General features: G+C 39.2%; 111 protein-coding genes, 1 tRNA gene, 1 pseudogene and 1 riboswitch (2 of these 114 only partly in view). Of the genes and pseudogenes, 47 read left to right on the forward strand and 66 right to left on the reverse strand.

Annotated elements, in window-relative coordinates:
* Window positions 1–1,115: the 5' portion of an ABC transporter ATP-binding protein gene (locus tag G9H65_RS08385; RefSeq protein WP_166374898.1), read on the reverse strand. Its footprint begins 715 nt before the window's first position; only the first 1,115 of its 1,830 coding nucleotides appear in the window; it begins with the start codon at window positions 1,113–1,115; the stop codon falls past the left edge of the window.
* A 97-nt stretch (window positions 1,116–1,212) separates the two neighbouring features.
* Here G9H65_RS08385 and G9H65_RS08390 point away from each other — a divergent pair, with 97 nt between their 5' ends.
* The gene (locus G9H65_RS08390) at window positions 1,213–2,127 is read left to right on the forward strand and encodes a glycosyltransferase (RefSeq protein WP_166374899.1); all 915 of its coding nucleotides are present in this window, start codon (window positions 1,213–1,215) and stop codon (window positions 2,125–2,127) included.
* Here G9H65_RS08390 and G9H65_RS08395 read toward each other — a convergent pair.
* Genes G9H65_RS08395 through G9H65_RS08415 form a run of 5 tightly spaced genes read right to left on the reverse strand, consistent with a single transcriptional unit; the run spans window position 2,124 to window position 5,649 of the window.
* Window positions 2,124–3,017 carry a glycosyltransferase family 2 protein gene (locus G9H65_RS08395; RefSeq protein ID WP_235927483.1) on the reverse strand — a complete coding sequence of 298 codons (894 nt, stop codon included), beginning with the start codon at window positions 3,015–3,017 and terminating at the stop codon, window positions 2,124–2,126. The genes G9H65_RS08390 and G9H65_RS08395 overlap by 4 nt on opposite strands.
* Complete coding sequence (locus G9H65_RS08400) at window positions 3,014–3,892, reverse strand: glycosyltransferase family protein (RefSeq protein WP_166374900.1); 879 nt, start codon at window positions 3,890–3,892, stop codon at window positions 3,014–3,016. The genes G9H65_RS08395 and G9H65_RS08400 overlap by 4 nt, the downstream gene beginning before the upstream one ends.
* A 4-nt stretch (window positions 3,893–3,896) precedes the next feature.
* Entirely contained in the window at window positions 3,897–4,388 is a 492-nt protein-coding gene (locus G9H65_RS08405) for an NADH-quinone oxidoreductase subunit C (RefSeq protein WP_166374901.1), read from the reverse strand.
* Between the two features lie 10 nt (window positions 4,389–4,398).
* Window positions 4,399–4,911: an NADH-quinone oxidoreductase subunit B gene (locus tag G9H65_RS08410; RefSeq protein WP_166230106.1), complete on the reverse strand. Its 513-nt coding sequence runs from the start codon at window positions 4,909–4,911 to the stop codon at window positions 4,399–4,401.
* A 3-nt stretch (window positions 4,912–4,914) separates the two neighbouring features.
* Window positions 4,915–5,649: a gliding motility-associated C-terminal domain-containing protein gene (locus tag G9H65_RS08415; RefSeq protein WP_166374902.1), complete on the reverse strand. Its 735-nt coding sequence runs from the start codon at window positions 5,647–5,649 to the stop codon at window positions 4,915–4,917.
* 69 nt (window positions 5,650–5,718) lie between these two features.
* Here G9H65_RS08415 and recG point away from each other — a divergent pair, with 69 nt between their 5' ends.
* The gene (gene recG, locus G9H65_RS08420; RefSeq protein ID WP_166374903.1) at window positions 5,719–7,812 is read left to right on the forward strand and encodes an ATP-dependent DNA helicase RecG; all 2,094 of its coding nucleotides are present in this window, start codon (window positions 5,719–5,721) and stop codon (window positions 7,810–7,812) included.
* 12 nt (window positions 7,813–7,824) lie between these two features.
* Here recG and G9H65_RS08425 read toward each other — a convergent pair whose 3' ends face one another.
* The gene (locus tag G9H65_RS08425; RefSeq protein ID WP_166374904.1) at window positions 7,825–8,394 is read right to left on the reverse strand and encodes a YqgE/AlgH family protein; all 570 of its coding nucleotides are present in this window, start codon (window positions 8,392–8,394) and stop codon (window positions 7,825–7,827) included.
* Between the two features lie 40 nt (window positions 8,395–8,434).
* Here G9H65_RS08425 and folK point away from each other — a divergent pair, with 40 nt between their 5' ends.
* Window positions 8,435–8,923: a 2-amino-4-hydroxy-6-hydroxymethyldihydropteridine diphosphokinase gene (folK, locus tag G9H65_RS08430; RefSeq protein WP_166374905.1), complete on the forward strand. Its 489-nt coding sequence runs from the start codon at window positions 8,435–8,437 to the stop codon at window positions 8,921–8,923.
* Here the strand turns inward: folK and G9H65_RS08435 are convergent.
* Window positions 8,918–9,562: a sterol desaturase family protein gene (locus G9H65_RS08435; protein WP_166374906.1), complete on the reverse strand. Its 645-nt coding sequence runs from the start codon at window positions 9,560–9,562 to the stop codon at window positions 8,918–8,920. The two genes, folK and G9H65_RS08435, sit on opposite strands and share 6 nt — an antisense overlap.
* Before the next feature lie 74 nt (window positions 9,563–9,636).
* The gene (gene bshA / locus G9H65_RS08440; RefSeq protein ID WP_166374907.1) at window positions 9,637–10,800 is read right to left on the reverse strand and encodes an N-acetyl-alpha-D-glucosaminyl L-malate synthase BshA; all 1,164 of its coding nucleotides are present in this window, start codon (window positions 10,798–10,800) and stop codon (window positions 9,637–9,639) included.
* Between the two features lie 92 nt (window positions 10,801–10,892).
* Between bshA and purN the strand changes: the two genes are divergently transcribed.
* A complete protein-coding gene (gene purN / locus G9H65_RS08445; protein ID WP_166374908.1) occupies window positions 10,893–11,462 on the forward strand; it encodes a phosphoribosylglycinamide formyltransferase in 570 nt (189 codons plus the stop codon).
* Here purN and G9H65_RS08450 read toward each other — a convergent pair whose 3' ends face one another.
* The 7 genes from G9H65_RS08450 to carB form a co-directional block, all read right to left on the reverse strand.
* Entirely contained in the window at window positions 11,463–12,854 is a 1,392-nt protein-coding gene (locus G9H65_RS08450; protein ID WP_166374909.1) for a TolC family protein, read from the reverse strand.
* Window positions 12,855–12,888: 34 nt separating this feature from the next.
* A complete protein-coding gene (locus G9H65_RS08455) occupies window positions 12,889–16,008 on the reverse strand; it encodes an efflux RND transporter permease subunit (RefSeq protein ID WP_166374910.1) in 3,120 nt (1,039 codons plus the stop codon).
* Between the two features lie 9 nt (window positions 16,009–16,017).
* The gene (locus G9H65_RS08460; protein ID WP_205753283.1) at window positions 16,018–17,139 is read right to left on the reverse strand and encodes an efflux RND transporter periplasmic adaptor subunit; all 1,122 of its coding nucleotides are present in this window, start codon (window positions 17,137–17,139) and stop codon (window positions 16,018–16,020) included.
* A 1-nt stretch (window position 17,140) separates the two neighbouring features.
* Window positions 17,141–17,371, reverse strand: a complete 231-nt coding sequence (locus tag G9H65_RS08465) for a hypothetical protein (protein WP_166374911.1) — start codon at window positions 17,369–17,371, stop codon at window positions 17,141–17,143.
* A gap of 134 nt (window positions 17,372–17,505) precedes the next feature.
* Window positions 17,506–17,826, reverse strand: coding sequence for a hypothetical protein (locus tag G9H65_RS08470; protein WP_166374912.1), 321 nt, complete (start codon window positions 17,824–17,826; stop codon window positions 17,506–17,508).
* Window positions 17,827–17,918: 92 nt separating this feature from the next.
* Window positions 17,919–18,167: a DUF4834 family protein gene (locus G9H65_RS08475; RefSeq protein ID WP_166374913.1), complete on the reverse strand. Its 249-nt coding sequence runs from the start codon at window positions 18,165–18,167 to the stop codon at window positions 17,919–17,921.
* 18 nt (window positions 18,168–18,185) lie between these two features.
* Complete coding sequence (gene carB, locus G9H65_RS08480; RefSeq protein ID WP_166374914.1) at window positions 18,186–21,014, reverse strand: carbamoyl-phosphate synthase large subunit; 2,829 nt, start codon at window positions 21,012–21,014, stop codon at window positions 18,186–18,188.
* 208 nt (window positions 21,015–21,222) lie between these two features.
* Between carB and G9H65_RS08485 the strand changes: the two genes are divergently transcribed.
* Together G9H65_RS08485 and G9H65_RS08490 are read left to right on the forward strand one after the other, a co-directional pair.
* A complete protein-coding gene (locus G9H65_RS08485; RefSeq protein WP_166374915.1) occupies window positions 21,223–21,714 on the forward strand; it encodes a dihydrofolate reductase in 492 nt (163 codons plus the stop codon).
* A gap of 1 nt (window position 21,715) precedes the next feature.
* Window positions 21,716–22,135 carry a molybdenum cofactor biosynthesis protein MoaE gene (locus G9H65_RS08490; RefSeq protein WP_166374916.1) on the forward strand — a complete coding sequence of 140 codons (420 nt, stop codon included), beginning with the start codon at window positions 21,716–21,718 and terminating at the stop codon, window positions 22,133–22,135.
* Here the strand turns inward: G9H65_RS08490 and G9H65_RS08495 are convergent.
* Entirely contained in the window at window positions 22,096–23,175 is a 1,080-nt protein-coding gene (locus G9H65_RS08495) for a long-chain-fatty-acid--protein ligase (protein ID WP_166374917.1), read from the reverse strand. The genes G9H65_RS08490 and G9H65_RS08495 overlap by 40 nt on opposite strands.
* A gap of 73 nt (window positions 23,176–23,248) precedes the next feature.
* Here G9H65_RS08495 and G9H65_RS08500 point away from each other — a divergent pair, with 73 nt between their 5' ends.
* The 3 genes and pseudogenes from G9H65_RS08500 to G9H65_RS08510 form a co-directional block, all read left to right on the forward strand.
* The gene (locus tag G9H65_RS08500) at window positions 23,249–23,803 is read left to right on the forward strand and encodes a hypothetical protein (protein WP_166374918.1); all 555 of its coding nucleotides are present in this window, start codon (window positions 23,249–23,251) and stop codon (window positions 23,801–23,803) included.
* A gap of 71 nt (window positions 23,804–23,874) precedes the next feature.
* A complete protein-coding gene (locus G9H65_RS08505) occupies window positions 23,875–24,042 on the forward strand; it encodes a hypothetical protein (RefSeq protein WP_166374919.1) in 168 nt (55 codons plus the stop codon).
* A 7-nt stretch (window positions 24,043–24,049) separates the two neighbouring features.
* Window positions 24,050–24,211: pseudogene (locus G9H65_RS08510) on the forward strand (alpha/beta hydrolase family protein); the annotation flags it as partial.
* On the opposite strand, the gene G9H65_RS08515 reads toward G9H65_RS08510, so the two are convergent.
* Window positions 24,206–25,621, reverse strand: coding sequence for a hypothetical protein (locus tag G9H65_RS08515; RefSeq protein WP_166374921.1), 1,416 nt, complete (start codon window positions 25,619–25,621; stop codon window positions 24,206–24,208). The pseudogene G9H65_RS08510 and the gene G9H65_RS08515 overlap by 6 nt on opposite strands.
* Window positions 25,622–25,781: 160 nt before the next feature.
* On the opposite strand from G9H65_RS08515, the gene G9H65_RS08520 reads away from it, so the two are divergent.
* Together G9H65_RS08520 and G9H65_RS08525 are read left to right on the forward strand one after the other, a co-directional pair.
* Window positions 25,782–26,444 (forward strand): phosphatidylserine decarboxylase family protein, encoded by a 663-nt coding sequence (locus G9H65_RS08520; RefSeq protein WP_166374922.1) that lies wholly within the window; start codon window positions 25,782–25,784, stop codon window positions 26,442–26,444.
* Window positions 26,445–26,518: 74 nt separating this feature from the next.
* Window positions 26,519–27,022, forward strand: coding sequence for a DinB family protein (locus G9H65_RS08525; protein WP_166374923.1), 504 nt, complete (start codon window positions 26,519–26,521; stop codon window positions 27,020–27,022).
* A 3-nt stretch (window positions 27,023–27,025) separates the two neighbouring features.
* On the opposite strand, the gene G9H65_RS08530 is transcribed toward G9H65_RS08525, so the two are convergent.
* Genes G9H65_RS08530 through G9H65_RS08555 form a run of 6 tightly spaced genes read right to left on the reverse strand, consistent with a single transcriptional unit; the run spans window position 27,026 to window position 32,008 of the window.
* Window positions 27,026–27,520: a GAF domain-containing protein gene (locus G9H65_RS08530; RefSeq protein ID WP_166374924.1), complete on the reverse strand. Its 495-nt coding sequence runs from the start codon at window positions 27,518–27,520 to the stop codon at window positions 27,026–27,028.
* Between the two features lie 3 nt (window positions 27,521–27,523).
* Window positions 27,524–28,018, reverse strand: coding sequence for a hypothetical protein (locus tag G9H65_RS08535; protein ID WP_166374925.1), 495 nt, complete (start codon window positions 28,016–28,018; stop codon window positions 27,524–27,526).
* A gap of 4 nt (window positions 28,019–28,022) precedes the next feature.
* Window positions 28,023–28,799: a (Fe-S)-binding protein gene (locus G9H65_RS08540; protein ID WP_235927484.1), complete on the reverse strand. Its 777-nt coding sequence runs from the start codon at window positions 28,797–28,799 to the stop codon at window positions 28,023–28,025.
* A gap of 1 nt (window position 28,800) precedes the next feature.
* A complete protein-coding gene (locus G9H65_RS08545; protein WP_166374926.1) occupies window positions 28,801–29,682 on the reverse strand; it encodes a sterol desaturase family protein in 882 nt (293 codons plus the stop codon).
* Window positions 29,683–29,685: 3 nt separating this feature from the next.
* Window positions 29,686–30,681, reverse strand: a complete 996-nt coding sequence (locus G9H65_RS08550; protein WP_166374927.1) for an alpha/beta hydrolase — start codon at window positions 30,679–30,681, stop codon at window positions 29,686–29,688.
* A 4-nt stretch (window positions 30,682–30,685) separates the two neighbouring features.
* Window positions 30,686–32,008 carry a (Fe-S)-binding protein gene (locus tag G9H65_RS08555; protein ID WP_166374928.1) on the reverse strand — a complete coding sequence of 441 codons (1,323 nt, stop codon included), beginning with the start codon at window positions 32,006–32,008 and terminating at the stop codon, window positions 30,686–30,688.
* Between the two features lie 201 nt (window positions 32,009–32,209).
* Here G9H65_RS08555 and G9H65_RS08560 point away from each other — a divergent pair, with 201 nt between their 5' ends.
* A complete protein-coding gene (locus G9H65_RS08560; protein WP_166374929.1) occupies window positions 32,210–32,830 on the forward strand; it encodes a hypothetical protein in 621 nt (206 codons plus the stop codon).
* Between the two features lie 64 nt (window positions 32,831–32,894).
* Here G9H65_RS08560 and uvrA read toward each other — a convergent pair whose 3' ends face one another.
* On the reverse strand, window positions 32,895–35,732 hold the full coding sequence (gene uvrA, locus G9H65_RS08565; RefSeq protein WP_166374930.1) for an excinuclease ABC subunit UvrA: 2,838 nt from the start codon (window positions 35,730–35,732) through the stop codon (window positions 32,895–32,897).
* An 80-nt stretch (window positions 35,733–35,812) separates the two neighbouring features.
* Window positions 35,813–38,683 carry a TonB-dependent receptor gene (locus tag G9H65_RS08570; protein WP_166374931.1) on the reverse strand — a complete coding sequence of 957 codons (2,871 nt, stop codon included), beginning with the start codon at window positions 38,681–38,683 and terminating at the stop codon, window positions 35,813–35,815.
* A gap of 335 nt (window positions 38,684–39,018) precedes the next feature.
* Between G9H65_RS08570 and G9H65_RS08575 the strand changes: the two genes are divergently transcribed.
* A complete protein-coding gene (locus G9H65_RS08575) occupies window positions 39,019–40,083 on the forward strand; it encodes a mannose-1-phosphate guanylyltransferase (protein WP_166374932.1) in 1,065 nt (354 codons plus the stop codon).
* Here G9H65_RS08575 and G9H65_RS08580 read toward each other — a convergent pair.
* The 3 genes from G9H65_RS08580 to G9H65_RS08590 are packed head-to-tail and all read right to left on the reverse strand — an operon-like array spanning window position 40,076 to window position 42,298.
* Window positions 40,076–40,960, reverse strand: coding sequence for a MerR family transcriptional regulator (locus tag G9H65_RS08580; RefSeq protein ID WP_166374933.1), 885 nt, complete (start codon window positions 40,958–40,960; stop codon window positions 40,076–40,078). The two genes, G9H65_RS08575 and G9H65_RS08580, sit on opposite strands and share 8 nt — an antisense overlap.
* A 60-nt stretch (window positions 40,961–41,020) precedes the next feature.
* Window positions 41,021–41,653, reverse strand: a complete 633-nt coding sequence (locus G9H65_RS08585) for a carotenoid biosynthesis protein (RefSeq protein WP_166374934.1) — start codon at window positions 41,651–41,653, stop codon at window positions 41,021–41,023.
* Between the two features lie 24 nt (window positions 41,654–41,677).
* Complete coding sequence (locus G9H65_RS08590; RefSeq protein WP_166374935.1) at window positions 41,678–42,298, reverse strand: NYN domain-containing protein; 621 nt, start codon at window positions 42,296–42,298, stop codon at window positions 41,678–41,680.
* 234 nt (window positions 42,299–42,532) lie between these two features.
* On the opposite strand from G9H65_RS08590, the gene G9H65_RS08595 reads away from it, so the two are divergent.
* Complete coding sequence (locus tag G9H65_RS08595) at window positions 42,533–43,822, forward strand: alpha/beta hydrolase family protein (RefSeq protein ID WP_235927485.1); 1,290 nt, start codon at window positions 42,533–42,535, stop codon at window positions 43,820–43,822.
* A 281-nt stretch (window positions 43,823–44,103) separates the two neighbouring features.
* On the opposite strand, the gene G9H65_RS08600 is transcribed toward G9H65_RS08595, so the two are convergent.
* From G9H65_RS08600 to G9H65_RS08625, 6 genes are all read right to left on the reverse strand, one after another.
* Window positions 44,104–44,177, reverse strand: a tRNA-His gene (locus tag G9H65_RS08600).
* A gap of 92 nt (window positions 44,178–44,269) precedes the next feature.
* Window positions 44,270–44,881 carry a superoxide dismutase gene (locus G9H65_RS08605; RefSeq protein WP_166374937.1) on the reverse strand — a complete coding sequence of 204 codons (612 nt, stop codon included), beginning with the start codon at window positions 44,879–44,881 and terminating at the stop codon, window positions 44,270–44,272.
* A gap of 92 nt (window positions 44,882–44,973) precedes the next feature.
* A complete protein-coding gene (locus G9H65_RS08610; RefSeq protein ID WP_166374938.1) occupies window positions 44,974–45,414 on the reverse strand; it encodes a nucleoside deaminase in 441 nt (146 codons plus the stop codon).
* The gene (aroC, locus tag G9H65_RS08615) at window positions 45,414–46,499 is read right to left on the reverse strand and encodes a chorismate synthase (RefSeq protein ID WP_166374939.1); all 1,086 of its coding nucleotides are present in this window, start codon (window positions 46,497–46,499) and stop codon (window positions 45,414–45,416) included. The genes G9H65_RS08610 and aroC overlap by 1 nt, the downstream gene beginning before the upstream one ends.
* A 6-nt stretch (window positions 46,500–46,505) precedes the next feature.
* Window positions 46,506–47,927, reverse strand: coding sequence for a BatD family protein (locus tag G9H65_RS08620; protein WP_166374940.1), 1,422 nt, complete (start codon window positions 47,925–47,927; stop codon window positions 46,506–46,508).
* Between the two features lie 120 nt (window positions 47,928–48,047).
* Window positions 48,048–48,893, reverse strand: coding sequence for a hypothetical protein (locus tag G9H65_RS08625; RefSeq protein ID WP_166374941.1), 846 nt, complete (start codon window positions 48,891–48,893; stop codon window positions 48,048–48,050).
* A gap of 231 nt (window positions 48,894–49,124) precedes the next feature.
* On the opposite strand from G9H65_RS08625, the gene G9H65_RS08630 reads away from it, so the two are divergent.
* Complete coding sequence (locus G9H65_RS08630) at window positions 49,125–49,952, forward strand: phytanoyl-CoA dioxygenase family protein (RefSeq protein WP_166374942.1); 828 nt, start codon at window positions 49,125–49,127, stop codon at window positions 49,950–49,952.
* Between the two features lie 35 nt (window positions 49,953–49,987).
* Here the strand turns inward: G9H65_RS08630 and ruvX are convergent, their stop codons facing one another.
* Window positions 49,988–50,398: a Holliday junction resolvase RuvX gene (gene ruvX, locus G9H65_RS08635; RefSeq protein ID WP_166374943.1), complete on the reverse strand. Its 411-nt coding sequence runs from the start codon at window positions 50,396–50,398 to the stop codon at window positions 49,988–49,990.
* A gap of 21 nt (window positions 50,399–50,419) precedes the next feature.
* Entirely contained in the window at window positions 50,420–50,968 is a 549-nt protein-coding gene (locus G9H65_RS08640; RefSeq protein ID WP_166374944.1) for a YcxB family protein, read from the reverse strand.
* A 96-nt stretch (window positions 50,969–51,064) separates the two neighbouring features.
* Between G9H65_RS08640 and G9H65_RS08645 the strand changes: the two genes are divergently transcribed.
* Window positions 51,065–51,568, forward strand: coding sequence for a phosphoribosyltransferase family protein (locus G9H65_RS08645; RefSeq protein WP_166374945.1), 504 nt, complete (start codon window positions 51,065–51,067; stop codon window positions 51,566–51,568).
* On the opposite strand, the gene G9H65_RS08650 is transcribed toward G9H65_RS08645, so the two are convergent.
* From G9H65_RS08650 to G9H65_RS08660, 3 genes are read right to left on the reverse strand one after another with little or no spacing between them, the layout of a single operon-like run.
* A complete protein-coding gene (locus G9H65_RS08650; protein WP_166374946.1) occupies window positions 51,565–52,323 on the reverse strand; it encodes a shikimate dehydrogenase family protein in 759 nt (252 codons plus the stop codon). The genes G9H65_RS08645 and G9H65_RS08650 overlap by 4 nt on opposite strands.
* Window position 52,324: 1 nt before the next feature.
* Window positions 52,325–52,963: a VTT domain-containing protein gene (locus G9H65_RS08655; protein ID WP_166374947.1), complete on the reverse strand. Its 639-nt coding sequence runs from the start codon at window positions 52,961–52,963 to the stop codon at window positions 52,325–52,327.
* A 50-nt stretch (window positions 52,964–53,013) separates the two neighbouring features.
* The gene (locus G9H65_RS08660) at window positions 53,014–53,775 is read right to left on the reverse strand and encodes a phosphosulfolactate synthase (protein ID WP_166374948.1); all 762 of its coding nucleotides are present in this window, start codon (window positions 53,773–53,775) and stop codon (window positions 53,014–53,016) included.
* A 154-nt stretch (window positions 53,776–53,929) separates the two neighbouring features.
* On the opposite strand from G9H65_RS08660, the gene G9H65_RS08665 reads away from it, so the two are divergent.
* Together G9H65_RS08665 and G9H65_RS08670 are read left to right on the forward strand one after the other, a co-directional pair.
* Window positions 53,930–54,352 carry a DUF2147 domain-containing protein gene (locus tag G9H65_RS08665; RefSeq protein WP_166374949.1) on the forward strand — a complete coding sequence of 141 codons (423 nt, stop codon included), beginning with the start codon at window positions 53,930–53,932 and terminating at the stop codon, window positions 54,350–54,352.
* A gap of 30 nt (window positions 54,353–54,382) precedes the next feature.
* Window positions 54,383–54,832: a PaaI family thioesterase gene (locus G9H65_RS08670; protein WP_166374950.1), complete on the forward strand. Its 450-nt coding sequence runs from the start codon at window positions 54,383–54,385 to the stop codon at window positions 54,830–54,832.
* Here G9H65_RS08670 and feoB read toward each other — a convergent pair whose 3' ends face one another.
* Both feoB and G9H65_RS08680 read right to left on the reverse strand, forming a co-directional pair.
* On the reverse strand, window positions 54,833–56,959 hold the full coding sequence (gene feoB, locus G9H65_RS08675) for a ferrous iron transport protein B (protein WP_205753285.1): 2,127 nt from the start codon (window positions 56,957–56,959) through the stop codon (window positions 54,833–54,835). It abuts the gene before it with no gap.
* 8 nt (window positions 56,960–56,967) lie between these two features.
* Window positions 56,968–57,192, reverse strand: a complete 225-nt coding sequence (locus G9H65_RS08680; RefSeq protein WP_394367196.1) for a FeoA family protein — start codon at window positions 57,190–57,192, stop codon at window positions 56,968–56,970.
* Between the two features lie 191 nt (window positions 57,193–57,383).
* Here G9H65_RS08680 and G9H65_RS08685 point away from each other — a divergent pair, with 191 nt between their 5' ends.
* From G9H65_RS08685 to G9H65_RS08715, 7 genes are read left to right on the forward strand one after another with little or no spacing between them, the layout of a single operon-like run.
* Window positions 57,384–58,049, forward strand: coding sequence for a heme exporter protein CcmB (locus G9H65_RS08685; protein WP_166374952.1), 666 nt, complete (start codon window positions 57,384–57,386; stop codon window positions 58,047–58,049).
* Window positions 58,037–58,717: a cytochrome c biogenesis protein CcsA gene (ccsA, locus tag G9H65_RS08690; protein WP_166374953.1), complete on the forward strand. Its 681-nt coding sequence runs from the start codon at window positions 58,037–58,039 to the stop codon at window positions 58,715–58,717. The genes G9H65_RS08685 and ccsA (G9H65_RS08690) overlap by 13 nt, the downstream gene beginning before the upstream one ends.
* A complete protein-coding gene (locus G9H65_RS08695) occupies window positions 58,714–58,926 on the forward strand; it encodes a CcmD family protein (protein ID WP_166374954.1) in 213 nt (70 codons plus the stop codon). Before ccsA (G9H65_RS08690) ends, G9H65_RS08695 begins: the two co-directional genes overlap by 4 nt.
* Window position 58,927: 1 nt before the next feature.
* A complete protein-coding gene (locus G9H65_RS08700) occupies window positions 58,928–59,377 on the forward strand; it encodes a cytochrome c maturation protein CcmE domain-containing protein (RefSeq protein WP_166374955.1) in 450 nt (149 codons plus the stop codon).
* On the forward strand, window positions 59,374–61,926 hold the full coding sequence (gene ccsA / locus G9H65_RS08705; RefSeq protein WP_166374956.1) for a cytochrome c biogenesis protein CcsA: 2,553 nt from the start codon (window positions 59,374–59,376) through the stop codon (window positions 61,924–61,926). Before G9H65_RS08700 ends, ccsA (G9H65_RS08705) begins: the two co-directional genes overlap by 4 nt.
* A 4-nt stretch (window positions 61,927–61,930) precedes the next feature.
* Window positions 61,931–62,203, forward strand: a complete 273-nt coding sequence (locus G9H65_RS08710; RefSeq protein ID WP_166374957.1) for a hypothetical protein — start codon at window positions 61,931–61,933, stop codon at window positions 62,201–62,203.
* 5 nt (window positions 62,204–62,208) lie between these two features.
* Window positions 62,209–63,531, forward strand: coding sequence for a hemolysin family protein (locus G9H65_RS08715; RefSeq protein WP_166374958.1), 1,323 nt, complete (start codon window positions 62,209–62,211; stop codon window positions 63,529–63,531).
* Here G9H65_RS08715 and G9H65_RS08720 read toward each other — a convergent pair.
* From G9H65_RS08720 to G9H65_RS08740, 5 genes are all read right to left on the reverse strand, one after another.
* Window positions 63,528–64,676, reverse strand: a complete 1,149-nt coding sequence (locus G9H65_RS08720) for a chorismate-binding protein (protein ID WP_166374959.1) — start codon at window positions 64,674–64,676, stop codon at window positions 63,528–63,530. The two genes, G9H65_RS08715 and G9H65_RS08720, sit on opposite strands and share 4 nt — an antisense overlap.
* 70 nt (window positions 64,677–64,746) lie before the next feature.
* Window positions 64,747–65,316 (reverse strand): NADPH-dependent FMN reductase, encoded by a 570-nt coding sequence (locus tag G9H65_RS08725; protein WP_166374960.1) that lies wholly within the window; start codon window positions 65,314–65,316, stop codon window positions 64,747–64,749.
* 67 nt (window positions 65,317–65,383) lie between these two features.
* Window positions 65,384–66,373, reverse strand: coding sequence for an LLM class flavin-dependent oxidoreductase (locus G9H65_RS08730; RefSeq protein WP_166374961.1), 990 nt, complete (start codon window positions 66,371–66,373; stop codon window positions 65,384–65,386).
* Window positions 66,374–66,436: 63 nt separating this feature from the next.
* Window positions 66,437–66,904: a hypothetical protein gene (locus G9H65_RS08735; protein ID WP_166374962.1), complete on the reverse strand. Its 468-nt coding sequence runs from the start codon at window positions 66,902–66,904 to the stop codon at window positions 66,437–66,439.
* Window positions 66,905–66,934: 30 nt separating this feature from the next.
* A complete protein-coding gene (locus G9H65_RS08740) occupies window positions 66,935–67,354 on the reverse strand; it encodes a hotdog fold thioesterase (protein ID WP_166374963.1) in 420 nt (139 codons plus the stop codon).
* A gap of 67 nt (window positions 67,355–67,421) precedes the next feature.
* Here G9H65_RS08740 and G9H65_RS08745 point away from each other — a divergent pair, with 67 nt between their 5' ends.
* Genes G9H65_RS08745 through G9H65_RS08755 form a run of 3 tightly spaced genes read left to right on the forward strand, consistent with a single transcriptional unit; the run spans window position 67,422 to window position 69,877 of the window.
* Window positions 67,422–68,063 (forward strand): histidine phosphatase family protein, encoded by a 642-nt coding sequence (locus G9H65_RS08745; protein WP_166374964.1) that lies wholly within the window; start codon window positions 67,422–67,424, stop codon window positions 68,061–68,063.
* A 2-nt stretch (window positions 68,064–68,065) separates the two neighbouring features.
* Window positions 68,066–69,103: a sensor histidine kinase gene (locus G9H65_RS08750; RefSeq protein ID WP_166374965.1), complete on the forward strand. Its 1,038-nt coding sequence runs from the start codon at window positions 68,066–68,068 to the stop codon at window positions 69,101–69,103.
* A 30-nt stretch (window positions 69,104–69,133) separates the two neighbouring features.
* A complete protein-coding gene (locus tag G9H65_RS08755; protein WP_166374966.1) occupies window positions 69,134–69,877 on the forward strand; it encodes a LytR/AlgR family response regulator transcription factor in 744 nt (247 codons plus the stop codon).
* On the opposite strand, the gene G9H65_RS08760 is transcribed toward G9H65_RS08755, so the two are convergent.
* Complete coding sequence (locus G9H65_RS08760; protein ID WP_166374967.1) at window positions 69,863–70,957, reverse strand: AI-2E family transporter; 1,095 nt, start codon at window positions 70,955–70,957, stop codon at window positions 69,863–69,865. The genes G9H65_RS08755 and G9H65_RS08760 overlap by 15 nt on opposite strands.
* A gap of 106 nt (window positions 70,958–71,063) precedes the next feature.
* Between G9H65_RS08760 and G9H65_RS08765 the strand changes: the two genes are divergently transcribed.
* From G9H65_RS08765 to G9H65_RS08775, 3 genes are all read left to right on the forward strand, one after another.
* Window positions 71,064–71,762: a response regulator transcription factor gene (locus G9H65_RS08765; RefSeq protein ID WP_166374968.1), complete on the forward strand. Its 699-nt coding sequence runs from the start codon at window positions 71,064–71,066 to the stop codon at window positions 71,760–71,762.
* Window positions 71,763–71,852: 90 nt separating this feature from the next.
* Window positions 71,853–73,310 (forward strand): glycoside hydrolase family 10 protein, encoded by a 1,458-nt coding sequence (locus tag G9H65_RS08770; RefSeq protein ID WP_166374969.1) that lies wholly within the window; start codon window positions 71,853–71,855, stop codon window positions 73,308–73,310.
* 10 nt (window positions 73,311–73,320) lie between these two features.
* The gene (locus G9H65_RS08775; protein WP_317164414.1) at window positions 73,321–74,373 is read left to right on the forward strand and encodes a ferredoxin--NADP reductase; all 1,053 of its coding nucleotides are present in this window, start codon (window positions 73,321–73,323) and stop codon (window positions 74,371–74,373) included.
* Window positions 74,374–74,458: 85 nt separating this feature from the next.
* On the opposite strand, the gene G9H65_RS08780 is transcribed toward G9H65_RS08775, so the two are convergent.
* Complete coding sequence (locus tag G9H65_RS08780; RefSeq protein ID WP_166374971.1) at window positions 74,459–75,274, reverse strand: aldo/keto reductase; 816 nt, start codon at window positions 75,272–75,274, stop codon at window positions 74,459–74,461.
* A gap of 227 nt (window positions 75,275–75,501) precedes the next feature.
* Between G9H65_RS08780 and G9H65_RS08785 the strand changes: the two genes are divergently transcribed.
* A complete protein-coding gene (locus G9H65_RS08785) occupies window positions 75,502–77,229 on the forward strand; it encodes a M3 family oligoendopeptidase (RefSeq protein WP_166374972.1) in 1,728 nt (575 codons plus the stop codon).
* Window positions 77,230–77,303: 74 nt separating this feature from the next.
* On the forward strand, window positions 77,304–77,537 hold the full coding sequence (locus G9H65_RS08790) for a hypothetical protein (RefSeq protein WP_109322027.1): 234 nt from the start codon (window positions 77,304–77,306) through the stop codon (window positions 77,535–77,537).
* 56 nt (window positions 77,538–77,593) lie between these two features.
* Here G9H65_RS08790 and G9H65_RS08795 read toward each other — a convergent pair whose 3' ends face one another.
* Both G9H65_RS08795 and G9H65_RS08800 read right to left on the reverse strand, forming a co-directional pair.
* Window positions 77,594–78,046, reverse strand: a complete 453-nt coding sequence (locus G9H65_RS08795) for a hypothetical protein (RefSeq protein WP_166374973.1) — start codon at window positions 78,044–78,046, stop codon at window positions 77,594–77,596.
* Window positions 78,046–80,019 (reverse strand): protein-disulfide reductase DsbD family protein, encoded by a 1,974-nt coding sequence (locus G9H65_RS08800; protein WP_166374974.1) that lies wholly within the window; start codon window positions 80,017–80,019, stop codon window positions 78,046–78,048. Before G9H65_RS08800 ends, G9H65_RS08795 begins: the two co-directional genes overlap by 1 nt.
* Window positions 80,020–80,218: 199 nt before the next feature.
* On the opposite strand from G9H65_RS08800, the gene G9H65_RS08805 reads away from it, so the two are divergent.
* Genes G9H65_RS08805 through G9H65_RS08820 form a run of 4 tightly spaced genes read left to right on the forward strand, consistent with a single transcriptional unit; the run spans window position 80,219 to window position 84,500 of the window.
* Window positions 80,219–81,511, forward strand: coding sequence for a serine hydroxymethyltransferase (locus tag G9H65_RS08805; protein WP_166374975.1), 1,293 nt, complete (start codon window positions 80,219–80,221; stop codon window positions 81,509–81,511).
* 9 nt (window positions 81,512–81,520) lie between these two features.
* Entirely contained in the window at window positions 81,521–82,387 is an 867-nt protein-coding gene (gene tatC / locus G9H65_RS08810; RefSeq protein ID WP_166374976.1) for a twin-arginine translocase subunit TatC, read from the forward strand.
* Between the two features lie 21 nt (window positions 82,388–82,408).
* Window positions 82,409–84,268: an ABC-F family ATP-binding cassette domain-containing protein gene (locus G9H65_RS08815; protein WP_166374977.1), complete on the forward strand. Its 1,860-nt coding sequence runs from the start codon at window positions 82,409–82,411 to the stop codon at window positions 84,266–84,268.
* A gap of 10 nt (window positions 84,269–84,278) precedes the next feature.
* A complete protein-coding gene (locus tag G9H65_RS08820) occupies window positions 84,279–84,500 on the forward strand; it encodes a VF530 family protein (protein WP_166374978.1) in 222 nt (73 codons plus the stop codon).
* 65 nt (window positions 84,501–84,565) lie between these two features.
* On the opposite strand, the gene G9H65_RS08825 is transcribed toward G9H65_RS08820, so the two are convergent.
* A complete protein-coding gene (locus tag G9H65_RS08825; protein ID WP_166374979.1) occupies window positions 84,566–87,937 on the reverse strand; it encodes a ThuA domain-containing protein in 3,372 nt (1,123 codons plus the stop codon).
* A gap of 89 nt (window positions 87,938–88,026) precedes the next feature.
* Between G9H65_RS08825 and G9H65_RS08830 the strand changes: the two genes are divergently transcribed.
* On the forward strand, window positions 88,027–88,860 hold the full coding sequence (locus G9H65_RS08830) for a dienelactone hydrolase family protein (RefSeq protein ID WP_166374980.1): 834 nt from the start codon (window positions 88,027–88,029) through the stop codon (window positions 88,858–88,860).
* Window positions 88,861–88,876: 16 nt separating this feature from the next.
* Here G9H65_RS08830 and G9H65_RS08835 read toward each other — a convergent pair whose 3' ends face one another.
* Window positions 88,877–90,232: a flavin monoamine oxidase family protein gene (locus G9H65_RS08835; protein WP_166374981.1), complete on the reverse strand. Its 1,356-nt coding sequence runs from the start codon at window positions 90,230–90,232 to the stop codon at window positions 88,877–88,879.
* The gene (locus G9H65_RS08840; RefSeq protein ID WP_166374982.1) at window positions 90,219–91,553 is read right to left on the reverse strand and encodes a carcinine hydrolase/isopenicillin-N N-acyltransferase family protein; all 1,335 of its coding nucleotides are present in this window, start codon (window positions 91,551–91,553) and stop codon (window positions 90,219–90,221) included. Before G9H65_RS08840 ends, G9H65_RS08835 begins: the two co-directional genes overlap by 14 nt.
* Before the next feature lie 156 nt (window positions 91,554–91,709).
* On the opposite strand from G9H65_RS08840, the gene G9H65_RS08845 reads away from it, so the two are divergent.
* Entirely contained in the window at window positions 91,710–91,901 is a 192-nt protein-coding gene (locus tag G9H65_RS08845) for a hypothetical protein (RefSeq protein ID WP_166374983.1), read from the forward strand.
* A gap of 25 nt (window positions 91,902–91,926) precedes the next feature.
* Here the strand turns inward: G9H65_RS08845 and G9H65_RS08850 are convergent, their stop codons facing one another.
* Window positions 91,927–92,718, reverse strand: a complete 792-nt coding sequence (locus tag G9H65_RS08850; RefSeq protein WP_166374984.1) for a phytanoyl-CoA dioxygenase family protein — start codon at window positions 92,716–92,718, stop codon at window positions 91,927–91,929.
* 127 nt (window positions 92,719–92,845) lie between these two features.
* Here G9H65_RS08850 and G9H65_RS08855 point away from each other — a divergent pair, with 127 nt between their 5' ends.
* Window positions 92,846–93,733 carry an AraC family transcriptional regulator gene (locus tag G9H65_RS08855; RefSeq protein ID WP_166374985.1) on the forward strand — a complete coding sequence of 296 codons (888 nt, stop codon included), beginning with the start codon at window positions 92,846–92,848 and terminating at the stop codon, window positions 93,731–93,733.
* Window positions 93,734–93,827: 94 nt separating this feature from the next.
* Here the strand turns inward: G9H65_RS08855 and G9H65_RS08860 are convergent, their stop codons facing one another.
* On the reverse strand, window positions 93,828–94,877 hold the full coding sequence (locus G9H65_RS08860) for a TerC/Alx family metal homeostasis membrane protein (RefSeq protein ID WP_166375048.1): 1,050 nt from the start codon (window positions 94,875–94,877) through the stop codon (window positions 93,828–93,830).
* A 49-nt stretch (window positions 94,878–94,926) separates the two neighbouring features.
* On the opposite strand from G9H65_RS08860, the gene G9H65_RS08865 reads away from it, so the two are divergent.
* Entirely contained in the window at window positions 94,927–95,667 is a 741-nt protein-coding gene (locus G9H65_RS08865) for a glycosyltransferase family 2 protein (protein WP_166374986.1), read from the forward strand.
* Between the two features lie 62 nt (window positions 95,668–95,729).
* Here the strand turns inward: G9H65_RS08865 and G9H65_RS08870 are convergent, their stop codons facing one another.
* The gene (locus tag G9H65_RS08870; protein ID WP_166374987.1) at window positions 95,730–98,180 is read right to left on the reverse strand and encodes a TonB-dependent receptor; all 2,451 of its coding nucleotides are present in this window, start codon (window positions 98,178–98,180) and stop codon (window positions 95,730–95,732) included.
* A 92-nt stretch (window positions 98,181–98,272) separates the two neighbouring features.
* A riboswitch (TPP riboswitch) is annotated at window positions 98,273–98,368 on the reverse strand.
* A gap of 70 nt (window positions 98,369–98,438) precedes the next feature.
* On the opposite strand from G9H65_RS08870, the gene mfd reads away from it, so the two are divergent.
* Window positions 98,439–101,789 (forward strand): transcription-repair coupling factor, encoded by a 3,351-nt coding sequence (gene mfd, locus G9H65_RS08875; RefSeq protein ID WP_166374988.1) that lies wholly within the window; start codon window positions 98,439–98,441, stop codon window positions 101,787–101,789.
* A 63-nt stretch (window positions 101,790–101,852) separates the two neighbouring features.
* On the forward strand, window positions 101,853–103,112 hold the full coding sequence (gldJ, locus tag G9H65_RS08880) for a gliding motility lipoprotein GldJ (RefSeq protein WP_235927486.1): 1,260 nt from the start codon (window positions 101,853–101,855) through the stop codon (window positions 103,110–103,112).
* Between the two features lie 11 nt (window positions 103,113–103,123).
* Here the strand turns inward: gldJ and G9H65_RS08885 are convergent, their stop codons facing one another.
* Window positions 103,124–103,804 (reverse strand): ComF family protein, encoded by a 681-nt coding sequence (locus tag G9H65_RS08885; RefSeq protein WP_166374989.1) that lies wholly within the window; start codon window positions 103,802–103,804, stop codon window positions 103,124–103,126.
* 148 nt (window positions 103,805–103,952) lie between these two features.
* On the opposite strand from G9H65_RS08885, the gene fusA reads away from it, so the two are divergent.
* The gene (gene fusA / locus G9H65_RS08890) at window positions 103,953–106,046 is read left to right on the forward strand and encodes an elongation factor G (protein WP_166374990.1); all 2,094 of its coding nucleotides are present in this window, start codon (window positions 103,953–103,955) and stop codon (window positions 106,044–106,046) included.
* A gap of 109 nt (window positions 106,047–106,155) precedes the next feature.
* The gene (locus G9H65_RS08895; RefSeq protein ID WP_166374991.1) at window positions 106,156–106,731 is read left to right on the forward strand and encodes a YdeI/OmpD-associated family protein; all 576 of its coding nucleotides are present in this window, start codon (window positions 106,156–106,158) and stop codon (window positions 106,729–106,731) included.
* Window positions 106,732–106,832: 101 nt separating this feature from the next.
* Here G9H65_RS08895 and G9H65_RS08900 read toward each other — a convergent pair whose 3' ends face one another.
* Entirely contained in the window at window positions 106,833–107,864 is a 1,032-nt protein-coding gene (locus G9H65_RS08900; RefSeq protein ID WP_166374992.1) for an acyltransferase family protein, read from the reverse strand.
* Between the two features lie 155 nt (window positions 107,865–108,019).
* On the opposite strand from G9H65_RS08900, the gene G9H65_RS08905 reads away from it, so the two are divergent.
* Window positions 108,020–108,727 carry an ABC transporter ATP-binding protein gene (locus G9H65_RS08905; RefSeq protein WP_166374993.1) on the forward strand — a complete coding sequence of 236 codons (708 nt, stop codon included), beginning with the start codon at window positions 108,020–108,022 and terminating at the stop codon, window positions 108,725–108,727.
* A 318-nt stretch (window positions 108,728–109,045) separates the two neighbouring features.
* A complete protein-coding gene (locus G9H65_RS08910; protein ID WP_166374994.1) occupies window positions 109,046–109,654 on the forward strand; it encodes a Crp/Fnr family transcriptional regulator in 609 nt (202 codons plus the stop codon).
* Window positions 109,655–110,098: 444 nt separating this feature from the next.
* Here the strand turns inward: G9H65_RS08910 and rplS are convergent, their stop codons facing one another.
* The 7 genes from rplS to G9H65_RS08945 all read right to left on the reverse strand — a co-directional run.
* The gene (rplS, locus tag G9H65_RS08915; protein ID WP_109322003.1) at window positions 110,099–110,452 is read right to left on the reverse strand and encodes a 50S ribosomal protein L19; all 354 of its coding nucleotides are present in this window, start codon (window positions 110,450–110,452) and stop codon (window positions 110,099–110,101) included.
* Window positions 110,453–110,583: 131 nt separating this feature from the next.
* Window positions 110,584–111,363 carry a tryptophan synthase subunit alpha gene (gene trpA, locus G9H65_RS08920; protein ID WP_166374995.1) on the reverse strand — a complete coding sequence of 260 codons (780 nt, stop codon included), beginning with the start codon at window positions 111,361–111,363 and terminating at the stop codon, window positions 110,584–110,586.
* Window positions 111,364–112,554 carry a tryptophan synthase subunit beta gene (gene trpB / locus G9H65_RS08925; RefSeq protein ID WP_166374996.1) on the reverse strand — a complete coding sequence of 397 codons (1,191 nt, stop codon included), beginning with the start codon at window positions 112,552–112,554 and terminating at the stop codon, window positions 111,364–111,366.
* A gap of 4 nt (window positions 112,555–112,558) precedes the next feature.
* Complete coding sequence (locus G9H65_RS08930; RefSeq protein ID WP_166374997.1) at window positions 112,559–113,176, reverse strand: phosphoribosylanthranilate isomerase; 618 nt, start codon at window positions 113,174–113,176, stop codon at window positions 112,559–112,561.
* Between the two features lies 1 nt (window position 113,177).
* Complete coding sequence (trpC, locus tag G9H65_RS08935) at window positions 113,178–113,966, reverse strand: indole-3-glycerol phosphate synthase TrpC (protein ID WP_166374998.1); 789 nt, start codon at window positions 113,964–113,966, stop codon at window positions 113,178–113,180.
* 1 nt (window position 113,967) lies between these two features.
* Window positions 113,968–114,957 (reverse strand): anthranilate phosphoribosyltransferase, encoded by a 990-nt coding sequence (gene trpD, locus G9H65_RS08940; protein ID WP_166374999.1) that lies wholly within the window; start codon window positions 114,955–114,957, stop codon window positions 113,968–113,970.
* A gap of 3 nt (window positions 114,958–114,960) precedes the next feature.
* Window positions 114,961–115,343, reverse strand: partial view of an anthranilate synthase component II gene (locus G9H65_RS08945; RefSeq protein ID WP_166375000.1) — the 3' portion only. It continues 181 nt past the right edge of the window; 383 of the gene's 564 nt are visible here — the last part of the coding sequence; its start codon lies beyond the right edge, outside the window; the stop codon is at window positions 114,961–114,963.

The following is a 115,343-nucleotide window of genomic DNA, read 5'->3' on the forward strand; positions in this document are numbered from 1 at the left end:
TGAACCAATTCCTTCTTAGAAATAATCGGTTCCTCGGCTACAATAATTGGTTGAGTATCCAAGATCTCAATAATACGGTCCGCACTAGCCACTCCTCGCTGAATACCGCTGAATGCATCGGCTATGGCCTTGGCTGGTCGCATGACCTGCGAAAAAGTAGCAATAAAAGCAATGAATGTCGATGCGCTTAATTCTCCTTCTCCTGAAATCACCAAGGTCCCCCCGTAAAGCAATATTCCCGTAACAACTAAAACTCCCAAACTTTCCGATACAGGAGACGTTAACTCTTGCCGGAATACCATCTTCAACAAGGAATGCCGGTATTTCCCATTTTCTTGCTGGAATCGTTGATCCATCATAGGCTCTGCCCGAAAGGCCTTCACCACGCGCATGGCTCCAAAAGTCTCGTCCAATAAGCTAATCAAGCCACTTAAATGCTGTTGTACTTCACCAGCTGCTCGTCGTAATCTTCGGGTAATGGTGGCGATAACTCCTCCAGATAGGGGAAGTATCATCAAGGAAAACAAGGTCAATTTGCCCGACATACTGGCCAAAAAGACAAAAAATAAGACCAAGGAAAAGATCTCTTTGAATGTGGCGGTAAAGGCCCGACCAATACTATTTTCCACCTCCTGAACGTCCGTGGTCAAGCGCGACATCAAGTTACCTTTCTTCCTTTCACTGAAATAACTCAAATCCAAACGAATGGCTCGCTCAAATACCGCCTGCCGCAGAGAAGCGATGGTATCCGCCTCCACGGTTTTTAAAACTCGTTGAGAAAAATAACGAAAGATATTGGACAAAATCACAGAAACCATAATGGCTCCACAAGCATATTGCAAGGCGCCAATTCTTCCATATTGCTCGAGCGCTCCATAGAAATAATGGTTAAAAGCAAAGGAGAAATAATTGGGTGAAAAAGTAAATTCAGGTAGATTTCTGTATAAAGCTATATTGTCTGTCGCTGCTTGATTAAAAAGCACATTTAACAGCGGAATCAACAAGGTAAAATTTAAGATTCCAAATAAGCTCGCCAAGAATGAAAATCCAAAGTAGGGAAATACATACTTCCGAATGGAAACGGCATAGCTAAGTAGTCGGAGATAGGTTTTCAATGAGAATCTTTCTTAAATTTAGGCCAAATTACTACAATTTCTTAAACTTATCAGAATTCATAGCCTTTCAATGCCCTCCAAACAGAATAACAACAAGATGTTCCCCTTGATTTCCATCGTCATGGCTTGTTACCAAGGTGAGAAATTTATAGAAGAACAGATTCAAAGTCACCTAAACCAAGATTATCCACATCTAGAATTTATCTATTTGGACGATGCCTCCACCGATGCTACTTGGACTATACTTCAATCCCTAGCTCAGCAGGATCCCCGAATTAACATTTTCCAAAATGAGAAAAACTTAGGTTATGTTGGAAGTTTTGAAAAAGCAATTCAATTAGCCCAAGGAGAATGGATTGCCCTTTCTGACCAAGATGACATCTGGGAAAAACAAAAAATAAGTCGGTTATTTCATGCCATGGGTTCCCATTCATTGATATATGCTGATTCACAACTCATTGACAATCAAGGAAATGAACTACCACAAAGAATGTCTGACTTAAAAAACCAAATTCCATATACCTCACCCCTGATGTATACTTTTGGTGCTTGGGCCCCAGGCCACAGCATGTTATTTCAAAAATCCATATTGACACATGCTTTTCCTTTTCCTAGATTTGTTTCCCATGACTATTACATTGGCTTTGTAGCAACCTGCTATCAAGGCAGTACTTATTTGCCTGAAATCTTAGTTCAATACCGCCAACACGATCAAAATGCCATAGGTGCTAACTTAAAAAAAGCCCCAAAGCACTATGTTACCAGAAAGCAGCGTGACCTTCGTATACAGCAACGCGTTCAACTATTGGCTGAACTTTGCCCGGCAGAAAAAGCCTTAGAAAAACAAGTACTAAGGAATCTAGCTCATGATTTCAGTTCCACTAGCCTTCTTGCTAGAATCCGAAGAACATGCCTAGTCATGAAATACCGAGATTTGATGTTGGCCTACAAAAAAAAAGGAGCTTTCGCCAAATGGCTTTATCCTTTTAAATTACTTTTTACCATCTATTAGACTTTGAAGCGCAGACTGAACCGATAATACCAATTTTTGAGATGAACCCAAAATGGGATGTACCGTTTTTTTAGTCGCCCATTAAATGGCTTTCCTCTTTGTAAATAGTATTTGGAGAAAGTCCCCGAACTCATTCCCCAAGTCCGAATAAATTGAAAATATCCTTTATTTTGCTTCACTCGTTTAACAGAAATAGAACCAAAATGGTACACTCTACTACGGGCGACTCCTTTGAATAATCGCACGCCTGCTTGCCATAATTTCATGGAGAAATCAGGGTCTGAATACATGCCTGGAGAAAATTCTACACTGTAACCTCCTACTAGATCCCAAAGATCTTTGTGTACTACATTGGGCGGCCATGTACTTCCTTGCCAATCATTTTTCTCCCAAGTGTTCCACTCTTTCAGTAATCGCTCCTCCTCAAAAGTTTCTAGGTTATAGCCATAAGGCTGTTCAATCGAACAATTACTTTGAGCACGAGGCTCAATCATGGTGGCTGAAATAAAGAAATAATGATCTGGACAAACCAACACTTCCTCTTGCAATATTCCATCCCAATTGGGTAGCACATACATGTCGTCATTGAGATACAACAAGTAATCCGCCGTAGCCAATTTTCGCATGGCATTCATGGCATAACATACCCCCACGTTTTCTTCACTGTAAGAATAGGCAATATCACCCTGCTCCTTAATCCACTCCAAAGAGCCATCAGACCCTTGATTGAGGTGTACTACTAATTGATATGATGTAGTAGCATGCTGACGAATACTTCGGATGCAATTCTGAAGAAATGCCAAATTATTCCATGTCGGTATTAGGATAGAAAAAAAAGGCTTGGTCTGCGAAGCTTCCTGCGGGAAATAAGAGATTTTCTCTTCCATCATGAGATTATTCGGTAGTTTTTATATTCCCCTATCCGCCTACCTGTCCAATCTTCAATTTGCTGCAATACCTTTCTGCGTAAGTTCATGCGCTTTCTCAATTCCTTAGGATCCACATGAAAAGGCCAATTTTGTTGAGCTACTCTAGCTTGCATGACTAGGGGATGTGTCCCTTCAAAAAGAGTTAAACGCTCCGCATTTCCATAATCAAACTGATAATCCTGAGGAACATTCGCTTCCAACCAAGCATCGTCATGGTAAAACTGCGTGAAATTTCTCACTTTATTATTGAGCCCTTGTGGTGGCTTAACCCAACCATAATGAAAAATATGAGCTGGGATAAGCTTCACTTTTATCTTTTTCCCCGCTTTTCTAAATCCTTGAGCATCTTTATACGAATGTACATCAGGGTGATATTTCACAACCCTAATTTCCCTACGATACCATCTTCTTGACACCGCGACATGGTTGTAAGACCCATAAAAATGGCGGTAATGAAACAACAGTCCTTCCACCCCAGCATCTTGTACATACTGCTCCATGGATTGTTTAATGATAGGCAAATCCATTTCATGCACACATTCATCCCCTTGAATATAAAATGCCCAATCCGTATCAGGAGAAATAGCCGCATAGGCCTTATCTGTTTCCAAGGCAAAAGTTCGTCCACCTTCACGTTGGCTATCATCCCAAACCGTTTCTATAATTCGTATTTTGGGGGATGGAATGCTTTGAATTAAGTCCAACGTATCATCTTCTGACTTGCCTACAGCTACCACAAATTCATCACAAATGGGCAGTATGGAAGTAATGGCCTCCACAATGGCATAATCGTTTTTGATGGCATTCCGAATGAAAGTAAAGCCTGCTATTTTCATCAGACTAATATTTTACTTGAATACCATGGTAGGTGTCGGGTTCTTCATAATCCTTCCTCAAAGGATGTCCTTTCCAATCCTCAGGAAGCAATATTCTTCTTAAATCAGGATGGCCTGTAAATTTCACACCTACCAAATCAAAGGCTTCTCTTTCATGCCAATCGGCTGTTTTCCAAATATGCGAAACCGTAGGTACTTCAGGCAAAGAGCCATCTGCCAATAAACGTGGCACTAGCACCCGAAGGTGAAAGGTTATATGATTGGGGATGGAATATAGCGTATATATCAATTCCAAATCCCCTGATGAAGGACCTTGATCGATGGCAGTTAAACAAGAAAGTGAATCAAAATAGGATTCAGGACTCCGCCAAAGTAAATCACACACAGAAACCAAATCTTCTACCTCTAAAGTAACCCGACTATTCGCCTCTTCGAAGTTCAGACCTTTACCTAAACTTTGTTCGATGAGTTCTTTAATATGCAGTACTGCATTCATGCGAGTCTATTTATGAGATGGCTTCCAAAATACGGGCAGGAACAACCAAACTTTCTTGTTGAATTTTCTCTTGTAATTTTATGATGCCACCTAATAAGGCTTCAGGTCTTGGTGGACATCCTGGCACATACACGTCCACGGGAATTATCCGATCCACTCCTTTTACCACATGGTAACCATGATCCCAATAGGGTCCACCACAGTTGGAACAAGAACCCATGGAAATCACATACCTTGGCTCAGGCATTTGCTCATACAAACGACGAATTCGATCGGCCATTTTGAAGGTAACCGTTCCTGCTACAATCATCACATCCGACTGTCGAGGGGAAGGCCGAGGAAAAACACCAAAACGATCTAAATCATAACCCGAGGCAAAAGCCTGCATCATTTCGATCGCACAACAAGCCAAACCAAAGCTCATGGGCCACAAAGAACTAGCTCTAGCCCAGTTGAGCAAATCCTCGACTTGGCTAATGACAAATCCTTCTGACTGAAACTGTTGGTCTAATAAGCTTTTCATATATTATCTAACAATGGTCAAATTACCATAAATCGTACCATATTCCTCACTCGGTGTAATGCGGTACATATAGGTTCCAGAGGGCAAATCCTTCCCATTAAATTTCCCTTTAAAGGGTTTTTCTTCATATTGATAACCCGTACTTTCAAAAACAGGTTGACCCCATCGATCAAAAATTACGATACTGGCATCTGGATAATTGTATAAATAATCAATAAACCATTCATCATTCGTATCATCCGAATTGGGAGTAATGGCATTGTAAGGATGTATTTTAACTAAAATAACCACGTCTATGGTAGCAAAACTTTGACATGCTAAACCCGTAGTAGCATCTTTCCCAACTCCAGTAATAAAATACGTCAAAGTAAAGCTTGTTCCCTCTAAATCTTGATGGCTTTGAATGATTTTCTGAATATCAAAAGATGTATTCAGTCGAGTGGTATCACTAATCCCAATTTCTTGACCACGATTTGTTCCCGCTAAAGTCCATGTCCATTTGATATCCGCATTTTGTGCGCCATTGACAGGAATAGGAATGGGATCAGGATAAGGTTCCCCTTTTAAACGATTAGGAGAAAAGACCACCACTTTTTTTTCAGTGGCTACCCACACTGGACATTGAGCCCAAGAAGGAATATTCGTTCCTAACAAAAAGAGAAGCAACAATACATGCTTCACACGAGTTAAAGAAGAGTATTTTAATCTAGAAATTAATAAAGTGTTTGTTAAAAACATAAAGCTTAAAAAATTCTCCCTAAGGTTTTGTAAATATACCTAAATTCACAAAATTTTTATGGAATGCCCATGACCCATTTTTTTGAAACAGATTTAGCTTTGCTACGGGGCATCACCCCCGCGAGGCTTAGCCTGCTTCAAACTGAATTAGGTCTATTCACCTATGGCGACTTAATTCAGTACTTTCCCTTTCGTTACGAAGACCGAACTGCCTTGTATCCGATTGACCAAATTACGGAACAAATGGAGCATGCCCAGTTTGTGGGGCGTATTCGTTACAAAGAAAAAATCGGTCAAGGACCCAAACAAAGACTCGTGGCTCAATGTTGCGATGAATCAGGCTGCATTGAGCTAGTCTGGTTTCAAGGTGTTAAATGGCTTGAAAAAACCTTAACGCCTGGAGTGGATTATTTATTTTATGGCAAGCCCACTAGCTTCAATGGACAAATCCAAATTACCCACCCAGAAATGGAAGTTTATAAGGGCAAAACCCAAAATGACATCTATTTCCATCCTGTTTATTCCTTAACTGAAAAATTAAGAAAAAAATACATTGACAGTAAAGTGATTGCCCAATTGCAAAAAAATGTCTTGCAAGTGGCCTTCCCTTACATTCGAGAAACGCTTCCTACAGAAATAATCCAACAATTTAAACTCATTTCCAAGCAAGAAGCCCTATACCACATACATTTACCCCAATCTGAAAATTGGTTACATCAGGCCAAAAGACGCTTGAAATTTGAAGAGCTATTTTATAACCAACTCCGATTAATCAAACAAAATCTAGTCAGGAAAACCGCTTTCCCCGGTCAAATTTTTTCATCAGCTGCCCTATTAACCAATTTCTATCAAAATCACATGCCCTTTGAATTGACCAATGCGCAGAAAAAAGTGATTCGAGAAATTTTTCAAGACATGAAATCGGGGCAGCAAATGAACCGACTTCTACAAGGGGATGTTGGCTCTGGCAAAACCATTGTCGCTTTTATTGCCATGCTATTGGCTATTGATAATGGAACTCAAGCCTGCCTGATGGCTCCAACTGAGATATTGGCAGATCAGCATTACCAAGGACTAAAGAAATTTGCTGATATATTGGACATACAAATTGCCAAGTTAACAGGCTCAACTAAGAAGAAAGATCGTCAAGTTTTACATGAAGATTTAGCTTCCGGGAAATTACAAATTTTGGTGGGGACCCATGCCATCTTTGAAGATGTAGTGCAATTTCACAATTTGGGATTATGCATTATTGACGAACAACACCGTTTTGGGGTAGCTCAACGCGCCAAACTTTGGGATAAAAACAAACAGACTCACCCACATGTCATGGTGATGACAGCCACTCCTATCCCGCGTACTTTGGCCATGACGCTGTATGGGGATTTAGATATTTCCATCATCGATGAAATGCCCGCAGGAAGAAAGGCTATTCAAACCATTCATCGCTATGATAGCCATCGGCTACAGGTTTTCGGCTTTATTCAAAATGAATTAAGCAAAGGTCGGCAGGTATACATCGTCTATCCACTAATTGAAGAATCCGAAAAAATGGATTTCAAAGATTTGATGGATGGCTTTGAAAGTATTTCCAGAGCTTTTCCTGAAGTACCCTTGGGAATTCTCCATGGCAAAATGAAATCAGCCGATAAAGATTTTGAAATGGCCCGCTTTGTTAAAAATGAAACTAAAATCATGGTGGCAACCACCGTTATTGAGGTAGGGGTCAATGTCCCCAATGCCAGCATCATGATCATTGAAAGTGCGGAAAGATTTGGATTAGCACAACTTCATCAGCTCAGAGGCCGAGTTGGGCGAGGAGCAGAGCAGAGTTATTGTATTTTAATGACCGGCTACAAATTAAGTGCTGATACCAAAAAAAGGGTTGAAACAATGGTAAGAACCAACAATGGTTTTGAGATTGCAGAAGTAGACTTACAATTAAGAGGCCCTGGAGATTTAGGAGGTACGCGTCAAAGTGGTGCGATAGATCTCATGATAGCAGACCTAGCCAAAGATGGTGAAATATTAAAAGTTGCTAGAGAAACTGCCCAGAAAATTTTAGATGAAGACCCCCAATTAATGCTCCCCAATCACCAGATGATTCGTGAACAAGTAGCTCATCAGCGTAGAGACACCACCAACTGGGCTAAAATTAGCTAGTCTAGATCTTCTTTAGTTGAGATTGGGATCATCAGGATAAGTAGATAGCACTCGATAATCTCCCCCTTTGTCAAAAAGCACTTTTCTCCATAAATTCAATGTGGGCTCATCAAAGACATATTCGGCTTTGGCAGGATGAAGCATCCAAGCATTGGATTTTACTTCTCTTTCCAACTGGCCTGCTCCCCAACCTGAATAACCAATGAAAAACTTAATTTCATCAAAAGAAATTTCCCCTCCAACCACTAATTCTATCGCTCTTTCAAAATTTCCTGACCAAAATATTCCCTCTCCAATTTCCATCCCATCAGGAATTAAATCTGGCCTTCGATGAACAAACTGCATGATGGTTGGGTCAACAGGGCCGCCAGAATAAAGCGGTACATCTTCCATCACCTTCTCGTCCATATACGAATCCAGCACAATTTCTTGCCTTTGATTTAACACCAATCCAAAAGAATGTGAGGAAGAATGTTCACATAATAATACCACGGAACGATGAAAAGAAGGATCCTCCAAAAATGGTTCAGAAACCAATAACATACCTGGTTTTAATTCCAATGGAGCATTTTTCTTAGGCATAAAAAAGAAATTTGTAAGTTTGTTAGAAATGAAATTGACCATGGCCACCAACATTTACCTCTCTTTGGGAGGCAATCTAGGAAATACCCTTGAAATTTTTAAAAATGTCTATCCAATTCTTGAAAAAAAAATAGGGCCTATACTTCATTTTTCATCCTTATATCAAACAAAAGCCTGGGGAAACACACAGCAAGCTGACTTTTTAAACCAAGTGCTTGAATTAAGCACAGATCTTAATCCACAAGAATTAATTACTCAATTATTAGGTATTGAATCCGAGCTAGGCCGAGTGAGGAAACAATCATGGGAAGCTAGAATCATCGACTTGGATATTTTATTTTACGGAAATCAAATTGTCCAAGAAAGTAATTTACAAATCCCTCATCCCTTTTTGCCTCTACGAAAATTTGTTTTAATTCCTTTGGCCGAAATAGCCCCCAATCTAATTCACCCTATCATACAGAAAAGCATTGCTACCCTGCTGATTGATTGTCCTGATAGTTCGGAAGTAAAGCAATTGGAATTATAGGTTTTCCTGAACCTTATTCTTATCCATGGTATCCATCGTACCAAATACATAATCCCAAATAGGTGAAGAAACACCAAACACTGCATTCCCATCTTTATAATGGTGAACAGCATGGTTTACCCAAAGCATTTTAAAATAATTTTTGGGAGGAGGATAGGCATGAACACAATAATGCACCAATAAATAGGAAGCATATCCCCAGATAAAGCCCGGAAAAAACGCAAATGCATAATTGTTGAGCGCAAAATAAGACATGGAAAAGAGCATACCTACCACTAGGATCGCTATGATTGGAGGCATGGCTAAGCGTGTCTTATCTTTAGGATACTCATGATGAACACCATGTGCGATATACTGAAATTTGGACCTAGCCTCCGTTGTTGGTTCTATGTGGTAAATACTGCGATGCACCCAGTATTCGATGAAAGTAAATCCAAAAAATCCCACTAAAAATAGGCTTAAAATAACCATATTATCCAATACCGCATACGTAAAGGCAAAATATAATAGCACCATGCCTGTTAAGAAAAATAGGCTAACAGGAATAGCTATGTGTGTTCTTGACAATTTCTCCAAAATTGGATTTTCAAATAATTGCTTAGAACCCGAATGTTTGGGACGTATGTTTTGTTTTTCCATATCTCGAATTTTTAGGAAAAAATCGGAATTGAATTGATAGTAGACTTAGGCTTTACACGCAAAATTAACAGAAACTATTCGCTATCCAAAAGATTCTGAGTAGGGAATTTCCAACTTTGGCTAATAACCCTTTGATAATAGCTTTCGTAGATTGGAAGTATTTTCTCTATATCAAATAACTTGGCTCTCTCTAAAGAATTCTTCTTCATTTGGGTCAACAAAGCTTCGTCTGAAAGTAGTTTAATGGTATTTTTGGCCATATCATCGATATCGCCTATTTCACTTACATAGCCTGTTTCGCCATGTATATTCACTTCTGTAATACCGCCCGCGTTGGATGAAATTACTGGAACTTCACATGCCATGGCTTCTAATGCGGCTAATCCAAAGCTCTCTTTTTCGGAGGTTAAAAAGAATACATCTGCTAAGGAAAGGGCCTCTTCAATGGTATCCAATTTTCCTAAAAATCGGACATCCCCTTGTACTCCTAAATCACGGCACAAGGCTTCAATCGCCGACCGTTCTGGACCATCACCTACCAATAATAATTTGGAAGGAATTACTTTTCTGACTTTTTCAAATACATGAATGATGTCTTCTATTCTTTTTACTTTCCGGAAATTGGAGGTATGCATCAATAGCTTTTCACCATGTGGACAAATCGCTATCTTGAAATGTTCCTTGGCTTGTTTTTTAAAGCGCTTGAGGTCAATGAAATTTGGAATAACTTCAATCGCACTTAAAATTTCAAATTCCGCATAGGTATCATTCCTTAGACTTTCTGACACCGCAGTAACTCCGTCCGACTCATTGATAGAAAAAGTAACAACGGGTTCAAAAGAAGGATCTCTACCTACGAGCGTAATATCAGTACCATGCAAGGTCGTAATTACAGGAACGTGGATTCCTTTGTATTTTAATATTTGTTTCGCTAAATATGCTGCCGATGCATGCGGAATGGCATAATGCACATGCAATAAATCCAGTTTTTCATTGATGGTAACATCCACCATTTTACTAGCCAATGCCGACTCATAAGGTAAGTACTGAAACAAGGGATAGGAAGCTACACTTACCTCATGGTAGAAAATATTCTCGGAAAAGAAATCCAATCTAGGTGGCTGTGTATAGGTAATAAAATGTACCTCATGACCAGCCGATGCTAGGGCTTTTCCTAACTCGGTTGCCACAACCCCACTCCCACCATATGTTGGATAGCAAATGATTCCTATTTTCATGTTCCGATTTTAACCTGAAGAAACAAAACTTCAATTTTTGCCTAAAGGTTCCGCAATATGGCCTAAATTTGCAAGAAAATAATCGTTCAGGCTTGAAAAACATCGTCATTTTTGCTTCCGGGTCAGGTTCCAATGCGGAAAAAATCATTCAACATCTAGCAGGATCTTCCTTGGCTCAGGTAAGTTGTATTTATTGCAATAATCCTGAAGCGGGCGTCATTGAACGTGCCAAACGACTGCATGTACCTTGTCGAGTTTTCACTAGAGAAGAATATAAAAACGGAAAAGTCTTGAGTGAAATTCAAGCTTTAGCTACCGATTGGATTGTTTTGGCTGGATTTTTATGGTTGATACCAAGCAGTTTTGTGCAGGCCTTTCCTCAACGAATCGTCAACTTACACCCCGCACTATTACCTAAGTTTGGAGGCAAAGGAATGTACGGTCATTTTGTCCATGAGGCCGTCATTGAAGCTGGAGAAAAGGAATCAGGTATCACCATTCATTTGGTGAATGAACATTATGATGAAGGGGCTATTATACATCAAAGTTCTTTTAGCATTGATCCTGGCGACAGCCCAGAGGATGTCGCCAGAAAAGGCCAGATTCTTGAGCACCGTGATTTCCCACAGGTGATTGAGAATCTAATCAAACAATCGAACTAATTACCAGCCTCCGCCTAATACTCGATACAGCTGAATGGCATGTATCCAGCGTTTTCTTGAAATTTCTAATAATTCAAGCTCTGAACGAAGTGCATTTTGCTGAGCTGTAAGAACTTCTAGATAATTAGCCTTAGCCGTGGTAAATAAAGTGCCTACGGTAGCGATTGCTCCTTTGGTCAACATCACTTCACGCTCTTTCAACTGATCCATACGCTGTAAATAGGCTAATGATTTCACCTGAGTATCCCATTCCAAAAAGCCTTTTAACAAGGCATTTTGATAGCTTAAATCCAGGGCTTTCCATCGAGCATTTTCTCTACTAATATTGGAATATAAGGCTGACCGATTTAACCAAGGTGCCGTAATGCCCCCAATTAATTGATAAGCCATAGAGCTTGGTAATTGAAATAAATAGGCAGGTTGAAAACCTTGTACCCCTAACATGCCTGATAAAACCACCGAAGGCTTTAGTGCTAAGTCGGCGCTTTGCTTGTTCAACAATTGGGCTTCTAGTTCTAACCTTGCCTGGCGAACATCCGGTCTTCTTTCTAATTGATCAATCTGAATTTGAGCGTACATGCTGCTATCCAAGGAACAATTGAATGGATATTGAGAGCGTGCAATTTTTTTAGTTGGTTGGTTAAGCCAATAACGAAGTTGGTTTTCTAATTCAATAATTTGCTGTAATACCAAACCTTCCTGAGCTCGTGAATTTAACCACTGAGCTTCCAATTGCTGTACGGCAGATTCATTTACTTTTCCTGCTTCCTTTTGAATCTTAACCAAACTCAAAGCACTAAATTGAATACCAATGTTGGTCTTCAAAATATCTAACTCTTGGTCCAAAGCCACCAATTGTCCATACATACCCGCTACCTCAGAAACTAAAGAAGTAATGTACCACTGCTGACCAGATTCTGTCGCTAAATACCGCAAAGCACTCGCTTTTTTTCGTTTAGAAAGTTTACCCCAAATATCCACTTCCCAAGAGGATTGAAGTCCAATCATCACATCAGGCAAATGTTCTGGAATGATCTGCTCTTTGGTAATATTAGGAGAAAATTGAGTATCATAATTACCCACACCATCCATGGTGTATTTACTAAATTTTCTTAAACTCGGTTGAATAACTCCTGAAACAGTCGGCTTCATAGCTCCCCGATCAAAGGTATACTGGGCTCGACTGATCGCTAGATTTAAGAACCCAATTTTAATATCATTACTACGAATGAGTACTGAATCAATCAATTGAACCAATAAACTGTCTTTTTTCCAACAAGCTTCTATGCTGGAAACAGACTGCCCAAGATCTTTCATGCGATAGGCTTCTAGTTCCGCATCGATTTTACGGGCATCTCGGAAAATGGCTTGCTGACAAGACAGCAAGCTCATAGAAAATATACTTATTATGACGATTAGACGCATATTAAACCTTGGGTTTAGAAAATTTAGCTGATATAGTGGCAAAGACAACAAACAATCCTGGAATAAGAATCAATCCTCCTACAGTTCCTAAAATCATCCCACCTGCGGAGGCTGTTCCAATGGTTCTGTTACCAATAGCTCCTGCACCGTTTGAAATCATCAAAGGAATCAATCCCGCCACAAAGGCAAAAGAGGTCATCAAAATTGGCCTCAAACGAGCAAAGGCCCCTTGTTTAGCTGCATCAATAATACTGGCCCCTTCTTTCATTTGTGCCAAGGCAAATTCCACAATCAAAATGGCGTTTTTACCCAATAAACCAATAAGCATGACCATCGCTACTTGAGCATAAATATTGTTTTGCAGTCCAAATACCTGTAAGAATAAATACACCCCAAAAGCCCCCATGGGTAAAAAGATTAATACGGGGAATGGCATAAGGAAGGATTCGTACTGAGCAGAAAGCAATAAATACACAAATACCAAACAAATGATAAAAATGAATATAGCTTGATTCCCTGCCAAAAACTCCTCCCTTGTCATACCTGACCATTCGATAGTATAACCTCTAGGTAGATTTTTAGCTGCTTGAGCTTGAATCTCCTTCAAAGCCTCTCCCGTACTAAAACCAGGGGCTGGTTCCCCATTGACCATGGCAGAGGTAAACATATTAAATCGGGTCAATTGCTCTGGGCCATATACTCTTCTCATCTTCATGAACGAAGAATAAGGAACCATTTCTCCATCCTTATTTTTGGCATAAAATTTCATGACATCATCTGGATGAATACGGTAACTAGGATCCACCTGTACCATGACTTTATACATCTGACCAAATCGGATAAAGTTGGTGGCATAAAAACTTCCCAATAAGGTTTGTAAATTATCCATGGCCGTTAAGACATTGACGCCTTTCTGAGCCGCTGCCGCCTGATCTACCTCCAACATATACTGAGGGAAGGTTGGATCAAAACTAGAAAACGTATTTTGGATAGCTGGAGATTCATTCAATTTTTTGGCAAACTCGAGTGTTACCGCAGAAAGCTTTTGTAAATCTCCACTACCCGACCTGTCTTGCACACGGAATTCAAAACCAGAAGCATTTCCAAAACCGGGCACCGCAGGTGGTGGAATGAGCTGTATACTAGCATCTTTAATTTCCTTGGTTTTTTCACGAACCTCCTCAATCACTTGATCTAAGTTTTTATCCCGCACATCCCAAGGTTTTAAGGTCACAATACCCATTCCAAAGGAAGCCCCACTACCGTCCGTCAATAAGCTAAATCCTGCCAAACTAGAAAAAGACTCGATGGCGCTAACACTTTTAATTTGCTTATAAACATCATCCATCACTTTTTCAGTTCTTTCCAAAGTGGCCCCAGAAGGAGTCGTGACATTGACATATAAGGTTCCTTGATCTTCCGTTGGGATAAAACCTGTTGGCACTTGACGAACTAAAAAGACCGTGGCCAAAGTGAAAATCCCTAAAGTTCCCCACATGATGGTTCTACGATGAATGAAGAATTGCACCACACCTAAGTACTTTTTGGCAACCTTATCATAGCTATGGTTAAAGGCAATAAAGAATCTGCCTAAGATATTTTTATCATCCAAATGAGGCTTTTTCAAGAGCAATACACAAAGCGCCGGTGTCAGGGTCAAGGCCGTTAATCCTGATAAGGCAATAGAAATAGCCATGGTAACAGAGAACTGCCTAAAGAATACACCCACAGGTCCTGATAAAAAGGCTACTGGTACAAATACAGAAACCATCACTAATGTAATGGCCATGATTGCACCCGATATTTCAAACATAGCTTCCTTAGTCGCTGCAAGAACGGACATATTCTTCTCTTCCATTTTGGCATGGACCGCCTCCACCACCACAATGGCATCATCCACCACAATACCAATGGCCAATACCAAAGAGAATAGCGTCAGCAAATTGATAGAAAAACCAAAAAAGAGCATGAAACTAAAAGTCCCTACCAATGAAACAGGTACTGCGATAATGGGCACCAAGGTTGCTCGCCAATCCTGCAAGAATATAAACACCACCAATGCTACCAATAAAAAGGCTTCCAAAAGTGTTTTGATTACTTCATGGATGGAGGCATCTAAAAAGCGAGATACGTCATAACTGATCGTATAACCCATACCTGGAGGAAAAGTGCTAACTTTTAACTCTTCCAAGCGTTTCTTTACATTAGCAATAACCTCTGCCGCATTGGAACCTGGTCTTTGCTTAAGTAATATGGCAGCCGATGGCTTTCCATTTTCCTTCGATAATACATCATAATCCAAGGATCCAAACTCGATATCTGCCACATCCTTCAATCGCAATAATTGACCGGATTCCGTGGACTTAATGATCAGATTTTCGTATTCTGTCACTTGAGTAAATTTACCCGTATACCGAAGTACATATTGTAAAGCTTGAGCTCTTTTACCTGAACTTTCCCCAATTTTTCCGGGGGCTGCCTCCACATTTTGACTCCTTAAAGCTGCCACAACATCATCAGCAGAAAGCTTATAAGCAAACAATCGATCTGGGTGCAACCACACACGCATAGCATACTCACGTTGACCCATAATGTCGGCAAATCCAACACCGTTGATACGCTTCAATTCAGGCAATACGTTGATGTCAGCAAAGTTGTAAATAAACTTTTCGTCGATGCTTGGATCTGAACTTAGCAAGTTCACATACAGCAACATACTGTTTACTTCTTTTTCCGTCATCACACCCGCCTTAATTACTTCCTCAGGCATTTCATCTAAAACTGTCTGTACCCTAGTTTGTACGTTGACAGCCGCCACATCGGGATCAGTACCCACTTCAAAATATACTTGAATAATACTTGTTCCATCATTTCCAGAAACGGAAGTCATGTAAGTCATACCGGCTACTCCATTTATCGCCCTTTCCAAAGGGGTCACAACGGCTTTCGCACATACTTCGGCATTGGCTCCTGTGTATTTGGTGGTTACCGTCACTGCGGGAGGAACGATGTCTGGAAACTGAGTAATAGGTAACTGCTGCATGGAAATAACCCCCAAAATCACAATGAAGAGGGAAACAACAATCGCTAGAACCGGACGCGTTATAAATTTTTGTACCATGGTTCTTGCTTAAAGTGTTTTAGATTTTTCCAAAATGCGGCGCATGGGAACATACTCTCCCTTGATTTTTTGTCCCTGCTTCACCAATTGAATACCTTCTACTAAAACGGTATCTGAAGAAGTAAATCCTTTGACTAAATAAAAGTGCGGCATCCGAATTTCAGGTATTAGGCTTTTCATTTTCAAAGTACCCGTTTTGTCCTTGACGAAAACATAATTTTTTTCCTGAATTTCGAATACCGCCTTTTGTGGTATTAACCAGTAACCATTCACCTTTTTTGGCATTTGAACGCGACCAGAAGAACCATGTTTCAACAGTTTTTCTGGGTTATCAAATCGTGCACGAAAGGCAATATTACCTGTGTTCTTATCAAACTCACCCTCAATCGTTTCCACCTTACCCCCATGAGGGTACAATTCTCCATTGGCTAATAATAATGAAACGGAGGTATTGTGCTTAAAGCCTTCTCCCAATTCGGCAAATGCTAAATATTCCTTTTCAGAAACATTGAAATAAGCAAATACATTTTTGGTATCAGACAAGGTGGTGAGTAAAGTTCCCTCGTCAACTAAGCTACCTGTTTTGAAAGGTAAGCGGTCCACAACTCCATCAAAGGGTGCTCGAATAGAAGAATATTCCACGCGCAATTGGGCGGCTTTCACATGCGCTTCAGCCTCCTCTTTTTTCGCTTTTAAACCTTCTATTTTTGCTAGAGCGATGGATAATTGATTTTTGGCAATGACATTTCTGTCCACTAATAATCGCGTATTGATTAACTCCAATTCCTCGGCTTTGATATCCGCCATGGTTTGGTTCAATACGGATTTGGCACGCATCACTTCTGCCAAATACTCCAAATTATTAATCGTGAATAATACTTGCCCTTTACGAACCGCTTTTCCCTCATCCACATGTATTTTATCCAAATACCCTTTTACCCGAGCTCGTATTTCTACGTTATTGATGGCATTAATATCTGCCACAAACTCTTGTGATATCGTGGTATCCATTTGGATAGGTACACTCACCTCTAGACTGGATATCTCCTGACTATTGGTTTCATTTTTTGTACCACATGCTTGTAAAAGGAATATACCCATACAAAACACTAGCTTAGACGCTCGATTCATTTTACTTTTCTTTAGATTGGGCTGTCGCCTGTTGTTTATAAGAACTACGTTCTAGTCCCCTGTTAACTGCTACTTGTTGTTCTATCAATGTTTCTCTCTTTCTATACTTGGGAGTTTCCAAACTCGTTTGTTGAGAATACTCCTTATTGATAACTTGAATAACTGTAGCTTCGGACTTTATATTTTTATTTAACTGGGCTTTATAATTAGCCGGTACTTGGCTAACTCCCATGTGCGCACAGCATACACATAGGATTAACATGAAAAATTTCATATAATTCAAATTAATAGATGCGTGAAAGCTAAAAGCTCCACTCACCGGTTCAAGAAATGATTTTGTTTCGTTTTGTTACTAATTGTGCGGATTTAAACCGACAATTGTGGAGGTGGACTAATCATATCCAAGGAAATATCCTGATATGGATTAGACTCTAACTGAACAACCAATTCATGTTGATTCACTTGAAATATATGCAACTGGGATACGGGCTGTAGAAGAAAAGCAAAACCTTCTTCTTCCATATCTGGAACTTCATCAGATGATGCACCCGCTATATTGATGTCAGAGAACTGATCTAGCCTAACCGTTGAGTCCTCACGTGTGTGTTGAATCGTGCTCAGAATCAAGCTATCGTTTATCATCAAAACGGCAAGCAAGACAAAACACCACGTTAATAAATTCCTCATTTAGGCAATTAAAATATTGGTAGGTTTAAACAATGTACGCAAGATATAACTGAAAAACATCTAAAACGTTTTACATATACAAAAAATACAATTTATTCCTTAATCTCTTCAAAAGGCACATAATCACCATCGTCAGCTTTCGTTGACCTAGGCTTAGATTTAGTTTGTGGAGGCACAAAATCCACATCAATACTTCCTTCTCTCTTGGCCTCCTTTTGTCGATATGCCTGCTCAGATTGCTGTCTATGAACTTGCGTGATGACGTAACTCTTAAACAGCAATTTGAACAAAGGCCTAATAACGTAAATAAACAAGAAGATAAGTCCGAGAATCTTTAGCATGTTTTTATTTTTTGTCTATTAACGACTTAAATATAAATTTCGTTCCCCATACACCTTTCTAAAAAATTCATCTTTCAAATCATCAATGAAATAAATGGCTTCCCCCGTAGATTTCATCTCGGGACCTAATTCCATGTTGACATTCGGAAATTTATTGAAAGAAAATACAGGAATCTTAATGGCGTATCCTTTCTTAACGGGTTGGAAGTTAAAATCCTTTACTTTTTTATCACCTAACATTACCTTGGTCGCATAATTGACATAAGGTTCTTGGTAGGCCTTACAAATAAATGGCACCGTTCTAGAAGCTCTAGGATTTGCTTCGATGATGTATACCACTTCATTTTTCACGGCAAATTGGATGTTCAACAAACCTTTTGTTTTTAAAGCCACCGCAATTTTCTTCGTATGGTCTTCAATTTGTTTGATCACATTTTCGGATAAATCAAATGGAGGTAACACCGAGTGTGAATCTCCTGAGTGGATACCAGCAGGCTCAATATGTTCCATCACACCAATGATGTACACATCTTCTCCATCACAAATGGCATCAGCCTCCGCTTCAATCGCATTTTCCAAGAAATGATCTAACAAGATTTTATTTCCCGGAATATCGCGTAAAATATCCACGACATGTTGCTCTAGCTCTTGCTCATTGATCACAATCTTCATCGATTGACCACCCAAGACATAACTTGGACGTACCAATAAAGGATAACCCAATTCACGGCCTAAGAGCACCGCATTATCCGCATCTTCGCAAACGCCAAATTTAGGATAAGGAATGTCTAAGTCTTTCAAAAGACTTGAGAAAGCACCTCGATCTTCTGCCAAATCCAAGGCTTCAAATGAAGTACCTAATATTTTTATACCATATTTAGCTAACTTCTCAGCTAATTTCAAAGCTGTTTGACCACCCAACTGAACAATCACCCCTTCTGGTTTTTCATGTTGAATGATGTCATACACATGCTCCCAGAATACAGGTTCAAAATATAATTTGTCTGCAATATCAAAGTCCGTAGAAACCGTTTCTGGATTCGAATTGATCATGATGGTCTCATAGCCTGCTTCTTTAGCCGCTAGGACACCGTGCACACATGAATAATCAAATTCAATTCCTTGACCAATGCGGTTAGGACCAGAACCTAAAACCACGACTTTTTTGCGGTCAGAGGATTTGGACTCATTGTCCATGGAGTCGGTACTTTGACCAAAAGTGGAATAATAATAAGGTGTTTTTGCTTCAAATTCTGCGGCACAAGTATCTACACACTTGTATAAACGCTTAATTCCTAGACTATTACGCTTATCATAAACTTCAGATTCTAAGCAACGTAGCGTATGAGCAATTTGGCGATCAGCAAATCCTTTATGTTTCGCTTCTTCTAATAAATCGGTTGGAATGGTAGCTAAAGTATAGCGTTCGATTTCTTTTTCTACACGTACCAAATCTTCAATTTGATTCAAGAACCACTTATCGATTCTCGTTAATTGCTGGATAGTCTTGAAAGAAATACCCATTTTAAAGGCGTCATAGATATGGAACAATCGGTTCCAAGATGGATTAGCCAATGAATGCATGATGGCTTCTTGATCTCTCAATTCTTTTCCATCTGCACCGAGTCCATTACGCTTAATTTCCAGGGATTGACACGCCTTTTGCAATGCTTCTTGGAAATTACGACCTATACCCATGGTTTCACCTACGGACTTCATTTGAAGACCTAAGGAACGATCAGCGCCTTTGAATTTATCAAAATTCCAACGAGGAACTTTTACAATTACATAGTCTAAAGCAGGCTCAAAATAGGCCGAAGTAGTTCCTGTAATGGCATTCGTTAACTCATCCAAATTATAACCAATCGCCATTTTAGCGGCAATTTTTGCAATTGGATAACCAGTCGCTTTAGAAGCTAAAGCAGATGAACGAGAAACACGTGGGTTGATTTCAATGGCAATGATTTCATCTGTTTCAGGATGTAAGGCAAACTGCACATTACAACCACCCGCAAATTTACCAATGGCGTTCATCATCATAATGGCCATATCACGCATGCGTTGGTAGATCGTATCTGGCAAAGTCATAGCAGGCGCCACCGTGATGGAATCACCGGTATGTATACCCATTGGATCAAAATTCTCAATGGAGCAAATGATGATAACGTTTCCTAAATTATCACGCAACAACTCTAATTCATATTCTTTCCAGCCCATGATGGACTGCTCGACTAGCACCTCGTGAGTAGGCGATGCATGCAAACCCTTATTTAAAGCAGCATCAAAATCTTTAGGATCATGTACGAAACCTCCTCCAGTACCACCTAAGGTGAAAGAAGGACGAATCACCAATGGGAAACCCGTTTCTTGTGCAATTTCTTTACCTTCTAGAAAGGAACGAGCCGTTCTACCTTTACACACGCCTACACCTAATTCCAACATTTTCAAACGGAATTTCTCCCGATCTTCGGTGGTTTCGATGGCCTTGATATCAACTCCAATAATTTTTACTCCATATTTCTCCCAAACTCCCGCTTCTTCGCAATCGATGGCCAAGTTCAACGCTGTCTGACCACCCATGGTTGGTAAGACCGCATCCACTTGATGTCTTTCCAAAATATGAATGATAGATGCTCTATCTAATGGCTTCAAATACACATGATCGGCGTTCATAGGGTCCGTCATGATGGTAGCAGGGTTGGAATTGATCAAAATCACTTCGATTCCTTCTTCTCGCAATGAACGAGCAGCTTGAGAACCAGAATAATCAAACTCACAGGCTTGACCAATTACAATAGGACCAGAACCGATAATCAGAACGGAACGGATAGATAAATCTTTTGGCACGATATTAATTTATTTTGTATCAATAGAAAACAAATTTTCAGACCTTTACACTTAGGCTCAAAAATTGTACAAAGTTAGTAGTTGAAGCCCGAATTGGGAAACGTTATTGAAAATAAAAATCAGGAATTTTAAGCACACAGACCTTTTCACTCATTTGATTTCTTTTCGTCCCATTATTTCCCGTAATTTTGATAAAAATAAAAATCCCGTGATCAAAATAATCGTGGCTTGTGATGAAAAAAACGTCATTGGCAAAAACAATCAACTCATTTGGCACCTTCCGGCGGATCTAAAACACTTCAAAAATTTGACCACCGGGCATTCCATTATCATGGGAAGAAAGACTTTTGATTCCATCGGCAAAGCCTTACCTAATCGCAATAACTTAGTTGTCAGCCGACAAAAAGCCATCCACAGCGAAGGGATCATACTTTGCCATTCATTGGAGGAAGCCATTTTAAAAGCAAAAAGCCTATCTAGAGAGGATGTTTTCATCATTGGTGGAGCGGAAATTTACAAACAAGCCATCGAGATTGCCGACCAAGTTATACTCACCCGCCTGCATGATTATTTTGATGGAGATACCTTTTTTCCCGAACTTTCCAGCCAAGATTGGGAAGTCATACAGACAGAAAGAGGCATTACCGATGAAAAAAATCCCTACCAGTACAGTTTTTTAACTTACCAAAGAATCCAATAACATGGAAAGAAAAGTGGCTTTACTCGAGCAAGCCATCCAACTGGATGCATTTTACCCTTTTTTGCAAGATGACATGGCAGGAGGAATATGTTTGTTTATTGGCACCATTCGAAATAAAAATCAAAATAAAGACGTGAAATCACTGGATATGGAAGCTTACCCTCCCATGGCTGTGAAACAAATAAACCTATTGATTGATCAGGCTGGAGCCAAATGGCCCATTGAAAAAGTAGTTATGGCTCACCGAACAGGCCCATTGAAAATCGGGGATATCGCTGTATTAATAGGCGTAACTTGCGTACATCGAGCAGAAGCTTTTCAAGCTTGTCAGTGGTTGATCGACCGACTAAAAGAAGAAGTACCTATTTGGAAAAATGAATTTTATGAAGATGGTTCCTCTTGGCTAGTTCCCCATCCTTGAGCGAGCATCAAATTACAGCCCCTTTGTTCCGAATTATCAAAACGCCCCAATACCTTAAATCGAATCCCATCCGCTTCCAATGAACCCAAATCTTTGGTTTCAATAAATGAACAGGAATCTATATTGGCGAGATCAATAACCTTGATACCTCCCACTCGTCCTGCTTGAGTGACTTGTCCAAATGGATCATTGACCTCCCTTAATAACACCCGCATGCTGATTCCTGGAGTAAATACTCCATCTTTATCCGCATATGCCTGAGAAAATAACTCTGTCATACCGTATTCTGACGCAATCTGCGGTACCTGCATTTTCGCTTGAAGAAAAGCATGAACCTCTTCTCGTAACCATTCTTCCCGTCTCCCTTTCATCCCACCTGTTTCCATCACCATGATGCGACCCGCTTCCACGGCATCTTTCCAAAATGTAAAATCCTGACCTGCATCTACCCAATCCAACAAACCAAAAGTTACACCCATCAACCAAATCTTCCGGTCAGTCTGTAACGCAGCTTTCAAATTTTCAACCAAAAATTCGTATTGATTTAAATAAAATCCTCCTAACTCCGATCCCGACTGTTTGATAAAATAATCCATCATAAAGACCAAAGAAGAGCTACTTCTTTCCAAATAGGAAGGCAAAAGCGCAAAGATATGGTAGTCTGTCAGTGAGCCATAATTAGCCTCAAATATTCTTTTTGCCTGAACTTGATAAAATTCGGGATCACATACAATATGCTTGGAGGGGATTTGACCCGTAGTTCCTGAACTTTCAAATTGAAATAAAATGGGAGCAAAGCCCGATTGAACCAAATGGTTTTTAAATAACTCAATGGGTAAAAAAGGAATTTCAGCCAAGGAGGAAATGCTATTAATATCTACGCCTAATAATCCAAGGTATATATGATACAGTGGATTATGAGTTGCTTGATAGCGAAAAACATCCAAAGCTAGGTTTTCAAAATCAGCATCTTTCATCTGACTCACCCGATTCTTCAAACTCAAAGAAAGGCTTTCCCAATCTTCGTTTCCACTCTGCATAGCTTTTTTTGAAATTATGCACAAAATTAATGCAAATCATTAACTTTACGCTTCTAATGACCATCGAATCTTCATGATTAAACTAGGTAGTCTCTTCATCATCACCTCATTTTGCACTTGGGCATTGTTTGCCTGCGTTCAAGAACCTGATTATGGTACTACTCCCAATATTGAGTTTGAGTCCATTAAAAAAATCACCAAGATCAGTAATGATGGTTTCGGAGGAAAAGCCAAAATTGATTCCGTCGTGATGACGATCAAATTCCAAGATGGCGACGGCGATTTGGGAATTAGCACCGCTGAAAAAAATTCCGACCCCAAATACAAAGATTACCGCAACTTCGAAGTTGATGTTTTATTGAAGAAAAATGGCAAATTCATTCCAGTAACATTTAGCCCCAAACTTGGAGGCCTAATGAATTTCCCTTTTAAACCTGATCAAAAACCCGGACCTATCGAAGGCTACATTTCCTACTCCACACAATTTGTATATGCCTTTTACAAAGGTTATTCTCCAGATTTTACGGAGAAAAACGACACCTTGGCATTCCGTATTTCTATCAAAGACAAAGCATTTCATCAAAGCAATACGATTGAGACAAGTCCGATTGTGATTTTTCAAGACTAAATATCCTTATGATTCTACGTTTTTTTCGCACCCTCAGCTACGCTGTTATTTTTCTATTGGCTCATGTGAGCATGGCCCAAAAAAGTGTTAGCTTAGAAGATGTTTGGCAAAATTATACTTTCCGCCAAAGAAGCATCCAAAATCTAAATTGGACACATGATGGGCAGCATTATACCGAATTAAAAGAGGGTAAAATCATCAAATATTCCGTGATAGATCCTAAAAATTCCGAAATTTGATTAAGAAGTACATTTTCAAAATGCAGTGGCTTTACAAGAAGCGTTAATCAAGGCCAATAAGCAATTTCAAAGTTTCTATTATCCCAATAAGAATCATAGCATTACAGGAGGAAATACCCGATATCATTTGTATCAAATGATGACCAACTTCCTTCTAAAGAATTTATAATGATTTGAGAATTTGATAAACTTCTGCATTTAGACGGTAAGTAAACATTCGTTGATCTTTCTCGTCGGTATGGACATCTAAAATTTGCTCTTTACCAAGTAATAAACGCAAGGATTTGGTCAAATTCTCAAACATTTTTGCCCTAAATTGTCGCTGTGATTCGGGTGAACTTTTGTGTTTGCCAAAGAAAGCGATGATTTGATGCCCTGAAATATACCCTATCGTGTAATTCAAAATCAAGAAATCTAACAACATTTTTTCATTGTCTCCCAACATGATTTTTAGTTGTTTTCGAAGTTTCCTCTTCATCCACTTCTTGTACAAAAAGAAAGCAAGCACAAAAAAACCGATGGAAATCATCACCATGGAACCTTCTAGAATGGATTTATACCAAGGTACTTGACTAAGTTTTCCTAAATAATCTGATTCCCGAAGCAAATCATTCACCATCATACGATGATTTTTAAGGGTATTGGGAGTAGACTGATTGGATATATTAGTCCAAATGAGCGTATCTCCATTGACATGAAAAGCTTTATCAAAATTTCCACTATAAGGACCTTCTATGACCAACCGATTCTTGTTTTTCCAAGCATAAGTTTTGAAATCATCCAACACATCAATGATGTATATGGTATCAAAATTCTTTTCACGACCCGATTTGTCCAATAAAAAGAAATAACGCCCATTAAATATATAATAACGGGTCAGGTCCTTTTCTAAATAGGATTTAACTTCTTCTAATTCAATGTTACCCTGACTGACAAATTCACTTGTTGAAAAATTATATTCATAGATATTCCAATCCAAAACATCCAATCGTTTAGAATCTGTATCATTGATAAGGTGATTCCCCATCGTAATAAACTTATCCTGGCTAGGCACATAGGCGGTGAGGCCCATGGAAATAGCTGGTGGCACGTCTCCTTTAGCTTGAATACTCAACCACTCCTTGCCATCAGCATTGTATTTAGTCAGAATATTGGTGGAAGTCCAAAAACCATAACCGCCAAAAGAATAAAGAATTCCATTTCGATAAAAAGTACTACTCAAGCAGTTCGCTCCACGAAAATAGGTTTCATCAATCCGTTTGAGTGACAACTGCTTTTTATTAATTTGATAAACTTGATTAGTACAAGAAATTAAGAGATAAGCCCAGTCTGAATTTTCAATTTTAAATTCTTTCACGGCATAATTCGCCGATATCAAATCTTTCTTTTCGACATTTTCAAAAGACAATTCCCCTAAGTTCATCCATGGAAGACCGTTCTTGGTTCTAGAAAGCTGACTATTCTCAAAATCGATTTTATAGAAATACCCTGTGCTTGGACTAAACCATTCAATTGTATGGGCGCGAACACCCACCTGAATCAATAAAAAGAGAGCAATTAAATAGCCGCGTAGACGCATGGAAATATTCAAAAGGAAACTAAAAATGCGATTTTTTCAAGCAAAATTGTCAAATACTTGGGATTAGTTTGAAAAGCCATGCCCAATTTTTCAACAAAAATGGCTAATTTTACGGATTAAAGTTTATTCCATGGAATGGTTTAAACCATAAAAATCGCTTATGACCCTACACAGAGAAGGAAAAACTATCTTATTGACAGCTATTGTCATTGTATTAGCTATAAATGCTTTAGTAGCTTATTTTTTACCTGAGCAAGTTTACATACGAGAAGCTGTTGTAGTCATTACAGCCCTATTTTATTTGCTTTTGGTACAGTTTTTCCGTGTTCCTAAACGTGTAACCCCGATTAATCCCCAAGATATCATTGCCCCAGCTGATGGGAAAGTGGTGGTCATTGAAGAAGCAGTAGAGACTGAATATTTCAAAGATAAGCGTAGACAAGTATCCATTTTCATGTCGCCAATCAATGTGCATATTAACTTTAATCCCATCTCTGGTATCGTTTCGTATTTCAAATACCACCCCGGCAAATACTTAGTCGCTTGGCATCCAAAATCAAGTACGGAAAACGAGCGTACAACCTATGTGGTGAAGCATGAAAACGGAACAGAGATTTTATTCCGCCAAATAGCTGGGGCTTTAGCCAAACGTATTTGTTGGTATGCCAAAGAAGGAGATGCCGTGGTTCAAGGAACAGAATTTGGCTTCATCAAATTTGGTAGTCGTATCGATATTTACCTTCCATTAGATGCTGAAATCTGCGTCAAATTAGACGACAAACCTGTTGGAGGAGAGACTGTTATTGCTAGACTTGCTCAATAACCATTCATCATTTTCGAACAATTCAATCTTGGATGTGAACTCCCTATGGCGTATTTTTATCAAAAAGCATCGCCATGTTTAGACAATTAACTGATTTTTATCGCGCTTGGGCTTACGAATCCGATAGTACCATCAAGATGTTTCAGGCCATACAAGCGGGCCATTTACAAGATAATCCAAGCGAAAATTTCAGAAGTATGGCTCGATTGTCGTGGCATATCACGGAATCCATTGCCGAATTATTGCATCATGCTGGGTTAAAGGAAGTAGAGGGGATTGTGGATGCCAGCCAAGAAAAAAATGACCTCGATAAACTCATTTCGGAATATCAAAAATCATCGGAATCTTTGATATTGGCTTTAAAAAATCATTGGACAGATGAGATGTTGGAAGAGAAAGTTCCTATGTACGGTGACCATTGGGAAAGAGGTGTGGTATTAAGTATACTGATTCGTCACCAAAGCCATCACCGTGGTCAACTAAGTGTATTAATTCGCCAAGAAGGTCTTACTATTCCGGGCATGTATGGCCCTTCTAAAGAAGAATGGCTGACTATGGGAATGAAACCTTTGGCATAAAGTTTAGTACCAAGAACTATAATTTTTTTCAATCAAATCGATGATAGCCTGTAAACCCTCGCGATCTGTTTCACTAAAATCATCCAATTGATCGGAATCCACATCCAAGACCATCAACACTTCACCTGCAGAATCCATCACAGGTAATACAATTTCTGATTTGGAAGCAGAAGCACAGGCAATATGACCTGGAAATTCGTCAACATTAGGCACAATGATGCTTTCCTGGGTTCGATAGGCATGACCACAAACTCCTTTGTGATAGGGGATTCGGGTGCAGGCTACTGGACCCTGAAAGGGTCCGAGAACCAATTGATCTTGTTTATTTAGATAAAAACCTACCCAAAAAAAGCCGAAATAGGCATGGATAGCTGCAGCAATGTTCGCTAGATTGGCATATAAATCTGTTTCTCCTTGAATCAGTGCCTCTACTTGGGGGATAAGAGCCTGGTATTTATCAGCTCTATTACCTTCTATAATCTGTAAATCTTCTGCCATAAATTAAACGGACGCAGTTACAAAATACTTTTTAAGCCATGAGTCTTTTGCCTTGGCGGGCCAATTAGTATTATAATCTTCCAAATCCTTCGCTTGAGGAATAGCAATGTACGATTCTGGAGTTATTTTTCCCTCGGCAACCACTTGTTTTATTCCCAATAAAGGAAATAAAATAAGGTTATCTTCTTGAACCAAAGCCACAGAACGGTCAAAGAAATCTATTCCCATCTGAAATGCCAAATCCTTAAACCAGCCTGTAGAAGCATCAATAGAACAGCCTGATGCCGCATGCTGATGTTCATCCACGGCAATAACAATAATCTGATTATATCGGATTTGGAATGAACTTGCTAATGGAGCACCATGGGCATTCCAATCTTGCACAGCCTGTTTCAAATAAGATTGAATAAAAGCTAATTCTTGTTCATTAAAAGCTCTATTGGCTTGGTAAACCCAAACGCGAGCATGAGCTGGTAATTGTTGAAATTCTACGTACATATCTTTATATCATGGTTTGCTGAACTAACTCAGCTAAATCTACTACTTGTATTTCTTTGTCTTTTCCGTGTTTATTTAACCCATCCTGAATCATGACCATGCAAAAAGGGCAAGCCAAAGCTACCTTTTGTACTCCAGAGTCCATAATTTCTTGCGAACGTTTGGTTTGTATGTCGATACTCCCTAGTTCTGGCTCTTTAAAAACCTGAGCACCCCCAGCTCCACAACATAAGCCTTTAGTTCTACAACTTTTCAGTTCTTTTAGTTCCTTTTTCAGACCAAGAATAATATCTCGAGGTGCTTCATATATCCCATTCCCTCTTCCTAAATAGCATGAATCATGAAAGGCTACAGCTTCTTTTTCTTCCTCTTTTAATTGAATTTTACCCGCTGCCAATAGGTCGGCTAGTAACTGACTATGATGAATGACATCGTAATTTCCGCCTAATTCGGGGTATTCATTTTTCAAGGTATTGAAGCAATGGGGACAAGCCGTTACGATTTTCTTTACCCCATACATATTCAACACCTCTATGTTGGACATAGCTTGCATTTGGAATAAAAACTCATTTCCACTCCTACGAGCAGGATCGCCCGTACAAGACTCCTCTGTTCCTAATACGGCAAATGAAATCTCAAGTTTTTGTAAAATTTCACAAAAAGCTCGAGTTACTTTTTTGTGACGATCATCAAATGAACCAGCACATCCGACCCAAAACAAAAACTCAGGGCTTTCTCCTTTAGCGGCCCATTCCGCCATCGTACTTATCTTCAGTTCCATGCTATTCTTTTTTCGACTTATCTTGTTGACGCATTTGTTCTACTGTTAATCTTGAACCATCCGGACTCCATCCAGGAGGACCTATGACATAATTCCAAGCAGTTCTGAGGCTTTTCGAATGAATGATATCTTTGACAATTTGAACCCATTCAAAAAAGGCAATTTTGGCAGGATTATAACTTTCAATTTGCTTCGTCAATCCATAATGAGGTCTTTGGATTTCTGGCTGAAATGAGCCAAACATCCGATCCCAAATGATCAATATCCCGGCATAATTGGTATCCAAATAATCCAAATCAGTTCCATGATGCACACGATGGTGAGAAGGCGTATTGAAGACATATTCAAACCAATTAGGCATTTTTTTGATTAGTTCGGTATGTATCCAATATTGATACAATAAACTAATTTGTTGAAAAAAGAATACGATAAAAGGGTGTACACCTAGCATCAATATCCAAACATAAAATAAAAATGCTCCGGATAAATTACCTGTCCAAGTTTGTCGTAATGCCGCAGCTAAATTATACTTGGGGGAAGAATGATGCACCATGTGGGATGCCCAAAAATAGCGAACCTCATGGGAAATCCGATGAAACCAATAATAAGTCAAATCATCTGCAAAAAAAGCAAAAACCCAGACCCACCACCAGCTTATGGAAAGATCAAATAGTCGCCAATGATCATAGACATAAAAATAACAAACATATATGACTGATTTAGTCAATAATCCAATGAAAAGATTACCCAGACCCAATCCAATGGATGTTAAGGAATCTTTTGTCTCCACAAAATCACGATGTTGCTTGAACACCACATAGGATTCCAAGATGACTGTAATCAAAAAGAAAGGGACCGCATAAAGAATTAAATTGGGTGTCATAATCTACGGAAGATGAACTATTTCTTTCAAAAATTGAATACTTGCCTTCAAAGGTAAATCTGTTCTTTTGGCTAAAATATCCGAAGTAATGACATGGTTTTCTGAAAGAGGAAAAGCCATTTCTTTTTTCTGCGTTGGATTAGTTCCTAAATATGGAAACATATGTTCCATCGCTTTTACAGATACCACAGGGTCTTGGTTGGCCTCATCTTTGTAATAATACCCCATAAATACAGGGCATTTCACTTGTTCAAAAACCTCGTCGGTCATTTGATTCGTCAGAAAATTCTGTAACTCCACAGCCCCCTCTAAGCGGTAGTGCAAGTTCCAATATTGATTATGGGCCTGGTTTTGAGCAGGAATATCTCTAAAATCACTACCAATTACTTTTCTGGCCAACTGAAGACCCCAAGGATTATCCATTAAAATGGCCGCAGGATCTGCAATAGCGATGCAGGGGCTATACAAAAGCAAGGCTTTAATTTCTGGATGACGTGAAGTAAGAGATAAAGACAAGGCCCCTCCAAAAGAAGTAGCCAACACGACGACATTTTCACCCAATTTTTTGGCCACTGCCAATTGATTTTCCACACTTTCATAATAGTCGTCCGCCGTTACATGCTGCAACACACTATCTGATGTAGCAAAGCCATGACCTGCTACTCGGGTCAAAAGTAGGTTCGCTCCAAAAGTTTTTGCGATTTGCCGGTGTACTGGATTTCCCTCCATTTGAGAAGCAGAAAAACCATGCACATACATGAAAACCCATTTCGTTTTTTGTGGTTTCAACGAGTCTGCCCAAACTATTTTTGCTTCGTTATTCGCTTTAATTTGAGGGAAAGCTGCTTCTTTCTCTTGTAAATATTGAGCAATGGCAGGTAGTGAATCTGGAATATTTTTCCAAGTAACACCTCTATTCAGTAAAGGAGTTTGAGGACTTGGTCCCAAGGTAAAAAACAAGATTAACCCAAGGATGATGGGAATAAATACTTTTTTCATTTGCTTATGATTTGGCCCAATTTAAACGATCCGAAGGGTTAAATTTCCAAGGAGCTTGATTTGTTTCAATATTAGAAAACATGCTATTCCAAGCGGCTGGGGCATCTGATTGCTCCATGATTTGGTAACGGCGCAATGCCAATATGATATTCAGGGGAGACAGTTCCATGGGACATGCTTCGACACATGCTTGACAGGTAGTACAGGCTCTTAATTCTTCAGCTGATATATAATCGCCTAAAAGTGATTTCCCATCTTCTGTCCATTGACCCTTGTTTTTGGCCAAACCCTTCCCCACTTCCTCCAGACGGTCGCGTGTATCCATCATTATTTTTCTTGGCGACAACGCCCTGCCTGTTTGATTGGCGGGACACTGTTCCGTACAACGGCCACATTCGGTACATGAATAAGCGTCTAAGGCATTTTTCCATGTTAAGTCCATGACATCTTTCGCACCAAATCGCATTTGATCAGGAGTGGCAGTATTGGTCTCAACCGGTTGACCTAACATCAACTTCACTTCGTGGGTAACGGAGGCCATATTACTCATCTTACTGGAAGGTTCCAGACTAGAATAATAGGCGGCAGGGAAAGCAAAGAAAATATGCAAATGTTTGGAATAGGTGACATACAGGGCAAAACCCAAAATTCCAAGGATGTGAAACCACCATGCTACTCGTTCTAAAATCAATAAAACGGGTGTAGAAAGATTCGACAAAATTGGCATCAAATATTGGGAAACGAAAAATGCGCCAACGGGTTCAAAATGTGCTACCTGCCTCTCTTGTAGAAGGGCATCACTCGCATTCATGGTCCAAAGGGCAAACATTAAAATACACTCAATGGCTAAAATGGTATAGGCATCTTGTATCGGAAAACCTTGCAATTCTCGATGTGCATCGGGTTGTAGCCGCTGCACTTTCGTCACTCCCCGACGCAGAAAAAACACCACACAAGCCACAAAGACCCCGAAGGAAAGGAGTTCAAAAAAATTGAGTAATAAAGGGTAAAGGCTTCCCAAAAAGGGAGCAAAAATACGGTGAGTACCTAAGATACCATCAATCACAATTTCCAGGATCTCGACATTAATCAAGACGAAGCCAATGTAGATCAAAAAGTGAAAAATCCCAACTAGAGGTTTTTGGAACATTTTTTTCTGACCAAAAGCCAAAAGAGCTACTCGTTTCCAGCGTTCGCCAGGATTATCATTCAGCTCAATGGGTCTAGCTAATTGAATACTGGCTATGATAAGTTTAAATCGTTGCGTTACCAAATAACCTAACCCGACTAGTACTAAAATAAAAAGTACTTGGAGAAAAATATGCATGATTGATGAGTGTTTTACTGAATCTTTTTCCCTTAACGCTGTCAAGGTTTAAAACCTTGACAGCGTTGTTGAAATGCCAATAAAGCTAGCTTATTTTAATCAAATTTTTCATCACATTTCTGATATTTTTTACCAATTTTTTTAGATTCAATGATTCCCAAATTCATGACATTTGTTTCATTCATTCTAAAATCACTAATCATGAAAAAAAATACCGAACCTATGGCCCCTGAACAGTTGTACCATATTTATAACCGAGGGATTAACCGTACTAAAATTTTCAAAGAGTACAGGAACTACCGGTTCTTTCTTAGAAAATACCAAAAATACATTTGTCCGATTGCTGACACTTACGCCTATTGTTTACTGGGTAATCATTTTCATTTTCTCGTTAAAATTAAATCTGCCAATGAAATTTTTGAACACAAAAAAATAAAAACAGAGCAAAGAGAACATTACGACCTTTCAAGATTGATTGCTACACAATTTGGAATTCTATTTAATTGTTATGCTCAGGCATTTAATAAAACGAATGATCGAACTGGAGGATTATTTGAGAATCCATTTAGAAGAGTCCTGGTGAAAGATGAAGTTTATTTTACTCAGCTCATCAAATACCTACACTTCAACCCAGAAAATCATGGCATCGTGCATGATTTTAGACAATACAAAAACTCCTCCTATTATGATATTTCAACGATGAAAAAGAGCTTTGTAGATAAAAAATCAGTTCTAAATTATTTTGGTGGAATGGATGAATTCAAACAATTTCATACCACTGCTGTAGAAGAAAAAAACATTATCAGTTTACTGTTAGAATAAATTTAAAATCCCTACGTTTTCGCAACGCTGTCAAGGTTTCGAACCTTGCCAGCGTTAGGAAAATCTAAGCTAAATTCAGCTCTTTCAATAAGAACCTTCCTGTATGACTTTGCTTTACTTTGGCAACTTCCTCTGGAGTACCTTCTGCCACTATTTCACCTCCAGCAAGCCCACCTTCTGGCCCTAAATCAATGACATGGTCTGATACCTTGATGACATCCAAATTGTGTTCAATAATCAAAACCGTATTTCCTCGATCCACCAATTTTTGAAGCACTTCCAACAATAATTTCACATCTTGAAAATGCAAACCGGTTGTTGGCTCATCCAACACATACAAGGTCTTACCTGTGTCCTTTTTAGACAATTCCTCGGCTAATTTCACCCGCTGAGCCTCACCTCCGGAAAGGGTTGTCGCATGTTGACCTAAGGTAATATAGCCTAAACCTACTTCCAATAAGGTTTTTACTTTACGGTAAATTTTAGGTTGATGTTCGAAAAACTCCAATGCTTGCTCCACAGTCATATCCAATACATCGGAAATCGATTTGCCTTTAAAGCGAACTTCCAAAGTCTCGCGATTAAATCGTTTGCCTTTACATGACTCACATTCCACTAAAACATCCGGCAGAAATTCCATCTCGATTTTCTTCCTCCCTGCTCCTTCGCAACTTTCACATCTACCTCCTTTGACATTAAAACTAAACCTTCCTGCTTTATAACCACGAATTTTAGATTCAGGCAATTCACAGTACAAGGTTCGAATATCGCTATACATATTGGTATAGGTTGCGGGATTGGAACGAGGTGTTCTTCCAATAGGCGATTGATCTACTTCAATCACTTTATCAATCAATTCCAAACCCTCTATACCTTTAAAATCCTTAGGATCTCTCTTGGTTCGGTCAAAATGCTGCTTCAATTTTAGCACCAGGGTGTCGTGGATCAAGGTAGATTTTCCAGATCCTGAAACACCTGTTACGGAAATCATTTTTCCCAAAGGAATTTTGACGGTAACATTCTTTAAATTATTTCCAGAGGCACCTATCAATTTAATGACTTTATCAGTTCCTTTTCTGCGCTTTTTAGGTATTTCAATGGCTAATTGCCCATTTAGATATTGTGCCGTAGGCGTTTGTAATTTTAAAAATTCAGCTGGTGTACCTTGCCCAACGACATGTCCTCCATGTCTACCTGCACCTGGCCCAATATCCAATAAATAGTCCGACTCCAGCATCATGTCTTTGTCATGCTCTACCACCAGTACACTATTACCCAAATCCCTTAAATCCTTGAGGGCATGAATTAATTTTTCATTATCCCGCTGATGTAGGCCAATGCTCGGCTCATCCATGATGTATAAAACGCCAACCAACTGGGTTCCAATTTGAGTTGCCAAACGGATGCGCTGAGCTTCCCCACCTGATAAACTTTTCATAGGTCTATCCAATGTCAGGTAATTCAATCCGATTTGGGTTAAAAATCCAATACGTTTTTGAATCTCTTTCAGCACTTCTGCCCCAATCTGTTGTTGACGGTCAGAAAGCCGTAAATACAATCCTTCAAACCAAGTTTCCAAAGTCAAAATATCCATTTGAGCCAAGTCCCCAATATGTTTCCCGTCGATTTTGAAACAGAGTGCTTCTTTTTTCAAACGATAGCCTTGGCAATCAGGACAGGTTTTTACTTCCAAAAAATCCTTTAACCAATCCTGTGTTTTTTCCGATCCACTTTCCTGCTGTCTTTTCAAAAAATGGATAATCCCATCGTACTTCGTTGTCCATTCTGTTCCCACATATTTTTTAGAAGGTACAGGTACGGGTTCATCTGTTCCATATAACATCAGTTCAACAGCCTTTCGGGGGAATTTAGCAATTGGAGTCGACAAGCCCACTTGATAGGGCTTCAATAATACTTCCAACTGTTTGAAAATCCATAAATCACGGTATTCACCAATAGGAGCAATAGCTCCTCGAATAATACTTAATTCGGGATCTGGGATAACGGATTCTTCCGTAATTTCTTCAATTTGGCCCAGACCATTGCAGGTAGGACATGCCCCGTAAGGACTATTAAATGAAAAAGAATTCGGAGCTGGTTCATCGTAAGACAAACCCGTCTTGGGATCCATTAAGGTTTGAGAGAAATAATGTAGCTTGGCTTTTTCATCCAAAATAAAGACTTGCCCTTTACCTACATTCATCGCCGTTTGTAAACTTTGAGAAATCCGAAAGCGGTCATCCTCTTTCACCACCAATCGATCTACAACAATCTCAATATCATGCACTTTGAAACGATCAACTTGCATTTTAGGCTCCAATTCCACAATTTCTCCATCCACCCGCACTTTGGTATAACCCCATTTAGCAATTTGTACAAATAACTCTCGATAATGCCCCTTTCGCCCTTTAACCACGGGTGCCAACAATTGCACTTTGCTACCTTGGAATTGCTGTAAAAGTGTGTTGATAATCTGATCCACCGACTGCTTGACCATTTTTTCTCCCGAAAGGTAACTAAAGGCCTCAGATGCTCGAGCAAAAAGCAAACGCAAAAAGTCGTATATCTCCGTGGTGGTTCCCACAGTCGACCTTGGATTTTTGGAGGTCGTTTTTTGTTCAATCGAAATTACAGGTGAAAGTCCTTCAATTTTATCCACGTCTGGTCTTTCCATATTACCCAAAAAGCTTCTGGCATAAGCCGAAAAACTTTCCATGTAACGCCTTTGGCCTTCAGCGTAAATCGTATCAAAAGCTAAGCTAGACTTTCCAGAACCGGAGATCCCGGTTATAACGACTAATTGATTCCTTGGAATTTGAACGTCGATGTTCTTTAAATTATGCTCACGAGCACCTAAAACTTCAATGTGAGAAAACCCTGTTAAATCTTTAGGTGGCTGCATATGTTGCTACAAATCAATCCACAAAGGTACAAAAAAAAGAGGCTGCCCGGATAGGACAGCCTCAATAAAAATTGGAAGAATTATTTATTCAATAACTCATCAAATGTAATGCTGACATAATAGATGCTACCAACGGTTGGATTACCCCATCCTGTTGTATAAGCAGTACCTAATAAGTTAGAAGCCCCTACTTTTACAATGGATTTAATGCTAGATAACTTCTTGCTAATTTGTGCATCTAAGGTGCTGAATGAAGGTATAACACTTTGTTGAGTTTGGTTAACTAACTGGTTAACAAAACTAGATTGCCAAACATACTCATCTTGATATCTCCATACCGTACTAAAGCCCCATCCTGAACCACCAATGTTGCGGTTACCTAAAGTGATGTTGGTACGATATGCTGGCGTGTTGTAAGCTAATTGATAATTACTCAATCCACCGTTATCATTCACCGTATTGTAGGAAATATTTCCACCCAAGGTCCAATTCGAAGCTAATCTATAATCTAAGCTTAAACCCCAACCACTTGTTTTAACTTGATTGTCTACGTTAGATGGGAAAGAGAAGTAGTTATATGAACCCACGATCGTGGTAGAAGGTTGTAACACCACTTGACCTGCTGAGAAATTAGTGAAAGTACTTTGGTAGTAATAGAAATCAGCTAATAAATTGCTTCCTAAATTCCCTTTGTAACCCACTTCAAAAGTACGAACCTGCTCTGGCTTCCAAGCTTTAGCAGTGTAAACTTCTGGCTTTCCTGCTAATACAGATTGTAAAGTATATGAATTACCAGATAATTTATAACGATCCTGTACCACTGGTAATCCTCCCAATAAACGAGCTGAAGGAGTATTTAAATCAATGTATTGATCCTGAGTTGTTGGAATTCGGAAACCTGTTTGATACGATGCTCTAAAATTCGATTGACCCACGGTGTAAACCCCTGATAATCTCGGGCTATACTGTCCTTCAAAGTTCTCATTCTTATCATAACGCATGGAACCTGTCAACTTAAACTTGTCTTGGAACATTTTCTTAGCCAATTGTAAATATCCACCATATTCATTGATGGAGAACTCCTGTCCATTATCTTGACGAGCAAATAACGTTCCCTCCGAATTTAAGGCATAAACACGGTAGTTAGCACCCACCAACATTTCAAATTTATCGTCTAACATCTCAGTGAAGTTGTACATACCTTCATAGTGATACAAAGCTGATTTGTCTAAGAAACGAGCCCCTTGAGGAAGTGGTTTACCTTTGATGGCCTCCACCGCATTCGTAAACGCGGCTGTTCCTGGAATCAAACGACCTACATCTGCTGTATTACGTGCGTTGTTATGATAGGTATTGAAAGCCGCTTGTGTGGTTGCAATCGCATTTCCTACCGCTAATGTTGGATTACCAGTTTGAGCTAAAGTAGTTCCCAAAACAGTTCCAAAGTTCGTCAATGCTTGTGTCGCAAATACACCGAAATACTGTGGATACCAGCTTGTACTTGGTTTCGCTGCTTCATTCACAATTTGGCCTAAAGTTCCTGTGGCATAAGCATCACCCGAATTCTCTTGGGTAGTATAAGCGCGTAAGAAGAAATTTGATCCTTTTAATTCAGCCTTGTACTGACCCATGCTAAAGTTTTTGATCGAGTAACGATCTGCTCCCGTGTAAACCGTGGTACCTTGGCCATAAGAACCTTGTAAAATCAACTCCACTTTATCATTAAAACGATAATGTAGGGCCGCATTAAATTTCATATTACGGTTGGCATAAGAAGCCAAATCACGCTCGGCATATCCTTCACGTGAAATGTTTACATTAGGTATAACATAACCTAAAATAGTGGCAGGTGATAGTAACCCGCCAGTGGCCCTAGATATTGCATTAAAACCTGAAGCTAAGGCTCCGTTTGGATCTTTAACAAGAGCATCTGATAATGAACTCAACATATTCACGTTTGTCTCATCACCATAAATGTTCACACCATTGTAAGCTAAGTTAGTAGAACGTCCGCCTAAGCCTAAAGTCCTACCATTCAATAAACTTTGATCACGGTAATCGGATGCTTGCCAATCTTCGGCACTTAAAGTATTAAAGTTTAATTTGAAGGCAACCTTATTATTGAATGCTTTCGCATAACGAATCGATATATCGCTGTAAGGTGTATTTTGAACGGTACGGTTAGGAGCATCCATAAATCCTCCTTTGACTTGTGCACTTAATCCTTGGTATAAAAATGGACTCTTCGAGTTCATTAACAAAATACCATTCATGGCGTTTGGACCATATAAAGCAGAAGATGCTCCTGGTAAAACTTCCACATTCTCTAAATCTAATTCTGAAATTCCGACAATATTACCCACCGAGAAATTCAATCCTGGTGCTTGGTTATCCATTCCATCAATCATTTGAACTACACGAACGTTACCATTACTTCCAAAACCTCTCATGTTAATAGAAGAAAATGAAACTGACTGGGTCACTAATTCTACCCCTTTCAAATTACGAAGTGCATCATAAAAAGAAGCCGATGGAGTTTCTCTAATGCTCCTAATGTCCATCTTCTCCACCGAAACTGGTGATTTCATGACACTTTCTTCTACTCTACTAGCAGAAACAACGACGTCCTGACCTAGTACAGATTGCTCTTTTAAATTGATTTTTAAATCTGTTTTATTTCCAGAGATGGCAATTTCTTGTCTTTCATATCCAACCATTGAAACCACAATGGTGAATGGAACGGGTGTCGAAGTGCTCAAGGAGAAATTTCCTTTAGCGTCAGTAATCGTTCCAATTACTTTTCCTTTAACGGCGATACTCACACCAATTAAGGCTTCTTTGGAAGCTGCATCTGATACTTGACCTCCCACTTTCGTTTGAGCAAGTACAGAAAAACTCATCAAAAACATCACTAAAATAGCGGGTAGGAATTTGGGAGATAGTCTTTTCATGTTGATAAATTTAGATAACAATTTAAATATGGCATTTGACCACAAACAAATCTAAGGAAGAAAATAGAATTGCGCACTCATTTTATTAAAAAATTACTAGTTTTTCAATAAATACTTAAATATTGAGCTTTATTATTATTCATTGATTTCGACCAATTCAAAAGAACTTTAAATCCAATGAAATTCTTGTTAGCTTTGAATTGTAATTCCAAGAAAACAAGCTAATTTCTTAAATTCTTAATGGAATGAGCATGATGCTTCATCGAATTTTTTGTTCCATTAAAAACAAGAATTCTCTAAAGCATTCGTTCAAATGAATTGAACGCATATAACGTATGAAAGACAATTACCTCATCATCATGGCTGGCGGAATAGGCACTCGCTTTTGGCCAATTAGCAGAAGTGCAAATCCAAAGCAGTTTCACGATGTTTTAGGTGTTGGCAAAACCATGCTTCAACAAACTGCCGAACGTTTTCAAGGCATTATACCGCAAGAAAATATCTATGTAGTAACCAGCGATGAATTTGCTGGATTGGTGGAGAAACAATTGCCATTTTTAAGTAAAGAGCAAATATTAAAGGAACCCCAGCGAAAAAACACCGCTCCTTGTATTGCTTATGCTACCTATAAAATTGCCAAAAAGAATAAAAAGGCAAAGTTCGTGGTAGCACCTGCTGACCATGTGATTTTAAAAGAAAACGCTTTTCAAGAAAATATTAGAACGGCATTGGAAGTGGCGGAAGAAGGTGTTTTTGTTACTTTAGGTATCATTCCCACTCGGCCCGATACTGGCTATGGATACATTCAATATGTACCCAATGACAATAAAGCCCAAAAAGTAAAGACATTCACGGAAAAGCCCAATCTGGAATTAGCACAGGCTTTTTTAGAAAGTGGAGACTACGTTTGGAATGCCGGTATTTTTGTCTTCAAACTTCCAACTTTCAAAAAAGAATTAGAAAAGCATCAATCCCGAATGGCGGAGCAATTTGAAGAAGGATTAGCGCATTATTATACGCAAGAAGAAGAATCCTTCATCAAAAAAGTATATGCTGTTTGCAAAAACATCTCGATGGATGTGGGTATTATGGAGAAAGCTCAGGAAGTCAAGGTTATTCTTTCTGATATCGGTTGGTCAGACTTGGGCACATGGCAATCTTTGTATGAAATCAATGAAAAAGATGCGAATAATAATGTCGTAGAAGGCAATGTCATCACATATGATACTCAAAATTGCATCATCAAAACACCTGCTGAAAAATTGGTGATTATTCAAGGGCTGAAGGGCTTCATCGTGGCCGAACATGGAAATGCCCTGATGATTTGTCCCAAAGACCAAGAACAAGAAGTGAAGAAATTTGTAGAAGAAGCTACTGCCCTAGATCCTAAATTTAGTTAGTATTCGCTAACTCAATCAATTCTTGAAAACTACGTAAAACGTGAATCTTTTCAGGAACTTCATGCCCCAAAGCTAGCAACTGGTATCCCGTTAATAAAATTTTCGAATTTGGAATTCTTTCAACTAACTGTTCCAAATAATCGGGCATGTCGTCGGGATTAGGCTGGGAAGTAAAGACACTTAAAATATAATCTGGTTGATGAATATCATAAGCCAAAACCAGTTCTTCAAAGGGCAAGGATTGACCCAAATAAATTACCTGATGTTTTCTGGCTCGCAATATATAATTAGCAAAAAGCAAGCCAATTTCGTGCAGCTCTCCTTCTGGTAAATACAACAGGAATTTTTTGGCAGTGGGCTTATAACTTAAATCTTGCTGATCGATTGCCGCTATAACTTTTTGACGAATCAAATGACTGATAAAATGCTCTTGTGCTGGTCCTACGGAGCCCGACAACCACAAGGTTCCTAAGCGCAGCATGAATGGATGTATGATTTGAATCAAATAATCTTCAAATCCATGCTTCTGAATGATATTTTTGGTCAATTGCTGAAACATAGCCTCGTTTAATTCCAACATGGAAATCGTCAAGGCTTGAATCTGATCTGGAAAATGAAGATTTCCTTCGGATAAACGAAGTAAATTGGCCGAACGCTCACTATCACTCATTTTAGCAATTTCAGAAATCTTAAAATCTCCTCTGCTTTGTAAAATGGCAATATTTAATACCAACTTTAATTCCTCATCTCCGTAAGTACGAATGTTCGTATCTGTCCTTTCGGGATTCAGTATCCCATATCTTTGTTCCCAAATCCGTAAGGTATGAGCTTTTATGCCACTAAGATGTTCTAAATCTTTAATTGAATAAACACTCATATAATCATATCTATTTTAAATCTAACCTGATAAGTCTGCTAATTGTTTTCATGTTTGGATTTAAGCTTGCAAAAAAATCCAATGTCCCAAGAAAAACATGAATTGTAATAAGAGAATCCACCGAAATAAAGACGATTTACTGGTAAGTTCTCCTGATTGGATGACCCAATGAAAAAAGAAACTGACTAGCCACCAAGCACCAAAATTTTGAATAGGTACTTGATCTCCGTACCATTGCCAAAAATCAAAATGCATAGCGACTGGTTCAATCAATAAATCCAAGGCCGTCATCAGTCCTGCACCCAAAGCCGCTCTTCCAATCTTACCACCCACATTCCATTCCTCAACCACGGCACTAGAACCCAACAATAAGATAAGCCAATTAATACCAATGGTAATGGGTACCTCCAAAACTTTAAAACCCAAAGTTTCTCCATAATGATAAACTCCAAAAATCTTACCTGTTCGAACACCTACTACTTCTAAAAACCAAGCTGCCACTACAATTCCGCCTAAGGTTAGATAAGCCGACAAACTGGGCTTGGGAAAATAAAACAAGCAGATGAAACCCGTAAACCATAAAGTCAATGGAACTAAAGAAACAAATAAAGCCTGAGTGGCAGGCAAGTTCATGCCTACTAAACCTGCCGCATATAAAATGATAAGAAACCTTTTTAAAAATACTCCTGACATATCTCAATATTCAATTTAAAAATACTAGGCCCATTCATCGGGTCTTTCTAAAACAAAGCCATCTTCCTTATGCACATGCAAAGGAAATTGATTTTCTACTAATTTCTTTCTTCCTATCATTTGAAATGCTCTCGCTACAGCCACAACAGACTCATTTCTTCTTAAAGGAGGGAAAAATACAACAACTGACTTATCCAAAAAATGTTCATTTACACTTTGTATACAAGGAACAAAATCACTATCACCAGAGACCACAATAGCTATATCATATTGATCCTGAAAGGCATCCATCAATAAATGAGTTGCCAAATTAACATCCGTCATTTTTTCATTGGGGATAATCCAGCTATTCCCGCACTTTCTACAATCCGTAAATTTAGCTTGATAGGACCCATAAATTAAAGATATTCCCGTAGATTCTAATGCTTCCAAATACGTCGTTTGGCGTTTTTGCTTTGGGGGATTGTGGGTAATCCTACTGGTAAAGTATTTAATCTCCACCAATTCTTGATTAGATCGCAAAAAACTACGAATAAGCTTATCTACATTCAACCACTTACAATTCCTAAAGCCCGCATCCATCATCCCAAAATATAAATTGGAACCATCGATATATGCCTTAACCCGATATTTTTTATCCTTCATGAACTTATTTCTTCGATGAATTGTATCTTTGTACAAGTACTTCTCCAAAGATAGCATCTTTGGAATGATGCCCCACTCAGGTGGGGCATTTACTTTTTATAAGCTATGCTTCGCCATGACTAATTAAAGGAAATATTTGAGTAATATCGGTGAATGAATCACATCCCGATGAAACGTAATTTATCTTCCCTCCTCCTTTTTTTGCTTTTATTTTCCTACTGCGGTTGGGCTCAAATGGCAAGGACAGCCCTACAAGACAGCATTTTAGCCGAGCGAAATAGAAAGACTCAAGTTGATTATGATCAAATGTTGCAGCAATTACAAATCAACAACATCCGCCCAGGAGTCAATGGAAGTAATCCCCAAGCACCCAATGCCGCCAATTATGATGAATCGAAAGCTACTATTTATCCCCAATTACCAGCGGTGCTGCAGCTAAATAATGGAAAGACAGTGGATTCTAAAAGAAGCTGGAACTACCACCGAAAACCTGAAATTGTAGAAGATTTTGAAAGGGAAATTTATGGACGTATTCCAGATAACATTCCTCCTATTTCTTGGAAAATGATCTCCACAGAAAATAAAACCATGGCCGGTTTTCCCGTTGAAGTTCAAAAATTGATAGGAACAGTTGAAAACAAACGATTCCCATCCATTTCTGTCCAAATGGAAGTGACCATTGGATTCAGAAAAGACATCAAAAAAGCCATGCCCGCTATGATGGAATTAGCTTGGGTATTTCCTCCAGGTATGAATCGGCCACCTGCACCCGCGAATGAAGTCCCTTGGACAGAGCAAGTGATAGCCAAGGGCTGGGCTTTTATTCAATTAAACCCAACAAGTGTACAAGCAGATCATGGAGCAGGACTAAAATCTGGGATTATTGGATTGATGAATCGTGGGGAATTTAGAAAAGCGGACGACTGGGGTTCATTACGTGCTTGGGCATGGGGAGCGAGTAAGGTATTGGACTATTTGGAAACATTGCCACAAATCAAGTATACCCATGTGGGTATTACAGGACATTCCCGATATGGAAAGGCAGCGGCGGTAGCTATGGCATTTGATTCCCGCTTTGCCATTGGCTATATCTGTTCCTCCGGAGCAGGTGGTCTAAAATTATACCGAAGAAATTATGGAGAATTAATTGAAAATGTTGCCGCTAAAAATGAATACCATTGGATGGCTGGTAATTTTCTAAAATATGCTGGGCCCTTGCAATGGAACGACATACCTATTGATGCGCATGAATTAATTGCGCTTTGTGCGCCACGTCCTATTTATATTGGTGTGGGAGGAAATGGCGACAGTTGGGCTGATCCCTTTGGAATGTATTTGGCAGGAAAAGAAGCTAGTCCAGTGTATGAATTACTGGGCAAAAAAGGTTTGGTTTCAGATAGTAACCCAAAAATCAACGAAGCTTTAACCCAAGGGAATATTGCCTTCCGAATGCATGATAAAGGGCATGTCACGGGCCCCAATTGGCCGAACTTCATTGAATATGCTTCGAAATACCTAAAGTAAATTATAAATGATGAAGCATAAATTATGAATGGATTTGGCTACATTCTAATTTCTAAAAACTAATCAGAAGGTTAATCCCAACGAAAGATTGGAACGCAGCATAAGCGAAGCGGTAGGCGGAAAGGAAATTGTAAATGATAAATTATAAAGTATAAATGGTAGTGGCTCATTCTACATTTTTCATTCTACATTCTACATTCCTAATTCTACATTCCTAATTCTACATTAAAAGCCAAAGGGATAAACAAAAAAAGTCCCAGTATAAATACTGAGACTTTCTGGGCGGATGATGGGATTCGAACCCACTACCCCTGGTACCACAAACCAGTGCTCTAACCGAGTGAGCTACAACCGCCATTTGGGATTGCAAAAATACACAAATCAAGGTACATCGCAAATCCGAATTGAAAAAAATGGGGATAAAACCGAAATTTTATCCCCATTTTTTTATTTCTGCGCTGCTACGTATCTATTTTCAGCTGCATTCCAATCGATTACATTCCAAAATGCATCCACGTAATCTGGGCGCTTATTTTGGAATTTCAAATAGTATGCATGCTCCCATACATCTAAACCAATTACAGGAAAGCCTTTAACTTCAGCTACATCCATTAATGGATTATCCTGATTTGGTGTTGAAGAAACAGCAACAGATCCATCTTTTTGAGCAACTAACCAAGCCCAACCTGAACCAAAACGTGTAAGACCTGCTTTTTTGAATTCTTCTTTGAAAGCATCGAAAGAACCAAATTTAGCCTCAATCGCTTTTGCCAAAGTACCTACTGGAGCACCTCCACCATTGGGTGATAAAATATTCCAGAACAAATCATGGTTATAATGTCCACCGCCATTGTTACGAATAGCTGGACTTAAGCTAGAAATTTGACTGAATAATTCTTCTAAAGATTTCCCTTCAGACGGGCTGCCTGCCAAGGCTGCATTCAAATTGGTCACATAAGCATTGTGGTGACGGTCATGGTGGATTTCCATGGTTAATGCATCAAAATGCGGTTCTAAAGCATTATTTGCATAAGGAAGGGGTGCTAGTTCAAAAGCCATAATATAGGTTTTATTAATATGTAAATGTTATCTAAAATTTAATCCTATTTGTAGGATGCATAGGTTTTAAACAAGTAAACCATCGTTTCGGTTCAACGGCGCATCGAAAAAAATTCTTTTAATAAGGATTCTGATTCCTCAGCTCTAACTCCTCCACGTATTTCGGTTTTGGGATGCAACACTGCCTGTCCCACGCGTTCAAATCCTCGTTTTTCTTCTTTTGCTCCATATACCAGCCTTCCTAGTTGCGACCAATACAGTGCACCCGCACACATCAAACAAGGCTCCAAAGTCACATACATGGTGCAATCTTTCAAATATTTAGCGCCAATCGTTTGTGCCGCTGAGGTTATCGCAATCATTTCTGCATGTGCCGTCACATCCGTTAACACTTCTGTTTGATTATATGCCTTGGCCACGATTCTACCTTGGCATACCACCACAGCACCTACAGGAATCTCTTCCTCTTCTAGGGCTTTTTGAGCCTGAATAAGCGCCAATCCCATATAATATTCATCTTCCTGAATCAACATTAGGAGGGCATTTGTATCACTCGATTCCTCAAATAAAAATCCAAAATAACAATGGCAGCCATGGCTTCCACGATAGGTACGGCTCTAGGTACTACACAAGGATCATGACGACCTTTACCTGAAACAGTAATCTTATCACCCTGCTCATTAATACTATCTTGATCTTGCATAATGGTGGCAACCGGCTTAAATCCCACTCGGAAATAAATAGGTTCTCCATTAGAAATCCCCCCTTGTATTCCTCCCGAATGATTGGTCAAAGTACGGACAGTACCATCCGCATCTTTCACGATGACATCATTATGCTCCGAGCCTTTCTTTTCTACGCCATCAAAACCACTACCATATTCAAAACCTTTGACAGCATTGATACTCAACATGGCCTTACCTAATTCTGCGTGTAATTTATCAAATACTGGTTCCCCCAAACCTACTGGAACACCCGTGATATAAGCAGAAACTACGCCACCAACCGAGTCTCCTTGTTTACGAATCTCATCAATATAATGAAACATTTGATCAGCCATCGCCGGGTCAGGGCAACGAACAGCATTGGTTTCCGTGAGATTCAAATCCAATTGTTCAACGGGAGTGCTGAGTTTTAAGGTTCCTACTTGTGACACATAAGCAGTAATTTGAACACCTATTTGTGACAAAACCATTTTAGCTAAGGCTCCTGCGGCCACACGGGCAACTGTTTCTCTAGCAGAGCTACGCCCGCCTCCACGATAATCTCTCAGGCCATATTTAGCAAAATAGGTATAGTCGGCATGGGAAGGTCTAAACTGATCTGAAATATGTGAATAATCTTTGGATCGCTGGTCGCCATTCCAAACTAGCATGGCGATGGGGGTACCTGTAGTTTTACCTTCAAATACACCAGAAAGCACTTCAATGCTATCCGCTTCTTTTCTTTGAGTTGTAATTCTGGATTGCCCAGGCTTTCTCCTATCCAGTTCAGACTGTATGAATGCTAAATCAAATGAGATTCCAGCAGGACAACCTTGAACCACGACACCTACTGCCGCACCATGTGATTCTCCAAAGGTACTAATCTGAAATAATTTTCCGTAAATACTCCCCATATCACTTTATTTTTTTGTTTTCCATACTATGAAAACCAAGACTACAAAAATTGAGAAAATGGTCAAATTGGCTAATTGTCGCCAGTTTACCCACCTATTCCACACCACGGTATCTGAATTCATGTTCTCAATACCTCGATATAAGCCATCCATTTCGCGGCTCGTATTCACGCGTGAATCCGAGGGTTGACCTTGAATTTCTACATCGATTTTTGATCGCAACGTATCAAACTTTTCCGTACGTGTGTTAAAATAAATCCAGTAAAAATACTGCTTTAATGCAAATTTACCCGGTTGTTTAGGAATAATCTGTATAATTTCTGTTTTATCTCCTACCATTTTATCCATGGATGGAAACACGGAACTTTGTGTAGAAAGGCGATTAAAATCAATGAAGTAATCCGATTCTAGCCCTTTGGAATCCCATAAAATACCATTCCCATCACCAATGATACTGGAGGTATATACTAATTGTTCTCCCGTTTTGGCCAGATTTTTAGAAATAGATTCTTTCAGTGTATAAATTCCAACAGGTACTTTAGATGCCAAAGGATGATTGGGCAAAGCCCGAGGTTGAATCAACAAAGCAGGGGACTTAAAAACGATAGGTATTGATTTCAACTCGCCAGCGACCTTTTCCTTCTTCAAAATCTGCAAACTGAGTGCGGGAATTTGAATGGGACGATGATTCAAAGCAAAATAGGTAGCTTGGAAAAAACGATATTCCGTGTATTTTTTTTGATTGATTTCTACTTTAGAAACTTTTTCAACTTGCAAACCAAAACTCTCTTCCCAGCAATTTCTGGGCCTCAATTGCTGAATAAGCTTGGGTATTTGAATATCATTTCGGTCAAACTCCAATTCCTGAGTATTATTTTCAGGGACAAAGAGGGAAAATTTTAAGGTAAATCCTTGTCCAACAAATGGCCGTACCTGATTACTTGCCACCAATAAAAATGGCTGGTTTGCTTTCGCCAAAACTTCATCGGCAAGGGATATTTCATCTGAATTATTTTCAATGCTCCCTCCATTCGTTGGATTCACAAAAACATAAAATGGCTCAAATTTTTGAGACTGTTGATTAACCATCACCTCCTCCGCAGGAATGTAAAACTGCCCCACTCCTACAGGTTGATAATGCTGTGAATAGATGATTCGTTGTTCTATTTGTCCATTCTGATAGTTAGAGGATTTCCCTCGACTAATCCCCAATTTTTGAAAATTAGCTAATTCAGGAAATTTATAGACAATGGACTCCGAGTTTGTGCCCATGGCTGGCACCGTGATGGAAATAACAAAAGTTTCATCCTGATTGATATTTTTAGAACCAATCTGAATGGTAAAATCCATTTTGTTCTGTGCAATCAAAGCATGGAATGCAACAAGAAAATAAAGAAATAAGCCCCAAAAGGCATTTCGTGAATTCATTACGGCAATTTAAGCAATTGTCCCAAGCTCTACAGACAAGTTCTTAAAAAAAAGGGAGCAAAAATGATTTACCTCCACTGAATCAGAGAATACTTTAAAACAAAAATGCTGTCTATGGCCCTATTTTGCTCGACCAATGGTAAAACCGAGTGCCCCATACAATTCTCCAAACCAAATAGTTTGAGAAGCATGATCAACTGACCGTCCTGTGGTACGCACTTCCCATAAATTGGTGTACCCGCCTTTGAACATGGCTTCAAAAAATAAAAGTTTGGTAAAATTCAAGCGAACACCAGATTTAGCTGATGCTCCTGCCCCTGACAAGTTCCAAAAATGATTGGCACCTACCGTAAATAAACGAACATCCGATCGAGGCACGACGACTCCCAAACCTAATCCATTGACCCAATCTAATTGGATATTTGATTTCTCTTTTCTCCAAATGGGATGATAATTTTCAATTTCCACAGCGGCATAATTGTAGCCGTCGGTATGTTCATATTGTAAAAAGTCCTTTGACTGAATCACAAAAGGGCTATTCGAATAAGTACCTACATAAGCAGGATTTACGGGAATTTGTGGGCTAGATACTTGGGCGTCAATATGGCCCGTAATATGGGACGCTTGATCTGGGTTCATCACATATTTCATGTGATCCCAACCTAGGCTAATTGACCAGCTATCATTGATAAAGTATCCTCCATGTAAATTGAACTGGGGTATGGAAAATAAGGAGGGGTTAAAATACGTTTGAAAACCATCGAAGGGAGTTGGCGCATCACTGGCTTTTACTGCATCCAAAGTAAAGTCATATCCAGGTCCCTGAAAACGAATATCGGAAGTGGGATAGGCAGAGCGATTATATCCCCAAAAAACATAAAAAGTGCCTTTGCGATGCAGGAAATCGGTTTGAGAAAAAGCAACAAATGGGATAAATAAAAGAAAGAATAGGATGTACTTGGGCATGAATAAATGTATAAATGAACAATGAAAAGTAAGACAAATTGCTCTGGCTTAAAAATTTTACAAAGCTGCTATTTTTTCAACAAAGTATGCTCAAAATATCATGATTTTCATCAGAAAATTAGGTTTTAATAATCAAATTTTAGTAACATTGACGTAACTTGCGAGTTCAAATTTACAATTAGAGTACCAATACTAAGCGAGAAACAAAACGCGCAAAATTGGCCATAGAATATGAAAAAATCATCACCAAAGTTTGAATACAAAACATTTACTTTAGGTAGTGAGATAACCCAGGAACAGAAAGACTACTTTACCAAATATGGAGTTATTCAGTTTAAGGGTTTCATTACCGATGAAACAGCCCAACTATTTATCCAGGAATTAGCTCAAATTGAGAAAAAATGGCTAGATGAGAAGGTGGAGAAAATTAATGGAATCCCATTGAAATTTGGTAAAGATCCTCAAGGTAATGACATGATCCAACGCATGTGTTTTACCAATAAATACAGCCCTCTTTTAGGTGAATTTTTAAAAGATCCTCGTTTTCAGCTATTAACTGAATTTTTAGCTCCCTACGATGGTCGTCTCAGTGAAGATGAAAAAGATGGCTTGGTGTTTAATCATTATGTGAATCAACCCAATTCTAAATTCACTCAAATGGGCTGGCACACGGATAGCCCTAGAGATTTATTTTTAGGTCAAAAGATTTTACCTATGTTAAACGTAGGTATACATTTAGATAATTGCCCTTCTGCTAATGGAGGTTTACGTGTGATTCCTGGAACACAAAACCAGAGTGTCCTAAAACTTTTGTTCGGTAAGAAACAATTCATTGATCACCGTCCAGATCCACGTGAAGTTGCATTTGAGATTGAGCGGGGCGACTTAACCATTCATGATGGCCGCTTATGGCACCGGGTAGAAGTTTCTCCAAATTTTGGAGAAAAATCGCGCAGACGTGTCATGTATGTTCCGATTATCACGGGTAAGTTTAAACCGAAATCAGAAAACAGTAAAACACCTTTCTACCATCGCTTTGCGAAAGTAGTTCAGAAATAAACAAAAAGCCCTCCAAATAAGAGGGCTTTTTTATGCTATTTTGATTCCATATAAGACTGCAATATAATCGTTGCAGACACTCGATCCACTGTCGCTTTCACCCTTCGATCTTTTTTGGACATCCCTCCCGCTATCATGGCCTTCATGGCCATTTGAGAAGTAAATCGTTCATCGTGCAATCGCAATGGGATAGCCGGAAATTTCTTTTGGATTTGCTTGACGATATTCCTAACCGCTTGAGTAGAATCCGTATCCGTATTATCCAAATTCTTGGGCATACCGATCACCATTTCATCCACAGGTTCCTTTGCCATATAATCTGACAGAAATTTCAACAACTGGTGAGAAGGAACAGTTTCTAAACCATTCGCAATAATTTGCAATGGATCTGTTACGGCAATTCCCGTACGCTTTAAGCCATAATCTATGGCCAGTATTCTTCCCATGTTGGATGATTCCTAAGAATCTTATGATAACAACAAACCTTTGTCGCGTAAAATCTTATCCAATAATTTACGATCGTTATCGCTCGTCAATACGTTGAATGGAAGATGGATGAATTGATATTTACCCATGGTAAACACATAAGCATCTTTATCTTTATATGCGCTAGTAATCATATCCCACTTGATCATTCCTCCTTCTTTGTCCGAGATTTTCATGAAAATCTGACGACTATCAATCTCATAACGATATTTATCAAACAATTGCTTGTACTGAGCTAATTGGGTAATTCCCGTAAATTGAATCAACCAAAACAAGACATAACCAATAACGCCTACCACAATGAAAATATAAATCCAGTAGTTTTTATATACAGCTGTTAAGTTTAATGCCACGTTAGCAACAATCAAGGCTAAAGGCAAAAAAGACCATTTCCACTGATTAGAGAAGAGTTGACGCATACACAAGCCGATGTATTTATTCTTTTCAAGAGAAAATTTCTTCGTCTTAATTGCTAAAGGGTTACTGGGTGCTTGCTGAACTCGCTGCTGAGCCCCATACATTTTGGCCATATATCTATTATTTTAATCGCTAAATAAGTCGCAAAGGTACAAAATTTGAATACTTTTTGGTAATTTCAGAGGCTATTTTGAATGAATCCCATTAGCATGAATTCCAAACAAATACTTGACGGCCCAGCTTTGCTTCAAAAAATTCGTCGGATTGCCTTCCAAATTTTTGAAAACAATTTTGAAGAAAAAGAAATCATCATCGCAGGGATAGTGGGTGAAGGCTTTTCTTTAGCCCAACTATTGTGTCAAAACATCCTAGAAATTTCTAGCATCAAAGCTCAAGCTGTGGCGATTCAACTGAATAAAGACGTTCCATATGATAGTCCTGTACAGTTTGATTGCGACAAAAGTATTTTTGAAAACAAAGTCATCATTGTGGTGGATGACGTATTAAATACAGGGAGGACTTTCTCTTATAGCCTGGCTCCTTTCCTTAGTATGCACGTGAAAAAGATACAAGTAGCAGTAGTGGTAGACCGTAATTACCGAAAATTCCCCATTTCAGCTGATTACATAGGCTACCAAATGTCGACCACCCTATCCGAGCATGTAGAGGTTGTTTTATCAGACAAATCTCGACTTGGCGTTTACCTCCGCTAAGCATTCCAGATTTCCCAAGCTTTATCAGCTTGTCCGTGAAGCATTTCTAGCCCTTCATAGATTCCTCCCACCCCTTGAGCAATCCCCTTCTCTAAAAAAGCGGTGCGTAAGGGATTGTAGACGATATCGTATAAATAATGTTGACAATTCAATAGACTATAATCAATCGGAGGAAATGTATCAATTTTAGGATACATACCAAGGGGCGTCGAATTAACGATCAATCCTACCTCATCCATGGATGCAGCTAAATCTTCATAAGAAATCTGTCCTTCTTCGGGAGTTCTTGACACCTTCCATACCGCCAAACCTAAGTCTTCTAAAGCCGCTATGATGGCCTTTGCCGCTCCACCTTGCCCTAGAACAACAGCCTTTTTCAAATTAAATTGAGGAAAAGCATCCCAAGATTCAATCGTTTGACGAAAACCCCAATAGTCGGTATTAAAGCCTTTAGTCTTACCATCGGGGTAAATTTTAATGGTATTAACAGCACCTATCTTAGCCGCGGCAGGATCTATTTCATCCAAGAGAGGGATGATTTGCTGTTTATACGGAATGGTCACATTCAAACCTTTCAATAAGGCTTTTTGCTCTGACTTTAAGGTTAAAAAATCTTCGATTTGAGGAATTTCAAATTGCTCATATTGATGCGAATCAGACAAACCCATGGTGTTAAACTTCTCAGAAAAATACTTTTTAGAGAAAGAATGGCCTAATGGATAACCTAACAAACCATATAAATGAGAGATGGCCATGTTATTTAGCGGTGAATTTTTGTTTGATAATTCCTATGATGATGGGCAAAACAGAAACACCAACAATCCCTAAAACAACTTTTTCAAAATTGGATTTCACCCATTCATTATCTCCTAGAAAGTAACCCGCCAACGTAATGCTGGTCACCCAAAGACAAGCTCCCAGAAAGCCAAACAATAAATACACCGAATAAGACATCCGCCCAGCACCAGCTACAAATGGGGCTACCGTACGTACAATAGGTACAAAACGTGCAATAATGACTGTTTTTACGCCATATTTCTCATAAAATTTCTCCGTTTCTTCAAAATGCGAACGTTTTAAAAACAGGATTTTATCCTTGGAACGTACATAAGCACTGAAATATTTACCCATAAAATAGTTCACTTGATCTCCACTTAAAGCTGCCAAAATCAACATAGGAATTACGATGGCAATAGACAATTGACCACTGGCAGCGGCTATTAAACCTACAGAAAATAAGAGGGAATCACCTGGTAACAAAGGTGTTACCACCAAGCCTGTTTCCATAAATACGATGGCAAATAATAAAGCATAAGTTAAAGAACCATGCGCTGCAATGAACTCCGTTAAAAAATGCAATGGATCTTTTAGCAGATCTAAGGCTTGTTGTATCATGTTTGCTTCCATTAGGTAACATAAAAAACCCCGAATATTCGGGGCTTAACTTATTTGGTTAAGAAATGATCAAAGGTGTCTCCTCGTAGGCCTAGTCGGATGGTTTCTAATGAAATCACTTCATTCGGTGCAATATTTCCTACGTTGACATTGGCTCCTACCAATTTCACAAACCATACTTGTTGTGATTTTTGAGGTGCTTCCCAAATAATACTTTCTTCAGGAATTTCGGTTAATATTTCTTCCACTAATCCTTGACGAACTTCTCCTGATGAACGGAAAAGACCCACATTACCACCCTCTCTAGCTTCTCCAATCACTTTCCATGCACCGGCTTCTAACTCCATGCGCATTAATTTAATCCACTTATAGGGAGGAATAATTTTTGCTTCATCTTTAGAACCTACTTCAGAAAGTACGGTTACTTGCTGAGATAGTTGACGGATATATTCACATTTTACATCGGAATTCATCTCGACAGAGCCATCTGAAATCTCGGCATATTCCATGCCATATTGATCCAATACACGACGGTACTCATCTACCTCACCACGGATATAAAAAGCTTCAAATAATGTTCCTCCGAAATAAACAGGAATACCCGCTGACTTATATATAGCTAGTTTTTCCTTTAAATTATTGGTAACATAGGAAGTCGCCCATCCTAATTTCACTAAATCCGTATAACTTCCTGCTACCTCTATAAAATCTTCAACTTGACGTAGGCTAAGTCCTTTGTCCATGACCATGGTCAAGCCTTTTTGACGTGGCTTTTCAAATCTTTCTGGTATTTGGGATAAATTATAGTTCATATAGAAACAAGCAGTAGGTTATTTGTTGATTGTTTTTTACTGCTATCCTACAAAAATAAGCATAACATCTGATTGAGCCAAACCTCCTATAATCCAATTCTAAGGAAAGCGTAAAAGAAAATATCCTTTTGTATATTTGCAAAAAAAATCAGTCATGAAAAACTCATTTTTACTTATCCTGTTCAGTTGCCTGTCAATTTCCATGAGTATGGCAGAGCCCCCAAGCGATGTTATTTTAGGAGATTGGATATCCCAACAAAAAGATGGGAAAATCACGGTTTACAAACAAGGGGATAAATATTATGGGAAAATTTCTTGGAGTAAAACCCCGGGCAAAAAAGATCTAAAAAATCCGAATGAAGCCCTGAGAAATCGAGATTTACTTGGTTCTGTTATTTTGAAAGATTTCACTTTTACAGGTTCAGCTTGGGAAAAAGGAACCATCTATGACCCGCATTCAGGCAAGACCTATGACTGTATCTTAAAAGTAAAAGATAATTATAAAACACTCGATATTAGGGGATTTGTGGGAGTTGCTATGTTCGGAAGAACCAGCACTTGGACACGTCCACAGTAATATTGAACCACCGCCTACACACACATCAACATGAAAGCAAACGATAAAGCCATCGCATTTTTGTCTCAATACATTGGCAAGAGAATGGCCCACGAAAATCCCAATCCGATTACTCGTTATTTGGATGGTATTTTAAAATCAGTCTCTGCCGGTTCCATGACAGCCGAATTTGAAGTGAGAGAAGATCAATGCAATCATGCGGGAGTATTGCACGGAGGAGTGATATCCATGCTGTTAGATGAAATGATGGGAACTACGCTCATCACTTGTGATATCGAGCACTTATATGTCACCATCAACTTAAGTATCGATTTTCTTTACGGTGCCAAAGCTGGTGAAAAAATCACCGTTGTTTCTGAAGTTTTCCGCGTTGGGAAAAAAGTGGCCAATGTAGAAGCTAAAATGTACAATGCGGAGGGCAAATTACTTGCCAAAGGCTCAAGTAACCTGGCCGCTACATCCATTCCATTTAAAATGTAATTAAGACAAAATTTGGTAGACCAAAAACGCAGCCAAATAGGCTAAAGTGGTCATGTATCCAAATTGAATCAAAGGATATTTCCAAGATTTAGTCTCGCGATAGGTTGTCGCTAAGGTACTCATGCATTGCATAGCAAAGGCATAAAATATCAATAGAGAGAATCCTAAAGCTGCGTCGTACATGGGTTTGCCCGTGTCTGGGTTAATTTCTGCCCGCATCCGATTTTTGATGGTGGCGTTTTCATTGTCCACCTCGCCTCCTAGGCTATAAATAGTCGACATCGTCCCCACGAAAACCTCACGAGCAGCAAAAGAGGTGATTAAGGCAATACCGATTTTCCAATCATATCCCAAAGGCTTGATAGCGGGTTCGATTAACTTACCAAAATGGCCAGCATAAGAATTTTCTAATTTTTCAGAAGCAATCTTATTACTTAAATCTACACCCGTTAAACTCGGGTTTTTCAAGCGAACTTGCTCCTCGATCTTAGCCATACTATCTCCCGGCCCATAGCTAGCAAAGACCCATAAAACGATGGAAATAGCCACAATAATTTTACCCGCTTCAAAAATAAAGGCCCGAACAGAATTGTAAATGGAGATAGCCACGTGTTTGAAACGAGGACCTTTGTAGGTTGGCAATTCCATGATGAAATAGCTTCTTTCTTTAGCTCGTAATATTTTTTTCAATACCCAAGCTGACAACAAAGCCATGAAAAAGCCTAAGAGGTACAATCCAAAAAGAGCTACCCCTTGCAAGTTAAATACTCCAAAAAGTGTATTTTTTTCAGGAACGACTAAGGCTATTAAAACCGTATAAATAGGTAAACGTGCGGAGCAGGACATTAAAGGTGTCACCAAAATTGTAATCAAGCGATCTTTCCAAGAACCAATGGACCGCGTACTCATGATGGCTGGTACCGCACAAGCGATTCCCGAAATTAAAGGCACCACGGATTTTCCATTTAATCCAAATCGACGCATCATTTTATCCATGATGAACATCACCCGTGACATATACCCCGTTTCTTCCAACATGGAAATAAAAAAGAACAAAAAGGCGATTTGAGGCACAAATATCAATACCCCTCCGACACCAGCTATGAGTCCATCGGTCAACATCCCTGTCAATGGAGAGTCAGGTAAAATACCTTTTAACCAATCATTTAACTGAGCTACTCCACCATCAATCAAATCCATGGGATAGGTTGCCCAAGTAAATACAGCTTGGAACATGATGAATAAAATGGCTAAGAAAATCACATAGCCCCAAAAGGAGTGAATAAAAACTTTATCGAGACGATCCGTCCAAGTTTTAACAGGCTCAGCATCCCACTGGCGATTCAAATTAATTACACAACGTTCTACTACTTCTGAAATCTGCTCGTACCGCTTGACCGTTTCTGCCGATTTGTATTTCTTCGGTTCAAACTGATGTTTTTCCAACAAGTGATCGAAAGATTCACGCTGCTCTTGATTAAACATTTTCATACGATCATGTTCCATCAACCACAATAATGAACGATAAGGGTCTGCTTCGCCAAATTGCTTTTGGACATCTTCGATCAATTCATCGGCGACCGACAAAGGTAAGGCGTCATTGGAAGCATAGCGATGCTTTAAGGTCTTAATCACCGCCAATTTCAAACCTCCTACCCCAATTCCCTTTTTGGCGTTGATTTCAGCTACTTCTACATTAAGCTCACGCGCCAACTTCAAGGAATTAATCACATAGCCTTGATTTTCAGCCACATCAATCATATTCAAGGCCAAAACCGTAGGAATACCTAAGTCTCGAACTTGAGAAAACAACAATAAATTACGCTTTAAATTGGAGGCATCCGCCACCACAATCGCCATATCGGGATAATCGGGATGTTGAGGATTACCCAAAATATTAATGACTAACTCTTCATCAATGGATTTAGGGTATATACTATAGATACCCGGTAAATCAAGAATTTCAATATTTCTACCCGGTTCTAATTCCCAAATACCGGTCAACTTATCCATGGTTACCCCTGGGAAGTTTCCTGTTTTTTGGTTTAATCCTGTCAATGTATTGAACAAGGAGGATTTCCCAGCATTTGGATTACCAATAAGCGCTATTCTGGTTACGTTAGCCAATGTATAATTTATTTTCGTTTGATTTGAATGGTAGCCGCTTCTTCTCTTCGCATGGTTAAGGTATAACCAGAAACTTTTAAAGCGATGGGGTCTCCAAAAGGAGCATGATGTGTTAATATCACTTCGGTACCGGGCAAACAGCCCATTTCTAAAAGCTTCAATGAGAGTAATTCATCCGTAAACCCTGTTATTTCACCATGTTCTCCTATCCGTAAATCCGCCAGTGTTAGCATATTCAATCCTCCATTCTTATTTAGAATAATTCAAAATTAGGAACAAATGTACTAAGTATTTCCGAGCTAAAAAATGATAATTCTTAGTTTTGAATAATTTGATTTTAATTCCCCAAAATACTCGTAGGAATATTCATCAAAGCCAACTTTCTGTCGTAAATTGCAGGTCCTTTACTAATTTGACAGTGATAATGCTTCAGGAAATCAAGGTATTGTTTCAAAAAGAGCTACAGCTAGAATGGCGTCAAAAATATGCCATTCATGGTTTGATGCTTTACCTGGCTTCGACCATTTTTGTCTGTTATTTATCTTTCAAAGCCAAGCAAGAGTCCATCAACCCAATTACTTGGAATGCGCTTTTCTGGATTATTTTGCTCTTTATAGCGATCAATGCCATCAGTAAAAGCTTCACGCAAGAATCATCTCAGCGGGGTATATTCTATTATACTTTAGTAAAACCAGAGTCGGTCATTTATTCCAAAATTCTGTATAACTCAGTCCTCATGATCGGTATTTCCTTAGTCGGAATTATCATGTATTCTTGGGTGATGGGAAACCCAGTTGGCAACATGTCGCTTTATGTCATTGCCCTAATTTTAGGATCCATTGGCTTTGCTTCGACTTTATCTTTAGTCGGTGGTATCGCAGCACAGGCAGAAAATACTTCCACCTTGATGGCTGTTTTAAGTTTCCCTATTATCATTCCTTTATTACTATTCTTATTAAAACTTTCAAAAAGTGCTTTAGATGGTATATCCATTTCCGAAAACTGGGATGAAATCGCTGTACTAGCTTCACTTGACGTTATTGTGATTGTTTTATCTGGAATACTTTTCCCTTATATATGGAGACATTAAAAAAATATTATTGGAAATGGGCTGGTATGCTTTTGCTAGTATACACTATGTACATGGGATTTGCAGGACAGGTCCCGCGTCAAGCCATTTTGAATGAAACGGTACGCAACTTATATTTCCACGTGACCATGTGGTTCAGTATGATTGCCCTATTAGGCGTTTCAGTTTATCATTCCATTCAATACTTGCGTAAGTCTGATCCCATGGATGATTTAAAGTCCAATGCCTATGTCGTTACAGGTCTGGTATTTGCGACTTTAGGCTTATTAACGGGGAGTATTTGGGCAAAATTTACCTGGGGCGATTGGTGGACAAACGACCCAAAATTAAATTCGGTAGCCATCGGCATGCTGATTTATTTGGCTTATGGTTTGGTCCGTTCTTCCTTGCCTGATGAACAACAAAAAGCCAGAATATCATCTGTTTATAATATTTTTGCGTTCATCATTTTCATGGTGCTAATCTGGATTTTACCTCGAATGACGGATTCATTGCATCCCGGTAATGGTGGAAATCCAGGTTTCAATTCCATGGATTTGGATAACCGTATGCGCATGGTATTTTATCCTGCCATTTTAGGTTGGATGGCCTTAGGTTTTTGGTATGCCCAATTACGCATTCGGATTAGAAAAATTGAAGTTTTATTAGAAGAAAAAGAACAAGTATGAAAACATATATCTTAACCTTATTGTTCAGTTTAACCAGCTTTTTAGGTTTAGCTCAAAGTGAAATCGAAATGGCGGATAAATTCCGTGCTGATGGAAAAATCTATGTGGTGATAGCCGTGGTACTCGTTATTTTAATCGGACTATTCATTTATCTGATGAGTCTCGACAAAAAAGTTAGTGCCCTAGAAAAAGACATAAAAAATAAGTAGCATGAAAAAGACACATATCATTGGTCTGATTCTAATCGCTGTTGCCATTGGAATTATTTTAATCACGACAGGAGATGCCAGCACCTACGTAGGCTTTGATGAAGCAGAACGGATTGCTCAAAATAATCCAAATCAAAAAGTCCATGTGGTGGGGGTATTGAAAAAAGATGCACAAGGTAAAATTGTAGGTATGCACTTTGATCCTGCTGTAGATGCCAATCGCTTAGAATTCATTGTTCAGGATAGTTTAGGACGGGAAAACCAAGTGATTTATCCAGCCCCTAAGCCCCAGGATTTTGAACGTTCCGAGAAAATCGTTTTGGTGGGAAGTATGCAGTCCAACAAGGTTTTCTATTGCGATAAAATTTTATTGAAATGTCCTTCCAAATATCAGGAAGGAAAAATTTCGGCTGACTCAACAGCCACTTATGAAGCAAAAAAACAATTATGATACACGAGACAATCGGATCAGTTGGTCACCTATTAGTCATCATATCCTTTGTAACTGCCCTATTGGCAACTTTTTCCTATTTCAAGGCCACTCAAGCGGCAGATGATGTAGCTGCCAAAGATTGGGTGAAATTAGCCAGAGCTATTTTCATCATTCACTTGATTGCGGTGATTGGTGTGGCATCTAGCTTATTTGTCATTATTTACAACCACTATTTCGAATACCACTACGCCTTCTCCCATTCGTCCAAAGCCTTACCGATGGCTTTCATGATTTCATGCTATTGGGAAGGACAGGAAGGTAGTTTCCTTTTGTGGATATTCTGGCAAGCCATTTTAGGTGTCATTCTGATGGTTAAAAACCCGAAATGGGAAGCTCCCGTTATGACCGTTTTTGCCTTGGTTCAAACCTTTTTAACCTCCATGATTTTGGGAGTAATCCTTCCTTACATCGATCTAAAAATCGGCTCCTCTCCTTTCCTATTATTACGAGAAGCCCAGCCAGATCTACCTGTATGGAGTCTGCAACCTAATTTCATTCCTAAAGACGGTCGTGGCTTAAACCCGTTATTGCAGAATTATTGGATGGTCATTCACCCTCCTACCTTATTCTTGGGATTTGCCTTAACCTTAGTGCCTTTTGCTTATTTAATTGCGGGTCTATGGAAAAATAAATTAACCGAATGGATCAAGCCCGCTTTGCCTTGGGCTCTTTTTGGTGCTGGAATTTTAGGTATCGGTATCATGATGGGTGCCTATTGGGCATATGAAACATTGAACTTTGGTGGCTATTGGAACTGGGATCCAGTAGAAAATGCATCCTTCGTTCCATGGTTAGTGCTCATCGGCGCTATCCATACCATGATTGCCTACAAACATTCAAGTGCCGCTTTAAAAACCTCCATCATCTTGGTGATATCCACCTTTATTTTGGTCTTGTATTCTACTTTCTTAAACCGCTCGGGTATCTTAGGAAATGCTTCTGTTCACTCTTTTACCGATTTAGGTTTATCAGGACAGTTGCTCATCTACATGTTGACTTTCTTATTTGTGGCTATCTTTTTTGCCGTAAAAAGATGGAAACAATTACCCGTGGATGAAAAAGAATTAGGCATTTACTCCCGTGAATTTTGGATCTTTATTGGGGCTTCCATTTTGGGATTATCAGCCTTCCAATTGATTTTCACCACGTCCATCCCCGTCTATAATAAAATAGCGGAGGCTTTCGGTATTGTATCCAATATTGCCTTACCTGCCGATCAAGTAGAACACTACAGTAAAATTCAAATTTGGATCTTCCTAGCCATAGCAGCATTAAGCGCCGTTGGACAATATATTTGGTGGGGAAAATTAAAAGAATCTACTTCCTTTAAGCCCCTGACCAACTCAGCTTTGGTGGCAACATTATTGACAGTCCTGTTTGTCAATTTGGGTAAAGTCTATACCGTTTCTTACATCTTACTACTATGGACCAGTTTATTCTCCGTCATTGCTAATTCCAATATCCTGATATTCTTAATTCGTCAGCGATTTAATTTAGTTGGAGGAGCCATGGCACACGTCGGTCTAGCGGTCATGCTCATAGGTATCTTGTTTTCTTCAGGGTATTCCAAAGTCGTTTCATTAAACCGCTCTGGTTTTGCCATTTCCAATAAAGTGGAGCAGTTTACCAAAGATGACAACAAAGAGAACAAAGAGAATCTTCCACTTTGGTTGGGCCAAGGGGCTCAAATGCAAGATTATTTGGTGACATACAAAGGCCGTATGATTGAGCTAAGAGGAAAACCAGGTTATTATCCAAGAAAAGACTTTGAAGTTATTGAGGGCGATTTCCATGCGGTTGCATTACGCAACGTGGAAAAAGACGGTCAAATGGTTGCTAAAAAAGGAGATACCTTAACCGTAGAACCTGAGAATACTTACTATGAATTAGAATTTAAAAATGCGGAAGGGAAATCCGTTTCTTTATATCCTCGCTGGCAGGTAAACCCGAAAATGGGGACGGCCATTTCGCCCGACGTGAAACATGCTTGGGGTCACGACATTTATACTTATGTTTCACTAGACCCACGTTTGGCAGCAGAAGCGGGAGAAGAAAAACAATGGAGTCAAACAGTCAATTCGACGGTGAGTATTGGTGATACTTTATTCCTGAATGATTTTGTGGCTGTTTTACAAGATGTATCTCGAGTGAATTCCGTAGAAGATATGACTTTAGGACCAAACGATGCCGCGGTAAAAGCGCAATTCCAGGTTCTAGGTAAAAACTTCCAACAATTTTCGCTAGCCCCTCTTTTCATCATCAAAGGTGGCATGGTCGCTATGCCAGCATTTGAAAGTGAGGAAACAGGTATCAAAATTAAATTCACGGCGATTAACCCAAAAACCCAACAGTTTAGTTTTGCGGTTAATACAACCCAACAAGATTTGATTATTATCAAAGCATTAGAAAAACCCTACATTAACTTGGTTTGGGTAGGTTCCATTTTGATATTTATGGGATTATTTGTGGCCATGTACCGTAGAATGCAACAACCCAAAGCTGCTTAATCACATGACAAGGAAAGAAATCATCATATTATCTGCTGGAATTGGATTTTTCATCATTTGGATTATTGATTTAAATGCCCCAACTCCTGTTGAAATCCAAGGAAATTTTTGGTTAGAGATTTACTTTCATTATGTTTGGCTTATGTTTGGTCTAGGTTCACTCCTATACTTTCAATATTCCAAGAACTTGCGCATCAAGGAAGAAGAAAAAAAAGCTGGAGAGCCCAAACAAGATATCCGTAGCCGAGCTATGAAAAGTAACAAGCGCAAAAACTAAGTTAAATGGACCCAGATCCCGGAATATATACCACTCAAGTAGCAGGAATCATCATTTCCATGATATTCTCCGCCTTCTTTTCTGGGGTAGAAATGGCCTTCGTTTCCTGCAATAAATTGTATTTTGAGCTCAAAGCAAAACAAAATATCCTGGGTGCCAAAATCATTTCCAACTTTAACCAATCTCCTTCCCGATTCATAGGAACCATGTTGATTGGTAATACCCTATCCTTAGTGGCCTACGGTATTTTCATGGAAGAATTTTTGCACCATCAAATTCTAACGTACATCCCCTTTCTTCACAATGAAATTCTGGCACGTTTATTAGCCTCCATTATTGCCACTATTTTGATATTAATTACCTCTGAATTTACGCCCAAAAGTATTTTCTTAATCAACCCGGATGTCATTTTAGAGTTCTTGGCCATCCTCATTTGGATTGTCTATGCGCTGATGTTTCCTCTGGTTTGGGTGACAGTAGGTTTGTCTAAATGGTTCATTACCAAAGTACTCCGACTCAACTATTCAGAAGAAAAACCGGCTTTTGGTTTAACAGACCTCAATAATTATTTGCAAAATTTGAATCGGAAAGTATCCACTGAAGAAGAAACTGAAGTAGATACCAAAATCTTTCATAATGCCTTAGAATTCAAGCAAGTGAAAGTACGTGACTGCATGATTCCTCGTACTGAAATCACCGCCATCGATTTGGAAGAAGGTATTGAAGGATTAAAAGAAGTATTTATAGAATCAGGGCATTCTAAAGTATTGGTCTATAAAGAAAGCTTAGAGGATGTTTTGGGTTATTGCCATTCATTAGCCCTATTCAAAAAACCCAAGGATATTCAATCTATCTTAACCAGCATTTTAATTGTTCCAGAAGCTATGCCAGCGAACGACTTGATGCTTAAATTTTCCAAAGACAGAAAATCCTTGGCTTTGGTGGTAGATGAATTTGGAAGTACTTCTGGCCTAGTTAGCATGGAAGATGTTATGGAAAAGATTTTTGGTGAAATCCAAGATGAATACGATGATTCCGAAGATTGGGTAGAAAAGAAATTGGATGAGAATTCTTATTTATTATCGGGGCGACATGAGATTGATTACCTGAATGAAAAATACGATTGGAATTTCCCTGATGGAGACTATGAAACACTCGGTGGTATGCTGATTAGCTTATATGAGGATATTCCTAAAGCCAATGAAATTATTACCTTAGCCCCTTTTCAATTTCAGATTTTGACGTCTACCGATGCGAGAATTGATACCGTCAAAATGACGATTGTTGGCAAAATTTCTCCCAAGGAAGAATCAAAAACCAAACACTAGTTTTCCAGAACCCGTTGAAGGGTTTGGCATTTCATAACCGTTTCTTGCCATTCTTTTTCTGGATCAGAGTCCTCCGTGATACCACATCCTGCAAAATAGGTTGCCCGACATTTTCCTTCGCTTTGGTCTACTTTTACGGTTCGTAAGTTGACAAATAAATGAATCTCCTCCCCCAAATTGACAGGTCCTAAATAACCTGAATACAATTCGCGCGCATGTTTTTCTGCTTTGGCAATCCAGGCTATAGCCTCCTCCTTAGGTGTTCCACAGACTGCCGAGGTAGGATGCAAAAGGGATAACAAAATTCCCGGCAATTGAGAGAAATTCAAAGCCTTAGTATCCACGGTAAATTCAGTTTTTAAATGCAGCAGGTTACCTGCCAAAATCGTTTTGGGGCCAATCTCTTGGTATTCCCTTAATCGAATTTTCTTAAAGCATTCGATGATATATCGACAAACGTAGGCTTGTTCTTCAATTTCTTTTTGAGACCAGCGTGCATTTTGTGGAGAGATGATTTCTCCCTGCGGGTCTATAGCTGATTGCGTTCCAGCCAAAGCTATGGTACGAAAAATCCCCTGAGCATTTTGCTCCACCAAAGTTTCTGGTGTAGCGCATAACCAAGTACTTCCTAATTCCGGTATATACAAAGCGCAAACAAAGGCATTGGGATAGGCTTGGCATAATTGACCAAAAGCCTTTAGCGTAGAAAAATCTCCTGGAAATTCGACTTCATCGGTTCTAGAAAGTACTACTTTTTGAAAATGTCCCGTCTGAATTTCTTTGATTGATTCACTTACCCAATGGGTGAAATGCTGATGTTTCTGTTCATTTTCCTCGGCATTATGTTTGGGTGTTAACATGGATTCACCTACCACTTCTTCTTGAATTATAGACTCTTCCAATAATGTTTCAGCCTTTAAAAAATAAGGTAAACCCATGAAAGGAGCTACTAAAAATCCGGCTGGGAAAGTTTCTAAATCCAAAGAGCCTAGCTTCTCTCCACCACTAGAGTCAACCAAAAAATAGCGCTTATCGCTTTTGGGCAATCTCCACACGGCCATACCTCCACGCTTTTGCAACGTGTTTTGCCACAATTGTTCCCAATCGAGCAAGGAAGTCGTAGTTGATGAAAGCGTAGTGGGCATATTTGAAAATTGGAATATTAAAGTTAAAAAATTAAGATTAGTGTAAGCTGTTCTTCATTAAGATTTTTAATCATTGTTGATCTAAGGTCCCCCTAAAATTTCCATTCCATCTTTCTTTTACCTGTGATTCAAATGCAACAACTACCTGCTTCAGTTTTACCTTCAAATCGGAGTCCAATGGATTTCCTTCCCCATCCAACTTCCCGCGAATTCCTGAAATCAGAAGACTTGTTTCCTCCGTAAAATTGGCATTGAGCGTTTTCATGATTAACCTTAACTCTTCATTTCCCATCTTTCCATCAGCAGAAGCAGTAATTAGGCAAGTCGGTTTTTCTGAAAAAACAGTGGTGGCGACACACCATTCTAATGCATTTTTCAACACACTGGGAATACTAAAAATATATTCGGGACTGCAAATCATAATTCCGTCGGCCATCAAAATCCGATTTCGAATTTCTATCACTGAAATGGGTGGATCCACTTGTGATTGCTCGGGATTAAAATGCGGTATCTGTGCTAAATGATCAAAGATTTCTACCTCAAAATCACTAGAAAACTGAGTCTTCAAATAGTGTAGCAATTTCAAATTGGAGGACTTGGAACTAGCACTCCCCACTATGGCAAAAATCTTTTTTTTCATATACCATTACGAATTAGGCTACCTGTAACATTGGAAGGAATGAGAAAAAAATAATTCTTGGTCTTCATTAGGCCAAGGCTTCATGCAATATAGAATATGACCTCTTCTTTTTTTCTCCATCGAAAATATAGGTCGCCACCATTAATTCATCAATCCCCGTTTCTTCGATAAAATTTCCCAATTGCGTACGCAAGGTTTCAGGACTACCATAAAAACTACAAGCCAGCATCTTATCTGCCATAGCTCTAATTTCAGGAATCTGGTAGGCTTCTGGCAATGGCCCTGGAGGCGCTAAAGGTACACGGCGGTTAGTTATGATACCCACAAACATACGGATTAAACTACTGCGAAGAAAAGCAGCCTCCTCATCCGTGTCTGCTCCCACTACATTCACACAGGCCATCACATAGGGTTTATCTAATTGGGAAGATGGGATAAAATTCTTCCGATAAATATCAATGGCTGACCGAAATTGAGCGGGAGCAAAATGGGCGGCAAAAGCATAAGGCAAGCCCATTTTAGCAGCCAAATAAGCGGAATCGGTACTAGATCCTAAAATCCAGATGGGCACATCGATACCTTCGGCTGGAAAGGCTCGTACTTGAGCCAAGCTATTTTCATCACTAAAATATAATTGCAATTGCTCCACATCCTTAGGGAAATGGTATGCTGTATCCATATTATCCCTTCTCAACACACGAGCGGTTTGTTGGTCCGTACCCGGAGCACGACCGAGTCCCAAATCTATCCGATTGGGGTACATGGATGCTAAGGTTCCAAACTGTTCGGCAATCACTAATGGGCTATGATTCGGTAACATGATTCCACCAGAACCTACACGGATCTGGGATGTTTTTCCTGCGACATGACCTATCAAAACGGAGGTAGCTGAACTAGCGATAAACTCCATGTTATGGTGTTCTGCCAACCAAATCCGTTGAAAACCCAAAGCCTCCGCATGCTGCGCTATTTCCACCGTTCTTTCTATGGCCGTAGCGGCTGTTCCTCCTTGTGGAATGGGGGCAAGTTCTAATACAGAAATGGGGATTTTAGGCATGTCTATTGGAGAGGGATTAAGAAATAAAACTTCATTTCTTATCAATATGTTCCCTCATCTTACTTATAATTTCACTTGCTTACTATAATACTGATCATCTACTTTTCCATCAAGGTCAAAATCCTCCACTCCCCAATACTCGATTTGATTTTTCTTAATTTTGAATTTAAACTTATAGGTGATCCGCTTGGGAATGGTATCTTGGATGATTAAGGTATCTTGAACAATTCTCCAGGTTCCAGCAGGGTCATAGGTCGCCTTTCCTTGAAGATTTCGATGCAATGAATGGTATCGCCCATCCGCCGAATAGGTGGTTTGAATATTTTTAGCTTTCATTTTTGCCTCCCAATCCTTTCCATAGACCTCGATCTTTTGCGTACTATCTGAATTCTTAAAGCTAGGCATGGTGATTCTCAAATGCGCTATTTCCCAAGTACCGATCATGGCTTTTGAAGTAGCTTGGCGGCAAGAAAACAACACTAAACTAGAAAGTGTTAGTATTCCTAAAGCTAAGATCCTTGGAGTTTTCATGGTGAATTGGTTTAATCAAATTCGAGAAAACTATGCCGACAAAATCGCCACCGTCAATCGACTCACGCATACTAAGTCGCCCTGCTCATTGTGAATCTTGATATCATACACATGCATGGTCCGACCAATCCGAATAGGCGAACAAGTTCCGATCACCCAACCATCTCGCACGGCTTTCAAGTGATTGGCATTAATTTCTACACCCACGGCTTTCATCGTAGCAGGATCTTTGGCCACTAACATGGTCGCGATACTTCCCATGGTCTCGGCTAAAACCACAGATGCACCGCCGTGCAATAGCCCAAAGGGTTGTTTGGTGCGATGATCTACTGGCATACGTGCTGTGAAATACTCTGGATGAATCTCTAAAAATTCGATTCCCAGATGCTCGATCATATTGCCTGTACTAAAGCTGTTTAGTTGTTCTATGGTGATGGATGTATTAAACATATATTTCGTATTTTTGTGCCTAAAATTCGTAATAATTTACTAATTCCAACCTCAATTCGCCTTTTTTATGCACCCTATCAAAGACATTTACCTGATTCGCCACGGAGAAACTGATTATAACAGAATGGGGGTGGTGCAAGGAAGCGGCATAGATGCCCATTTGAATGAGTTGGGACGTCAACAGGCTCAGGCGTTTTTTGATCATTATGAAGATTTGTACCTTGATAAAATATATACTTCGGCGTTAATCCGTACTCACCAGTCGGTAGATGGATTTATTAAAAAGGGAATTGCTTGGGAACAGCACCCGGGATTGAACGAAATCTCCTGGGGAAATAAGGAAGGGAAGTCGCCCAACACGGATGACGACCTTTACTATAAAAATTTAACCAGAACTTGGCGAGAAGGGAACATTGATGTACCTTCGGAAGAGGGTGAGAGCCCTGTACAGGTTTTGGAAAGACAAAAACCAGTGGTTGATTTAATCCTTTCACGTCCCCAAGAGCAGGCTATTTTGATTGCGATGCACGGTCGTGCTATGCGGGTTTTATTAACACATTTGTTTGAACAACCTCTACACAAAATGGATGATTTTGCCCACAGCAATCTCTGTTTATACCATTTACAATACTCTTACCCTGACCGTGTATTTAAACTGGTGAAAGGACCCTTGACCGAACACCTGAAGCACTTACCTGATTCCATGTAATTATGAAGAGACGGAAGCTTTATTGGGTTTTACAATTTTCAGGCTGGTTTGCCTGGACGCTCAATGAGGCTTTATTGTACACCATGCAATATGGTTGGAGGTGGGCATGGCTCTATGCATTTGTGGGAAATATTTCCTTGGCCGTTTTATTGACACACCAGTACAAACAAATTACTCAAAAATACCAATGGCAAAATTATCCTCTTTTTAAATTATTGAGGATAAATCTTCAAGCCCTCTTGGTCATGGCTTCCATTTTGTTGGCCTTTAATTTACCCTTGGACTTCGCCTTACTGCAAGAAAACTATGAAGTAAAATTAAACACCTTCATCATCTTGCAATACCTGTTCAATTTCATGAAACCCTTGGCTATTTGGCAGTTGATTTTTTTCTTCTTTCAATACTCTCAGAGGAAATTGGAAATAGAAAGGCAAAACGATCAATTGGAGCGAACCATTCAGGAGACGGAAGGAAAGATTTTACGTGCTCAAATGAACCCCCACTTTGTGTTCAATGCCTTGAATAGTATTCGGGCATTAATTACCGAAGATCCGAGTAAAGCGAAAAAAGGGATTAACCAATTATCGAAATTACTTCGGAGTTCTTTACTGACCGAAAGAAAAAAAACGATTCCTCTGTCTGAGGAAATAGAAACCATACTTGATTACTTATCCTTGGAAAAAATCCGTTATGAAGATCGTTTATACTGGGAGGTTCAAATCCCCAAAGAACATCTAAAAGCAGAAGTACCTCCCATGATTTTGCAGACCTTGGTAGAAAATGCCATCAAACATGGAATCTCACATTCGGTCAAAGGGGGCACCATTCAAATTCAGGCACATAAAGTAGGGAATTTGTTGCATGCCTATGTCATTAACCCAGGTACCATTAAAACCAAAGAAAGTGAAACGGGAGTGGGGATGAAAAACTCCATAGCACGTTTGAAGATATTGTTTGGAGAGACCGCTCAACTAAGGCTTAAACCTTTCGACAAAAATCAAGTGATTGCCGAATTAATAATCCCTTATCTTGTGCCTTAATTCCTGTGTTTTTACAAAATAAACCCTACTATGAACGCTATTATTATCGACGATGAACGTTTAGCTAGAAACGAACTAAAACGATTATTAGAAAATTTCCCACATATCCAGGTCATTGGAGAAGCGGCAAATACCGATGAGGCTGGGGCCTTAATTGAAGAATTACACCCTGACGTCGTTTTCTTGGATATCCAAATGCCCGGCAAAACAGGTTTTGAGTGGCTAGAAGAATGGGATGGATATTTACCTGAAGTGATTTTCACCACGGCATTTGATGAATATGCCTTAAAGGCTTTTGAAGTCAATGCACTTGATTACGTATTAAAACCCATTGAACTTTCGCGCTTAAGTGAAAGTATTCAGAAATTAGAAAAACAATTAGCCAATAAAACCAAATCTCATCCTGAACAGGTTTCTATTTCTCCCCAACATTATTTGAGTGCACAGGATCAAATATTTGTAAAAGATGGAGAAAAGTGCTGGTTTGTTCGCTTGGATAAAGTTCGTTTATGCGAATCCATGGGCAATTATGTGCGCTTATTCTTTGATGATCAAAAACCATTGGTATTGAAGTCCTTAAATGCTTTGGAAGACCGTTTAGATCCTAAGGTTTTTTTCCGAGCAAACAGAAAACACATCATCAATCTCAATTTTATTGAAAAAATTGAGCCGTGGTTTTCTGGAGGTTTGCAAGTAACATTGCAAGGAAAAGGAGAGAAAATCGAGATTTCGAGAAGGCAATCCATTCGTTTCAAGGAATTACTCTCCCTCTAGTTTCTCTTCTTTTACTTTTTCTTCTTTCTTTTTGCGAGAAGGAACTTCTCCCAACACATAACCATAAGCCTGTAAGGATGGCACATAGTCAAAGATTACTTTGACTATGGCTGTCAACGGCAAAGCCAAAATCAACCCTGGAATTCCCCAGAGCATTTCCCCCAACAATAAGGCTAGCATAGCTACCATTGGATTAACACTGACTTTGGACCCGATCACTAATGGGGTTATAAAGTTTGCTTCAATAAACTGTACCGCCGCAACCCAAGCAATCACGGCAAACGCGTGCGATGGGCTCAATACAATCAAACTCAAAACGATGGGACCACTAGCCCCCATCCAAATTCCGATGTAAGGAATCAGCAATAATAAACCAGTGAGTATACCAAAAAAGTAAGGATAGTCTACCCCAATCCACCAGAAACCTATGGTGTTCAAAATGGAAACAATGAGCATCACCACCATTAAACCGACCAAATACCCTTGTACTACTTGACCTGTTTTACTCATGATCCCCTTCAAAACATGAGTTTCTGTTTTTGGGAAAACCTTTTCTAAAAATTGAGCAAAAAAGGTACGGTAATACAGGAAAAAGAAAACAAATATGGGAATCAGAATGATGGTGGTAATGGAATGTATAATGGTACCAAAGGTGGTCGTCAAAATAGCCCCAGAATTCTTCAAGAGGTTAATGGTTTGGTTACTGATTTCCACCATTTGTTTTTTCCTAGAAATATTCAGATTTCTGGATAAGAAGCTCTGTAAACTAGAGATATACGATTCTGCTTTTTTGATAAAAATAGGCCAATCTGAAGCAAATTCAACCATTTGAACTGTCAAAATAGCCAATATTCCTGCTAACGCCGCCACAGTAATGATGAGGCAAATAGCAATGGAAATGGAACGAGGAAGACCCTTGCGTTCTAACCAAGAAGCCAAAGGCAACAAAAGCATCGCTAAGATTAAAGCCGCAGCTAAGAGGATCAATAAATCCTGCAAAAGGTATAATCCCAAAACCAATAAGGAAATGGAAATTAAAACAGAGGCTAAACGGACTATATAGGAAGATTCTTTCGCCATAAACCAAAGCTAATGATTAAATTTAGTCGAAAAAAATTAATAATTTGGTAATATAGGCCTCTCTATATTTGCAGCAAGTTTTAAGTTACTTCACTAATTTCATCTTATGAGCCAGGCAACAGCCAATTCGACAAAAATTCTTTTGGTAGATGATGATCCTGATATTTTAGAATTATTGGAATATAATCTAGCGAAAGAAGGATTTTTGTTAGCCAAAGCATCTGATGGGAAAGAGGCCATTGCGATTGCTCAGGACTTTAATCCACAATTAGTGATTTTGGATGTGATGATGCCAACCATGGATGGCATTGAGACGGCTCGTCGAATGAAATCCATGCCAGAATTAAAAGATGCCCTCATTTTATTTTTAACTGCCCGCGGAGAGGAATATACCGAAGTGGCGGCCTTTGATGCTGGAGCCCATGATTACATCATCAAACCCATTAAGCCAAGAGCTTTGGTGAGTAGAATCAAAGCTATGCTGAAGCGGGAAACCATAGAAGACAATCAAGATGTAATCGATATTGGAGGTTTGCACATCAATCGTACGCAATATGCCGCTACATTTGATGGAAAAGCTTTGGTATTACCCAAGAAAGAATTTGAATTACTGTCTTTCTTAGCCAAAAACCCCAACAAAGTCTTTAACCGAGATGAATTATTGGAGAAAGTATGGGGTTCTGATGTCTATGTGGTGGAAAGAACAATCGACGTACATATCCGTAAATTGAGGGAGAAAATTCCTGAATATTACATCAAAACATTAAAAGGTGTTGGTTATTTATTTTCGATTGAAAAGAATTAATTCTAGCACAATTCCATCATTTATAGGTAAATTGCTCCCTCAATGAGGGTTTCTAATTTAATTCTAGCGCTATTTTTTTCGATCCATTCCTTGGCGGCACAAAGCCCTAAGCGGGAATTGCGTGGAGTTTGGGTGGCTACTGTACAAAACATCGATTGGCCTTCCGCCAGAAATTACAATAGTATTAAACAAAGAGAGGAGTTTATTGACCTGATTGATTCACACCATCAAACAGGCATGAATGCCATTTTTGTACAGGTTCGCTGTGCTGCCGATGCGCTTTATGCCAAAAGTACAGAACCATGGTCTGCTTATCTATCAGGTTTTCAAGGCCAAGCTCCTAGTCCATATTATGATCCCATGGAATTCATGATTGAACAAAGTCATGAAAGAGGCATGGAATTCCATGCTTGGTTAAATTTGAATCGGGCAACCATGTCTTCTAAAACCATTTTAAGTTCGGATCATTTGGCTCGTCGGCATCCGGAATGGTTATTTTCCTACCATGGTCAATTGATCTTAAACTTTGGGATACCTCAAGTTCGCCATTACATAGCTGAATTGGTCAAAAATTTAGTCAAAAATTACGATGTTGATGGCATACATTTTGATGATTATTTTTATCCCTACCCTGTTAAAGGAGCTAGTATTCCTGATGAAAAAACCTACCAACAATATAAATTTCCAGAGGAAAGCTTGGCAGATTGGAGAAGAAGAAATGTCAATATGCTCATTCAGGAAATTGCCGAAACAGTGAAGTCGACCAAGCCTAAGGTAAAGTTTGGTATTAGTCCTTTTGGTATTTGGCGGCATCAGAGTATTGACCAAGAAGATGGATCTCCTACTCGCGCAGGTTTACAATCATACGATGATTTATTTGCCGATACGGAATTATGGATTAGAAAAGGTTGGGTAGATTATTTGGCCCCACAATTGTATTGGGGAACGACCCACAAGGTCGCACCTTATAAAGCTTTAGCCACCTGGTGGAACGATCATAGTTTTGATCGGCCTATTTATATCGGACATGCGGCTTACCATTTGAGTGATTTATGGGCGCCGAGTGAGTTGGCTAAACAATTGAGCATATCCCGAGGTTTACCTAAAGTTCAAGGAGCCATCTATTTCAGTTCCCGCCAGGTCAGTCAAAATACCAAAGGCTGGAGGGATAGTTTACGTACGAAGCACTTTGAGCATATTGCTTTGGTTCCACCAATGTTATGGTTAGATAGCATTGCCCCCACGGCACCCCACCAAGTGAGTTTAACAAAGCAAAAAGACCAGTGGATTTTACGTTGGAAAGAAGGGGAACCTAGTTTAGACAATGACCCTCCTCGCTATTACTTGGTATATCGAATTCAAAAAGATGAAATTGAGCCTTTGGACAAAGCTGAAAACATGATTTATAAAGGTTCTGACAAACAAATAATAATTGATTCAAAATGGATCAAATCGGGTACAGGATTTGTTGTAACAGCTTTGGACCGATTACATAATGAATCTATTCCGGGGACTATTCAATGGATAGTGCCCAATGTAGTAGAATAAATTGATGAATATGAAATTCTTGCATTTATCTGTTAAAGAAATTACGGAAGAAACAAATGATACCAAAACGATACATTTTTGGCATCCGATCCATGAGGCATTAAGCTATCATTCAGGACAGTTTTTAACGGTTATTCCTGAAATTGATGGAAAAAAAGCACGTCGTAGTTATTCTTTATCTTCCTCTCCCTTGATTGATCATTCTCCGGCAATTACGGTGAAGCGCATTGCGGGTGGAGCTGTTTCTAATTTTTTGTGTGATCAAATCAAGGTAGGTGATAGTTTAGAGGTGATTGAGCCTATGGGAAACTTTTACATAGAACCCGAGGCCAATGCTAGCAAAACATATGTTTTCATGGGAGCTGGATCGGGTATTACGCCTTTGATTTCCATGATTAAAACCCTACTTAAAGGAGAGCCACAGTCGAAGGTATATTTAATTTATGGCTCTAGACATGAAGATCAAATTATTTTCAAGAAAGTATTGGATGATTTGGAGAAGGCTTATTCAGGTAAATTTCAGGTATTACATGTCATCAGCAAACCCGCGGCCAATTGGCCTGGGTTAAAAGGAAGGATCAATAAGGCTTCTACGGTATATTATTTGAAACAAGAATTTGGTTTAAATATCCCCTCGGCGCATTATTACCTATGTGGTCCTTCAGGCATGATGGATGAAATTCAGGAAGCTTTAGGCATGTTTGATGTACCCGTATTACATATTCACCGAGAATTATTTCATAGCAATCCGCAGACGGAAGATGTAACGGAAGATGATGGTAGTTTAAAAGAACAGGAAATCACCATTATTTACGAAGGTAAAGAGCACCAAATCACGGTAAAACCCAATGAGACTATTTTAGAAGCTGCCTTATCTGCCGATGTGGATATGCCCTATTCTTGTCAGGCGGGTATGTGTACTGCTTGTATGGGCCTTTGCAAAAGTGGAAAAGTGATGATGGATGAGGAAGACGGATTGACCGACAATGAAATTAAAAAAGGATATGTGCTTACCTGCGTCGCACACCCTTTATCTAGTGGTGTCGTAATTGATTTAGATTAGTATATCAATTTCTTGATTCAATAAAAAAATCCTTTATTCGTTAACCTTGACAGCGTTTGAAACGCTGTCAAGGTTTAAATTTCGCCTAAAAATCTCTTGGATCCCAAGCTACTCGGGTATTATCGAAAAGTTGGCTCAACTGTTTCATATCGTCTGTTGAAATATGAAAGTCAAACACATCCATATTCTCTTGAATTCTAGCACGTTTGACAGATTTAGGAATGGTTACAGCACCTAACTCGATGTTCCACCGAACAAGTAATTGATACGTACTTTTCCCATAATGAGTCGCTATTTCGTTCAAAACAGAATCGTCTTTTTTCCAACCTCGAACTAAAGGAGCATAGCCTTCTACTTGAATACCATGTTCTTGATTAAATGCCAATTCTTCGGGCATATAACAAAATGGACTTAACTCAAACTGATTAACGGCAGGACAAATATTGGCATGAAGAAATAATTCTTCAAGGTGTTTTTTGTAATAGTTTGATACGCCAATGGAACGACATAATTTCTGTTCATATAGTGATTCCAAGGCTTTCCACGTTTCTTTCCGAGCTGTGTCTTTGGGCCAATGAATTAAATAAAGATCTAGATATTCTACACCCAAATCATTCAATGTTTTATCAAATGCGTGTAATGTAGCATCATAACCCATGTCATCCATCCACACTTTACTGGTGACAAACAAATCCTTTCTGGTCACACCTGATGCTACTATTCCCTGTCCTACTTCCTGTTCATTGCCATAAATCGCTGCTGAATCAATCAACCGAATACCTAAATCCAAGGCATCCAATACCGATTGTTTTACTTCGTTTTGTTGCTTGGGAGCATATAAGCCTAGGCCTAATTGCGGCATTGAAATGCCATTATTCAATGTGACAAAAGGTATGCTCATGATCGTATTTTCTTGGTAATCTTCTAAACTATTTTTGCTTATCTCCTAGATTTGTCAACTTTTAAAAAGTTGACAAATCTATTGGCAAATCTATTGACAAATCTAAAGAAAAATCAAATCAACATATTATCCAATTTATCAAGCATTTGATTTCTTCTTATCAATAAACCTATTTTTTCATCTGCAAAAGCCAAATACCTTACGTATTTTTGTGAAAAATTAATCGCATGAGTAGAACAATCAGCGTAGCTGCGCCTAAAAGAAATTTCCTTCCTTCTGATTTTCAACTGAGCACTTGGGAAAGTGTGTTACCTTTTTTTGAAAAACTAAGCTCTTTGAGCATTCAAAACCTGGCAGAATTACAACAATTTTGCATCAGTCGATCCGAATTAGAAAGTTATTTATCTGAAAATTTCGCCTGGCGATATATCAAAATGTCCTGCGACAATCAACATGAGGAACTTCAAAAAAGTTACCAACAGTTTGTGAATGACATTATGCCCAATGCATCTATTTACGAAGATGCTTGGAACAAAAAAGTCGTTGAGTCCGGCTTTGCCGATCAATTACCGTCACATGGTTATGGTATCATGCTTCGTGGGATGAAAAAGGCGATTGACATATTTCGCGAAGAAAATATTCCACTTTACACGGAGCTATCCAATTTATCCACGGAATATGGCGCCTTGACTGGCGGATTGATGGTGGAAATAGATGGCCAAGAAAAAACACTTCAGCAGGCCAATGCCTATTTGGAATCTACCGACCGAAATAAACGACAAGAGGTCTATTTACTTGTAGCAAATAAGCGATTGAGTATTAAGCAGGAATTGAATGAGCTTTTCAATAAATTAATTGAGAGAAGACATCAAGTGGCTCAGAACGCTGGATTTGACAATTTTAGAGATTATTCTTTCGCCAGCTTGGGCCGTTTTGACTATACCGCTGCCGATTGTTTTGAGTTTCATGAGGCCGTAGCTCAAACGGTAGTTCCCATGGTCAACCAACAAGCTGCCAAAAGAAAAGAGGTTCTTCAAGTAGATGCCTTAAAGCCTTGGGATAAAGCGGTGGACCCTTGGGGAAGAAAACCTTTGGTACCATTCAGTACTGCCGATGACTTATTAACAAAAACCATCCAAGTTTTTGATGAATTAGACCCATTCTTAGGTAATTGCCTGAAAGAAATGGTGAAGCTAAATCGCTTTGATTTGGATTCTCGAAAAGGTAAAAACCCAGGTGGATATAATTACCCCCTTGAAGAAAGTGGCTTCCCTTTTATCTTCATGAATGCTGCGGGACAAGTACGTGATATGGTTACCTTATTGCACGAAGGCGGGCATGCCGTACATTCCATTGTAACCAAAGATTTAGCATTAAATGCTTTTAGAAATGTGCCTTCAGAAGTGGCCGAATTGGCCTCTATGAGCATGGAACTACTTACCATTGATCATTGGGATATTTATTTCCCAAATCCAGAAGAAGCTAAAAGAGCCAAAATTAAGCACTTAGAAGATATTTTAGAAACCCTGCCTTGGGTGGCCACAATTGATGCTTTCCAACACTGGATTTATGAAAACCCAGCTCATAGTCAAGCTGAACGAGATGCAAAATGGTTAGAAATCATAGCACGTTTTTCCGACAATATCACGGATTGGTCTGATTTGCAGGAGATTAAAACCAATATTTGGCAAAAGCAATTGCACTTATTTGAAGTACCATTTTACTACATTGAATACGCTATAGCTCAATTAGGCGCTTTAGCTGTTTGGAGAAATTTTTGCCGCCAACCCAAACAAGCTTTAGAGCAATACTTACAAGCATTAGAGTTAGGTTATACCGAACCTATGAAAACGATTTATGCAGCCGCAGGTATTGAATTTAATTTTAGTAAAGCCTACATTGCTGAATTAATGAGCTTTTTAGCGGAAAAAATCAAAAATTTAGAAGAAAGCTAAGCTGCATATTTAAAGAAATTTTTTTTGTACCAATTTTGGACTTATTTTTGCATTCGGATTTATTACACAACTATATGAAATTGAAAAGTTTATTGCCTGCCCTTCTTGTTGTAGCTCTAGCTAGCTCATGCGATTACCAAAAAAACAATCGAATTAAACAAAAAGATGTTCGTCAGGGCGATACTTATGTATACGGTGTTCATCCAGACAGTGCAGCAGCACAAACCAAGCAAACTTATACCGCAAAGCCCGAATTGGAAGTGAAAGCCAATGAGCTTCGTGCTAAATTATACAGTGCAAAAAAATAGGAGAGTTTTACTCCCTGTTCTTCTTTATTATGGCCTCCGAATTTCGGGGGCTTTTTTTATTTATCCATGAAATAATCCCGAATAAAATCTAGCTGGTAGATCAAGGCCGTATAGATACCAGCCCACAAAAAGGCCGAGATGGCCATAAAAAACAAAATTCGAGGTAATGGCACTTTAAAAGATAGAGCCAATAAACTTCCTCCTATGGGTGTTAAAAACAAGGGTGTGCAGGCTGCAATCCCCTTGATACCAAATTTTGTCCAAATCTTAACGGCTAAACGTGCTCGTTTACTGAATACCAAGGGTTTTTGATTTCGCCATGCAGCAATATACTTAACCAACCATTGACCAAGGCTAATCATGAAACTGACTGTAATCATCATGCCTAACCAGGTGAAAAGTATTGTTTCCACCCAACTTAGACCCAAACTAAAACCCGTAATGGGCCCAGCTATGAACTTAATGGCAGTGGCGGCCATGACAGCCGAATAAGAAGACCAATCCATCATTAATTCATTTTATATTGACGCACACCTTTATCCAAAAACTCCACAAAATGATCAACATTGGCATCAAAAGCCACAGGAGTCACCATAGGATTACCCTCTTTACGGGGATCCAATAAGACATAATGAGGCTGTGCATTGGAATTAAATCGACTAATCTGAAAATCTAAATTTTGGTCTCCCAGCGTTTTTTTCTCTTGTCCGTCTACTTTGGAAATATACCATTGATCTGCTGGCAACTCCGTTTTATCATCGCAATACAAAGCCACAATCACGTATTCCTCTTGCAAGCGCTTTAAGACTTTGGGGTCAGACCAGACATATTCCTCCATTTTCCGACAGTTTACACATCCGTGACCTGTAAAATCAATGAACAAAGGTTTCCCTACTTGTGCAGCATAAGCTTTGGCCTCTTGATAATCAAAAAAACCTGTGAGACCTAAAGGCAATTCTAAAAAATCACCATACTTAACTACTCCCGTAGAACCGGGTTTAACCGTAACTTCTCCTGAATTTCCTTTAAAATCTTGACTACTCAATGGTGGTAACCAGCCCGACAAGCCTTTCAATGGTGCGCCAAACATGCCGGGAATCAAGTACACTACGAAGGCCAAGACAGCCGTAGCAAATAAGGTTCTCGGGATTGACAATTTCCCACTAGGCCCATCATGTGGTAAAGAAATCTTACCAAATAAATACAAGGTCAAAGCACCAAAAATAGCAATCCAAATGGCTAAGAAAATCTCTCTATCTAATAAATGCCAGTGATACACCTGATCCGCTACACTTAAAAACTTAAAGGCTAAGGCTATTTCTAAGAAACCTAAAACCACCTTCACCTCATTCATCCAATTGCCCGACTTGGGTAATTTCTGCATGAATCCAGGGAAAATGGCAAATAAAGTAAAAGGGATAGCGAAGGCTAGAGAAAAGCCCAACATGCCAATAATAGGCTTCACAAAGGCCCCTTGAGATGCTGCGATCAAAATGCTTCCTGCTAAAGGTCCAGTACATGAAAACGAAACTAAGACTAAAGTGAAGGCCATAAAAAACACCCCAATAATGCCGCCTTTATCCGACTTAGCATCCACCGAATTAACCATTCCAGATGGCAATACGATTTCGAAAGCACCTAAAAAGGAGATTCCAAAAAAGATAAAAATACCAAAAAATAACAGGTTAGGAATCCAGTGGGTACTTAGGAAATTGGCAAAGCTAGCACCCGCAAAAAAGGCCAGCAAAGTTCCGAAAAACACATAAATCAAAACGATGAAAGAACCATATAAAAAAGCTAATCCTTTACCACCCTTTTGCTTGGTGAAAAAACTCACCGTCATAGGAATCAATGGATAAACGCAGGGAGTCAATAAGGCTAAAAGCCCCGCACCCATAGCAATCCAAAAAAATTGCCATAAAGATTCTGAAGGAGCAACAGGGCTTGCCGTGGCTTCAATACTTAGTTCAGGGATTTTTTTTTTTGCTTCGTCTGTACTTACATCCGAGGCTGCGGCAGAACTTGCTATCACAAAGGGGCCTTTGACAGGCACACAAAGCCCACTTTCATTGGAACAAGCTTGAGAGTCGTAAAGCCCTTCAATCTTCCAATTTTCAGCGGTTATTTTAATTTTCTGCCTGAACTCCCCCTTTTCAGTGAAGTAGGTATACGTTCCGTTCCAAATCTCTTTATCGAATTTGGAATGAGGATTAATCGCCTTTAAACCACCTACTAGCTCAAATCCTACTGGATTTTTGATGGTCACTGTTGTAACAACGGGACCTAAATCTTTATCAAAATCTGAAGAATACAAATACCAGCCTTTTTCAATTTTTACTTGAAATACGATTTCAGCCTCTTGACCTACCGAGGGCTTAGCTGGTTCCAATGTCCAAGACCATTTAGCAGGCACCAACTTTTGTGCAAGCACCGGGCTAAGCACAAATAGAAACAAGCTTAATAGAAGTAATTTGTATTTCATGAGTTCAATATTTTCATTACCAAACGTTGTTTGGTATATAACTAGTTCGTGTGATTGAAATAATTTATAAAATTAAACAATTTAGTGGATATCTATGACAAATCTATTGAACTGAAAAGGCCGTCATTTGGTTTTTCTATTCGGATAAAAAAACGTAATTTTGTGCCCATTCTCACGTAAATACGAACAATATATTTCCATGGCTGCAAGCACATTCCCACAACAGCGCGATAACGAAATTTTTTCATTGATTAGTCAAGAAGCTCACCGTCAGGAATTCGGGATCGAGTTAATCGCTTCTGAAAACTTCACGTCTCCTCAAGTGATGGAGGCTCAAGGTAGCGTTTTGACGAATAAATATGCGGAAGGACTTCCAGGAAAACGTTATTATGGTGGTTGTGAGGTAGTGGATGAAGTAGAAACATTGGCCATCGAGCGTGCCAAAAAATTATTTGGAGCAGCTTGGGCTAACGTACAACCTCACTCGGGTGCACAAGCCAATGCAGCCGTATTTTTATCTTTTTTAAACCCTGGTGACAAGATTTTAGGATTTGACTTGTCTCATGGTGGTCACTTATCACATGGTTCTCCCGTAAACTTCTCTGGAAAGTACTTTCAGGCCTTTTTTTACGGAGTAGAAAAAGAAACGGGCTTAATAGATTGGGACAAAGTAGAAGCTACTGCTGCTAAAGAAAAGCCGAGATTAATCATTTGTGGTGCCTCAGCTTATTCTCGTGATTGGGATTACGCTCGTTTAAGAGCCATTGCTGACCAAGTTGGTGCTATTTTATTAGCTGATATTTCACATCCATCGGCTTTGATTGCCAAAGGTTTATTGAATAACCCGATGCAACATTGCCATATCGTTACCACAACCACCCATAAAACCTTGCGTGGACCACGTGGAGGTTTGATCATGATGGGAAATGATTTTGAAAATCCATTTGGATTCAAAACATTAAAAGGAGAACTAAAAACCATGTCGGCATGCTTGGACGGTGCTGTATTCCCTGGAACTCAGGGTGGCCCATTGGAGCATGTTATTGCCGCTAAAGCCATTGCTTTTGGTGAAGCATTAACCCCAACTTTTGAGGCTTATGCCAAGCAAGTGCAAAGCAATGCGCAAGCGATGGCTAAAGCCTTTTTAGCTAAAGGATATGATATTATTTCAGGTGGTACAGATAACCACTTGATGTTGATCGATTTACGTCCAAAAGGATTAACAGGTAAATTAGCCGAAAACACCTTGATCAAATCCGATATTACCATCAATAAAAACATGGTACCTTTTGATGACAAATCTCCCTTTGTAACCTCAGGAATGCGTGTAGGTACAGCGGCCATGACAACGCGTGGTTTGAAAGAAACCGAAATGGAACAAATCGTAGATTTAGTAGATCGCGCTTTAATGAACCACGAAAATGAAGCCGTATTGGCTCAAGTGAAAACAGAAGTAAATCAGTGGATGAAGCAATTCCCACTTTATGTATAAAAAACAAACATGGCATTAGATCAGGATTGGGACGACGAGGACCAGGATGAAGATAAGGACGGCACTGAGATGTCGTTTATGGATCATTTAGAAGAACTAAGGTGGCATATCATTCGCTCCATAGCTTCTATTGTGATTTTCACTATCATGGCATGGATTTTCAGAAATGAGATCTTTGGTATCATCATCATGGGACCTACCAAAGTCGATTTCTATACCAATCAAGTACTTTGCCACCTAGCTGAATTAACAGGCATGACTAGCTTGTGCATGCAAGCCGCCGATTTCATTCTTCAAAGTAGGGAAGTGTCGGGACAGTTCATGATGGCATTGACTCAGTCGATCATCGTGGGTCTATTATTCGCTTTCCCATATGCCTTTTATGAAATCTGGCGATTTATTCGTCCAGGTTTAAAAGAAAAAGAACAAAAAGCAGCCCGAGGAGCCGTATTCTGGGTATCCTTACTGTTTTTTATCGGGGTATCATTTGGCTATTTTGTCGTGGCACCCATGGCCATCAATTTCTTAGCGAATTTCAAATTAGACCCTAGCATCCAAAATCAATTTGATATTAACGATTACATTTCGTTATTGTCCATGTTAACCTTGGCTTGCGGCCTTACTTTCCAATTACCGATGATTGCCTTTGTACTTTCTCAAGTAGGTATTTTAACCCCTTCTTTCATGAGAGAATACAGAAAACATGCATTAATCGTGATTTTGTTAGTTGCGGCTATCATCACCCCTTCCCCCGATGTGATTTCTCAATTACTAGTGGCCTTCCCTCTCTTTGGCCTCTATGAAATCAGTATCCTCGTTTCAGGAAGAGTATTGCGCAGAAAAATGAGAGAAGAAGCGCTCGAATCGAATTCATAATAGAATTCCTAATTAACAAACATGAATTACCTATCCGCGGAAAATATTTCTCGCAATTTGGGTGAAAGATGGGTCTTTAAAAACCTGTTCTTTGGCCTACAAAAAGGAGAAAAAGTATCCCTCATTGGAAAAAATGGTACGGGTAAAACGACCCTGATGGAAACCTTGATGGGTCTCCAAAGCCCTGATGAAGGTAAAGTAACCATCCGCAAAGGCATACGCGTGGGTTACCTTCCACAAAACCCCATTTTTCAGGAAAATGAAGAAGTTTTAAATTACCTTTTTTCCGACGATTTGCCGAGTGCTCAGGCGATCAAAGCCTATGAAAAGGCTATGATTTCAGGTGATGCCAAAGAACTTGAAGATTCTTTTGCGCTCATGGAAGCCCATAATGCCTGGGACTATGAGGCTAGAGCCAAGCAAATCATTACTCGCCTTGGTATTCCCGACGGAGATCAAAAAGTAAGCACCCTTTCAGGTGGTCAAAAGAAACGACTTTCTTTGGCCAAATTATTGATCGAAAGTCCAGATATCATGATTCTGGATGAACCAACCAACCACTTGGATATTGAAACGATAGAATGGCTAGAAGGTATTCTTTCTGGACCCAATGTCACCGTCTTAGTGGTTTCTCACGATCGATATTTCCTAGATAAAGTTTGCAATAAAATGCTGGAGCTAAGCAATGGCTCCATCTATACCTATGAAGGTAATTATGCCTATTTCCTGGAGAAAAAGGCAGAACGCGAAGCTTCAGAAGCAAGTACGATTTCCAAAGCCAAAAACTTGTACCGCAAGGAATTGGAATGGATGAGACGTCAACCCAAAGCTCGTGGCACTAAGGCTCAGTCGCGCATTGATGCTTTTGCTGAGACAGAAGAAGTGGCACATCGCAAAACCGATGATAGCAAACTGGAATTAAATATCCAGATGTCGCGCCTGGGTAATAAAATCATAGAAATCAACCACCTAAAGAAAGCCTGGGGAGAAAAGAAGATTGTCAATGATTTTACCTATACCTTCAAGAAAAAAGATCGTATCGGTATCGTAGGTAAAAATGGTGCAGGTAAAACAACTTTCCTTCAACTTTTAACAGGCTTAGAACAACCTGATGCTGGTACAATTGATCCAGGTGAAACACTAGTAATTGGGTATTATACCCAAATACCTTTTGAGTTTAAGCCTGAACAGCGCGTTATTGATACCATTACCGAAATTGCCGAAGTGATTCCCTATGGAAAAAATGAGTCATTGACCCCAAGTCAGTTCTTAAGTAAATTTTTGTTTCCTACTGCCCAGCAATATACTCCCGTAGAAAAGCTATCGGGAGGTGAGAAAAAAAGGCTGCAATTGATGCAAGTATTGGTCAAGAACCCCAACTTCTTAATTCTAGATGAGCCTACCAATGATTTGGATTTAGATACCTTACAGTTATTAGAAGATTTCTTAAGTGAGTTCCAAGGTTGCTTATTATTGGTTTCTCACGACCGATACTTCATGGATAATTTAGTCGATCAATTGATTTTAGTAGAAGGAGAAGGTGAGGTAAATTTCTTCAATGGTAATTATACGGACTATCGCATTGCACTAGAAAATAAAGAAAAAGAACCTGCGGTAGAGAAAAAAAATCCTGCTCCAGTAATCGAAAATAAACCCACTCCCAAAGGAGCAAAATTAAGTTTTAAAGAAGCGAAAGAATTGGAAGAACTAGAAAAGGAGATGGCCGTGATGGAAGGTCAAAAAGAAGCGCTCATTGAACGACTTAGCAAAGGTTCCGATGATTTTCAAGACTTAACGGCTTGGGCAGCAGAAATTGAACGATTAAAAAACAGTTTGGAGGAAAAAGAATTGCGCTGGTTAGAATTATCTGAGCGCGCTTAAATCATCACCTATGGACGAAGGACAAGTATCCAATGACCCTTTGCATGGCAAAACCTTAGCCTTCATCATGGAGCAATTGGTGGAGCGTTATGGCTGGGAAGAACTAGCCCGAAGAATTCGCATTAACTGCTTTGCCATCAATCCAAGTATCAAATCCTCTTTAACTTTTTTGAGAAGAACGCCTTGGGCTCGACAAAAAGTAGAAAACCTGTACATTCGTACTAAATGGTAACAAATAACTATTACATGAAAACAAAAAAGGCTCCTTTCGGAGCCTTTTTCATGAAATATACTTTCCTAATTCTCAAAATAGATTTCCTTCAAACCATACAAAGGCTTATCCCCTGCATTCGGATTAGAGAAAACAAAATATAAGTTCTGAGAACCTGATACGTTAATTGGCATTTTAGCATCTCCTGTCGTATTAATATCAATTGAGCCTAAAAGCGTACCACTTGGACTACCTGACCTCAATTCTAGTTTACCTCCAGCTGTTTGCCCTGGCATCACAAAAGAAGAAACTTGGATCGACTTAATTCCAGTCAAATCTATCATACCAAAATTGGCATAACCTTTATCAGCCGTAGCAACCAAAAGCTCTCCAATACCATCGATTTTATATTTCATGGTCTTTGAAGTCTGATCAGCCGTTGCTGCAGCCACTCGTGAATTACGTAATGTAATTACTTGCTGGCCCGTAGCCGAACCTACTTTAGAACCACCTTTGTCGGTATAGCTAGCCACAAATAAGAATGTACCTGGCTTACCTCCATCATTCGTCACATATTCCCCTTTTAATGGTTTCGACGTTTTCTTGGTATCCGATAAACTTAAGATATAACGAACCATTTCTTTGGCATCATCCGATTTGATTTGTGGGTGAGCAGCCATCACTTGTTCTCCCCAAACTCCACCACCACCAGAAATAACTTTCTTCGCTAACATATCAATATTAGCTGCAGTAGCGCGGTATTTCTTGCCTACTTCTGTATAAGATGGTCCAATGGATTTCTTTTCTACCGCATGGCATGTTTTACAATCCGATAACTCTATTAAACGCTTTCCGTTAGAGAATGAAGTATTGCTTTGATGTCCTTGCTCAATTAAGGTCTTATCAAACCCTTGTAAGTAGTTGATATTCAACACAACATCTTCTTCCGCAATTTTCTTACTACTTAAAGTGCCATCTTCCTTATCTTCTACCTTCACTTGGTATTTCACAGCTTTGTCATTCCAATAGAACGATTTATTTCCTTCAATACTCACATCTACTTTTGGAATTTCATTTCCCACTTTGACAATGGTCTCGGCTGAGCTAACATTACCTTTCGCATCTTTCACTTTCAAAACAGCTTTAAATACACCTGATTTGGTATACGTAATACTTGGATTAGCCAATGTACTCGTTTGTCCATCACCAAATGACCAGGCATATTTAATAGCGTCGCCATCATAATCTAAGGTACCTACCGAAGAGAATTTTACTTTTAAAGGCGATGCTCCAACTTTCTTATCTACCGCAATTTCCACCTTCGGAGGACGGTTACCTCCATTGTATTCTATTTTATACAAGGTCGCCTCCTCGTTTTGTGCAAACCAGTTTGGACCATATTCTAAACCATAGAATGTGCCATCTTTGGCAAATTGCATATCAATTGGATGAGAAAACTTCATCGATGGTAAGAAACGCTCCATGGAATCAAAATCCCCATTTTGCTTCATTGAAACTGTATAAATAATATCTCTAGCCCAATCGTAAGCAAACAATTTTCCATCATAATAAGCTGGGAACTTTGTCTTAGAATTGGCAGGAAAATCCTCAGAATAATAAACTGGGCCAGCCATGGCATTTCTAGAACCTTTTCCAATAACTGGACCAAATTCAGGAGAATCTACATATGGATAGAAAATAAAGGCTTTTTGAGGTTTAGGCAAATGAGCAAAACCCGTATTATGAGGAGAATCGTTGATCGGAGCCTCCACACTAAACTTAGCCCAAGTACTGTCTTTTACAAAATCTCTTTGATTGTAGGTTTGATTATTACCTACAAATAGTGGCCATCCAAAATAACCTGCCTCACGGGCCTGATTTACTTCATCATATCCTCTTGAACCATATTTAGGTGAATTTTCACCTGCATCTGGCCCAACTTCTCCCCAATATAAAAAGCCTGTACGCTGATCCACCGCTATACGGTAAGGATTACGATTACCCATCACATAAATCTCAGCTTTAGCGTGAGGTGTCTTCTCTGGGAATAGATTACCCTTCGGAATGGTGTAAGAACCATCTGCTGTTGGCTTAATACGCATAATCTTACCTCTTAAATCATTGGTATTCGAGCTTGTAGAACGAGCATCCCAACCCGCTCTTCCTGGACGATTATCAATTGGGCCAAAACCATTCGATTCAAATGGGTTGGTATCATCTCCTGTGGACAAAAATAAGTTTCCTTCTTTATCCCAAGCGATAGAACCTCCTGTATGACAGCATCCTGTGCGCTTGACCGGAACACGTAATAATACCTTCTCCGTATTCATTAATAAAGTATCTTTCACATCATCGTAAGTAAAACGAGATAAATGCTGTGCTGTATCGGGCTGACCAGTTTGTGGGGAATAAAATAAATAAATCCACTTATTTTGATCGTAATTAGGGTCAATATTCATCCCCATTAAACCATATTCAAACTTATTAAATACATCCAAATTAGCGACAACTTTCGTTTTACCTTTTTTCGGATCAAACATCTTCAATTTACCTTTACGCTCTGCATAAAAGATTTTTCCTTGATTGGTTACGGCCAATTCAGTTGGCTCGTCCAAATTACGATCTAACGTAATTTTAGTAAATCTGTTTTCCTCAGGAAGTACTCCTGTACGCAATTTTTTATTATAGTTAATATCAGCACCTGAAGCCACCCATTGAAGACCTCCCCAAATATGCTTTAATACCAAATCCTCAGAAAAAGATTCATGGGTATGTCCCCAGTTGGTATAAAATGCCCGTCCACCATCAAATTCATGGTACCAAGCCATTGGGTGAAAATCACCCATTTTACCATCTTTATATGATTTCTCATCAACAGTCACCAACACTTTAACGTCTTTGTTAAACTCTTTGATATCATAGAATTCGTCCTTACGATTAAAACTAGCTGGCATGTGAGAAGTAGAAATATGAGTTCCGTCTACCACGTTCATCTTACCTTCTTGTACATTCGGACGACCCGGATGTGAGGCAAAATACCCTCCTGATAATTTGCCATACCAAGGCCAATCATATTCTGTGTCCGTAGCAGCATGGATACCAAGATACCCTCCTCCTGCTTGGATATAGCGCTCAAATGCATTTTGCTGAGGAGCAGTCAAGACATTTCCAGTGGTATTTAAAAATACCACAACACGGTATTTCATCAAATTATTTTCAGTAAAAGCAGCAGCGTTCTCTGTCGTATCCACAGAAAAACCCTTTTCAGCGGCCATCTTCAAAAATGCAATTTTGCCAGGCTCAATAGAACTATGACGAAATCCTTTGGTCGATGAAAAAACCAAAACCTTTTTACCTTTGAGTACGTTTTTATCTTGTGCAACAAGTGAGAACGAAAATAAACAGGCAAGACAGATGCTTGCAAAAATTCGGACAGAGCCGAAGAAATTGTTTTTCATATGATATTTCAGTCTTAAAGAGTTGGTAAAGTTAAGTTAAATGCATCATTTTCGATTAAATTATTCAAAAATTTTATTCAAATAATACCATGAAAAAAATCGTCATTCTCCTCTCATTAATTTTGGGTTTCCAAGAACTCGATGCCCAATCCTGCTGCTTTCTCAAAAAAGACGACATGCAATTAATGGCATCCAATAAAGCCTTCCAACGCTCACATAAATTGCCTAAACCTTATGTACATATCTCAAAAGCTGGAGGTGAAATGATTGAGTTCAGTACACCTGACGGCCAAAAAGCCAAAGCATTTTATATCAAAGCCGCTAAGCCTACCAAAACTACTTTATTCGTATTCCAAGAATGGTGGGGACTCAATGATCATGTTAAAAGAGAAGCCGAACACTTCTATAGTACATTAGGAAACGTCAATGTCCTAGCCATCGACATGTATGACGGCAAGGTTGCCACCACGCGAGAAGATGCAGGAAAATACATGGGAGAAGCAAATCCAGCCCGACTAGAAGCCATCATCCGTGGTGCAATAAAACAGGTAGGACCAGAGGCTAAAATTGCCACCGTAGGCTGGTGTTTTGGAGGTGGATTATCTTTAAAAGCGTCTATTTTGGCGGGAAAACAAGGTGTAGCTTGTGTGATGTACTACGGAATGCCTGTGAAAGATGTCTATGAATTAAAAGCCTTGAATACCGATGTATTGGGTTTATTCGCAGGTAAAGAACAATGGATTTCCCCAAAAGTAGTTGCAGAATTTGAAGAAAACATGAAGGCCGCTGGCAAAAAACTACAAGTGAAAAGCTTTGATGCTGAGCATGCTTTCGCCAATCCTTCTAACCCAGCATTCGACAAAAAATCCACTGAAGAAGCCTGGAATATGGCCATTGCTTATTTCAAGGAAAGAATAAAATAAATATTTAGGGCAGCTTCTAGAGCGTTTCTTTCAACACTTCAGAAGCTGCCCGATAACCCGATGAGATAGCCCCATCTAAATAACCACACCATTTCTCTGCGGTTTCAGTTCCAGCAAAATGTATGTGTTTAAATGGGACTCTAATTTGGTGTCCAAACTGCGTCAAGGTATTTGGCCCCATCAAACCTGTATAACATCCACGAGAATACACTTCCTTCGTCCAACATTTATCGATGTATTGCATCGGCATGGAAGCTTGATGACCAAAAATTTTCTCTACGCATTCTAATATCATTTTTTTGCGAGCCCCTTCTTCCAAATCAATGAAATTTCGAGCATCATTTCCTTCAACAAAGACCAATAATACCCCTTGATCTGAATCAGCATGTCCCACATCAAAGGTCACTTTAAGTGGATATTCATCACTCACTATTTGCCCACTAAAACCCATTTCTCTCCAAAAAGGAGTCGGGTAAATTAAGTACACCTTCATGGCTGCACCCATGGGCATTCGCTGGTATAACTGCGCTTTTTGTTGAGGTAAAGGTGGTTCAAATACAATCGTATTTATTAATACAGGAGGAATCGTCAAAATACATTTCCTAGCATGTATTTTTAACTTGTTAGTTTCAGCAATAATTCCACTGGCTTGTTGACTCAAGCGTAATAAAGGTGACTCAAGATTAATTTTGTCCAAAAATGAGGCAGCTATTTTTTTAATTAATCCCTGAGTTCCTCCTTTCAAAATGCTCTGTTGAGCTCCATTTTTTATGGAAATGAGGGTATCCATATTGTCCCCCGATTTAAAATAAAACAAGGCAAATAGCAGCGAAATCTCCGAAGCTTCTGCGGCAAAAACCGTTTGTATGCCTATCTCAAATAAATGTTTTGCCTTGGCCGTCCAGATATATTTTTCCATCCAAGTGGCCAAAGTCATGGCATCAAATTCCTTAGCTTTTGGGTGATTCCAAGGCTCGGTCAACGAAATTTGCGCGGAAAGCTTATTCATTTTACTGATGGCAATTCCTAAATTAATCAATGAAATGGGGTCTATCTTAGGAATCGTACCCGTATAGGAACTGATTTTATTTTTAAACTTCAATAGGTTCTTTCCTTGGTCATAGGTATCATAGGTTTCTGTTTGGGTTTCCTTGATCCATTCCCATACTAAGTGCTGAGTCGGCCCCACCCACTTCGCACCCATATCAACCGTCACACCCGATTCCAAATCCTCCGTCAAGGTTCTTCCTCCTATTCGATCTCGTGATTCAATCACCATAAAATCTTGCTGAGCAGTATGTAATTTTTTAGCGGCTGCAATTCCTGCATATCCAGCTCCAACGATCAAAATGTCTGTATTAATTTCCTTCATGTTTCATTACCCTATTTTGCCATTTCCAATACAAGAAATATGCGAACGATCTTATGTTGAATTTGCTTTTGCCTTTTTGTTGTTCCAGTGCTTTCACCAACCGCAAACAAGTATCAATAGCATTCTGGCTAAGCTCTTCTCTCTTTTTCATGTCCATACTTAGGGACAATATTTGATCTTCTTCTAGCCAAGAATTCTCGTTTTCTTGTTGGAATAGCTGAATTTTAGCATGCAAAGATCGATAATCGCTCAAAGCCTTACGGTGAATTTTCTCCCATTGCCACCAATAGGAATGGTCCAAACGCTTACTAGCCTGTGGAAATACATCGTCATTCAAGGTATTGGTTCCAAAGTAAAAAGGTTTAAAAACCGACAAACATGGTGCGGATGATCCGGTAAGCCATACACTAGAATTAGCTTTACCTCTTAACTCCACCACCATACTACCCGTGGTTTGGGAAGGAGTCAATAGTCCTTGTGCATGCAAACAAATATTTCCCATATTTCCTTGGCATGGCTCGAAATTTTCCTTGATTCGGTGGCTTCTCAAAATACCAAAAGCATCTTGAATACTGAATTTTTGGCTATCTAAAGCAGGTGCTTGAAGCTCACATTGATGTTTACGAGATAGCCCCTTACCCAAAAATGTCATGATGGGCTCGGAAAAAGCCCTTTGGAAATCGAAAGGAACCCCTTCTTTCATCCAAGATTTTTGATAGGCAAAAGCTTGGGCATCAGGATGTATCTGATCAAAATCAGTGCCAAGCGTCAACACATTGGAAATGGCATAAAAGGAATCAATGTGTTTATATGCCCAAAATGGTCCAGCCGTTTCCAATACATAAGCTGAATGAGGGTCGGCAATCAAAAAACTATTACTGTAAAACATTCCCTTGTCTTGATAGCCACCACAAGCATCTTGCCCATATTTCCCCAAGAGTTCAAGGATCATTTCCAAAGCAAATTGAGCCGTTTTCGACTGTTCCAAGGCTAAGCGCAATAAGTCCATTCCAGTCAAGCCATCATTTTTTCGGGGCAAATGCATTTTGGTAAATACCGCCTCATTCCCAATAGCCACACCATGTTCATTGATACCCATTTCTGCACCCCACATGTGGAAAGGTTTGGAAAGGATAACCTCATGAACTTGTTCTGGACAATCTACTACAATAAATGTTGCCTTTACTCGTTTCTGAGGTCGCTGTTGAGCAGAAAATCGAACAATTTGTTGAGCTTCATTTGGCTCACGATCTGAATTTTTAGCTAAGATGGCATTCCCATGTAGGATTCGATAAGAAGGGCTAAAAAAAGTATCGCACATGTTTGGGAGGTATTTAAGCAAACAATTAAAATACAAGTATGGAATTAATTTCACGCATCTCAAAATAATTGTAGTTCCTGTAAATCTCAAAAATGAGAAGCAGGATTATTCAATCAAAAATCTTAAGTTTGTACTACATCAAAAGCGCTCAATGCAATGAAATACCTCGTTCTATTTTGCTTGATTTCATTCAGTATTCCGGCTCATAGCAGGGTAGTAGATTCAAAAGTGGAGTTAAGCTATTCAAGCTCAACGAACAAGAAAGCGGCTAAATATCGTAAAAAGAAAGGTTTTCTTTGGGGACTTTTCAAAAAGAAGAAAAAAGGCTGCGATTGTCCAAAATTGTAATTTGTTTTTTCGTTAATGCCTAGGCTTAAACCAAAACAGGATTCAAAGTAGAAGCAGCCGCTTTTCCTGGAGCTAAACCTTGCAACCAACGCTGACGGTCTGCTTCTTGATTTTCATTTTGAGGTTCAATGATGATGGCATCCGCATCCATATAAATGATGGTCATTACCTCCCGCATTTTATTCGAATGATTGCCCGGTGCGGCATGCAAAGTCCAACCCTTATGAAAGGTCGCATCTCCTGCTTTCATCGTTTTTTGAGCTACAATCGGAAAATTCTTTTCCTTGACAAATTGACTGATCATCTGTTCCGACTCATCGGATATATTTACCAAAGGTAAGTTGACATCTTGAGTACCTGAGGCAAAAGTAAGCATCCCCATTTCTTCGTCGATATCCACCAAAGGCATCCACATGGTCACGGTATTTTTGGTATTTAAAGGCCAATAATACTGATCTTGATGCCATGGAGTTAGGCCTCCTCCTGGCTCCTTAAATAAAGCTTGATCATGATATAGTCGAACCCGCTCAACCCCCAATAAATCGGCTGCTATTTGAGCAAATCGTTTGGCTAAAGTAAATTCTCTGATTTTAGTATCCTCTTCCCACAAATTCATCATTTGTAAAAATGCTTTCCCATAGGTATCGCGTTCAGCTAAGGACTTTTGCTTCGCGCGAAAATCCTTAGCCCAGCGATTGATTGCTTCCCTATATGGTTGCAAATCATCGGCACTCAACACGTCTGGTAAATAGACGTGTCCATTCATATTAAAATAGGTTTTGTCTGTGTTCTTCAGTAAGTAAGCTTGATCAAGCATCTAGCTAATTTTTCGATCAAAGTTCTATAAAAAGAATCCGACTATCTACCGTGAAATTTGTAAAAATTAATGCAATTTTACCATAGAATAATACATATATCGACTAATCTGATAATTTTCAAATAAGATGAAAGCAAGTTTGGAGCATTTAGCCAAAGGAAGTGATGCTTTTTCCTTTGAGATCAAGGAAGTGAAACAAGCGCGTTTTGATGCTCCCTATCATTTTCATCCAGAATTGGAACTCACCTTAATTATTTCAGGAGAGGGAAAAAGATTCATTGGAAATCAAATAAGTGACTTCAGCCCAGGGGATTTAGTTCTTCTGGGGTCAAATTTACCGCATTGTTGGCAAAATCACCGGAAAGATTGGCTAACGGAGGATTTGGAAGAAGATGCAGCCCAGGCTTTAGTGATACATTTTTCTGCAGATTTCTTGGGAGAGGCCTTTATGAATAGAAAAGAAAGTGCCGCTATAAAATCGTTATTAGAAAGAGCCAAACTGGGATTCGCCATTCAAGGGAGTACACAAGATAAAATTGCCAGGGAAATGCTACTCTTAAAAGGCTTAGCCCCCTTCCCGCGTTTATTGAATTTTTTGCAAATCTTACATACACTAAGCACACAAGCAGCGGATCTTCAACCCATTGAGTCCAGTGAAAGTAGTTATACCCTATCTACGGTTGATTTAGAAAGAATCAATCGTGTATACGCTTATGTCATTGCTAACTATACCCATGAAGTCCACTTGGATGAAGTGGCTCATTTGGCCAACATGACTGAAACCGCTTTTTGCCGCTATTTCAAAAAAGTAACCAATAAAACCTTTGTAGAGTTAGTCACGGAATTCAGGATAAAACATGCTTGTCAATTACTTAGAAGCAGCTCCAAACCCATGATTGAGATTTGTTTTGAAAGCGGATTTGGGAATCTTTCTCATTTCAACAAGCAGTTCAAACAATGGATGAAAATGCCTCCCTTACAATATCGAAAATTGACCTTGGAATGGCATCAATAATCCTAACGCTGTCAAGGTTTCAAACCTTGCCAGCGTTGGGCAAATTTCACAAATTATCCCCAAATTCTCTGCCAACAAACTGATAATAAACTGATTATTTCTTCTCAGGGAACAGCATACTTAATACAATACTCACAGTCAAAATTCCAATAATGACTCCTAAAGATGCTAAGGTTCCAAAACCTATTTGCTCCAAATAATGATGCGCTAACATCTTGATACCAACAAAACTCAAAAGCACCCCTAAACCGATCGGTAAAAAACGGAATAGACCCATTAAGTTTGACAAAAAGAAAAATAAAGACCTCAATCCCATAACAGCAAAAACATTGGAAAAGAAAACAATGTATGGGTCTTTTGAGATGGAAAAAATAGCTGGAATAGAATCCACTGCAAATAAAATATCCGTAAATGCAATAACCACCACTACGACAAAAATGGGTGTAATGTATAATTTGCCCGTTTTCATTCGAACAAAAAAGCGGCCAATCACATTTCTTTTATACACGTTAAAATACTTAGACAATATCTTCACGACAGGATGATGACCAGGAACCATTTCTTCCTCACCGTCTTTTTTTATGATAATACTTATACCCGTGTAGACCAAAAATGCCCCGAACAAATAAATAATCCAATCGAATTTTTGCAATAAGGCTGCTCCTAAAAATATGAAGATTAGTCGCAATACAATGGCCCCCAATACCCCCCAAACTAAAATCTTTTTGTAATAGCGCTTTTGAACCCCGAAAGAATTAAAAATCAAAATAAAGACAAAAACATTATCAGCCGATAAAGAGTATTCCACCAAATAACCTGTAATAAACTCCAAGGACATATTTTCCTGAAATACAGCTAGTTGATCTAAATAAGTACCCGACCCTAATTGAATCTGTTTGGCATATAATTCCTGAACAATCTGCAAACTTGGCACGTCATGAATACCATGAACCATACCTCCATTAAACCTCAAAAACAGATAAAACAATAGGGCCAAAACCACCCAAGCTCCACTCCAAAAACCTGCTTCTCGAAAAGTCACTTCCGACTGTGGCCCAGTCTTAAAAACACCTAAATCCACCAACATCACTGCCAAGACTCCCACTGAAAACAGAATAAAAAACAAAGTTTCGCTCATAAATATCTAATTTTACACCAAAGCCCAAAGTTCGTAAATCTTTGGCACACATTTTATGTACGAAGGGAAAAAGGTAATTGTTGTGATGCCTGCCTACAAAGCCGCACTCACACTCGAAAAAACGTATAACGAAATTCCTCACGATTGGGTGGATGAAGTCATTCTTGTAGATGACCATAGTCCCGATAATACGGTTGAAGTCGCGAAGCAAATTGGCATTCAACATGTGATTCGCCACGACAAAAACAAGGGTTACGGAGGCAATCAAAAAACTTGTTATACCAAGGCCTTGGAATTACAGGGAGACATTGTCATTATGCTTCACCCGGATTATCAGTATACTCCATTGCTCTTAAAAGCCATGATAAGTATTATTGGAAATGGTTTATATCCCGTGGTTTTTGCCTCCAGAATTCTAGGGAAAGGTGCTTTGAAAGGAGGAATGCCCATTTATAAATACATCGCCAATCGTATTTTAACCTTGTATCAAAATATTTTGATTGGTCAAAAATTATCCGAATACCATACAGGTTACCGAGCTTTTTCAAGAGAAGCTTTAGAAGCTGTTTCTTTTCAAGAATGTGACGATGATTTTATCTTCGACAATCAAATGGTCCTCCAATTATTTTGGAAAAACTTTGAAGTAGGTGAAGTAACCTGTCCCACCAAATATTTTGAAGAGGCTTCTTCCATCAATTTCAAACGTAGTTCCATTTATGGATTTGGCGTATTATGGTATTCCCTTCGTTATCGCTTAGCCAAAATGGGCTGGACTTGGGATTTAATGGGAAAGTAACATTTCAAAATTCCATAAAAAAATCCCCTGCCAGACCGACAGGGGATTTTTGTTGAATTAGCTTACAAGCGAATGGAAAGTCCAACCAAAAAGTTAAATCCTGCCTGAGGATATTGAAAGTTCTCCGTAATTACTTTTTGTTCATATACATAGCTGTACGTATATCCATTAGATGAGTACAAAGTATTCGCTACATTATTTAACAACAAACTAGCTTGTAAATTCTTTGCCCAACTCGTCTTTATTGGATAAGTTAAACGAATATCCTGAGTCCAATAAGCTTTCAATTTCCTATTTTCATCTGATGTATTATCTAAATATTGCTGACCCACATATTTAGTTAACAAGCTCGTTTCCAAACCTTTCCAAGTATAAGTCAATTGACTTCCGGCGATGGACGATGGAGAATAAGCGATATCCGTAGTTCCATGATTCACGATTTTAACGCCATAAGTATCATAATCTGAAATACTTTCTACAAAATTCAGGACCTTGTTCTGACTTAAAGTAAGATTAGCCTGCCAAGTAAATTGATTGGACAATCGGTAGTTCAAACTAGCTTCTATTCCCATCCGATAACTATCAGGCACATTCGTTCTAATGGCCTCACCCACACTATTAACAGCACCAGTCAAGACCAATTGATCGCGATACTGCATTCGATACAAATTCAATTGAAATGAATAATTAGAAGCCGTTCTTTCAAAACCCAATTCAAAATCCGTCAAAAACTCGGATCGTGGAGTCGTGCCAGGATTGTCGATAAAATCTTGTCGACTAGGCTCTTTACTACCTACTGCCAAAGAACCATACATTTTACTTGATTCACTTAGTTGATGCGTCAAGCCAAATTTAGGATTAAAGAAATTATACGTCCAAATTTGACTTATATCCTGCATTTTATCGGCAGTTCCTTGCATGGAATAGCCCACAGTACGGTACTGCAAGTCCAGGTAACTTTGCCATTTAGCGGCCAAAGCATAATTCATTTTGACAAACATATTCAAATCGGTTTTTTGCGATCTGCTCTGATACCAGCGATGACCCAAATAAGAATTTGGCAAATTGTCGCCTGAAATGACTTCTCCAAAATGCCGACCCACATAACGGCTCCATGCACCGCCAAAAGTAAATTTAAATCCTTGATTCGCATCGTAATTTAAGGCAAAAGTGCTTCCATAAAAATCATTATCCAGCCATTTCCTTCTGACCAAATTGGTGTTTGTCAATTGGACCGATCCGAGATTGATGGGAGCTAAACCATACTTCGATAAACTAGCATCAGCTTTATACTCTTCGTAATAACCTCTTCCATAGGTATAATGCCCATTTAGGTCTAAATTCCAATGAGCCCCCAAGCTATGGTGCGTCAAGAATTGATAATGATCTTGGGCATAATTATCTGTTTGATTGGGATAGGTATAATAATTATAAGTCCTTCCGCTCTCCAACAAATTTTGGGCATCCGCTTCACCTAACCCATTTCGCGCTATGTAAGCATTCATTCCTGCGATGTCATTATTCACCCTACTTTCAGGAGTTCCATACCAAGATTGAAACGTTTTTTCTTTTCCAATGAAATAATTCAATCGAAAAAAAGATTTCTTAGCAAAATAAGCGGTCGACAAATACACCGATTGCAAATTGGAAGACGCTCGGTCTAGATAACCCGTTGAAACCACACGAGACAATCGACCATCGATGGTCCATTTCCCTCCCAATAAACCTGTTCCAAGTTTTAAGGTGGATTTTAATGTTCCAAATGAGCCTCCAGAAACATTTATTTCGGCATAAGGATCTTTTTCAAAACTATTGGTTTGCATATTCACCGAACCGCCAAATGCTCCCGCTCCATTGGTGGAGGTTCCAACCCCACGCTGAATTTGAACAGAGGCTACCGAACTAGCAAAATCAGGCATATTCACCCAATAGGTTCCTTGTGATTCTGAATCATTCACCGGAATTCCATTGATGGTCACATTCACACGAGTAGCATCAGAACCACGGATACGAATGCCCGTATATCCAACTCCAGCTCCTGCATCGGATGTTGTCACAATGGATGGTGTGAAATTGAGCAATACCGGCATATCCTGACCTAAATTTGACTTAGATAATTCTTTAGCCCCCACATTCGTATAAGCCATCGCTGAGTTTCCATCTGCTCGAGTAGCTCTAACAACCACTTCATCGTTTAAAAATGATGATTTTTTCAGCTGAATACTGATGGATTTTTCTGAAGAATTTAATACCCTAGTTTGGGTTTCAAATCCAATAAAATGAATCGAAATGCTCACCGATGATTGCGTGCTACTTATGACAAAATGGCCCTTACTATCTGTAACGGTACCTCGCTGGCTATCTTTTAGCTGAATATTCGCCCCCCAAAGAGCTTGGGAGTTTTCTTGGTCTACGACCGTCCCTTCCCAACGGAAGGTTTTCTGCGCCCAAACTGGCACAGCCATCATGGCAATGACTACAATAAGAAAAATTTGTGTCGTTATCTTTTTCATTTTTGAAAAGTTTAACAACAGGTAAAGGAGTCAAATCCTGTCTGATTTAACATGCTAACCCTTACATCGATGATTTTTTTGAGTTTTCAGCGCTAAAAACTCGACAAAATCCCTTCGTCGGTACTAACCGAATCAGGTTCAATGGGTATAATCTCAGCCCAAATATTTGGGCACCCCTTTTTGTGGATACACAAAGATACAAAAATTCCTACCTTTGCAAGCCCTAAGAAAAAATTGGCTGCCCTGATTCGGTAGATTATGATTGTAAAAGATTTTATTGCCCAATACCAACACGATGGAATTATTCAAACTCTTTCTTCGCAGATTCATCATGCCCAAAAAGGAAGCAAATTCCATGTAAAAGGCTTATCTGGCTCGCTAGACGCTATCCTGATGGCTGCCACCAAACAAGAAAAAAGACCTTATCTACTGATTTGCGAGGAAAAAGAAGAGGCCCATTACCTCCTGAATGACTTACAGTCTTTAGTAGGAGATGCGGAGGTTTTACTATTTCCGATGTCCCATAAAAAACCCTATGAATGGGAAGAAATAGATAATGCCAATGTATTGATGCGTGCCGAGGTACTCAATGTACTCAGTAATTTATCATCCAAAGACACTTACATTGTCACCTACCCAGAGGCATTAAGTGAAAAAGTAATCAATCGAAAATCACTGGTTAAGAATACCCTTTCTATTCGGGTTGGGGATAAAATAGATCCCAATTTTGTAGCAGAAACGCTCAACGAATATGATTTTGAGCGAACCGATTTTGTCTATGAAGCAGGTCAATATTCCGTTCGTGGAGGAATATTAGATGTATTTTCGTATGCGACAGAGTTCCCCTATCGACTAGATTTTTTCGGAAATGAAGTAGATAGCATTCGAACATTCCATCCAGAAACTCAACTTTCCATTCAGTCCGTTTCTGCCATGCACCTCATCCCTGATGTGCAAACTAAGCTCATTCAAGAAAGTAGAGAAAGCTTTTTGAGTTTCTTCCCAGAAAACAGCATCATTTGGATAAAAGACCAAGATATGCTCTTGGAAATCATTCAAAATTACTTCCAAAAAACACATGATGCTTTTGAAGAACTGAAAAGTCGGGGTAGCGACATTCAACTTATGTCTGATCCTTCCGAACGTTGGGAGAGTAAAAAAGAATTTTTGAAGTCCCTCAACCAATTTACCCAAGTAGAATACGGGAAAAGAAATCACTTGAAAAATGCGGAATCCATTACGTATGCTTCTAAAAACCCTGGGGCATTTCATAAGGATTTCGAACGATTAGCGGGTGCTTTGCTCGATAACCAAACGCAAGGCTATCAAAATATCATTTGTTCCGAATCTTCCCGTCAACTAGAACGACTGGAAGTCATTTTCAACGAATTAAATACCTCGATTCAATTTAAAAACCTACAAATTACGTTACGCGAAGGTTTCATTGATGAGCAAACAAAAATAGCTTTTTATCCTGACCACCAACTTTTTGATCGTTTTCATCGATTCAAAGAGAAAAACAAATTTTCTAAAAATAAAGCCCTGACTTTAAAGGAATTAAGGAGTTTACAGGTAGGGGACTTTGTTACGCACATTGATTATGGAATTGGCCGATTTGCTGGTTTAAACTTGATTGAAACATCCAATGGCGAACAAGAAGTCATTCGACTAATATATCGGGATGATGATGTCCTTTCGGTATCCATTCATGCTTTACATAAAATTTCTAAATATTCGGGGAAAGAAGGTGCGCCTCCGAGTATGTCTAAATTAGGTTCTCCAGATTGGGACAACAAAAAATCGAGAGTCAAAAAACAGGTAAAAGACATTGCCAAAGAGTTAATTTCCTTGTATGCCAAAAGGAAATCGGCACCCGGTTTTTCTTTTTCTCCCGATACCTATTTGCAGGCCGAATTAGAATCTTCCTTTTTATATGAAGATACCCCCGACCAAGCAAAAGCGACACAAGATGTGAAAGCCGACATGGAAAAACCTCACCCCATGGACCGACTGGTTTGTGGAGATGTTGGTTTTGGAAAGACCGAAATTGCGGTAAGAGCTGCCTTTAAAGCCGTAGCAGATTCCAAGCAAGTAGCTGTTTTAGTACCTACGACGGTTTTGGCAATGCAACATTTTAGAACCTTTCATGATCGATTGGCTGCATTTCCTTGTAAGGTGGAATACATCAACCGATTTAAGTCGCCGAAACAAATCAAAGAAACTCTCGATCGAGTGGCGAAAGGTGTGACCGACATTTTAATTGGTACCCACCGTTTGGTCAATAAAGATGTTGTTTTCAAAAATTTGGGCCTTATGATCATTGATGAGGAACAAAAATTTGGAGTGAAGGTCAAAGATCGCTTGAAAGAAATGCGAGTAGATGTGGATGTATTAACGCTGACCGCCACTCCTATTCCGCGAACCTTACACTTTTCACTCATGGGTGCGAGGGATTTATCCATTATTGCCACACCTCCTCCGAACCGCCAGCCAGTGGAAACCAAATTGGTTGTATTAAATGATGAACTTTTACGAGATGGAATTAGAGAGGAATTATCGAGAAATGGACAGGTTTTTGTGGTCTACAACCGAATTGGAGAACTAGAAAGTATAGCCAATCGAATATTACGTTTGGTACCGGATGCCAAAATTGCGGTAGCTCACGGACAAATGGACGGTGATAAATTAGAAAAAATCATGTTGGGATTCATTGAGGGTCATTATGACGTATTAGTGGCCACCAATATCATTGAATCTGGATTAGATATTCCGAATGCGAATACCATTTTTATCATCAATGCCAATAATTTTGGTTTATCTGATTTACATCAAATGCGGGGACGCGTCGGTCGATCCAATAAAAAAGCCTATTGCTATTTAGTAACACCTTCCCTGGCGAATTTGACCAGTGATGCCCGTAAAAGATTAAGCGCACTGGAAGAATTTTCCGACTTAGGGGATGGGATCAAAGTAGCCATGCGCGATTTAGATATACGTGGAGCAGGGAACTTGTTAGGAGCAGAACAAAGCGGGTTCATCAATGATTTAGGCTATGATATGTACCACAAAATCCTAGATGAAGCCGTTCAGGAATTGAAAGAAAACGAATTTAAAGCCTTATTTGAGGCTGATTTACAGGAAGTTGCCGAGACATTAAAAGTAGATTGCCAAATTGAGACAGATATGCGGGTTTTAATTCCTGATACCTATGTTCAAAGTATTTCCGAACGATTAGCCTTATATACTCGATTGGATGAAATAGATCATGAAGAAGATCTAAACAAATTCATTCAAGAAGTAGAAGACCGTTTTGGCAAATTACCTCAAGAGGTCAGTGATATGATCGAATTAGTGAAATGTCGCTGGAAAGCACAAGTTTTAGGAATTGAAAAAATACTGCTAAAAAACAATATCCTTAAACTTCATTTCGTTTCATCTGAGACACACCAAAAACATGCTAGTTCCATTGTTTTGAAGGTCATCAATTTTGTAAATACTCGAAAAGGACAGTGTCAATTGAGAGAAAAAGCCAACAAATTGATTCTTCAAGTAGACCGAATCAGTAGTATTGACGAATTAAATACTATTTTAGTGGATATTTTAGGCTAGTTTTGAGCTTATTAATTGAATTTTATACCTTTGCTTTTCAAATTCTTACGATAAAAGATATCAATGATTGCTAAATTGAAAATTGTAATGGGGATTTGTGCTAGTGTATTTCTCTTGACATCATGTCCAAGTGGAATCAAAACTGGCGTAAAACCTAGCAGTGTAAATATCGGTTCAAAATCCTCTGCCACAGGCATTTCCTATAACCAAAAGGGTGGATTTCAAGTAGATAAAAAATTCAGTGGTCAATTAACAGGCCCTAATTTGGTGTTTATTGAAGGTGGCCGTTTCACCATGGGTTCTTTAGAAGAGGATGTATTGGGGATGCATGACAACGTAGAAAGAACGGTATCTGTTCAATCTTTTTACATGGATGAAACAGAAATCGCTAACGTTCATTATTTAGAATATTTATATTCGGTTCAAAAAGACTCCACACAAGATTTTTACGAATCTGCTTTACCCGATACGACTGTTTGGAAAAACGACTTAGCATTTAATGATCCTTACGTGGAGCAATATTTGCGTTTTCCGGGCTTCCGTATGTATCCAGTAGTGGGTATTTCTTGGAAACAAGTAAATGATTACTGCGTTTGGAGAACAGCCGCTGTCAATCAGCAATTGGCAGGTTCAGATAAAGTCAAAGAAAAGAAACCTAAAAAAGGAGCTGCTACTGCTGGTACTGCCGCTACAGCAGCCACGACAAGAACCAATACAACGGCTCGTTTGACTATTGAATCAGGCCGAGTTCTGCCTTCTTACCGTCTACCTACTGAAGCTGAATGGGAATACGCAGCTAAAGCCATGATTGGAACGCAACAGGAAGATGAGAACCAAATCAACCAACGTATTTATCCTTGGGATGGACCATCGTTACGCCAGTCGCAAGGAAAAGCCAGAGGAACCATGTTGGCAAACTTCAAACGTGGACGTGGTGATTATGCTGGTATAGCTGGAAAATCCAATGACGGAGCTATTATTACAACAGAAGTCTACAAATACCCACCAAATGATTTTGGTTTATATCAAATGGCAGGTAACGTAAATGAGTGGGTGCAAGACTTATATCGCCCTCTTTCATTTCAAGACTTCAATGATTTAAACCCAATACGTAGAAACGAAAAATTAGATAAAGCGAGTCGTTACGACAGCAAAAACAATAATTCATTGATTGATAACAAGGTTCGCGTATACAAAGGTGGATCTTGGTCAGATGTGGCTTATTGGTTGGCACCAGGTACTCGTCGTTATTTGGATGAAGATTCTGCTACAGCTACCATCGGATTCCGTTGTGCGATGATTTCCGCGGGAACGAACAAATAACATTGACTCTTTTACGGTAAAGCCGCCAGAGCTAAAAAAGACACTTGTCTAGCTCCGGCGGCTTTTATTTTTTTCCCCAATGCCAGCATGGTGGCTCCTGTGGTTAAGGTATCATCGACAATTAACACATGCTTCCCTTGAAAAAGTGATGGATCCGATACCTGAAATACGTCTTCCAATCCACTAAATCGCTCTTGTCGATTTTGATGAATCAAAGTTTGACTATTCTTGATTCTTTCTACCCCAGTCATTAAGATAGGAATTTGCGTACTTTGGGATATTCCTTCAGCAATGCAAAGCGCTTGATTGTATCCTCGTTGATTCATTCTTTGTTGGTGCATGGGAATAGGAAGAATAAGCTCGTAGGCTGAAGGCCAATTGTACTTATTTAATTCTGCACCACACCAAATCCCTAGAAATCGACCTAAATCTTGGGCTCCTTTGTATTTAATTTGATGCATGAGGTGCTGAACTCGGCCTCCTTCAGAAAATAAAAAGAAACAATGTACATCCTGATAATCCATCCATCCGTCAAATTTCAGACGAAGCCAATTAGGCTTTAGAAGGAATAAACCTGGCCTTGGGAGCTCTAATCGACACGGAGTACAAAGGAAATTTTCTGATTCCAATAGGGTCTTGGAACACGCAAAACAAACTTCCGGATAAAGCAATTGTAAAATGCGCTTAAACATTTGAAAAAAGTTTTGTATTTAATTAAGATTCAGTAATTTTGCACCCCTAAATAAGAACCTAAAGTTTACATCCTAAAACCATGTTGCTCAAGTTCTTGATAATCTTAGAGAAGAGTAAAAACACTTATATCATAATTAACCTTTAAAAATGGCACGCGATTTAAAATTCACTAGAAACATCGGTATTGCTGCGCACATTGACGCTGGTAAAACCACCACGACGGAACGTATCCTGTATTACGCAGGTGTGAGTCACAAAATTGGTGAGGTACACGATGGTGCGGCAACCATGGACTGGATGGAGCAAGAGCAGGAGCGTGGAATCACGATTACTTCTGCTGCAACAACTGTAAGCTGGAAATACCGTAACGAAGATTACCATGTTAACATCATTGATACACCGGGTCACGTTGACTTTACTGTCGAGGTAAACCGTTCACTACGTGTGTTAGATGGCTTAGTATTCTTGTTTTCTGCGGTAGATGGTGTTGAGCCACAGTCAGAAACGAACTGGCGTTTAGCGAACAATTACAATGTCGCTCGTATTGGTTTCGTTAACAAAATGGACCGTTCTGGTGCAGATTTCTTAAACGTGTGTAAGCAAGTGAAAGAAATGCTAGGTAGTTACGCAGTGCCATTGCAATTACCAATCGGTGCTGAAGAGCATTTTGAAGGAGTAGTTGACTTAGTTAACTTCCGTGGTATCAAGTGGAATGAGGCTGATAAAGGAATGACATTCACTGAGGTACCTATCCCAGATGATATGTTAGAAGAGGCGACAGAATACCGTGAGAAATTATTAGAAGCAGTGGCTGAGTTTGATGAGACTTTGATGGAGAAATACTTCGAAGATCCTAACTCAATCACGGAAGATGAAATTTTAGCTGCTTTACGTGCTGCTACTATTTCCATGAAAATTGTTCCTATGCTTTGTGGTTCTTCTTTCAAAAACAAAGGAGTTCAAACCATGTTAGATTACGTGATGGCGATCTTGCCTTCACCAATGGATAAAGAAGGTGTTAAAGGAACTGACCCAAATACAGGAGCAGAAATCTTAAGAAAACCATCTGAATCAGAACCTTTTGCTGCATTAGCATTTAAAATTGCAACGGATCCTTACGTGGGTCGTTTATGCTTTATCCGTGCTTATTCAGGTGGATTGGATTCAGGATCTTATGTTTTGAATAACCGTTCAGGAAACAAAGAGCGTATTTCTCGTATTTTCCAAATGCACGCTAACAAGCAAAACTCCATTGAGCGTTTAGGTGCTGGAGATATTGGTGCGGTTGTTGGATTTAAGGATATCAAAACGGGTGATACATTATCTGACGAAAAACACCCAATCATTTTAGAGGCTATGGATTTCCCAGAACCTGTAATTGGTTACGCGATTGAGCCTAAGAAAACAGCTGATGCTGATAACTTCTCAAAAGCCATCACAAAATTGATTGAAGAAGATCCTACCTTACAAGTAGAATCCAACGAAGAGACTGGTCAAACGATCATCAAAGGAATGGGTGAGCTTCACTTAGAGATCATCATTGACCGTATGCGTCGTGAGTTCAAAGTAGAAGTAAATCAAGGTGCACCTCAAGTTGCTTACAAAGAGTCTTTAACCAAGACTACTGAGCACCGTGAGGTTTACAAAAAACAATCAGGTGGTCGTGGTAAGTTTGCAGATATCGTATTTGAAATCGGACCAAGAGAAGACGACAAACCAGGTTTAGAATTTGTGAACAATATCGTAGGTGGTGTAATTCCTCGTGAATTCATTCCTGCAGTTCAAAAAGGTTTCGATGAGGCTATGAAAACAGGTGCTTTAGCGGGTTATCCAATGGATTCCATGAGAGTACGTTTGTTCCACGGTTCTTACCATGATGTCGATTCAGATTCATTATCATTTGAATTAGCCGCTCGTATGGGTTACAAAGAAGCAGCAAAAAGTGCAGGTGCTAAATTAATGGAACCTATCATGGCTGTTGACGTAGTTACTCCAGATGAGTATACAGGACCTATCACAGGTGACTTAAACCGTCGTCGTGGTATCATGAAAGGGATGGATTCTCGTCAAGGTGCTGTTATCTTAAAAGCAGATGTACCTTTATCTGAATTATTCGGATATGTAACGGATTTACGTACCATGTCTTCTGGACGTGCTACTGCATCATTAACTTTCTCTCACTATGAATTTGTTCCACAAAACATTGCAGACGAAGTAGTTAAGAAAGCGAAAGGATTGTAATATCCAAGCAATATTAAAATGGAAAGCCCTCGATTTTCGAGGGCTTTTTTTTGTTCTAAACTAAAACTATACTGCCTCAAAAAGGTATATTTGGGTTAAAAATCTTCTAATGGCAGCGAGTAAAGCGGAAATTATAGCTTTCAAATCCACCCATGAATGGCGAGAGTGGCTGGAAAAAAACCATGTGCATTCCCCAGGAATTTGTCTTCAAATCTCCAAATTAAAAGCTCCAGATCTAACCATTTCTTATAAGGAAGCTCTAGATGAGGCCCTTTGTTTTGGTTGGATAGATAGCCAAAAATTTCCCTTAAATGAACATTATTGGCTACAAAAATTTAGTCCTCGAAAGCCCAAAAGTATCTGGTCCAAAATCAATATCCAACACATTGAGCGATTGACCCAAGCTGGGAAAATGATGCCTGCCGGATTAAAAACGGTACAAGCAGCCAAAGACGATGGGAGATGGGAACAGGCTTATGCTGCTCAAAGCGACATGGTGATTCCCGAAGATTTCCTGCATGAATTAAAAAAGAACAAAGCTGCTGAACTCTTTTACCATTCCCTTAACCGTTCCAATTTATTTGCTATCTATTTCAGACTTCAATCGGCAAAAAAACCAGAAACAAGAAAAAAAAGAATGGAGCAAATCATTGAAAAACTTTCTTCTGGCGAAAAATTTCATTAAAAATCCCCAACGCTGTCAAGGTTTAAAACCTTGCCAGCGTTAAGCAAAACTACCTTATTTTCCCATTTTGCCATTCGAAAAAACTGATAATTCATCCAGCTTTAAACAAAATATCGTTTAAGTGATTGAATGGGTTTTTCAAACAATTGGTAAGAAATAAAACTAAAAGAAAATAAGGCTATTATTCCGTATATATGGAATGGATCATGAATCGAAATATGAAGTCGATTCATCAACTGATAAAATAAATCAGGGATCAGCATATGGTACAAATACAAGCCATAACTAACCTTCCCTATTTCTCTTAATGGACGAAAGGATAAAACTTGAGACAAGAATCCCGATTTCAATGCGGCTAATATTAAACCTGCTGAAAGTATGGATGTAAACGTTCTAAAGAACAATTGCTTTCCAATATTCAGGTCAGACATCAACAAGATAGTAATTAAAAATCCGATCAAAGCCAAAGGAATAAGCCATTTGGCGAAGGACCTTACTTGTTCTTCTTTTCCCACTCGTATATAATAGGCTAATAAGCCCCCCCAAGCAAATGTATCCACACAAGTAATCATGTAGACTCCAATGCCTTCGTATTGATGAATCAAAATAAACCTTGCAACCAATCCAAGTAAAGTGGTGATCCATAAAACTGACAATAATCTCCCCCTAGAACTTATCCCTAAGATTAATATGGGCCAAATGATATAAAATTGCTCTTCTACTGAAAGTGACCAATAGGGAGAGAGCATGTCGGACCAATTTTGACTTTGTTCTAACCAATGATTGTATAAATAGGACCAGTAATAGCCTGGGTGTTCATAAAAATCGCTAACAATTTGAATGCCGTATGATTTTAAAACGAGCAAGGAAGTCAGGACAGCGTAATAAATAGGAAATATGCGTAGAGCACGTCGAACCACAAAATTACCAAATGATTTAGCGAAAGTCTGGCTTTCTCTTTGACTTAATAAAATCGAGGTAATTAAATAACCACTCAGTACAAAAAATAGCGTGACGCCCACTGGACCATTGGGAATGGTATTAATCCAATGATTGGTGGGAAACCAATGAAAAATCAATACTAATAAGATTGCTATGGCTCGAATGCCATCCAAAGCAGGGATATATTTCATCACGTAATTCTACAGCCAACAAAGCTAAAACATATTGAGCAATAAACCTCTTATCCTTCCTAGAGCTACTTTATCCACGATGCGTATCTTTTGTAGAAAAGTGAAACTTCTTTCAGGTATTGGATGTATTTTTAAGATATTTTATTCCTGAAATTATGACCAAAATTATTGAAACAAGAAATATTTCCAAACGATATGTGATGGGAGAAGAGGTTATCGATGCCTTAAAAAACATTAGTATTTCTGTGGATAAAGGCGAATATGTAGCATTTATGGGCCCTTCTGGCTCTGGCAAGTCTACCTTAATGAATATTGTTGGTTGCTTGGATACCCCAAGTACAGGCAAATACATCTTAAATGGTCATGACGTCAGTGAAATGTCAGAGAATGAATTAGCGGCTGTTCGTAATAAAGAAATTGGATTTGTATTTCAAACGTTCAACTTGTTACCCAGACAGTCTGCTTTAGATAACGTGGCACTTCCCTTGATATATGCAGGTTATTCCAAAAAAGAAAGAACCGAAATTGCCATGGAAACTCTTAGAGGAGTAGGTCTCGACAATCGAGCTAGCCATAAGCCTAATGAGTTATCAGGAGGACAAAGACAACGTGTTGCTGTAGCCAGAGCTTTAGTCAATGAACCCTCTATTTTATTGGCTGATGAGCCAACAGGTAATTTAGATACCAAGACTTCCTATGAAATTATGGATCTTTTTGATCAACTGCACAAAAAGGGAAACACCATTGTGATGGTAACTCACGAGGATGACATTGCTCAATATGCACACCGCATTATCCGATTGAGAGATGGACTTATCGAGTCTGATACCATCAATCAAAACGTAAGAAAAGTAATCAAGTAATTTATTCACTATAAACACTAAGCCCTAAAATTAGAAAGATCTCTAATTTTAGGGCCTTTTTTTGACCTATATCAAGTATTTTTCTTGAGAAAGCGCAAGAAATTAAATTCCAGAACAGCTTTATATCCTACATAATTGGCTATCCACCAATGGATTTATATCTTTGGAACGTTCTAAATGTATACACCCCTTGAAGATTTCAAATTCTTCATTTCTGAATCTCATTTTAATTTGTTGCAAATCTAACCAGATTTCCAAAGTAAAAGAGTATGTCCGCATTTATATCACTCTAATCATTTTATACTTTATACCCTTTTTATGACCACTTTAGCTAGCTTAGAAGCTTACCTTAAAACATTTAACTTATTGAACCCTGCAGAGACGAAACAACTAGCTGGATATTTTAAGCCCGCTGTCTTTCAAAAGAATCAAATTATTATTGCTGAAGGAGAAATTAATAGTAAATTTTACTTTTTAGCATCTGGTCTTTTACGAGAATATTCGTGGGTTGACCAATTAGACATGCCCGAACCTATTTCAAGATGGTTTACCTTGCCAGGTAAATTTGGTATCTCAGCTGAAAGTTTCTTCCATGAAAGACCAAGCGAAATCACCCTTGACGCACTTAAAAAATCCGAGGTATTCTACATGGAAAAAGATGATTTAGAAAGAGCATATGTTGAAATCCCACATTCGAATACTATTTGTAGAATCATACTTCAAGAAACGCTCGTTCAACACGAACGAATTACCTCATTCTTACACATCAGAAATACCCAGATAAGGTATGAAGCGTTTCGAAAATCATTTAAAGATATGGATGAGCAGGTGCCCGATAAATACAAAGCTTCATTCCTCAACATGAGCCCATCTGAATTAAGTCGAGTTAGGCGAAAAATCATGGAAAATGGGTCACTAATTGACTAAACTTGCGTTTTCTCAACTTTATTTATTGATTTTTCGCAAGAATAATTCATGTAAATATCCTCAACTTTGTGATGTGATAATCGAAAGAAATCTTCTTTTATTCAGAAGAAATTAATCGTTATCGGTCAATAAGAGAAAAATATTACAATCTGTGTTCTAAATCCAATCGTTAAAATATGGAAGTTCAAACAACCAAATTTTTAACCATTTTCGAATCTAATATGTATGTATATGTTTCGAAAATAATTTGTTACTTAATCTCTCTTATTAACCACCTAATCACTAATAATTTATAATGCAAAAGAGGAGCCTAAAAACTCCTCTCTTGTAAAGACAATTCGCCTAATCAAAGTCATCTACGAATTTACATCTAACCACTAGTGCCCTAAAACAAAAGAGCTGCCCTTTCGAGCAGCTCTTTCTATTTCAAAGAATTCAAACCTCTTATTTTTTCTTCTCTTTAACACGAGCAGCTTTACCTTGCTTTCCTCTCATGTAATATAAACGAGCTCTACGTACTTTACCGCGACGTAATACTTCAATTTTGTCAATGTTAGGTGACAAGATTGGGAATATACGCTCAACACCAATTCCATTAGAAATTTTACGCACCGTGAATGACTCACCAGCACCAGAATTCTTACGCTGGATTACTAATCCTTGAAAAACCTGGATACGCTCCTTGTTACCCTCACGAATCTTCACGTGTACATTAATGGTATCTCCTGCTGCAAATTCAGGATGATCTGCTCTACGAGCTGCATTTTCTGCTTCAACTAATTTAATTAAATCACTCATCTTAATTATTTGTTCAAACTTTGGTGATTATCAGTGCTTAGCGGTCCAATCGTACATAAGCCTCACTGATTTGGGATGCAAAGATAGAAAATTTATTATTTCTAAAAAACTGTTAGTCAAAAAATTGTGAATTATTTAAGGCCTTTTATCCCGCGAACAAAAGCTACAATATCATCTTGTAAATGACTCGACTTACCTAACAACTTCACAAATGCACTACCAATAATAGCACCAGAAGCGGAAGCCGAAGCTTTCAAAAAGCTTTCACGATCTGATATTCCAAAGCCAATCAATCTTGGATTTTTCAAATTCATTTCATTGATTCTTTCAAAATACACTTCTTGATCTGAACTAATCCCAGTTTTAGCACCAGTGGTACTAGCCGAGGAAACCATATAAATAAAGCCTTGACTCACCGAATCAATTCGACGAATGCGCTCATCAGTGGTTTGAGGTGTAATCAAAAAGATATTAAATAACCCATATCGCTCAAAAATCGCTTGATATTCCGTCTCATATTCTGCCATGGGCAAATCCGGCAAAATCAAGCCATCAATACCTATTTCTTGGCATTTTTGACAAAATTTTTCTACGCCAAACTGTAAAACAGGGTTGATATATCCCATCAACAATACAGGAACCTGAACTTTGGATCTCATATCTTTCAATTGCTCAAACAACAAAGCCACGGTCATTCCTTGATCTAAGGATACCTGGTTCGACTGCTGAATGGTTTCTCCGTCTGCCACAGGATCAGAATAAGGCATTCCAATCTCTATAATATCGACGCCTCCTTCCTGAAGAGCCTCCAATACCGTCATCGTATCACCCAATTGGGGATAACCTGCCGTAGCATATACATTTAATATAGGGCCTTTCGCCGATTCAAAAACTGCTGAAATTCGATTCATCTAAACTAAATTTAATCTTTGTTGGTAAGTCGCCAAATCCTTATCCCCTCTTCCTGACAAATTAATAACCACTATTTCAGTAGGTTTGGCTTGTAATTTAGGTAATACCGCTAAGGCATGGGCTGACTCTAAGGCGGGAATAATTCCTTCCAATTGACTTAACTCCAAAGCCGACACCAAAGCTTCCTCATCTGTAATATCGTAAAAATGAGCGCGCCCTGTCTTAAATAGATGAGCGTGCATTGGGCCAATTCCCGGGTAATCCAATCCTGCTGAAATAGAATAAGGTTCGATCACTTGTCCATCTTCTGTTTGCATTAATAAACTCTTACTGCCATGCAAAACGCCAGCCTTACCTAAAAAAGTAGTCGCTGCCGAATGTCCCGTATTTATCCCCTGACCGGCAGCCTCCGCCGCCACCAATTGAGTTCTTTCCTCATCTAAATAATGATAAAAAGCTCCCGCTGCATTAGAGCCTCCTCCCACACATGCCAACACATAGTCGGGATAATTTCTCCCAACTTTTTCCATCAATTGAGCCTTTATTTCCTCCGATATTACAGATTGAAATCTGGCTACCATATCTGGATAAGGATGTGGCCCCACTACAGAACCAATGATGTAATGCGTATCAACTGGATGATTAATCCAATGGCGCATCGCTTCATTTGTGGCATCTTTCAAGGTCTTAGATCCGGACTCTGCTGCGACAACCTGCGCACCTAACATCCTCATCCTAGCCACATTAGGCGCCTGCCGCTCTATGTCGATAGCCCCCATGTAAACAATACACTCTAAGCCCATCAAGGCACAAACCGTGGCAGTAGCAACACCATGCTGACCCGCTCCTGTTTCTGCTACAATCTTATTTTTACCTAATTTCTTAGCTACTAAAATCTGCCCAATGGTATTGTTGACCTTATGAGCGCCAGTATGACAAAGATCTTCCCTTTTTAAATATATCTGAGTTTGGTATTTCTCTGATAATCTTTTTGCCTCAAACAAGGGTGTAGGTCTTCCTACGAAATCCTTCAATAAAGCATGAAATTCTTGTTGAAAAGTCGGATCATGTATAATTTCAAGGTAATGTGTTCTAAGTTCTTCCACATTAGGATAAAGCATCTCGGGAATAAATGCCCCGCCAAATTCCCCATAATACCCTTTGTCGTTTACTTGATAAGTAAGTGCCATAACGCTAATTTTCTGCTAATATTTCCGAAATTTCTCGTACTTCTTGTACATTTTTCAATCCAGCCTTGATCTCCACTTTACTGTTAAAATCAAGTGCATGAATGGGATATCTTTTACTCAAATCCATTGCTTCCTTTGCATTCTCCTTACTTAAACCGCCTGCTAAAAGAAAAGGTTTTCCAGCTGCATATGAGGCTAATATATCCCAATCAAATCGTTGTCCTGTTCCACCTGTTTGCTTTCCTTGTTTGGTATCAAATAAATAAAAATCAGGCGCTTCACTCAAGCCTTCCACATCCTGTTTATCTGCCACCGATATGGCCTTTATTACAGTTAAACCCGCATTTTTTAATGCCAAAATCTCATCTTCTTTTTCCTCCCCATGTAGCTGAACCCAAGTAAATCCTGCCCTTTGAGATAATTCAATAATACTGGAAACAGCTCGATTCACAAATACCCCAACTGGAATTGTTTTACCTAAAACTTCCTTGGGAATCACAAAATCTTCTCCTACGTATCGAGGTGAAGCTTCTGCCCAAATAAATCCCATGTATTCTGGATTCGCTTTGGCCACTTCTTGGATATTATCCATTTCTCGCATGCCGCAAATCTTCCATTTCATCTTATCCTTGATTTAAAAAATCCAATAAGGCCTTTCCTGGAGCATCTGTTTTCATGAAACTTTCTCCAATCAAAAAACCTTTATATCCATATCCGCGCAATTGTTGAATGATGCTGTGTCCCGAAATACAACTTTCAGATACCTTTATACAAGTCGCTGGAATTTTTTCTGCCAAACGCATGGACGCCTCTACATTCTGCTCCGCGAAATTCTTCAAATTACGATTATTCACTCCGACCACAGAAATATAATCCCCCAAGCTACGATTCAACTCCTCCTCATCATGCACCTCTAACAACGTTTCCATGCCTAAGGATCGAGCCAATGTTCCTAATTGCTTAATTTCCTGAGGGCTCAATGCCGCGGCTATCAACAAAATCACATCCGCTCCCATCGCCTTTGCCTCCACAATTTGGTATTCATCAACCATGAAATCTTTACGCAATATGGGTGTATGGGGATTAGCCCGACGAGCCTCTTCGAAATCTTGGTCCGTTCCACCAAAAAATGGGGTATCGGTTAAAACAGATAAACAAGCAGCACCAGCAGCAGCATAGGCTTGGGTCACTTCTTCTACGGTTAAACGATCATTGATCACTCCCTTGGAAGGCGATTTACGCTTAAATTCAGCAATAATTCCCGTGGAAGCAGGCTGCGTTAATGACATCGATAAGGAATGACAATTACGCGCAAAAAATCCCGTTTTCTCCAATGCATTCATGGAAATGTGTGACTTCCTTTCCGCAACTTCCTTCCTTTTGGAATCTAAAATTGTAGCTAAAATACTCATCCTAATCCATGATAAATTTCTTGAAAACTTGAAATGCTCTACCGCTTTCCAAAGACTCTTTGGCCATCAAATACCCATCTGACAAATTACTTACCTTTTCCGCCACGAGCAAAGCTGCTCCTGCATTGGCCAAAACCACTTGGGTTTGAGCAGGTGTACCTTGTCTTTGTAATATCTTATATAACATATCGGCCGACTGCTCTACATTAATTCCTCCACTTAAATCTTGAGATTGAACGGTTTCACATCCAAAATCACTTGGTAAATATCGTTTTTCTCCTTCCTTCGTCGTCAATAAAAATGAACTCGTTAAAGAGATTTCATCATATCCATCTTCTCCAAAAACGATTCCAAATTGCTTAGGTCCAGAAGCATAAAATTGCACAAACAAATCGTATACTTCTTTGGCATAAACCCCGGTTAATTGCTTCGTAACTAAAGCAGGGTTCATCAAAGGCCCCAACAGATTGAAAAACGTTTTCACTCCCAATTCCTTACGAATCGGTCCAACATGGCGCATCGCAGGATGAAACAATGGCGCATGTAAAAAACAAATTCCCGATGAATCCATTTTACGTTTTAAATAGCTGGGATCATTACTGAACTTAACCCCTAAAAATTCCAATACGGTAGAAGAACCAACAGCCGATGAAACTCCGTGATTACCATGTTTGGCAATCTTTTGTCCTGCGCCCACCACAACAAAAGAGGAAGTGGTACTGACATTGAAAGTATCTTTTCCATCGCCACCCGTTCCACAGACATCCATGGCATCAAATTCAGTTAAGTCGATGGTCACCGCCAATTCCATCATGGCAGAGACAAAGCCCTTTAATTCTTGAACTTGAATGGGGGTATACCAATAACTCGCTAAAAATGCAGCTATTTGACTCGGATTAATTCCTCCTTGACCTACACGTAACAATACGTCTTTAGCTTCTACCTCTGTTAAGGAATATCCTTGAACTCGCTTACTTAATATATTTTTCATGTTTTATTGAATCCAATTTTTAATCATTTGCAATCCATGTTGCGTTAAATACGCTTCTGGATGAAATTGTACACCACGTACATCATATTTCTGATGAGCTTCTGCCATCACATATCCTTGATCATCCACTGCCGTAATTTTCAAATCGGAAGGCATCGTTTCTGGAATGACCGTCCATGAATGGTAGCGGCAAACTTCGAATCGAGAAGGAATACCTTGAAATAATCTTTCTGTAGGATCTGTCACGACACACTCGGTAGTAACTCCGTGCAAAACCTCACCCATATTTTGCAATTTCGAACCAAAAGATTCCGCTATGGCTTGATGTCCTAAACAAACACCTAAAATCCGTTTTGTCGATGCATATTCCTTCAACAAATCTAGCA

This window comes from Aquirufa ecclesiirivi (assembly GCF_011250515.1).
GTDB classification, from domain to species: Bacteria; Bacteroidota; Bacteroidia; order Cytophagales; family Spirosomataceae; genus Aquirufa; species Aquirufa ecclesiirivi.

What these genes read in the sequence shown, in the direction of transcription:
- G9H65_RS08390 (WP_166374899.1), top strand. Translation starts at nt 1,213, where the DNA reads ATGTTCCCCTTGATTTCCATCGTCATGGCTTGTTACCAAGGTGAGAAA.
- G9H65_RS08395 (WP_235927483.1), bottom strand. Translation starts at nt 3,017, where the DNA reads ATGATGGAAGAGAAAATCTCTTATTTCCCGCAGGAAGCTTCGCAGACC.
- G9H65_RS08400 (WP_166374900.1), bottom strand. Translation starts at nt 3,892, where the DNA reads ATGAAAATAGCAGGCTTTACTTTCATTCGGAATGCCATCAAAAACGAT.
- G9H65_RS08405 (WP_166374901.1), bottom strand. Translation starts at nt 4,388, where the DNA reads ATGAATGCAGTACTGCATATTAAAGAACTCATCGAACAAAGTTTAGGT.
- G9H65_RS08410 (WP_166230106.1), bottom strand. Translation starts at nt 4,911, where the DNA reads ATGAAAAGCTTATTAGACCAACAGTTTCAGTCAGAAGGATTTGTCATT.
- G9H65_RS08415 (WP_166374902.1), bottom strand. Translation starts at nt 5,649, where the DNA reads ATGTTTTTAACAAACACTTTATTAATTTCTAGATTAAAATACTCTTCT.
- recG (WP_166374903.1), top strand. Translation starts at nt 5,719, where the DNA reads ATGACCCATTTTTTTGAAACAGATTTAGCTTTGCTACGGGGCATCACC.
- G9H65_RS08425 (WP_166374904.1), bottom strand. Translation starts at nt 8,394, where the DNA reads ATGCCTAAGAAAAATGCTCCATTGGAATTAAAACCAGGTATGTTATTG.
- folK (WP_166374905.1), top strand. Translation starts at nt 8,435, where the DNA reads ATGGCCACCAACATTTACCTCTCTTTGGGAGGCAATCTAGGAAATACC.
- G9H65_RS08435 (WP_166374906.1), bottom strand. Translation starts at nt 9,562, where the DNA reads ATGGAAAAACAAAACATACGTCCCAAACATTCGGGTTCTAAGCAATTA.
- bshA (WP_166374907.1), bottom strand. Translation starts at nt 10,800, where the DNA reads ATGAAAATAGGAATCATTTGCTATCCAACATATGGTGGGAGTGGGGTT.
- G9H65_RS08450 (WP_166374909.1), bottom strand. Translation starts at nt 12,854, where the DNA reads ATGAGCTTGCTGTCTTGTCAGCAAGCCATTTTCCGAGATGCCCGTAAA.
- G9H65_RS08455 (WP_166374910.1), bottom strand. Translation starts at nt 16,008, where the DNA reads ATGGTACAAAAATTTATAACGCGTCCGGTTCTAGCGATTGTTGTTTCC.
- G9H65_RS08460 (WP_205753283.1), bottom strand. Translation starts at nt 17,139, where the DNA reads ATGAATCGAGCGTCTAAGCTAGTGTTTTGTATGGGTATATTCCTTTTA.
- G9H65_RS08465 (WP_166374911.1), bottom strand. Translation starts at nt 17,371, where the DNA reads ATGGGAGTTAGCCAAGTACCGGCTAATTATAAAGCCCAGTTAAATAAA.
- G9H65_RS08470 (WP_166374912.1), bottom strand. Translation starts at nt 17,826, where the DNA reads ATGAGGAATTTATTAACGTGGTGTTTTGTCTTGCTTGCCGTTTTGATG.
- G9H65_RS08475 (WP_166374913.1), bottom strand. Translation starts at nt 18,167, where the DNA reads ATGCTAAAGATTCTCGGACTTATCTTCTTGTTTATTTACGTTATTAGG.
- G9H65_RS08490 (WP_166374916.1), top strand. Translation starts at nt 21,716, where the DNA reads ATGGAAAGAAAAGTGGCTTTACTCGAGCAAGCCATCCAACTGGATGCA.
- G9H65_RS08495 (WP_166374917.1), bottom strand. Translation starts at nt 23,175, where the DNA reads ATGCAGAGTGGAAACGAAGATTGGGAAAGCCTTTCTTTGAGTTTGAAG.
- G9H65_RS08500 (WP_166374918.1), top strand. Translation starts at nt 23,249, where the DNA reads ATGATTAAACTAGGTAGTCTCTTCATCATCACCTCATTTTGCACTTGG.
- G9H65_RS08505 (WP_166374919.1), top strand. Translation starts at nt 23,875, where the DNA reads ATGGCCCAAAAAAGTGTTAGCTTAGAAGATGTTTGGCAAAATTATACT.
- G9H65_RS08515 (WP_166374921.1), bottom strand. Translation starts at nt 25,621, where the DNA reads ATGCGTCTACGCGGCTATTTAATTGCTCTCTTTTTATTGATTCAGGTG.
- G9H65_RS08520 (WP_166374922.1), top strand. Translation starts at nt 25,782, where the DNA reads ATGACCCTACACAGAGAAGGAAAAACTATCTTATTGACAGCTATTGTC.
- G9H65_RS08525 (WP_166374923.1), top strand. Translation starts at nt 26,519, where the DNA reads ATGTTTAGACAATTAACTGATTTTTATCGCGCTTGGGCTTACGAATCC.
- G9H65_RS08530 (WP_166374924.1), bottom strand. Translation starts at nt 27,520, where the DNA reads ATGGCAGAAGATTTACAGATTATAGAAGGTAATAGAGCTGATAAATAC.
- G9H65_RS08535 (WP_166374925.1), bottom strand. Translation starts at nt 28,018, where the DNA reads ATGTACGTAGAATTTCAACAATTACCAGCTCATGCTCGCGTTTGGGTT.
- G9H65_RS08540 (WP_235927484.1), bottom strand. Translation starts at nt 28,799, where the DNA reads ATGGAACTGAAGATAAGTACGATGGCGGAATGGGCCGCTAAAGGAGAA.
- G9H65_RS08545 (WP_166374926.1), bottom strand. Translation starts at nt 29,682, where the DNA reads ATGACACCCAATTTAATTCTTTATGCGGTCCCTTTCTTTTTGATTACA.
- G9H65_RS08550 (WP_166374927.1), bottom strand. Translation starts at nt 30,681, where the DNA reads ATGAAAAAAGTATTTATTCCCATCATCCTTGGGTTAATCTTGTTTTTT.
- G9H65_RS08555 (WP_166374928.1), bottom strand. Translation starts at nt 32,008, where the DNA reads ATGCATATTTTTCTCCAAGTACTTTTTATTTTAGTACTAGTCGGGTTA.
- G9H65_RS08560 (WP_166374929.1), top strand. Translation starts at nt 32,210, where the DNA reads ATGAAAAAAAATACCGAACCTATGGCCCCTGAACAGTTGTACCATATT.
- uvrA (WP_166374930.1), bottom strand. Translation starts at nt 35,732, where the DNA reads ATGCAGCCACCTAAAGATTTAACAGGGTTTTCTCACATTGAAGTTTTA.
- G9H65_RS08570 (WP_166374931.1), bottom strand. Translation starts at nt 38,683, where the DNA reads ATGAAAAGACTATCTCCCAAATTCCTACCCGCTATTTTAGTGATGTTT.
- G9H65_RS08575 (WP_166374932.1), top strand. Translation starts at nt 39,019, where the DNA reads ATGAAAGACAATTACCTCATCATCATGGCTGGCGGAATAGGCACTCGC.
- G9H65_RS08580 (WP_166374933.1), bottom strand. Translation starts at nt 40,960, where the DNA reads ATGAGTGTTTATTCAATTAAAGATTTAGAACATCTTAGTGGCATAAAA.
- G9H65_RS08585 (WP_166374934.1), bottom strand. Translation starts at nt 41,653, where the DNA reads ATGTCAGGAGTATTTTTAAAAAGGTTTCTTATCATTTTATATGCGGCA.
- G9H65_RS08590 (WP_166374935.1), bottom strand. Translation starts at nt 42,298, where the DNA reads ATGAAGGATAAAAAATATCGGGTTAAGGCATATATCGATGGTTCCAAT.
- G9H65_RS08595 (WP_235927485.1), top strand. Translation starts at nt 42,533, where the DNA reads ATGGCAAGGACAGCCCTACAAGACAGCATTTTAGCCGAGCGAAATAGA.
- G9H65_RS08605 (WP_166374937.1), bottom strand. Translation starts at nt 44,881, where the DNA reads ATGGCTTTTGAACTAGCACCCCTTCCTTATGCAAATAATGCTTTAGAA.
- G9H65_RS08610 (WP_166374938.1), bottom strand. Translation starts at nt 45,414, where the DNA reads ATGTTGATTCAGGAAGATGAATATTATATGGGATTGGCGCTTATTCAG.
- aroC (WP_166374939.1), bottom strand. Translation starts at nt 46,499, where the DNA reads ATGGGGAGTATTTACGGAAAATTATTTCAGATTAGTACCTTTGGAGAA.
- G9H65_RS08620 (WP_166374940.1), bottom strand. Translation starts at nt 47,927, where the DNA reads ATGAATTCACGAAATGCCTTTTGGGGCTTATTTCTTTATTTTCTTGTT.
- G9H65_RS08625 (WP_166374941.1), bottom strand. Translation starts at nt 48,893, where the DNA reads ATGCCCAAGTACATCCTATTCTTTCTTTTATTTATCCCATTTGTTGCT.
- G9H65_RS08630 (WP_166374942.1), top strand. Translation starts at nt 49,125, where the DNA reads ATGAAAAAATCATCACCAAAGTTTGAATACAAAACATTTACTTTAGGT.
- ruvX (WP_166374943.1), bottom strand. Translation starts at nt 50,398, where the DNA reads ATGGGAAGAATACTGGCCATAGATTATGGCTTAAAGCGTACGGGAATT.
- G9H65_RS08640 (WP_166374944.1), bottom strand. Translation starts at nt 50,968, where the DNA reads ATGGCCAAAATGTATGGGGCTCAGCAGCGAGTTCAGCAAGCACCCAGT.
- G9H65_RS08645 (WP_166374945.1), top strand. Translation starts at nt 51,065, where the DNA reads ATGAATTCCAAACAAATACTTGACGGCCCAGCTTTGCTTCAAAAAATT.
- G9H65_RS08650 (WP_166374946.1), bottom strand. Translation starts at nt 52,323, where the DNA reads ATGGCCATCTCTCATTTATATGGTTTGTTAGGTTATCCATTAGGCCAT.
- G9H65_RS08655 (WP_166374947.1), bottom strand. Translation starts at nt 52,963, where the DNA reads ATGATACAACAAGCCTTAGATCTGCTAAAAGATCCATTGCATTTTTTA.
- G9H65_RS08660 (WP_166374948.1), bottom strand. Translation starts at nt 53,775, where the DNA reads ATGAACTATAATTTATCCCAAATACCAGAAAGATTTGAAAAGCCACGT.
- G9H65_RS08665 (WP_166374949.1), top strand. Translation starts at nt 53,930, where the DNA reads ATGAAAAACTCATTTTTACTTATCCTGTTCAGTTGCCTGTCAATTTCC.
- G9H65_RS08670 (WP_166374950.1), top strand. Translation starts at nt 54,383, where the DNA reads ATGAAAGCAAACGATAAAGCCATCGCATTTTTGTCTCAATACATTGGC.
- G9H65_RS08680 (WP_394367196.1), bottom strand. Translation starts at nt 57,192, where the DNA reads ATGCTAACACTGGCGGATTTACGGATAGGAGAACATGGTGAAATAACA.
- G9H65_RS08685 (WP_166374952.1), top strand. Translation starts at nt 57,384, where the DNA reads ATGCTTCAGGAAATCAAGGTATTGTTTCAAAAAGAGCTACAGCTAGAA.
- ccsA (WP_166374953.1), top strand. Translation starts at nt 58,037, where the DNA reads ATGGAGACATTAAAAAAATATTATTGGAAATGGGCTGGTATGCTTTTG.
- G9H65_RS08695 (WP_166374954.1), top strand. Translation starts at nt 58,714, where the DNA reads ATGAAAACATATATCTTAACCTTATTGTTCAGTTTAACCAGCTTTTTA.
- G9H65_RS08700 (WP_166374955.1), top strand. Translation starts at nt 58,928, where the DNA reads ATGAAAAAGACACATATCATTGGTCTGATTCTAATCGCTGTTGCCATT.
- ccsA (WP_166374956.1), top strand. Translation starts at nt 59,374, where the DNA reads ATGATACACGAGACAATCGGATCAGTTGGTCACCTATTAGTCATCATA.
- G9H65_RS08710 (WP_166374957.1), top strand. Translation starts at nt 61,931, where the DNA reads ATGACAAGGAAAGAAATCATCATATTATCTGCTGGAATTGGATTTTTC.
- G9H65_RS08715 (WP_166374958.1), top strand. Translation starts at nt 62,209, where the DNA reads ATGGACCCAGATCCCGGAATATATACCACTCAAGTAGCAGGAATCATC.
- G9H65_RS08720 (WP_166374959.1), bottom strand. Translation starts at nt 64,676, where the DNA reads ATGCCCACTACGCTTTCATCAACTACGACTTCCTTGCTCGATTGGGAA.
- G9H65_RS08725 (WP_166374960.1), bottom strand. Translation starts at nt 65,316, where the DNA reads ATGAAAAAAAAGATTTTTGCCATAGTGGGGAGTGCTAGTTCCAAGTCC.
- G9H65_RS08730 (WP_166374961.1), bottom strand. Translation starts at nt 66,373, where the DNA reads ATGCCTAAAATCCCCATTTCTGTATTAGAACTTGCCCCCATTCCACAA.
- G9H65_RS08735 (WP_166374962.1), bottom strand. Translation starts at nt 66,904, where the DNA reads ATGAAAACTCCAAGGATCTTAGCTTTAGGAATACTAACACTTTCTAGT.
- G9H65_RS08740 (WP_166374963.1), bottom strand. Translation starts at nt 67,354, where the DNA reads ATGTTTAATACATCCATCACCATAGAACAACTAAACAGCTTTAGTACA.
- G9H65_RS08745 (WP_166374964.1), top strand. Translation starts at nt 67,422, where the DNA reads ATGCACCCTATCAAAGACATTTACCTGATTCGCCACGGAGAAACTGAT.
- G9H65_RS08750 (WP_166374965.1), top strand. Translation starts at nt 68,066, where the DNA reads ATGAAGAGACGGAAGCTTTATTGGGTTTTACAATTTTCAGGCTGGTTT.
- G9H65_RS08755 (WP_166374966.1), top strand. Translation starts at nt 69,134, where the DNA reads ATGAACGCTATTATTATCGACGATGAACGTTTAGCTAGAAACGAACTA.
- G9H65_RS08760 (WP_166374967.1), bottom strand. Translation starts at nt 70,957, where the DNA reads ATGGCGAAAGAATCTTCCTATATAGTCCGTTTAGCCTCTGTTTTAATT.
- G9H65_RS08765 (WP_166374968.1), top strand. Translation starts at nt 71,064, where the DNA reads ATGAGCCAGGCAACAGCCAATTCGACAAAAATTCTTTTGGTAGATGAT.
- G9H65_RS08775 (WP_317164414.1), top strand. Translation starts at nt 73,321, where the DNA reads ATGAAATTCTTGCATTTATCTGTTAAAGAAATTACGGAAGAAACAAAT.
- G9H65_RS08780 (WP_166374971.1), bottom strand. Translation starts at nt 75,274, where the DNA reads ATGAGCATACCTTTTGTCACATTGAATAATGGCATTTCAATGCCGCAA.
- G9H65_RS08785 (WP_166374972.1), top strand. Translation starts at nt 75,502, where the DNA reads ATGAGTAGAACAATCAGCGTAGCTGCGCCTAAAAGAAATTTCCTTCCT.
- G9H65_RS08790 (WP_109322027.1), top strand. Translation starts at nt 77,304, where the DNA reads ATGAAATTGAAAAGTTTATTGCCTGCCCTTCTTGTTGTAGCTCTAGCT.
- G9H65_RS08795 (WP_166374973.1), bottom strand. Translation starts at nt 78,046, where the DNA reads ATGATGGATTGGTCTTCTTATTCGGCTGTCATGGCCGCCACTGCCATT.
- G9H65_RS08800 (WP_166374974.1), bottom strand. Translation starts at nt 80,019, where the DNA reads ATGAAATACAAATTACTTCTATTAAGCTTGTTTCTATTTGTGCTTAGC.
- G9H65_RS08805 (WP_166374975.1), top strand. Translation starts at nt 80,219, where the DNA reads ATGGCTGCAAGCACATTCCCACAACAGCGCGATAACGAAATTTTTTCA.
- tatC (WP_166374976.1), top strand. Translation starts at nt 81,521, where the DNA reads ATGGCATTAGATCAGGATTGGGACGACGAGGACCAGGATGAAGATAAG.
- G9H65_RS08815 (WP_166374977.1), top strand. Translation starts at nt 82,409, where the DNA reads ATGAATTACCTATCCGCGGAAAATATTTCTCGCAATTTGGGTGAAAGA.
- G9H65_RS08820 (WP_166374978.1), top strand. Translation starts at nt 84,279, where the DNA reads ATGGACGAAGGACAAGTATCCAATGACCCTTTGCATGGCAAAACCTTA.
- G9H65_RS08825 (WP_166374979.1), bottom strand. Translation starts at nt 87,937, where the DNA reads ATGAAAAACAATTTCTTCGGCTCTGTCCGAATTTTTGCAAGCATCTGT.
- G9H65_RS08830 (WP_166374980.1), top strand. Translation starts at nt 88,027, where the DNA reads ATGAAAAAAATCGTCATTCTCCTCTCATTAATTTTGGGTTTCCAAGAA.
- G9H65_RS08835 (WP_166374981.1), bottom strand. Translation starts at nt 90,232, where the DNA reads ATGAAGGAAATTAATACAGACATTTTGATCGTTGGAGCTGGATATGCA.
- G9H65_RS08840 (WP_166374982.1), bottom strand. Translation starts at nt 91,553, where the DNA reads ATGTGCGATACTTTTTTTAGCCCTTCTTATCGAATCCTACATGGGAAT.
- G9H65_RS08845 (WP_166374983.1), top strand. Translation starts at nt 91,710, where the DNA reads ATGAAATACCTCGTTCTATTTTGCTTGATTTCATTCAGTATTCCGGCT.
- G9H65_RS08850 (WP_166374984.1), bottom strand. Translation starts at nt 92,718, where the DNA reads ATGCTTGATCAAGCTTACTTACTGAAGAACACAGACAAAACCTATTTT.
- G9H65_RS08855 (WP_166374985.1), top strand. Translation starts at nt 92,846, where the DNA reads ATGAAAGCAAGTTTGGAGCATTTAGCCAAAGGAAGTGATGCTTTTTCC.
- G9H65_RS08865 (WP_166374986.1), top strand. Translation starts at nt 94,927, where the DNA reads ATGTACGAAGGGAAAAAGGTAATTGTTGTGATGCCTGCCTACAAAGCC.
- G9H65_RS08870 (WP_166374987.1), bottom strand. Translation starts at nt 98,180, where the DNA reads ATGAAAAAGATAACGACACAAATTTTTCTTATTGTAGTCATTGCCATG.
- mfd (WP_166374988.1), top strand. Translation starts at nt 98,439, where the DNA reads ATGATTGTAAAAGATTTTATTGCCCAATACCAACACGATGGAATTATT.
- gldJ (WP_235927486.1), top strand. Translation starts at nt 101,853, where the DNA reads ATGATTGCTAAATTGAAAATTGTAATGGGGATTTGTGCTAGTGTATTT.
- G9H65_RS08885 (WP_166374989.1), bottom strand. Translation starts at nt 103,804, where the DNA reads ATGTTTAAGCGCATTTTACAATTGCTTTATCCGGAAGTTTGTTTTGCG.
- fusA (WP_166374990.1), top strand. Translation starts at nt 103,953, where the DNA reads ATGGCACGCGATTTAAAATTCACTAGAAACATCGGTATTGCTGCGCAC.
- G9H65_RS08895 (WP_166374991.1), top strand. Translation starts at nt 106,156, where the DNA reads ATGGCAGCGAGTAAAGCGGAAATTATAGCTTTCAAATCCACCCATGAA.
- G9H65_RS08900 (WP_166374992.1), bottom strand. Translation starts at nt 107,864, where the DNA reads ATGAAATATATCCCTGCTTTGGATGGCATTCGAGCCATAGCAATCTTA.
- G9H65_RS08905 (WP_166374993.1), top strand. Translation starts at nt 108,020, where the DNA reads ATGACCAAAATTATTGAAACAAGAAATATTTCCAAACGATATGTGATG.
- G9H65_RS08910 (WP_166374994.1), top strand. Translation starts at nt 109,046, where the DNA reads ATGACCACTTTAGCTAGCTTAGAAGCTTACCTTAAAACATTTAACTTA.
- rplS (WP_109322003.1), bottom strand. Translation starts at nt 110,452, where the DNA reads ATGAGTGATTTAATTAAATTAGTTGAAGCAGAAAATGCAGCTCGTAGA.
- trpA (WP_166374995.1), bottom strand. Translation starts at nt 111,363, where the DNA reads ATGAATCGAATTTCAGCAGTTTTTGAATCGGCGAAAGGCCCTATATTA.
- trpB (WP_166374996.1), bottom strand. Translation starts at nt 112,554, where the DNA reads ATGGCACTTACTTATCAAGTAAACGACAAAGGGTATTATGGGGAATTT.
- G9H65_RS08930 (WP_166374997.1), bottom strand. Translation starts at nt 113,176, where the DNA reads ATGAAATGGAAGATTTGCGGCATGCGAGAAATGGATAATATCCAAGAA.
- trpC (WP_166374998.1), bottom strand. Translation starts at nt 113,966, where the DNA reads ATGAGTATTTTAGCTACAATTTTAGATTCCAAAAGGAAGGAAGTTGCG.
- trpD (WP_166374999.1), bottom strand. Translation starts at nt 114,957, where the DNA reads ATGAAAAATATATTAAGTAAGCGAGTTCAAGGATATTCCTTAACAGAG.